The sequence below is a fragment of the Prosthecobacter sp. genome (assembly GCF_044232965.1).
GTDB lineage: Bacteria > Verrucomicrobiota > Verrucomicrobiia > Verrucomicrobiales > Verrucomicrobiaceae > Prosthecobacter.
In genome coordinates, this window is sequence record NZ_JBIIKX010000021.1 from 1 (window position 1) to 88,557 (window position 88,557).

Annotated in this window: 76 protein-coding genes, 2 tRNA genes, 1 pseudogene and 1 CRISPR repeat array; of the genes and pseudogenes, 43 read left to right on the forward strand and 36 right to left on the reverse strand. The window is 60.9% G+C overall.

Translation table 11 applies throughout. The features are described 5' to 3' along the window. Both ACILSI_RS11065 and hemB read left to right on the forward strand, forming a co-directional pair. Window positions 1-197: family 16 glycoside hydrolase (locus ACILSI_RS11065; protein ID WP_395721939.1), on the forward strand; the 197-nt coding region annotated here is incomplete at its 5' end. Window positions 198-308: 111 nt separating this feature from the next. Next, a complete protein-coding gene (gene hemB, locus ACILSI_RS11070) occupies window positions 309-1,283 on the forward strand; it encodes a porphobilinogen synthase (RefSeq protein ID WP_395721940.1) in 975 nt (324 codons plus the stop codon). 5 nt (window positions 1,284-1,288) lie between these two features. Here the strand turns inward: hemB and ACILSI_RS11075 are convergent, their stop codons facing one another. Both ACILSI_RS11075 and ACILSI_RS11080 read right to left on the reverse strand, forming a co-directional pair. Further along, a complete protein-coding gene (locus ACILSI_RS11075; protein ID WP_395721941.1) occupies window positions 1,289-2,005 on the reverse strand; it encodes a L,D-transpeptidase in 717 nt (238 codons plus the stop codon). Between the two features lie 93 nt (window positions 2,006-2,098). After that, a complete protein-coding gene (locus tag ACILSI_RS11080; RefSeq protein WP_395721942.1) occupies window positions 2,099-3,127 on the reverse strand; it encodes a sugar phosphate isomerase/epimerase family protein in 1,029 nt (342 codons plus the stop codon). Between the two features lie 164 nt (window positions 3,128-3,291). Here ACILSI_RS11080 and ACILSI_RS11085 point away from each other — a divergent pair, with 164 nt between their 5' ends. Then, on the forward strand, window positions 3,292-4,344 hold the full coding sequence (locus tag ACILSI_RS11085; protein ID WP_395721943.1) for a hypothetical protein: 1,053 nt from the start codon (window positions 3,292-3,294) through the stop codon (window positions 4,342-4,344). Between the two features lie 48 nt (window positions 4,345-4,392). Here the strand turns inward: ACILSI_RS11085 and ACILSI_RS11090 are convergent, their stop codons facing one another. From ACILSI_RS11090 to ACILSI_RS11100, 3 genes are read right to left on the reverse strand one after another with little or no spacing between them, the layout of a single operon-like run. Continuing rightward, window positions 4,393-5,964, reverse strand: coding sequence for an arylsulfatase (locus tag ACILSI_RS11090; RefSeq protein WP_395721944.1), 1,572 nt, complete (start codon window positions 5,962-5,964; stop codon window positions 4,393-4,395). Window positions 5,965-5,982: 18 nt separating this feature from the next. Then, window positions 5,983-6,219 carry a hypothetical protein gene (locus tag ACILSI_RS11095; RefSeq protein WP_395721945.1) on the reverse strand — a complete coding sequence of 79 codons (237 nt, stop codon included), beginning with the start codon at window positions 6,217-6,219 and terminating at the stop codon, window positions 5,983-5,985. A gap of 3 nt (window positions 6,220-6,222) precedes the next feature. After that, complete coding sequence (locus ACILSI_RS11100) at window positions 6,223-7,155, reverse strand: TlpA family protein disulfide reductase (RefSeq protein ID WP_395721946.1); 933 nt, start codon at window positions 7,153-7,155, stop codon at window positions 6,223-6,225. A gap of 110 nt (window positions 7,156-7,265) precedes the next feature. Here ACILSI_RS11100 and ACILSI_RS11105 point away from each other — a divergent pair, with 110 nt between their 5' ends. Further along, on the forward strand, window positions 7,266-8,702 hold the full coding sequence (locus ACILSI_RS11105; protein ID WP_395721947.1) for a DUF1080 domain-containing protein: 1,437 nt from the start codon (window positions 7,266-7,268) through the stop codon (window positions 8,700-8,702). A 142-nt stretch (window positions 8,703-8,844) separates the two neighbouring features. On the opposite strand, the gene ACILSI_RS11110 is transcribed toward ACILSI_RS11105, so the two are convergent. Next, complete coding sequence (locus ACILSI_RS11110; RefSeq protein ID WP_395721948.1) at window positions 8,845-9,348, reverse strand: hypothetical protein; 504 nt, start codon at window positions 9,346-9,348, stop codon at window positions 8,845-8,847. Window positions 9,349-9,769: 421 nt separating this feature from the next. Between ACILSI_RS11110 and ACILSI_RS11115 the strand changes: the two genes are divergently transcribed. Together ACILSI_RS11115 and ACILSI_RS11120 are read left to right on the forward strand one after the other, a co-directional pair. Continuing rightward, window positions 9,770-10,381, forward strand: a complete 612-nt coding sequence (locus ACILSI_RS11115) for a hypothetical protein (RefSeq protein ID WP_395721949.1) — start codon at window positions 9,770-9,772, stop codon at window positions 10,379-10,381. A gap of 700 nt (window positions 10,382-11,081) precedes the next feature. Next, the gene (locus tag ACILSI_RS11120) at window positions 11,082-11,933 is read left to right on the forward strand and encodes a nitrilase-related carbon-nitrogen hydrolase (RefSeq protein ID WP_395721950.1); all 852 of its coding nucleotides are present in this window, start codon (window positions 11,082-11,084) and stop codon (window positions 11,931-11,933) included. Window positions 11,934-11,946: 13 nt separating this feature from the next. Here the strand turns inward: ACILSI_RS11120 and ACILSI_RS11125 are convergent, their stop codons facing one another. Beyond that, complete coding sequence (locus tag ACILSI_RS11125) at window positions 11,947-12,930, reverse strand: L,D-transpeptidase (RefSeq protein ID WP_395721951.1); 984 nt, start codon at window positions 12,928-12,930, stop codon at window positions 11,947-11,949. A 20-nt stretch (window positions 12,931-12,950) separates the two neighbouring features. Between ACILSI_RS11125 and ACILSI_RS11130 the strand changes: the two genes are divergently transcribed. From ACILSI_RS11130 to ACILSI_RS11145, 4 genes are all read left to right on the forward strand, one after another. Then, window positions 12,951-13,433, forward strand: a complete 483-nt coding sequence (locus ACILSI_RS11130; protein WP_395721952.1) for a GNAT family N-acetyltransferase — start codon at window positions 12,951-12,953, stop codon at window positions 13,431-13,433. A gap of 116 nt (window positions 13,434-13,549) precedes the next feature. Beyond that, window positions 13,550-15,172: a DEAD/DEAH box helicase gene (locus tag ACILSI_RS11135; RefSeq protein ID WP_395721953.1), complete on the forward strand. Its 1,623-nt coding sequence runs from the start codon at window positions 13,550-13,552 to the stop codon at window positions 15,170-15,172. Window positions 15,173-15,380: 208 nt separating this feature from the next. Then, on the forward strand, window positions 15,381-16,412 hold the full coding sequence (gene fbaA, locus ACILSI_RS11140) for a class II fructose-bisphosphate aldolase (RefSeq protein ID WP_395721954.1): 1,032 nt from the start codon (window positions 15,381-15,383) through the stop codon (window positions 16,410-16,412). A 273-nt stretch (window positions 16,413-16,685) separates the two neighbouring features. After that, on the forward strand, window positions 16,686-19,172 hold the full coding sequence (locus tag ACILSI_RS11145; protein ID WP_395721955.1) for a DEAD/DEAH box helicase: 2,487 nt from the start codon (window positions 16,686-16,688) through the stop codon (window positions 19,170-19,172). Window positions 19,173-19,263: 91 nt separating this feature from the next. Here the strand turns inward: ACILSI_RS11145 and ACILSI_RS11150 are convergent, their stop codons facing one another. The 5 genes from ACILSI_RS11150 to ACILSI_RS11170 form a co-directional block, all read right to left on the reverse strand. Next, complete coding sequence (locus ACILSI_RS11150; RefSeq protein ID WP_395721956.1) at window positions 19,264-20,109, reverse strand: ferredoxin family protein; 846 nt, start codon at window positions 20,107-20,109, stop codon at window positions 19,264-19,266. Between the two features lie 41 nt (window positions 20,110-20,150). Beyond that, window positions 20,151-20,486 carry a hypothetical protein gene (locus tag ACILSI_RS11155; RefSeq protein WP_395721957.1) on the reverse strand — a complete coding sequence of 112 codons (336 nt, stop codon included), beginning with the start codon at window positions 20,484-20,486 and terminating at the stop codon, window positions 20,151-20,153. Window positions 20,487-20,633: 147 nt separating this feature from the next. Further along, window positions 20,634-21,989, reverse strand: a complete 1,356-nt coding sequence (locus ACILSI_RS11160) for a sigma-54-dependent transcriptional regulator (protein ID WP_395721958.1) — start codon at window positions 21,987-21,989, stop codon at window positions 20,634-20,636. Between the two features lie 123 nt (window positions 21,990-22,112). Then, window positions 22,113-24,068, reverse strand: a complete 1,956-nt coding sequence (locus ACILSI_RS11165) for an O-antigen ligase family protein (RefSeq protein WP_395721959.1) — start codon at window positions 24,066-24,068, stop codon at window positions 22,113-22,115. Between the two features lie 554 nt (window positions 24,069-24,622). After that, window positions 24,623-26,098, reverse strand: a complete 1,476-nt coding sequence (locus tag ACILSI_RS11170) for an MraY family glycosyltransferase (protein ID WP_395721960.1) — start codon at window positions 26,096-26,098, stop codon at window positions 24,623-24,625. Between the two features lie 142 nt (window positions 26,099-26,240). Here ACILSI_RS11170 and mnmE point away from each other — a divergent pair, with 142 nt between their 5' ends. From mnmE to ACILSI_RS11185, 3 genes are all read left to right on the forward strand, one after another. After that, window positions 26,241-27,614: a tRNA uridine-5-carboxymethylaminomethyl(34) synthesis GTPase MnmE gene (gene mnmE / locus ACILSI_RS11175; RefSeq protein WP_395721961.1), complete on the forward strand. Its 1,374-nt coding sequence runs from the start codon at window positions 26,241-26,243 to the stop codon at window positions 27,612-27,614. A 56-nt stretch (window positions 27,615-27,670) separates the two neighbouring features. Further along, window positions 27,671-28,555 carry a TIM barrel protein gene (locus tag ACILSI_RS11180; protein WP_395721962.1) on the forward strand — a complete coding sequence of 295 codons (885 nt, stop codon included), beginning with the start codon at window positions 27,671-27,673 and terminating at the stop codon, window positions 28,553-28,555. A gap of 194 nt (window positions 28,556-28,749) precedes the next feature. Further along, window positions 28,750-30,105, forward strand: a complete 1,356-nt coding sequence (locus tag ACILSI_RS11185) for a DUF1501 domain-containing protein (RefSeq protein WP_395721963.1) — start codon at window positions 28,750-28,752, stop codon at window positions 30,103-30,105. Between the two features lie 6 nt (window positions 30,106-30,111). Here ACILSI_RS11185 and ACILSI_RS11190 read toward each other — a convergent pair whose 3' ends face one another. The 5 genes from ACILSI_RS11190 to ACILSI_RS11210 all read right to left on the reverse strand — a co-directional run bounded on the left by ACILSI_RS11190 (window position 30,112) and on the right by ACILSI_RS11210 (window position 33,636). Then, complete coding sequence (locus ACILSI_RS11190) at window positions 30,112-31,002, reverse strand: hypothetical protein (RefSeq protein WP_395721964.1); 891 nt, start codon at window positions 31,000-31,002, stop codon at window positions 30,112-30,114. Between the two features lie 48 nt (window positions 31,003-31,050). Then, complete coding sequence (locus ACILSI_RS11195; protein WP_395721965.1) at window positions 31,051-31,572, reverse strand: dihydrofolate reductase; 522 nt, start codon at window positions 31,570-31,572, stop codon at window positions 31,051-31,053. 18 nt (window positions 31,573-31,590) lie between these two features. Then, on the reverse strand, window positions 31,591-32,496 hold the full coding sequence (locus tag ACILSI_RS11200) for an MBL fold metallo-hydrolase (protein ID WP_395721966.1): 906 nt from the start codon (window positions 32,494-32,496) through the stop codon (window positions 31,591-31,593). A 175-nt stretch (window positions 32,497-32,671) separates the two neighbouring features. Further along, window positions 32,672-33,547: a 50S ribosomal protein L11 methyltransferase gene (locus ACILSI_RS11205; protein WP_395721967.1), complete on the reverse strand. Its 876-nt coding sequence runs from the start codon at window positions 33,545-33,547 to the stop codon at window positions 32,672-32,674. 14 nt (window positions 33,548-33,561) lie between these two features. After that, window positions 33,562-33,636, reverse strand: a tRNA-Gly gene (locus tag ACILSI_RS11210). A 95-nt stretch (window positions 33,637-33,731) separates the two neighbouring features. Here ACILSI_RS11210 and ACILSI_RS11215 point away from each other — a divergent pair. Continuing rightward, entirely contained in the window at window positions 33,732-34,580 is an 849-nt protein-coding gene (locus ACILSI_RS11215; RefSeq protein ID WP_395721968.1) for an aminotransferase class IV, read from the forward strand. Here the strand turns inward: ACILSI_RS11215 and ACILSI_RS11220 are convergent. Beyond that, window positions 34,553-35,464 carry a hypothetical protein gene (locus ACILSI_RS11220; RefSeq protein ID WP_395721969.1) on the reverse strand — a complete coding sequence of 304 codons (912 nt, stop codon included), beginning with the start codon at window positions 35,462-35,464 and terminating at the stop codon, window positions 34,553-34,555. The genes ACILSI_RS11215 and ACILSI_RS11220 overlap by 28 nt on opposite strands. Further along, window positions 35,461-37,761, reverse strand: coding sequence for a hypothetical protein (locus ACILSI_RS11225; protein WP_395721970.1), 2,301 nt, complete (start codon window positions 37,759-37,761; stop codon window positions 35,461-35,463). The genes ACILSI_RS11220 and ACILSI_RS11225 overlap by 4 nt, the downstream gene beginning before the upstream one ends. 122 nt (window positions 37,762-37,883) lie before the next feature. Here ACILSI_RS11225 and ACILSI_RS11230 point away from each other — a divergent pair, with 122 nt between their 5' ends. Then, complete coding sequence (locus tag ACILSI_RS11230; protein ID WP_395721971.1) at window positions 37,884-38,309, forward strand: ketosteroid isomerase-related protein; 426 nt, start codon at window positions 37,884-37,886, stop codon at window positions 38,307-38,309. A gap of 12 nt (window positions 38,310-38,321) precedes the next feature. Here the strand turns inward: ACILSI_RS11230 and ACILSI_RS11235 are convergent, their stop codons facing one another. Both ACILSI_RS11235 and ACILSI_RS11240 read right to left on the reverse strand, forming a co-directional pair. Then, a complete protein-coding gene (locus tag ACILSI_RS11235) occupies window positions 38,322-40,490 on the reverse strand; it encodes a hypothetical protein (RefSeq protein ID WP_395721972.1) in 2,169 nt (722 codons plus the stop codon). Window positions 40,491-40,570: 80 nt separating this feature from the next. Continuing rightward, window positions 40,571-41,452, reverse strand: coding sequence for a hypothetical protein (locus ACILSI_RS11240; RefSeq protein ID WP_395721973.1), 882 nt, complete (start codon window positions 41,450-41,452; stop codon window positions 40,571-40,573). Between the two features lie 172 nt (window positions 41,453-41,624). On the opposite strand from ACILSI_RS11240, the gene ACILSI_RS11245 reads away from it, so the two are divergent. Then, complete coding sequence (locus tag ACILSI_RS11245; RefSeq protein ID WP_395721974.1) at window positions 41,625-41,903, forward strand: VF530 family DNA-binding protein; 279 nt, start codon at window positions 41,625-41,627, stop codon at window positions 41,901-41,903. A gap of 23 nt (window positions 41,904-41,926) precedes the next feature. Here ACILSI_RS11245 and ACILSI_RS11250 read toward each other — a convergent pair whose 3' ends face one another. Both ACILSI_RS11250 and ACILSI_RS11255 read right to left on the reverse strand, forming a co-directional pair. Further along, window positions 41,927-42,604 carry a spermine synthase gene (locus ACILSI_RS11250; RefSeq protein WP_395721975.1) on the reverse strand — a complete coding sequence of 226 codons (678 nt, stop codon included), beginning with the start codon at window positions 42,602-42,604 and terminating at the stop codon, window positions 41,927-41,929. Window positions 42,605-43,204: 600 nt separating this feature from the next. Continuing rightward, window positions 43,205-47,878, reverse strand: a complete 4,674-nt coding sequence (locus ACILSI_RS11255; RefSeq protein WP_395721976.1) for a hypothetical protein — start codon at window positions 47,876-47,878, stop codon at window positions 43,205-43,207. Between the two features lie 165 nt (window positions 47,879-48,043). On the opposite strand from ACILSI_RS11255, the gene ACILSI_RS11260 reads away from it, so the two are divergent. Then, on the forward strand, window positions 48,044-50,335 hold the full coding sequence (locus ACILSI_RS11260; RefSeq protein ID WP_395721977.1) for a hypothetical protein: 2,292 nt from the start codon (window positions 48,044-48,046) through the stop codon (window positions 50,333-50,335). Window positions 50,336-50,809: 474 nt separating this feature from the next. Here ACILSI_RS11260 and ACILSI_RS11265 read toward each other — a convergent pair whose 3' ends face one another. Next, a complete protein-coding gene (locus ACILSI_RS11265; protein ID WP_395721978.1) occupies window positions 50,810-52,939 on the reverse strand; it encodes an alpha/beta hydrolase family protein in 2,130 nt (709 codons plus the stop codon). Window positions 52,940-53,084: 145 nt separating this feature from the next. On the opposite strand from ACILSI_RS11265, the gene ACILSI_RS11270 reads away from it, so the two are divergent. The 4 genes from ACILSI_RS11270 to ACILSI_RS11285 all read left to right on the forward strand — a co-directional run bounded on the left by ACILSI_RS11270 (window position 53,085) and on the right by ACILSI_RS11285 (window position 54,531). Next, window positions 53,085-53,169 (forward strand) — tRNA-Leu (locus ACILSI_RS11270). Window positions 53,170-53,326: 157 nt separating this feature from the next. Next, on the forward strand, window positions 53,327-53,758 hold the full coding sequence (rplM, locus tag ACILSI_RS11275) for a 50S ribosomal protein L13 (protein ID WP_395721979.1): 432 nt from the start codon (window positions 53,327-53,329) through the stop codon (window positions 53,756-53,758). A 17-nt stretch (window positions 53,759-53,775) separates the two neighbouring features. Next, entirely contained in the window at window positions 53,776-54,168 is a 393-nt protein-coding gene (gene rpsI / locus ACILSI_RS11280) for a 30S ribosomal protein S9 (RefSeq protein ID WP_395721980.1), read from the forward strand. Window positions 54,169-54,276: 108 nt separating this feature from the next. Further along, a complete protein-coding gene (locus tag ACILSI_RS11285; RefSeq protein ID WP_395721981.1) occupies window positions 54,277-54,531 on the forward strand; it encodes a hypothetical protein in 255 nt (84 codons plus the stop codon). A 39-nt stretch (window positions 54,532-54,570) separates the two neighbouring features. Here ACILSI_RS11285 and ACILSI_RS11290 read toward each other — a convergent pair whose 3' ends face one another. After that, entirely contained in the window at window positions 54,571-54,801 is a 231-nt protein-coding gene (locus tag ACILSI_RS11290; RefSeq protein WP_395721982.1) for an HPr family phosphocarrier protein, read from the reverse strand. A 71-nt stretch (window positions 54,802-54,872) separates the two neighbouring features. Next, complete coding sequence (hprK, locus tag ACILSI_RS11295; protein WP_395721983.1) at window positions 54,873-55,841, reverse strand: HPr(Ser) kinase/phosphatase; 969 nt, start codon at window positions 55,839-55,841, stop codon at window positions 54,873-54,875. A gap of 135 nt (window positions 55,842-55,976) precedes the next feature. Between hprK and ACILSI_RS11300 the strand changes: the two genes are divergently transcribed. The 10 genes from ACILSI_RS11300 (at window position 55,977) to ACILSI_RS11345 (ending at window position 62,912) form a co-directional block, all read left to right on the forward strand. Further along, a complete protein-coding gene (locus ACILSI_RS11300; RefSeq protein ID WP_395721984.1) occupies window positions 55,977-57,191 on the forward strand; it encodes a bifunctional 3,4-dihydroxy-2-butanone-4-phosphate synthase/GTP cyclohydrolase II in 1,215 nt (404 codons plus the stop codon). A gap of 7 nt (window positions 57,192-57,198) precedes the next feature. Continuing rightward, a complete protein-coding gene (ribH, locus tag ACILSI_RS11305; RefSeq protein WP_395721985.1) occupies window positions 57,199-57,702 on the forward strand; it encodes a 6,7-dimethyl-8-ribityllumazine synthase in 504 nt (167 codons plus the stop codon). Window positions 57,703-57,707: 5 nt separating this feature from the next. After that, complete coding sequence (nusB, locus tag ACILSI_RS11310; protein WP_395721986.1) at window positions 57,708-58,154, forward strand: transcription antitermination factor NusB; 447 nt, start codon at window positions 57,708-57,710, stop codon at window positions 58,152-58,154. A 103-nt stretch (window positions 58,155-58,257) separates the two neighbouring features. Then, window positions 58,258-59,103, forward strand: a complete 846-nt coding sequence (gene ftsY / locus ACILSI_RS11315; RefSeq protein ID WP_395721987.1) for a signal recognition particle-docking protein FtsY — start codon at window positions 58,258-58,260, stop codon at window positions 59,101-59,103. A gap of 57 nt (window positions 59,104-59,160) precedes the next feature. Then, window positions 59,161-59,580 carry a hypothetical protein gene (locus tag ACILSI_RS11320; RefSeq protein ID WP_395721988.1) on the forward strand — a complete coding sequence of 140 codons (420 nt, stop codon included), beginning with the start codon at window positions 59,161-59,163 and terminating at the stop codon, window positions 59,578-59,580. 126 nt (window positions 59,581-59,706) lie between these two features. Next, window positions 59,707-61,296 carry an esterase/lipase family protein gene (locus tag ACILSI_RS11325; protein ID WP_395721989.1) on the forward strand — a complete coding sequence of 530 codons (1,590 nt, stop codon included), beginning with the start codon at window positions 59,707-59,709 and terminating at the stop codon, window positions 61,294-61,296. A 260-nt stretch (window positions 61,297-61,556) separates the two neighbouring features. Beyond that, window positions 61,557-61,856 (forward strand): DUF2934 domain-containing protein, encoded by a 300-nt coding sequence (locus ACILSI_RS11330; protein WP_395721990.1) that lies wholly within the window; start codon window positions 61,557-61,559, stop codon window positions 61,854-61,856. Window positions 61,857-61,888: 32 nt separating this feature from the next. Further along, window positions 61,889-62,110: a hypothetical protein gene (locus ACILSI_RS11335; RefSeq protein WP_395721991.1), complete on the forward strand. Its 222-nt coding sequence runs from the start codon at window positions 61,889-61,891 to the stop codon at window positions 62,108-62,110. Between the two features lie 37 nt (window positions 62,111-62,147). Further along, entirely contained in the window at window positions 62,148-62,522 is a 375-nt protein-coding gene (locus tag ACILSI_RS11340) for a hypothetical protein (protein WP_395721992.1), read from the forward strand. Window positions 62,523-62,678: 156 nt separating this feature from the next. Then, on the forward strand, window positions 62,679-62,912 hold the full coding sequence (locus tag ACILSI_RS11345) for a hypothetical protein (RefSeq protein WP_395721993.1): 234 nt from the start codon (window positions 62,679-62,681) through the stop codon (window positions 62,910-62,912). Window positions 62,913-63,130: 218 nt separating this feature from the next. On the opposite strand, the gene ACILSI_RS11350 is transcribed toward ACILSI_RS11345, so the two are convergent. Next, entirely contained in the window at window positions 63,131-63,970 is an 840-nt protein-coding gene (locus ACILSI_RS11350; protein WP_395721994.1) for a lysostaphin resistance A-like protein, read from the reverse strand. A gap of 2 nt (window positions 63,971-63,972) precedes the next feature. Next, on the reverse strand, window positions 63,973-65,001 hold the full coding sequence (sppA, locus tag ACILSI_RS11355; RefSeq protein WP_395721995.1) for a signal peptide peptidase SppA: 1,029 nt from the start codon (window positions 64,999-65,001) through the stop codon (window positions 63,973-63,975). 196 nt (window positions 65,002-65,197) lie between these two features. On the opposite strand from sppA, the pseudogene ACILSI_RS11360 reads away from it, so the two are divergent. The 5 genes and pseudogenes from ACILSI_RS11360 to ACILSI_RS11380 form a co-directional block, all read left to right on the forward strand. Then, window positions 65,198-65,260, forward strand: a pseudogene (locus ACILSI_RS11360) (hypothetical protein); the annotation flags it as partial. 640 nt (window positions 65,261-65,900) lie between these two features. Continuing rightward, window positions 65,901-66,245, forward strand: a complete 345-nt coding sequence (locus tag ACILSI_RS11365) for an ArsR/SmtB family transcription factor (protein WP_395721996.1) — start codon at window positions 65,901-65,903, stop codon at window positions 66,243-66,245. A gap of 62 nt (window positions 66,246-66,307) precedes the next feature. Continuing rightward, complete coding sequence (locus ACILSI_RS11370; RefSeq protein ID WP_395722014.1) at window positions 66,308-67,060, forward strand: hypothetical protein; 753 nt, start codon at window positions 66,308-66,310, stop codon at window positions 67,058-67,060. A 164-nt stretch (window positions 67,061-67,224) separates the two neighbouring features. After that, window positions 67,225-67,494, forward strand: a complete 270-nt coding sequence (locus ACILSI_RS11375) for a type II toxin-antitoxin system ParD family antitoxin (protein WP_395721997.1) — start codon at window positions 67,225-67,227, stop codon at window positions 67,492-67,494. Beyond that, window positions 67,484-67,807: a type II toxin-antitoxin system RelE/ParE family toxin gene (locus ACILSI_RS11380; protein ID WP_395721998.1), complete on the forward strand. Its 324-nt coding sequence runs from the start codon at window positions 67,484-67,486 to the stop codon at window positions 67,805-67,807. The genes ACILSI_RS11375 and ACILSI_RS11380 overlap by 11 nt, the downstream gene beginning before the upstream one ends. 348 nt (window positions 67,808-68,155) lie before the next feature. Here the strand turns inward: ACILSI_RS11380 and ACILSI_RS11385 are convergent, their stop codons facing one another. Together ACILSI_RS11385 and ACILSI_RS11390 are read right to left on the reverse strand one after the other, a co-directional pair. Further along, window positions 68,156-69,937, reverse strand: coding sequence for a glycine--tRNA ligase (locus tag ACILSI_RS11385; RefSeq protein ID WP_395721999.1), 1,782 nt, complete (start codon window positions 69,935-69,937; stop codon window positions 68,156-68,158). Window positions 69,938-70,034: 97 nt separating this feature from the next. Next, window positions 70,035-70,928: a LysR family transcriptional regulator gene (locus ACILSI_RS11390; RefSeq protein ID WP_395722000.1), complete on the reverse strand. Its 894-nt coding sequence runs from the start codon at window positions 70,926-70,928 to the stop codon at window positions 70,035-70,037. 88 nt (window positions 70,929-71,016) lie between these two features. Here ACILSI_RS11390 and ACILSI_RS11395 point away from each other — a divergent pair, with 88 nt between their 5' ends. Together ACILSI_RS11395 and ACILSI_RS11400 are read left to right on the forward strand one after the other, a co-directional pair. Beyond that, window positions 71,017-72,291 carry a cation:proton antiporter gene (locus ACILSI_RS11395; protein WP_395722001.1) on the forward strand — a complete coding sequence of 425 codons (1,275 nt, stop codon included), beginning with the start codon at window positions 71,017-71,019 and terminating at the stop codon, window positions 72,289-72,291. A 123-nt stretch (window positions 72,292-72,414) separates the two neighbouring features. Next, window positions 72,415-73,848 (forward strand): AAA family ATPase, encoded by a 1,434-nt coding sequence (locus ACILSI_RS11400; RefSeq protein ID WP_395722002.1) that lies wholly within the window; start codon window positions 72,415-72,417, stop codon window positions 73,846-73,848. Between the two features lie 15 nt (window positions 73,849-73,863). Here the strand turns inward: ACILSI_RS11400 and ACILSI_RS11405 are convergent, their stop codons facing one another. Next, window positions 73,864-75,105 (reverse strand): TlpA family protein disulfide reductase, encoded by a 1,242-nt coding sequence (locus ACILSI_RS11405; protein WP_395722003.1) that lies wholly within the window; start codon window positions 75,103-75,105, stop codon window positions 73,864-73,866. Window positions 75,106-75,464: 359 nt separating this feature from the next. Here ACILSI_RS11405 and ACILSI_RS11410 point away from each other — a divergent pair, with 359 nt between their 5' ends. After that, window positions 75,465-76,205 (forward strand): dienelactone hydrolase family protein, encoded by a 741-nt coding sequence (locus tag ACILSI_RS11410; protein WP_395722004.1) that lies wholly within the window; start codon window positions 75,465-75,467, stop codon window positions 76,203-76,205. 69 nt (window positions 76,206-76,274) lie between these two features. On the opposite strand, the gene purH is transcribed toward ACILSI_RS11410, so the two are convergent. Together purH and ACILSI_RS11420 are read right to left on the reverse strand one after the other, a co-directional pair. Further along, window positions 76,275-77,813 carry a bifunctional phosphoribosylaminoimidazolecarboxamide formyltransferase/IMP cyclohydrolase gene (purH, locus tag ACILSI_RS11415; protein WP_395722005.1) on the reverse strand — a complete coding sequence of 513 codons (1,539 nt, stop codon included), beginning with the start codon at window positions 77,811-77,813 and terminating at the stop codon, window positions 76,275-76,277. Between the two features lie 86 nt (window positions 77,814-77,899). Further along, complete coding sequence (locus ACILSI_RS11420; protein WP_395722006.1) at window positions 77,900-78,331, reverse strand: hypothetical protein; 432 nt, start codon at window positions 78,329-78,331, stop codon at window positions 77,900-77,902. A 235-nt stretch (window positions 78,332-78,566) separates the two neighbouring features. On the opposite strand from ACILSI_RS11420, the gene ACILSI_RS11425 reads away from it, so the two are divergent. From ACILSI_RS11425 to ACILSI_RS11440, 4 genes are all read left to right on the forward strand, one after another. Further along, entirely contained in the window at window positions 78,567-80,090 is a 1,524-nt protein-coding gene (locus tag ACILSI_RS11425) for an ice-binding family protein (RefSeq protein ID WP_395722007.1), read from the forward strand. 167 nt (window positions 80,091-80,257) lie between these two features. Next, entirely contained in the window at window positions 80,258-83,113 is a 2,856-nt protein-coding gene (locus ACILSI_RS11430) for an autotransporter domain-containing protein (protein WP_395722008.1), read from the forward strand. A gap of 105 nt (window positions 83,114-83,218) precedes the next feature. Beyond that, a complete protein-coding gene (locus ACILSI_RS11435) occupies window positions 83,219-84,295 on the forward strand; it encodes a Gfo/Idh/MocA family protein (protein ID WP_395722009.1) in 1,077 nt (358 codons plus the stop codon). A 27-nt stretch (window positions 84,296-84,322) separates the two neighbouring features. After that, window positions 84,323-84,928, forward strand: a complete 606-nt coding sequence (locus tag ACILSI_RS11440; RefSeq protein WP_395722010.1) for a L,D-transpeptidase family protein — start codon at window positions 84,323-84,325, stop codon at window positions 84,926-84,928. 86 nt (window positions 84,929-85,014) lie between these two features. On the opposite strand, the gene ACILSI_RS11445 is transcribed toward ACILSI_RS11440, so the two are convergent. The 3 genes from ACILSI_RS11445 to ACILSI_RS11455 are packed head-to-tail and all read right to left on the reverse strand — an operon-like array spanning window position 85,015 to window position 87,409. Beyond that, window positions 85,015-85,434, reverse strand: a complete 420-nt coding sequence (locus ACILSI_RS11445) for an ExbD/TolR family protein (protein ID WP_395722011.1) — start codon at window positions 85,432-85,434, stop codon at window positions 85,015-85,017. Between the two features lie 18 nt (window positions 85,435-85,452). Continuing rightward, entirely contained in the window at window positions 85,453-86,178 is a 726-nt protein-coding gene (locus ACILSI_RS11450; RefSeq protein ID WP_395722012.1) for a MotA/TolQ/ExbB proton channel family protein, read from the reverse strand. After that, on the reverse strand, window positions 86,162-87,409 hold the full coding sequence (locus tag ACILSI_RS11455; RefSeq protein WP_395722013.1) for a hypothetical protein: 1,248 nt from the start codon (window positions 87,407-87,409) through the stop codon (window positions 86,162-86,164). Before ACILSI_RS11455 ends, ACILSI_RS11450 begins: the two co-directional genes overlap by 17 nt. A gap of 462 nt (window positions 87,410-87,871) precedes the next feature. Further along, a CRISPR array of direct repeats spans window positions 87,872-88,556; the repeat unit is 25 nt; unit sequence GCTTTGCCTTGATTCCAATCCCGGC. Window position 88,557 lies beyond the last annotated feature (1 nt).

The following is an 88,557-nucleotide window of genomic DNA, read 5'->3' on the forward strand; positions in this document are numbered from 1 at the left end:
AGTACAAGCCGCAGGAATGGAACCAGATGATCGTCGAGGTGAAAGACGGCGTGGCTCATTGCACCTGCAACGGCGAAGTCCTCGAAGCCGCGCTCGTGCTGCCTGCTACCGGCCCCATCGGCCTCGAAGGCGACCGTGGTGTGATGGAATACCGGCACATTCAGATCAAGGAAGTGGAGTCCAAGACGCTGCCGTAAGCGCCTTCGGCGCAAATGACGAATGCCGAAACCCGAATGACGAACGGAAACACCTCGTCATTCGCCCTTCGAGATTCGTCATTCGTTCACTCTGCATTTGTCATTCCCGCCATGAACCTGCCCATCCGCCCACGCCGCAATCGCCAGTCTCCCGCCATGCGCGATCTGGTGCGTGAGACCGATTTGAATCCCGGCCATCTGATCTATCCGCTCTTTCTTCAGGAAGGCGGCGAGAACACGCCGATCTCCTCCATGCCCGGCTGCTCTCGCTGGAGCCTGGATGGACTGGTGAAAGAAGCGGGAGAGGCACACGCGCTGGGCGTTCCGGCTGTGGTGCTGTTTCCGCGCATTCCGGATGAGCTGAAAACGCGTGACGCCGCCGCCTGCTTTGCCGATGACGGCCTCGTGCCGCGTGCCATCCGTGCATTGAAGGCCACGCATCCGACGCTGACGGTCATCACCGATGTGGCGCTCGATCCTTACAACAGCGACGGCCATGACGGCCTCGTGGCCGATGACGGACGCGTCTTGAATGACGAAACCGTGGCGGTGTTGCAGCAGCAGGCGCTCTGCCATGCGCGTGCGGGGGCGGACATGGTCTCGCCGAGCGACATGATGGACGGACGCGTGGCCGCGCTGCGTGAAGCGCTCGATGCGGCGGGCTTCCAGGCTGTTTCGATCATGAGTTACACGGCCAAGTATGCCAGCGCCTACTACGGGCCGTTTCGCGGAGCCTTGGACTCAGCGCCGAAGGCCGGAGACAAGAAGACGTACCAAATGGACCCGGCGAACGCACGTGAGGCGCTGCGTGAGGCAGCGTTGGATGAATCCGAAGGAGCTGACATCCTCATGGTGAAGCCTGCGGGCCCGTATCTCGACATCATCGCGAAAATTCGCGCTGCCACGTTCTTGCCCATCGCTGCGTATCAGGTCAGCGGGGAGTATTTGATGATCAAATCGGCTTCTGCGGCTGGCTGGCTCGATGAAGCGAAGATCGTTCACGAATCGCTCATCGGCATCCGCCGTGCGGGCGCGGACATGATTCTGACCTACTTCGCGAAGCAGTGGTCGGCGGCGTGGCGCTGAGTTTTTCAACGGGGGTCCACAAGCTGCACCAGCCGCGGATCGGCGGCGGGATCGAGCCAAGTGAGAACTTTCCGCAGATCCGGCTCGCTCATCGCCGTGCAGCCGGAGGTGGGGATGGTTTCGCCCTGCCAGAGGTGCATGAAGATGCAGGAGCCGAGGCCAGGGCGATTCTGCGGATTGTGGGCGATGACGGCCCCCAGCTTGTAGCAGCCGCTACTCGGAGTCATCGTTTCCGGGTTGGTCCAGTCGCAGGCGACCTCACGGTCATCGACGATCTGGTTGTAGAAGCGTGAGCGCACATCGTCGATGCCGAAGTGGTGTGAGGTGCAGTGAAGGTAGGGCAGTTTGATCCCGCTGGGGGCAGCTTCTGAGCCGAAGGCCTGGGTGATACGGAAGATGCCGATGGGCGCACAGCCATCGCCCTCTTTTTTGATGCGGACACCGGCAGCGGCGGGCAAAACAGGCTCGCCAGCGCCCCAAGCAAGTCCGTGGCGGCCGATGCGGACGGGAATGGTTTCACCAACGACAGACCAATTGCCTGTGGAGGCGCATTGCAGCATTCTGAGTTGTGCGGAGGTGCTTTGATCGTCGGCTGCGGTGACGTGAAGCACTTGCTTGCAACTCACAGGCAAGATGGAGGTGAAGTTAGGCGGCAAGGCGGCAGGAACGGGCATCCGCGCACAGGAAGCGAGAGCGAGGAGCATGACAAGCAGACGAAGCATGCGGGGAAGGGGAAAAGGCAACGCCGCAGAGTTGTGAAGCTCTGCGGCGTTGCGAATGCGTTTGGCTCATCACGCGGAGCGATGATGGCTAGCTTACCAGCCGTGGGCGTCGCGGACTTTGATCATCGCGGCGAGGATGTTGTTCCAGGTGTCCGGCGTTTCGAGCACGGCGTTGGGGAACATGCAGCCGTCCCAGCAGATGTGCTGGATGCCACGGGCGGCGGCGTCTTTGAGCCAGTAGCCGGAGGCTTTGGTGATGTCGAGCTTGCCATTCGGATCGTCAGCGCGGCAGTGCTTGCCGGTCTTGTCGTGCGAACCGGCGCCGTGGACGGTGCCGTCGTTTTGAGCGACGTGGAAGTCGATGGTCCAGGGGCGCAGCGCGTCGGTCATCTTCTCATAGGCAGCCCAGAACTCAGCCTCGCTGTAGCCTTCCTTGAGGAGGGCATGCTCAGGAGCATTGTAGCCGAGGGTGTAGAGGTAGGTGTGGGCGAGGTCGGCCTGGAAGCCGAGCGCGTTCGGCATGCCGACGCCTTCGAGGACATCAAGCATGTCTTTCCAGGAGTGCATGCCGGCCCAGCAGATTTCGCCTTCGGCGGCGAGGCGCTCGCCGTGGTCGGCGGCGATGGTGGCGGCCTTCTTGAAGGTGTCCACGATACGGGCAGTGTTTGCCTTCGGGTTTTCACGCCATTTGGCCACGCCGAACTCGGCGGAGTCGATGCGGATGACGCCGTATTTGCGGACGCCGTGCGCGTTGAAGATCTTGGCGATGCGGCAGGCCATTTTCACGGCGCTGAGGAATTTTTCCTGCTGTGCGTCGTCGCCCATGGCGGAATCACCGACGGTGCCGGGCCAGACGGGAGCCACGAGGGAACCGACGCTGAAGCCTTTGCTGGCGATGAGATCGGCGATCTTTTTCAATTCGTCGTCGCTGGCCTCAGGATTGGTGTGGGGCAGGAAGAGGAAGTAGTCGATGCCCTCAAACTTCTGGCCGCCGACGTTGGCCGCGGCGGTGAGGTCCAGCATCTTTTCGAGGCTGATCGGTGGTTCTTGGCCTTCGCCATCGCCTTTGCCGACGAGGCCGGGCCACATTGCATTGTGAAGTTTGGGTGCGGAGTTGCTCATGGTAGTTGCTTGGTTTGGGAAACGAGGCGGCGAGGTTAGCGGGAAGGTTAACGAACGCACGAACAAAGTTTGTTGAATTCGCCTGCGTAGGTTGAACAAAGATTGTCAAAGAAACGGAAACGACCGCAGAATCGTGCCTCAGGCCTCTAACCTCGTTGTATCTCATGAGCAATCCCTCCCAACATTCGCCCACAGACCGACTTCGTTTGGTCGTGGGAGTTCATTCAGCAATTTTGGTTCTAGTTCTCATTGGCATGACCCTGGTCTGGCAAAAGCTTCGTGAGTGCAGCCGTTCTCAGGAACGTGGGAACGCTGCCATTGAGCACGAACGGGCGGTTCTCGAATTGTACAAGCAGCGGTTTCAGTTCGACCCTCTGCGCCGTGTTGTAAGGCCTGCGAACATCACCTCGTGGCCCTGGCACAATCTCGATCAAATCCGCGAACCTCTTCGCATCGTGCAACCTCGCATGCTTGACTTAAACAGCTTCAAAAAGCTAACAGATCTGAATGGAATCGAGCTGTTGGTGCATTTGGAGTCGCTTCAGCTCGTCGCGTGCAAAGGTGTCAAAAGCCTCGATGCGCTGAAGAATCTGACGAATCTCCATTCCCTTAACCTTGATGGTTGTACGGGCCTGGTGGGGCGCGATGCATTTATTGGAATCGCCGGATTGGAGGAACTGAGGGAACTTCGTATGAGCGGATGCATCGGGCTTGAGAACACAGCTATGCTCGCGGGACTCAAAAACCTTCGAATGCTCTATCTGCAGAATTGTACAGGCCTTAAGGATGGCGGGCTTCAAGGGCTGGCAGGGCTTGATGGCTTGGAATCGCTGGAACTCGACGGTTGCACGGGACTGCAAGATTTGAACGCACTGGGCGGCATCAAAGGGGTGCGCTGGATGTCTCTGAGCGGCTGCTCTGCACTCAATGTGCAGGAGGCACTTCTCGCCATTTCCGGCCTGAAAGAGTTGCAGGGGCTTAATCTTGATGACTACCCGTCGCTGGATGACACAGCAACACTAGCGAAGTTTGAGAATCTTCGCGAGCTCTCCTTACAAGGATGCAGCGGTTTAAAAGGCAAAGCGTCGCTTCAGGGAATCGTTCAACTCAAAAAGCTGCTCAGACTCAACCTTTCGGCCTGTAGCGGGCTGGAAAAGGGGGATGTCGATGAGCTGAGGCAGATGTTGGGACGCAATTGCACGATTTATGGGCCGTGAGTCGATTCCACGACAAGTCTTGGATCGCGTTTGGAGCTACCCTTTAGGTCATTTCTTCTTCGGCTTAGCAACAGGCGCCGGTTTGCGCAGGACAACCGCGACAGCGTTCTGCTGCGCAGCGCCGGGTGTGCTGCGACCGTTGGCGACGAGTTGTTCGAGCTGCGCGGTCATTTTGGCGACGATCTCGGGCTTCTTGTCCTGCACGTTGGTCTTCTCGGCGATGTCGCTCTCCAAATTGTAGAGCTGCGTGTTCGGCAGACCTTTCTCGCCGGGTGAACCGGGACGTGGATCGCTCCAGCCGCCGGAACCGGCGCAGAGTTCGAGTTTCCAGTCACCTTCACGAATGGCGAAGCTGCCGTTGATGGAGTGATGGATGATGCTCTGGCGTGTGGCTTGGCCAGATTCGCCGAGCAGGGCAGGGAGGAAGCTGAAGCTGTCCTCGGCGGCGTTGTCGGGAAGTTTGACGCCTGTGATTTGAGCGACGGTGGCGGTGAAATCGGTGAGGCAGGTCAATTGGCTCGTGGTCTGGCCGCCTTTGACCTTGGCAGGCCAGCGCACGAGAAAGGGCACGCGGTGTCCGCCATCAAAGATGTCGGCCTTGTGGCCGCGCATGACGCCGCTGGGATTGTGGCCTTTCGCGATGAGCTCGGGGAAGTTCGCCTGTGGGGAGCAGCCGTTGTCACTCGTCACAATGATGAGCGTGTCACTGCCGATGCCGCTTTCTTCTGTGGCGCGCATGATTTGGCCGATGGCATCATCGGTTTCCATGACGAAGTCAGCGTAAAGACTGAGGCCGCTTTTGCCCTGCCATTCCTGGCTCGGGAGAATCGGCGTGTGCGGGGAGTTCAGCGGCATGTAGATGAAGAATGGAGCGCCCTGCTTCGCGGCGGCGGCTTTCTCCTGGATGATCTTTTTGGCGCGGGTGGTGAAGGCTGGCAGCACATCCTCGCCACGGAATCCGGGGGAGCCAGGGCCTTCGCGGGTGAAGCTCATCTTGTCGCCCGAGCCGTTCATGGCGAGCTTCATCGTCTCGGTTGGAGTCGCTGGCACACGGTCGTTTTCGATGAAGCAATACGGTACCATGTCCAGTGAGGCGCTGATTCCGAAGTAGGTGTCGAAGCCGACGCTGGTCGGTCCGTTGGTGATTGGCTGGGTGTAATCGACGTTGTTCACCTGGCCTTCTGATTCGATGCCGAGTTCGGTGACCTCGCCTTTGCGCACCCAGTCCATGCCGAGATGCCATTTGCCAACGCAGTGGGTCGAGTAGCCTTGCTCTTTGAGCATGCTGGCGACGGTCAGGCGGCCTTGCTCGATCAAACGCGGACTCAAACCGCCAAGAACGCTGCTTTGCAGCTTCGAGCGCCAGGCATAGCGGCCGGTGATGACGCCGTAACGTGTCGGCGTGCAGACGCTGGAGCCAGAGTGCGCATCAGTGAAGATCACGCCCTCCTTGGCGAGACGATCCATGTGCGGCGTGGCGATCTTGCCTTCAGGATTGAGGCATTTCACATCGCCGTAACCGAGGTCATCGCAAAGGATGAAGATGATGTTCGGTTTGTCGGCGGCGAAGGCGGCGGAGACGAGGGAGAGACACAGCAGTGCCAGGAGAGGTCGGTTCATGGTCCGACTTCAACGCGCTCAGTCCTCGGAGCTATCGAGATATTCCAGTGCCTTCGAAAAGCTGGCCTGCGTGAGAAAATGATTCAGCCGTGGCGGCAGTTGGGCGCGATGCTTTTGATGCTCGGCGCTGATCTCCTCGGAGACGGTTTTCAAGGCCTCCAAATGCGCCGCAGCATCGCGATCGCGAAACGCATGATCGGCGATGAGATCAATGCGGCGTTGCAGCAGTGTGCGGAGCGGGGCGAGGTCGGTCATCACTCAATTAGCCGGTGCTGCGATGCTTGCGTCGATTTTTTTCAGCGCCGTCCAGAGCGCCGGATCTTCGGGATGGCCGTTGAAGAGCACTTTGCCTTCGGGGGAGAGCAGGATCATGCGCGGGATCGAATCAAGCTCGAACGCTTTGCTGTAAGGCCTATCTGCCGGCTCCACGAGCCAGGGCAGGGTGGCGTTCTGCTCCTTGCGGATGCGTTCGGCGATGGACTCGGCGTTTTCATCGTCCTTGTTCACCGCAGCCACGACGATGCCATGGGCCGAGAGTTTTTCGGCCTTCTTCTTGAGCGCGGGCATCAGGTTCATGCATGGGCCGCACCACGAGGCCCAAAAGTCCAGCAGCAGCGCCTTCTTGCCGCCGAGCTGATCATTGAGCGTGGTGGCCTCGCCCATGGAATTCGTGAGCGGGATTTTCAGATCGACCACGAGGCTCTCCATCTTCGACTCCCGGCGGAATTTCTCGATGCTCTGAAGAAACACCGGCGCCTGCTGCGGATTGAGCCAGATGGCCTCTAGGATATTGCTTTTGAAGCCCGCCTCGTCTTTCGCCTCGCCCGCTTTCAGCGCCTTGATGTAGGCGGTGAAGCCTTTCGCGGCCTCCGCGCTAGGCAGCATGGCGGCGCTGGCGGAATCGAAGCTGGCAGTGAGGATTTCGACCTCGGGCAGGATTTTCACAAGGAAGGCCGTGTTCTGGTGGCGCAAGCCCCAGACGAGCTTGGCCTCAATGATCTGCTGGCGCGGCACGCCGGCCTTGTTTGCCTCTTTGGCGAGCGCTTGCAGCTCTTCCTCACTGGTTTCCTGCGCAAAGAGGCGTTGCAGCAGTGCCTTGGCCCCGGCGGCGGCTTCCTCCGGTGTTTGCGCAAGGAGCGGCGCGCCGACGAGTCCGGCGCAAAGAGTGAAAATGCGGAGCAGGGATTTCATGATGGCGAATCGTCCTGTTTTCATCGCGAGTGTCGAGCGGAAAGTCAGCTTCACAGGGTTGTCTGAAAGATGACGTGCGTGGCGGGCGACTCCTGAGCCCTGATTCAACCATGAAACACACTCTCTTACTCACTTGCATGCTCGCGGCGGCCACGCTGGCCTCGGCGGCCGACAACACCCCGCCGGAAGGCTTCACCGCGTTGTTCAACGGCAACAACCTTTCCGGTTGGTATGGCTGGGGCACGCAGGATCCCGCCGACCTCTGGAAAATGACGCCCGAGGAGCGGGATGCCTACAAGAAGAAGTCCATCGACGGCGGCCTCACTGATGCCAAGGGCAACGACAAAGGCGACCACCTCAATGCCCATTGGAAGGTCGAGAACGGCGAGCTCGTCAATGACGGCAAAGGCTTGTACCTCACCACCGACAAGGACTATGGCGACTTCGAGATGTATGTCGATTACAAGATGCTCCCGCTCGGTGACAGCGGCATCTATCTGCGCGGCATCCCGCAGGTGCAAATCTGGGACTTCACCGAGAAAGATGAAAAAGCTGTCTCCCTCGGCAAGCCCTTCGGCTCCGGCGGACTCTGGAACAACAAGAACCCCGAGGGCAAGAACCCGCTCAAGCTCATGGACAAGCCCCTGGGCGAGTGGAACACCTTCCACATCAAGATGATCGGTGAGCGCGTCACCATCACCTTCAATGGTGAGGTCGTGGTGAAGAACGCCGTGCTGGAAAACTTCTTCGCCAACCGCAAGGCCGGCTACCAGGCCTACGGCAAGGTCGAGGCCAAGGATGGCGACGCGAAAAAGCCCAACGGCTGGATGGTTGATCCCGTCTATGCGAAAGGCCCGATCCAACTCCAAACCCACGGCAGCGAGATCCGCTGGAAGAATGTCTTCATCCGCGAAATCCCCGCCGAAGAGGCGAACAAAGAGCTGGCTGGCAACTGGGCCGAGGAAGGCTTCACCGAGCTGATCAACGGCAAAGACCTCAGCAACTGGCAGGGCGCGGTCGAGAACTACGAGGTCGTGGACGGCGCTGTGGTCTGCAAGCAGGGCAAGGGTGGTGATCTCCTTACTAAGGAAGAATTCGAGAACGGCATCATCCGCGTCGAGTTCAAGCTGCCCAAGGCCGGCAACAACGGCATCGCGCTGCGCACGCCGCTCGGAGGTCACTCCGCCTCGGACGGTCTTGAACTTCAGGTGATCGACAGCGACGGCTACAACGAGAAGCAGGCCGCTGCGGGCAAGCCTGGCCTCAAGCCTGAGCAGTATCACGGCTCGCTCTACCACTGTGTTGGTGCCAAGCATGGTTACCTGCGTCCCGTGGGCGAGTGGAACTTCCAGGAGATCGAAATCCAGGGCCAGAAGATCAAGGTCACGCTCAACGGCACCAAGATCCTCGACGTGGACATCAGCACCTTCGACCGCAGCCAGATCGCCCATCCGCCGAAGGGTCTCGACCACACCAAGGGCTACATCGGCTTCGCTGGTCACAGCGATCCAGTGGCCTTCCGCAGCTTCAAGGTGAAGAAGCAGTGATTCGGCGCTTCAGCATTGAGTGATTCCCATCTGCCAGACCGCAAGGTCTGGCAGATTTTTTATGCAAAGCTCGCGCCGCGCAGCCAAACAAAAGGGGCGTGCCCGCAGATGCGGACACGCCCCGTGAGCGGGAAGGGGAAGATTACTTGGCGTTCTTCACGCTGGAGAAGATTTTGCCGAGGGTTTCCAGGCTCTTCTCGCTGTCTTTCTTCGAAATCCAGTAGGTGATGGTCAGCACCTTGCCGTCGCCCACTTCAGAGAAGAGGAAACCGACGACCGCCGGGCCCCACTCCTTGCTTTCAGCGGACCAGGAGATGCGGCTCCACTTGCGACCGGCGTCTTCAAAGTCTTTTTCCTCTTTGGTGGCGGCATCCACCTTCACTTCGTGATCTTTCACCAGCCACTCGAGGCTGCCTTCGATCGCGGCTTCCATTTCCTTTTCATCCGCCACGATTTCAAGGAACAGCGTTGCCACGTTGTCCGGGGATTCGGCCAGCACGCCGCCTTCATCTTCTTCGGGCTCCCAGTCGTCCGGGATGGTCACCGTGGCCGCTGGCTTGTCGGCTGGGATCTTGATGGTGCCGGCCGGGGCCAGCGAGGTGAACAGGGTAAGAACGAGGGTGGCGAGAGCGAGGGTGTTTTTCATGGGGGGGTGGGATGTGCGAGGGGTGCAGGACCGGTTCATCGGTCCTCTGCACCTTCCTGCAAGGGCAATCATGACGCGTTTGTTGTTTTGAAAATTCGCGCCTTTGTCAAAAAAAAGAAGCGGGGCGGATCACCCGATCCGCCCCGCTTCTTTTGAGTGAGTACCAACAGCCATGCAGGAACCACTATCTGAAATGTTCGATCCGCAGCCTGGTGCCGCTCTCTTGATCTGGTGTGAGATTCGCACAGATCTGAAGCGATGTGTCAGACGGATGTAAAACTTTGGCAAAGAAGATGAAATCCCACAGGCGCGGCCCGCTCCCGCGCTGCTGGGATAAATGCAGGTGGCGAGGAGTTCGTCATTTTCTTCTCGTCGATTTGGCCTACATCCTGCCTGTTCACAGATTGCATTGCCAGCCGCCATGAATTCTTGGATCGCCCTTCTTTCCGCCACCGTTTGCCTTTTCACCCTCACAGGGTGCGATACCCTGAAGCCGCCGGCTCAGCGGGCGCAAAAGAGCAAAGAGGAGCGCGTGCTGCAGGTCAAACGGCCCGCCATGGCTGAACCGGTGATCCTGGACGTGGTGGAACTGCCGGAGGACAAGGAACCCACCATGTGGGACATTGCCCAGACCTTTCCCGCCTACGATTGGTCCATCAATGTCTTCCACCGCGACGGGCTGACCAAGGAAGAGGACGACCGCTTCCTGCTCGAAGGTGACGGCTCCCAAACCAAGGTCGAAATCAAAAAAATCTCCGAAAAGGAGCCTCTCAAGGTCGAAATGGCCATCGGTCCCATCCATGACGGCTTTGGCTTCCGGAAACCGCGACTGCACTACGCTTTCAAGCGCGTCAAAGGCGGCTGGAAGCGCCAGGCCTGGCATGTGACCTACCACGGCCCCTCGACTGGCGACGGCGAGGAAACCCCGCCGCTCAGCGAGGAGGAGAACCGCGAGAAGATCGAAAAAATCACCGGCAAGCCCTATGTGGACGAGGTCGAACTGGCCAGCCAGGTGAGCGAGCCAATGATGTAAGCATAAACGAAGCGCGAGTCAGGCGGAGGATTTTCAAACCTCTCATGAGACGCGGATTTCGGCAGTTCTTCGCCCCAGCAGGCGGAATCATGGTCGTAGGCTAATAGGAGATGTTGGTTGGTCGTTCCTGCGTGCCCACGCTGAGTCAGAGACATCTTGGGACGGTGTCAGTGATCGAAGCCTGTCCTGCTCACGGATCTGCCGCAGAGGCAGAGGTGCGGAGAGGTTGGCCTGCGGAGCACGTTGAAGGACGGAATCGGATTCATAGCAGATCCCAATTCATGCCTTCCGTGTCATCCCGCGTGTGCCGCATGCGATCAAGGGATTAGGTATAGGAGGGCGGAGGTGGGGCTGGTGGTGAGGGCTGCGTGGCAGCGGGGACTGCGGTGCTTCATTTTCCACGCATGTCGAGTGCATCAACGTTACCGGGCGTGGTTTCGGCAATGGCCGCGAAATTAAATCCCAACGGCGTGTGCCAGGCGGCCTCGCAACTGGCACCGCTGATCGGCCGCACTCAGGACTCGACGATGAAGCACCTGCTGGAGATGAAGGCGGCGGGCCTGGTGACGATGGCGCGTGATTCGGTGCATGCTCTACACGCTGAGCCCTGCCGTCGTCGTGCGGCGCACGGAGGCAGGGCTGGAGATGGACTTCGACTGCTGCTTGATGCGTGTGAAGTAAGGCCGACACTCCTGCCGCCATGCTCTCCCTCGACCTCTGCACCTTTGATCCCGGCCTGCGCGTCAAATCCCCCTCGGCCTTTGCCGCCGAGGTGACGGAATGTGTGGAGACGTCGTGGGACGACGGTGCGGACATCGTGCTGCTGCCGGAGTTCACCTGGATGGGCCTGGAGCCGCTGGTGGAGCCGCCAACCCTGCGACGGGTGGCTGAGTGTTTCTGGGGCGAGCTGTTTCCGACGCTGAAGTCGCTGCTCTGCCGCCCGGAAAAGGCGGTGGTGCTGGGTACGGTGCCGTTTTGGGACGCGGAGCGTGAGGTGCTGCACAACCGGGCGCCGATTCTGCTGGGAGATCGTGTGCTGTATCAGGACAAGCTGCATCTGACGCCGTGGGAGAGTGCGTTTGCCCCAGGGAAAGAAGTGCGGCTGTGGGAGTTTGAGGGGCTGCGTTTTGCGGTGGTGATCTGTCTGGACATCGAGATTCCAGAACTGAGCGCTCGCCTGCGTGGCGCGGGTGTCGATGTGATACTGGTTCCCAGTGCCACGGAGACGGTGCTGGGCGTCGAGCGCGTGGACCGTTGTGCTTCGGCGCGTGCGGTGGAACTGGGCTGCGTGGTCGGGGTCAGCCATCTGACCGGGAAAGCGGCGTCAGAATTGATCGACGAGAACGTGGGGCGCACGGCGGTTTATTTTCCCTCCCAGGCGGCGTTTCGTGACTCGCCGCGCTGGGTTGAGGGGGAGATCGTGGCGGCTGGCATTCACAAGCAGCGGGTGCTGATCGAACCGCGTGCACTGGAGAGGATGCGCCGCATGCGGCAGGAGACGAACCCCTCGTTGCTGTCGGTCTCGCCACACTTTGAGATCGTGCAGGAGTGATCCGCAGGATTTCTCAGGCCCGTGACTTCGTTTTGACCGAGGTCTGGCCGACGACTTTGGACTCGGGCTGAGACACCGCCGTGGGAGCCTTGTAAAGGATCGTTGCCGGTCCGAGTTTCGTCTTGGCCTTCGCCTCGTTTTCCTCGGCGCGCTTTTTTTCGCCTTCGCTCGGGACGACTTTCGCGATTTCGATCGGCAGAGCCTGCGAGTCAGGCATTTGAAGGGCTGGGGAACCATCGTCGGCGACAGGCGGTTCCTCGGCACCGCGGGGCAGGTGGCTTTTGGTGATGACTACGTTGGCGCCGATGTTCACGGTGTTGAAAAGATCGACCACATCCTTCATGCCCATACGCACACAGCCGTAGCTGGCCGGACGACCGAGGTTTTTTTCCTCAGGGGTGCCATGGATGTAAATGAAGCGGTTGAAGGTGTTGCGGTTGGTCCTCTCGGTGCCTTTGAGCCAGAGAATGCGTGATACGATAGGGTCGCGCCCTGGAGCGTTCGGCTTCAAAACCTCGCCATTCCAGCGGCGGCTTTTCAAGACCGCTCCTGCAGGCAGTCCATGGCCGATTTTGGCCACAATCTGGCATTTGCCCAAGGGGGTGCGGTTACTGCCCTGCTGGTCTCCCAGACCGAACTTCGAGGTGGAGATGTCGTATTGCTTCGCGAGTTTTCCATCCGTGCTGTAAAGACCGAGCTTCTGATCTTTCACACTGACAACCACGGCACCCTTGGGTGCAGTGGAGGTGCATTGGCTGAGACATCCGACCACCGTCAAACAAACAGCCACCTTGAGCAGGCGTGCTGTTAATTGGAGTGATTCGGGAGTCCGTTCAAAAAACTGCATGTTATAAAAAGAATGATACAAACCAAGATATTCGCAACTCCGAAATACCATGGTTCTAAACGTTGTTCGCAGGCTTTCTTTCGCAAGAGTCGTGCCATTTGGGCGATTCATGCCTTGCCCGACGGGTTGGAAAGCCCTCTGATGGGCCATTAATAACCATTGTGCCCATCATGAACGACGCCCCCCTTGTCATCCGTGCCTACCGTGAAAGCGACCTGCCCGAACTGCGACGCATCACAGTGGAATCCTTCGGCAGCGTGGCCTTGGAGCAGATGTTGGAGCATAAGTTTGGCATCTGGAACGGTCGTGACTGGAAGTCCCGTAAGGCCGACCACATCGACGATGACGTGGTCGCATGCCCGGAGGGTTGTTTCGTCGCCGAACGTGAGGGGGAGATTCTGGGCTACATCACCGTGCGCATCGACCACCGCAATGCCAAGGGACGCATTCCGAATCTGGCGGTGGTCGAGGCCGCCCGAGGATTGGGGCTTGGGCGCCGGTTGATCCAGCACGCGCTCGACTTTATGAAGGATGCGGGCATGAAGCTCGCCCAGATCGAAACCATGGCCTCCAATGCCATCGGCCAGCACCTTTACCCGAGCTGCGGATTTGAGGAAGTCGGCCGTCAGGTTCACTACGCGATGAAGCTGTGATCCCTCTGCGGGTTTGCATTGTCCGGCAAACTGGCCGATAAACCCAGCTTCATCTCTCCAGACACACGCTTGTGACCACCCCCCGCCGCACCGAACACGCCCCCAAGAAACCCTCCATGCTCAGCCGTCTCAAGTCCGGCCTGAAAAAGGTTCTGCGCCTCGGTAAAGGCAAGAAAGCAGAAAACAAGGACCACGCCAAAGAGCCGCCGCATCACGCGCCCACCATTCATGCGCACAAGCGCCCGCATGACGCCCCCGGAGAGCACAAACCACAAGGTGAACGCCCCGCCCGCTTTGAAAAACGCGATGACCGCCCTCGCCGCGCCCCCACGGGCGAACGCGATGACCGCCCTCGCCGTGCCCCCACAGGCGAACGCGTTGAGCGCCCAGAGCGTGGCCCCCGCCCGCCTCGTGGCCGTGAGCGTGGTGAACGCCCCGGTGGTGGTGGACGTGAACGCGGTCCGCGCGAGGAACGCCCTGCCCGCGAAAATCATGCGGCCGTCGCCCCGCCTGCCGCGCCACCCGTGCCGGAAGGCCCGTATCCCGAGGCCTTTGAAGTCCTCGGTCTTTCCCCCGCCGTCCTCGCCGCCGTGCGTGAGACGGGCTACGAAAAGCCCACGGAGATCCAGGCAAAATCCATTCCCATTATCCTGACCGGCAGGGATGTTGTCGGTGCCTCCCAAACCGGCACTGGCAAGACCGCCGCCTTTGCTCTCCCGACGCTGACCCGCCTCGGCGCTCCCGGTAAATTCCGTGTCCTCGTGCTCGAACCCGTGCGCGAACTCGCTGCCCAGGTCGTCGAGCAGTTTGAAAAATACGGCAAGCACACCGGCCTGCGCGTCCTGCTCGTCCACGGCGGCGTCGGTTATGAAAAGCAGCGCAAAGGCCTCCAGGAAGGTGTCGATGTCGTCGTCGCCACTCCAGGCCGCCTACTTGACTTCATGGGCGAGGGCATCGCCGATCTGCGCAACGTCGAAGTCCTCATCCTCGATGAGGTGGACCGCATGCTCGACATGGGCTTCCTCCCCGACGTGCGCCGCATCGTCGAAAAGACACCTGCCACGCGTCAGACGCTGTTCTTCTCGGCCACCATGCCGCCACAGATCAAGAATCTTGCTGATTTCGCCCTCAAAGACCCCGAAAGCGTCGAAGTCGGCATCCGCTTCTCCGCCGCCGAGACCGTCAGCCACTACATGTATCCCGTGGCCAGCGATCAACGTGAGGAATTGCTGCTTGCGATCCTGAAGCAGACCCATTTCGAGAGCGTCATGATCTTTACCCGCACCAAGGCGCAGGCCGATCAGGTCTTCTCCGCCATCGACCGCCTCGGCGAATACAAAGCCGCCGTCATGCACAGCGACATCGGCCAGAAGGACCGTGAACGCGCCCTCCAGGGCTTCCGCAGCGGTGAGTTTGAAATCATCGTCGCCACCGACCTCGCCGCTCGTGGTATTGATGTCAGCGGTGTCACCCATGTGATCAACTACATGGTCCCTGAGCATTCCGAGGATTATGTTCACCGCATCGGTCGTACCGGTCGTGCGCAGAAAGAGGGCGACGCTTTCACCATCTTCTCCGCCGATGAACTCATGAACGTCGCCTCCATCGAACGCCTCATTGGTCAGAAGATCGAGCGTCGGAAACTTGACGGCTTCAGCTACAAATACACCACCGCCCTCGACGACGAGGACCGCGCCCGCGCCATCCTCACCGGCAAGAAAAAGAAACGGCGGCGGTAAACTTGGCCCTCGCGGCCTGGGCGTGTTTTCATCGACCGCTCTAGCTGCCTCCGCTCCAGTTTTCCAATGATCGGGCTGTCTCACGGGCGGGGCTTGCGCAAAGCTCAGGTCGGGATGTGACGGATGATCCGTCAAACGAAGCCCCCCTTGCACCCGGCCCGAATCTTGCTCCCTTCGGGCGCTCAACTCCCAAACATCCACATCTAAGATGCCCGTCGCCACTCCCGCCCAATACCGTGCCATGCTCGATGCCGCCCAGAAAGGCGGATACGCTTATCCTGCGATCAACGTCACCTCCATCACCACGATCAATGGTGCCTTGAAGGCCTTCGCGGAGTCCAAGTCCGACGGTATCATCCAGGTTTCCACCGGCGGTGGTGAGTTCGCTTCTGGCACCGCCCTCAAGGATCAGGCCTTTGGTGCCATCGTCCTCGCTGAGGCCGCGCATCGCCTCGCGGAAAAGTACAACATCCTCGTCGGCCTCCACACCGACCACTGCCAGCCGAAGAAGGTGGACAGCTTCCTTAAGCCCCTCATCGCCGAAACCGCCAAGCGCCGCGCTGCGGGCCTCAACAACCTCTTCCAGAGCCACATGCTCGACGCCTCGGAGCTGCCCCTCGCTGAGAACATGCGCCTTTCCAAGGAACTCCTCGCCGAATGCGTGAAGCACGAGATCATCCTCGAAGTCGAAGCCGGCGTCGTCGGTGGTGAGGAAGACGGGCATGACACCAGCGGTGTCGCCGCCGACAAGCTCTACACCACGCCCGAAGACATGGTCGAAGTGTATGAATCCCTCAGCGGCATCGGCCGCTTCATGTTCGCCGCCACCTTTGGCAACGTCCATGGCTCCTACAAGCCAGGCGCGGTCAAACTCAAGCCCACCATCCTCAAGGACGGCCAGGTCGCCGTCACCGCCAAACACGGTGCGGCAGCCGAGATGGACCTCGTCTTCCACGGCGGTTCCGGCTCCCTGCTCGAAGAGATCCGCGAGACCCTCGGCTACGGCGTCGTGAAGATGAACATCGACACCGACACCCAGTACGCCTTCACCCGCCCGATCGTGGACCACATGATGAAAAACTACGCCGGCGTCCTCAAGATCGACGGCGAAGTCGGCGACAAGAAGACCTACGACCCACGCTCCTACCTCAAGAAAGGCGAGCAAGGCCTCTGCGACCGCATGAAGGAAGCCTGCAACGACCTCCTCAGCACCGGCAAGACCATCTTCGGCACCGTCTGATCACCGTAGAACGAACTTCCAAGTTCGTTCCACCCTCATCACCTCCCACGAGGGCCATGCATCCGCATGGCCCTTTTTTGTGTCTTGGTGGTTGGCAGTCTTCATCAGTTTGGCAAGACCCCGAAAGCGCGGGCGACGATCCAAGTGTTGTGAATCAATGATGCCGAAGTTGTAGCGCCGCTTGAGAGCTTGCGGGAGGAAGGCGTGCGTATCGAGTAACCCTTTTGCGCCGCGCTCGCGCTCCGCGCTTCCTGTGCGATGAATGCCAGCTTCATGTCCGACCACCCGCTGCTGCGCCGACTTCCGAACTCTCATGCTTGCTCGAATGACGAGCTGCTGGCGGCGTTTCTCGATTATGTGGCGGAGAAGAAGCTGGAACTCTATCCAGCGCAGGAGGAGGCCATTTTGGAGTTGTTTGATGATCGCAACGTCATTCTCAACACGCCCACCGGCTCGGGGAAGTCGCTCGTGGCATTGGCGCTGCACTTTCGCTCGCTGGCAAAGGGACGACGCTCCGTGTACACCTGCCCGATCAAGGCGCTGGTGAATGAGAAGTTCCTCTCGCTGTGCCGCGACTTCGGCCCTGAGAACGTCGGCATGGCCACCGGCGATGCGACGGTGAATCGCCAAGCACCGATTCTTTGCTGCACGGCGGAGATTCTCGCCAACTATGCCCTGCGCGATGGCGCGGAGGCTCCGTTTCGTGAGGTCATCATGGACGAGTTTCACTACTACTCGGACAAAGAGCGCGGTGTGGCCTGGCAGGTGCCGCTGCTGACGATGAGCCAATCGCGTTTCCTGCTGATGTCGGCCACGATGGGCGGATCGGCGTTTTTCAAGGAGGGGCTCACTCAATTGACGAAAGCGGAGACGACCATCGTTGCGTCGTATGAGCGTCCGGTGCCGTTGGAGTTCAGTTATGTGCAAACGGGCGTCGATGTGACCTTGCAGGAGCTCGTCGCGGCGAACAAAGCGCCCGTCTATCTCGTGCACTTCACGCAGAACGAGGCCGCCCAGGCCGCGCAGGACCTCATGAGCCTGAATTTCTGCACCGCCGCCGAAAAGGCCTCCATCAAGGAGCTGATGGCCGGGGCGAAGTTCACCAGCCCGTATGGCAAGGAGGTGAAAAAATACCTCAGCCATGGCGTGGGCATTCATCATGCCGGGTTGCTGCCAAAGTATCGCGTGCTCGTCGAGAAACTGGCGCAGCGTGGCTTGCTGAAAGTCATCTGCGGCACCGACACGCTCGGCGTCGGCGTGAACGTGCCGATCCGCACGGTGCTGCTCACGCGACTCAGCAAATACAGTGGCGAAAAAGTCGCCACGCTCACGGCGCGTGACTTTCACCAGATCACCGGTCGTGCGGGCCGTCGCGGCTTTGATGATGTGGGCTACGTCGTGTGCCAGGCACCGGAGCACATCGTCGAAAACGCCAAGATGGAGGCCAAGGCGGCGGGCGATGTGAAGAAGCTGCGCAAGATGGTTAAAAAGAAGCCGCCAGAAGGTTTTGTCGGCTGGAATGAGGACACCTTCAAAAAGCTCCAATCTGCCACGCCGGAGCCGCTGGTGTCGCGTTTTCAAGTTTCGCACGGCATGCTGCTTCAGGTGCTGAGTCGAGCGGGAGACAGTTGCGCGGCCATGCGGCAGCTCATCGTCGATTCGCACGAAACGGCGAATGCGAAGACGCAGCACGAAAAGCGTGCGTGGCAGCTCTTTCGGGCGCTGGTGCAGCGAAAGATCGTGGAGATCATCCCACCCGCGAAACGCGGTGCCGATCAAACCAAGCTCCAGCTCAATGTGGAGCTGCAGGACGACTTTTCGCTCAACCACACGCTCTCGCTCTATCTCATCGACACGCTGGCACTGATCGATCCCGCCTCCGCGACCTACGCCGCCGATGTGTTGACGCTGTGCGAGTCCATCCTCGAAAACCCCGACGTCATCCTGCGTCGCCAGCTCAGCAAAGTGAAAGACGAGGCGATGGCCGCGATGAAGAACGAAGGCGTGCCCTACGAGGAGCGCATCGCGAAGCTGGAGGAGCTCGAATACCCGAAACCCTGCCGCGACTTCATCTACAGCACCTTCAACGCCTTCAGCGATGCACATCCATGGGTCGGCCAGGAAAACATCCGGCCGAAAAGCATCGCGCGGGAGATGTTTGAGAATTTTCGGAGCTTTGCCGACTACATCCACGATTACGACCTTCACCGCGCCGAGGGCGTGCTGCTGCGGCACCTTTCCAGCACCCTCAAAGTGCTGGCGCAGACCGTGCCGGACAGCTTCAAGACCGAGCCGGTTCAGGAAATGGAGGCCTGGCTTGCTGGCGTGCTTCGCGGCACGGATTCGAGCCTGCTCGATGAATGGGAAAAGCTGCGTGATCCCAACTACAAACCCGACGAGGTCGAAGAAAAGCCAGCGGAAGCTCCTGACATCACGCGGAACAAGCGTGAGTTCACCGCGCTCATCCGCACCGAGATCTTCCGCTACATGCAGCAGCTCATCAGCGGCAAAATTGACCTCCCTGAGCTGGACGAATACTTCGCCGACCACGACCGCATCCGCCTCGACAACGAAGCCCGCAACGGCCGCCACACCTACGTCCAGCCCAGCGACGACGGCCAGACCTGGCGCGTCAACCAAGTCCTCATCGACCCCGAAGAACTCAACGACTGGCAGCTCGAATTCCGCGTTGATCTCGCCCAAGCCCGCGAGGATGGAAAACCGACGCTGGTGTTTGTGAGCCTCTCAAAGATCGGGTGAGGTTGTATGGAGTGCCGACGAAGTCGTTGGCATGTTTTTTTGATTGGCGACGAATCGTCGCCACTCCATAGGCCTTGGCGTGGGACTAGCGCTACTGCGCCGCGATGGCCGCTGCGGCTCGTGCCTTCGCGATCTCGGCCTTCTTGAGAATCTCCTCGGTGCTCGGGAGGCTGGCGAGGACGTCGGCGGGGATGAAGCCGTCGCCGACGAGTTTAGTGAGGCATTTTTTGCGCTCGTCGAGGGCCTTGTCGGGGCTGCGCTCTTTGCTGAAGCGGGATTTGGCGGCGGCGCTGCGGTCTTTGAGGGCGGAGTAGATGTCGCCCCCGAGGAGGGAGGAGATGTCCACCTTGATCTTTTCGCGGCCGGCTTCGGACTCGTTGATCTCATCGCCGTTGATCGGTCCCGCCTGATACTTGGGGAACATGATGGCGACCTCGGGGCAGACGCGGGAGCAGGCGGGGCAGTTGGTTTTGCAGTTGTCGTTGTTCTGCACCTGGATCTTGTTGTCCTCGTTGACGCCATAGACATCGAAGAGGCAGAAGCTGAGGCACTGCATGCAGTTGGTGCAGCGGGAGTAGTCGATGACGGGGAACCAGGGCTTCCATTTGCCGGGTTCGTTCATGGGCTTGTCGCCGCGTGATTTGCTGACGAGGGCGACGATGGCGTCGGGGTCGAGGCCGGTGATGTCGCGGGTGTCGATGCTGACGAGGCCGGTGGCGTCTTCGAGAGCGGGGGCTTTGCCTTCAAAGGAACCGAGCACGAGCAGGCTGCGATCATCGTGAGGCATGGCGCTGGCGCCCTGGCCGCTGCGGGTGACGGTGTAGCCTTGGTCGAGCAGGGCCATCATCACTTTGGCACGGGATTCCGCAGGGAGCGCGATGCTGCCGTTGCCTTCGTAGAGGACGACGCGGAGGGGGCGGTGGGTGTGGGTGATCATGGACTTGAGGTCAAAGAAACGGTCAAGAGGTCAAGGAGTGGTCAAGAATCGGTGCGGAGGAGGGACTCGGTGATCTCGGCGGCTGTTTGGGTGCGCATGTTGAGGATCTCGGTGTCGGCGGGGAGGGGGGAACCGGCTTGCTGGAAGAGACCTTTCACGGCGCGAGGGTAGCAGGCGGCGATGCGGAGTTTGCCACAGGAGGCGATGGCTTGAAGCCGCGGATCGCGATGGGCGGCCATCTCGCAGAGGTCGGAGACGGTTTCAAAGCTGGCCTCGGAGGCGCAGAGCTGCTGCAGGACGTCGTTTTTGACGCCGGTGGGCACGACTTGGGCGTAGGCGCAGCGGCAGTAGAGAATGGTGGCTGGGGTAGATGGCAAAGCGCGTGAAGGGAGGTTTTCGGGCTAGTTTGGGCGGGGCAGGATCATACGCAACCGGCGGAGCAAATGACAAAAAACGAGTGAAAAAAATGGCGGTCTGCTCAGGGACAGACCGCCATTGGGAGATCACAGGGACTCAACGAGGGACTATGTTGTCGTTTTGCGCTCGACGTTGAGGCCCATCTTACGGTACAGCGTGGCGATGGAGACGCCGAGCATGCTGGCAGTCTTTTCGCGGGAGCCGCTGTTGTACTTGAGCGTTTCCTGAATGAAGGCGCGCTCCTGGCCTTTGATAAAGTCGTCGAGCGTGGAGCCGATGGGGAGCTTGGTGATGCCTTCGCTGGTGGAAGGGGTGGGAATCTCAATTTGCTGGGTGACCTTGGTGGGCAGATCGGAGGGGCGAACGCGGTCATTTTCGGCAAAGGCGCAGGCGCGTTCGATGGCGTTGCGCAGTTCGGAGACGTTGCCAGGCCAGGTGTATTTTTCGAGGAATTCGATGGCGGCGGGGTCGATGGTCTTGGCCTTGTCGTCAGTGCGCTCGGCAAGTTCTTTGAGGAAATGCTCGACGAGAGGTTTCACATCTTCACGGCGGTTGCGCAGGGGTGGAATCTTCAACGGAACGACGGAGAGCTTGTAGTAAAGGTCTTCGCGGAATTTGCCCGCCTTCACGGCATCTTCGAGGGAGACGGTGCTGGAGACGATGAGGCGGAAATCTGCGCCGCCTGAGCCGTTGCCCCAGCCTTTTTTGGACTGCGTTTCATCAAGGAAGGTGTTCAACTGGGCCTGAATGCGTGAGGGAAGCTGATTGACCTCGGCAAGGTGGATGGTGCCGCCTGCGGCTCGGTTGAAGATGGCGGTTTGGCCGAATAGCTCGGTTTCAAGGGCGTCTTCCGGCATGGCGCTGCATTGCAGTTCTTTGAACGAGGCCGCGCTGCGGCGGCTGGCCTCGTGCAAGGCGCGGGCGACCATGTGCTTGCCGACACCGAACTCGCCTTCAAGGAGCACGGGACTGTCGTTGTTGGCGACTCGGCGCACGATGTCAAAAATGCGCTGAATGGCATCGCTGTGGCCGATAAGCTTGGAAGATGAGGCGGAACGCAGCGTGGTGCTGGGCATGGCCGTCGGAGTCGCGGCTGCGACGCCATTGCGCTGGAGCGCCTGATTCACGGTTTTGATCAGATCGCCGAGATCGAAGGGCTTGGTCAGGTAGTCGAAAGCACCGAGGCGCATGGCCTCCACGGCGGTTTCGACGCTTCCATGACCGGTGACCATGATGACGGCGGTGTTCGGGAACTGATCCCGGCACATGCTGACTAGGTCGAGACCGTTCACATCGCCGATTCGCAGATCCACGATGACGAGGTCGGGCTGGTTGGAACGGATGGCGGCAATGCCGTCGATGCCAGTGGTGCAGCCAAAGACCTGATGCCCAGCGGCTTTGCAGAGCTTGGTCATGAGCTCCAGGATGGCGGCTTCGTCGTCTATGATTACTAGTTTAGCCATATTGATTTCGTTAAATGAGAGGCACGGTTGATTGTTAAACAAGCTAAACGTCTCGCAGGATTGCGTCAATCTTCGATTCTCAAAAAAGAGAATGCAGGGGGCTCCGATGCCATCCGACCTGATTTACTTCTTTTGCATGGCTTCCCGAAACTGCTCCCAAGCCCGGCGAAAATCTTGTTTCTGCATGTACAGCGCCGCGATCTCCTGACGGATGAAGGGAGGGGCGTTGGGAGTGTCTATCAGCTTTTCCAGCGTGCGTATTGCGTCATCGGTTTCCCCCTGTTTTTTTTGTGCTTGGAAGAGGTCGATGCTTCGTCTGGGGTCCGTGGGATTGAAAAGCGCGGCACGTTCGAGTGAGGCGATATCCGTTCCCGTCTCTAACGTTGTTCGGTTCAACGAAGGCAGGTAGATGGCGGCGATCTGGCAGGCGTGTTCAAACTCGGAATTGCGCGCATAGTGCTCTGCAAGGAGCCGCCAGCCGTCATCCCGCCATTTTTTATTCCTTTCAAGCAGCGACATGAGCGCGTTTGGATCCCCAAGGCGGTTCCAGATTTCAAAGAGCGCCTGTCTTTGGGCGGCCTCAAGTCCTTCAAGCTGTGGTTGCAGGGCCAGCATGCTGCGCAGGCATCTGTCGAATTCCTCGCGCGTCCGCACACCGCCCAGGTAATCAAGTTTGAGCTCCACGGTGGAGGCCAGCGCCCAGAGTGGTTCTCGAAGCTCTGGATGGCGTTCCGTGTAATTGAGCATCATGCGATAGTAACCGTAGATGCCTGGGGCGGATGCAGGATATCTCCGCAAGTATTCACGCCAGCCGATCACGGCGTAGGACGGGGCGAAATCCAGCCAGAAAACGCCTTCCTGATAGCAAAACGCGGCATAATGAGGCTCCACGGCTCGCGAGCGTGAAAAATCCTGCAACACGTCGTCGTTCGGCTTGCCGAGATAACGTTTCATGCGGGCGCGTTCAAAGTAGAGGTGGAAGTTCATCGGGTTCAGTCGCACCGCTTCGTTCATTAGGGGCAGGCCGCTGGCCGCCGAGCCAGTGTCGGTCAGCCAGTTGGCACGAGCACGCAAAGCTTCAGCCGCGCTGCTGCCGGGAAACATGGATGTGTGTCCCAGGCTCACTCCGAGCCAAGCTGCCCCGACTAACAGTACGACCACGCCTGCGACGCGGAGAGCCAGCCGGTCAAGCAGTCCGGATGCTTCTTTGAGCCGTCTCGGGCGCACCAGAATGCCGGCTAGCAGTCCCATGAAAATCGCAAAGCCCAGGCCGTGGTTTGGCACGTCAGCCAAGCCATGCACGGCGCCCATGCCGAAGGCGATGGCCGCCGCGTTGCGCAACTTACGGTCCTGTCTGTTTTGCGAGCTTTTGCGTTTTTTTCCAAACCAGGGGCCGGAGGATCGGAAAATCCACAGCAGCAGGAGCAAACCGGGAAGCACGGTCAGCAAGCCGCCTTCGGCCAGCAGCCACAGCAGGTCGTTTTCAGGGTGGAGAAAACGCGTTCTTGGTTCGTGGAACTCGGTAACCAGGGGGAAGACCGTCTCGAAATTTCCCAACCCAACTCCCAGCCACGGAGCCTGGATCACCATTTTGAGTGTTTCAGCCACCAGCATGGTGCGCGCTCCTTCCTTGGTGAAATCACCAGATTGCAGGCGCGTGCCGACACCGCCGCCAGACATGACGAGCAGCGTGGCGATGATCATGATCAATGAAGTCGTCACCGCCATTTTTTGGAAAAACCCCTTTCGCATCGCTGAGGTGCCGAGCCAGGCCGTCAGGCCGATGAACAGCAGGATGACACCGGCTTTGGAGGTGTTGATAAAAATGCAGGCCAGCGGCAAGGCGGCACCTGCCAGGAAAAGCATCCAGAGGCGTGATTTGTTCCGGTGAGAGTCGTAAGCATTGGCAGCGCACAAAACGCAAGTGATGGCGGCGATGGTGCTGGTGTGGTTGCGGTTGGCGAAGAGACCGAAGCCATTCCCCCAAATCAATGGATTGCGCGGCCACCAGGGCATTTTGATCCACTTGAAATGCTCAAGAATGACAAGCCCGCAGAGAATGATGCCGCTGAGCGCCAAGGTTTGAAGCATCGTCCGGCGCTGAGCGCTGGAGAATCCGCGAATTAGACACCACGTCAGCCACGAGAGGCAGGTGCCGTGCAGCAGCCACGCCTCCCAGGTCACCCATGCCTGTGGGGTGATGGTGCTGGAGAGCGGCACCTCCCAGTCATGGAAGAGACGTGATCTCCAGTCCGGCAGGCTCAATTGCCATTCGATGGGCAAAAACACGAGCAAGGGGGCCAGCAGGGCGCCCAGCAGACCGAGCATTGCGATGGTGGGCAGCCTGCGCTGCACAGGGAAAAGAAGCATGATCAGCGCCATCAAGACGGCCGCCATCCCTTTGGACCAGGCTTCGCGTCCCGCACCGCACAGAATCACCAGGATTGGCACCAGGGCAAACAGCAGCCCCTGCCACGCAGGCCCAGGAAGTTCAAGTTCACGCCTGTCCATGTCACCATCGTCGCCATCGTCAAGCGTGGAGGCTTCTGTGGCTAGTTGTGGCCTTTCATCCGCAGCTTCGTCTCCGATCAGAACGGGTTTGGAGGTGTCAGGTGCTGGTTGCATGTCGGGCTTCATGCCGTGGGCTGGCTGCTGGTAGCTGGATTGGGGTCAGTTGGCGCTTGTTCAACACTGGGCGGCAGAGCCCCCCATTTTTCGAGGCAGCGTTCGAGTGCGGGAAGCAGGACATCAAGACGCAGGTGCCACTCGGAGGTTTCAGTGTCGTCTTTCGGATGATGGATGTTGAAGAGCCTGCCATCAGCCAGCCGCAGAGTTTCAGCACAGGTTTCCGCCTGGCTGCTCACTCCCAGACCCATGCGCTTGATACCGTGGCTAAACTGCATGGTGAAGCTTTCCAAGGTGTCACAGCGCTCCACTTCAAAGTCCAGCACACGTCCGTAGGCGCGGAAAAACTCACGCTTGCGACGTCGTTCCATGACTTCGTTGATTTGTTCGCGGAAGTTTGACCAACTGCGCACATAGCCGAGATAACGCGCCGCGCCGAGGGCCAGCAGCAGCAGGAACGCGCCCGCCACCGGCAGCGCCACGCCCTTGGTCAGCAGCACGCTCAGTCCCACGAGGCTGAGCGCCAGACACACCGAGTACAAGGCCACCAGCGCCCGCCCTTTGCTGAAGCCCAGGAGGATCAACCGGTGGTGAATGTGCTCCGCGTCCGCGTTGAAGATCGGCACGCCTCGCATCGCCCGCCGGATGATCGCAAAAAGCGTGTCCAGAATCGGCACGCCCAGCGCCATGATGATCACCAGCAGCGCGCCGATCACAGACCCTTTGTTCGATGTGAAGAGCGACACCGAGGCGATGAAAAAGCCGATCAGGTAAGCGCCGCCGTCACCCAGGAAAATTTTGGCTGGCGGCAGATTGAAGATCAAAAAACCCGCCAGCGCGCCGGCCATCGCCAGCGCCACCACCAGCACGTCCGGCTGTAGGCCGTAATAGCCGATGAAAGCCAGTGTCAGGCACAAAAACAGCCCAAAGCCACCTGCCAGCCCGTCCATGCCGTCTATCAAATTGATGATGTTGGGGATGCTCACCAGCCATAGCAGGGTTAGCGGCAGGCTCCACCAACCCAGGTCGATGCTGCCATCTCCAAACGGATTGCTGAGCGTGTCGATTGAGACGCCCAGCGCGTAAAGAATCAACGCCGTGCCAATCTGGCCGACGAGCTTTACCTTGGCTCCCAAAGGCCGTAAATCATCCACAAAACCCACGCTAAAAATCAAAGCGTTGCAGATGGCCACCGGCAGCCAGCGACTCCAGCCCAGTCCGCCGATGTAACCTGCCACTAGGCATGCCAGACCTACCGCCAGGAAGATGGGGCCGCCTCCCAGTCGTGGGATGGCCTTTTCATGCAGCTTGCGTCGGTTGTCTGGCGCATCCAGGCCGACCTGGCCGCTGTTTTTCAAAATCCACCAGGTGCCGAGGGCGGCCACCACGAGGGCGCCGCAAAAGTAAACACCCATTTCCAGCCACGAGACAGGTCGGGGCACCCACGGCCCAAAGGGTATGTCGTCTGGCGTTGAGTCGGTCATGCGCGGTGGCGGGGCGGGTGGGTAAGCTCCCAGCATAGGCGTTGCGCCATGAACGTTCAAGACTTCAGCTTCAAAGAACTCGTGGGTTGCATCTTTCCAGATCGCTTCTTGAACTTTCACCCTGCTGCTCTCACCATCGCCGATGCTTGCAGACACCATCGCCGCCATCTCCACTGCCCTCGGCGAGGCCGCCATCAGCGTGGTGCGCGTTTCCGGCCCTCAGGCGCTCCCAATCGCCGCTTTGGCCTTCAAACTTCCACAGAACCTCACGCCACGGCAGGCGCATCTCGTTCCAGCCGTTGATGCCACTGGCGCATCGCTCGATCACGGTCTGCTGCTCCACTTCAAATCACCCGCCAGCTACACCGGCGAAGATGTCATCGAATTCCACGGCCACGGCGGCGTTCTCGTCACTCAGCGTGTGTTGGATCGCCTCCTCGCCTGCGGTGCGCGTGCGGCCGAACCCGGCGAATTCACCCAGCGGGCCTTCCTAAATGGCAAAATGGACCTCACGCAGGCCGAGGCCGTCATGGATCTCATCCACGCGCAAAGCACCCTCGCCCTTCGTGCCGCGAACGAACAACTCGGAGGTGCGATTGGTCGTGAAGCCACCGCCATGCAGCAGGAGATCATTCCGGTGCTCGCCCACATCGAGGCATTCATCGACTTTCCGGATGAAGACATCTCGCCCGAAACCGGCGCCGCCTTGAGCCAGCGCATCGACGCCGTGCTCGAACGTGCGCAAAAACTCATCGCCACCTCCGAGCAGGGGCGCATCCTGCGCCACGGTGCCCGCACCGTCATATCCGGTGCTCCGAACGTCGGCAAAAGCAGCCTGCTCAATGCCCTGCTCGGCTTCGAGCGTGCCATCGTCAGCCCTACCGCAGGCACCACTCGCGACACTATCGAGGAAATCATCCAGGTGCATGGTATTCCGCTCCGCCTCGTCGATACCGCCGGCCTGCGCGAATCCAATGACGACATCGAGCGCCACGGCATCCAGCGCACCGAACGCGAACTCGACCGCGCCGACCTCGTCATCGAAGTCGTCGATGCCAGCCAGCCTGCGGCCACCGTTCAGCGTCTCACGTTGCCCGACTCCATCGCCAATCGCCGCATCCTCATCCTCAACAAAGCCGATCTCGGCATCCATGCTGATTGGAGTACTATAGTCCCGCCTTTAGGCGGTACTGGCGGTGTCCAATGCATCCCTATTTCTTGCCTCACCGGTTCCGGTATTGAACAACTGCGTGACGCCATCCGCGACGTCATCGCCACCGCCGGACCGCTCGCCGCAGACCACCCCATCGCCATCAACGCTCGTCACAAAGCCGCCTTCGAACGTGCCGCCGAGCGCCTCCTCGCCGCCAGGATCGCTCTCGAGCGCGGCGAAGCCCCCGAGTTCATCGCCCTCGAAATCCGCGAAGCGCTCCAGGCCGTCGGCGACGTCATCGGCCAGGTCGATGTCGAACGCATCCTCGATGTCATCTTCTCCACCTTCTGCATAGGAAAGTAATCGCGAGCGTCGTTTGATACCCATCTTGACCAACCCTTGACCGTTGACCTCTCACCATGAACCGCCGCCACTTCCTCACCACCGCGTTCGCCGCCACCGCTGCATCACAACTCACCGCTCAAACCATCGCCAAAGCCGCCGCTGATCCCGCTTACGTCATCAAAAACAAAGGCATCAAGCACACCCTCATGGGCTGGTGCTGGAAGCCGATGGACACCCTTGTGCTCGCCAAGCATGCCAAGGACATCGGGCTCGTCGGCATTGAGGGTATCGATTCCAAGCTCTACCCCGACGTGAAAAAGCTCGGCCTCGACATCTCCCTCGTCGGCAGCCACGGCTTCGCCAAAGGACCGTGCAATCCCGAGTTTCACGACGAGGTCGTCACGAAACTGACGGATTCCATCAACCTCGCCGCCGATGTCGGCTGCAAAAAGGTCATCACCTTCACTGGCATGGAGTTCGAGGGCATGGATCGTGACAAAGCCATCCACGACTGCCTTGATGTCTGGAAGCAGGTGCTGCCGCTCGCCGAAAAGAAAGGCGTCACCCTCGTCCTGGAGCATCTGAACTCCCGCGACAGCTCCCACCCGATGAAGGGGCATCCTGGCTACTTTGGCGACGACGTGGATTTCTGCGTCGATCTCATCAAAAACATCGGCAGCCCCAACTTCAAACTGCTCTTCGACATTTACCACGTCAGCATCATGAACGGCGACATCATCCGCCGCCTGCGCCTTCACCAGGACTACATCGGCCACATTCACACCGCCGGGAATCCCGGTCGCTGTGAGCTCGACGAGCACCAGGAGATCAACTACCCCGCTGTTATGCAGGCCCTCCTCGAAATCGGCTACAACGACTTCGTCGCCCACGAATTCATCCCCACCTGGGACGATCCCATCCTCGCCCTCCGCCATGCGGCCATGGTGTGTGATGTGTAAAGTGGTCCAGACACTCCGTGTGCGGCATTTTTTCAGGGATGGCTGATCGAGTGGCGGTGGATGAAGCGAAAGGAGAAAGGATTCAGCCTGTCATTGAACCTTGAAAATGATGGCTGGACGCAGACTGGGAGTGGAGGCCGCCCCATTTCAAGTGACGGGAGCAAGCATGGGACTTTGAGATGCGTATTGGCTGCATGTCTGATCTCTCCGCGCTTTCTCGTCGTGAACTGCTGACCCGCATGGGGGGCGGTTTGGGGGCGCTGGGGCTGGCCTCAACGGTGCAGGCGGGGCCGAGGTCGCACTTCCTGCCGAAGGCGAAGCGGGTGATTCATCTGTTCATGAACGGCGGGCCGTTCGGGCCGGACTTTTTCGATCCGAAGCCGGGACTGACGAAGTATTCAGGACAAAAGCCGATGGGGGCCGATCTGCGCACGGAACGGCCCACAGGCGGGCTGCTGGCGTCTCCCTACGGCTACGCGAAGCATGGTCAAAGCGGGCTGGAGATCAGCGAGCTGCTGCCGAATCTGGCGCGGCATGCGGATGACCTGTGCGTGCTGCGTTCATGCCACACGGACAATCCGAATCATGGTCCGGCGCTGCTGCTGATGAACAACGGCACGATGACGGAGCGCGTGCCGAGCATGGGCTCGTGGCTGAGCTACGGCCTGGGCAACGAGAACGCGAATCTGCCGTCGTTTGTGGTGCTGTGCCCTGGGAAGCCGGTGCGGTTTTCGATTTTGTGGAGTAGCGCGTTTTTGCCGGCGCAGCATCAGGGCGTGTACATCAATCACTCGAACCTGGAGCCGGGGAAGATGATTCCGTGGCTGACGAACGAGCGCTACTCACCGACCGAGCAGCGGAAGCAGTTGGATCTGATGCAGGCGCTGAACGCGGAGCATCTGGTGGCGCGTGGCGGAGCGGATGTGGCGCTGAACGGTCGCATCCAGGCGATGGAGACGGCCTTCCGCATGCAATCGGCGGCGACGGATGCCTTTGATGTGAACCTGGAACCAGCGAAGGTGCGCGAGATGTATGGCACGAGCCATTTCTCCAATGGCTGCCTGATGGCGCGGCGGTTGGTGGAGCGCGGCGTACGGTTTGTGCAGCTCTACTATGGCAACGGGCAGCCGTGGGACTCGCATTCCAATCATGACGCGACGACGCGGAAGCTGGCGGCGGACATCGACCGGCCCATCGCGGCGCTGATCGGCGATCTGAAGCAACGCGGCATGCTGGACGACACGCTCATCGTGTGGGGCGGCGAATTTGGCCGCACGCCGGTGAGCGAGAACGGCAACGGCCGCGATCACAACCCGCATGGCTTCTGCATGTTCTTCGCGGGCGGAGGTGCGCAGGGCGGCATGGCTTACGGCCAGAGCGATGAGTTTGGTTTCAAAGCAGCGGTGGACAAGATGCACATCCACGACATCCACGCGACGATCCTGCATCTGCTGGGCATGGACCACGAAAGGCTGACGTATCGCTATGCCGGACGTGATTACCGGCTCACGGATGTTCACGGGCGTGTGCCGCGTGCGATTGTGGGCTGAAGCAAATCAAGCCCTAGTCTTGTCCGTGCGGAAACGGCTCCAGAAGGATTTCTTCTGCGGCTCGGCTGTGCGGATCTCCACCATCGGCGGTTTTTTGGTCTTCGAGGCGGGGGCCGGAGGAGTTTCCTTGGGTTTGTCCGCTGGTTTGACAGCGGCGGGCGGCGGCGCAGGAGGATTGTTGTCCGCTGGCGGCGCGGCGGGTCCATAAAGCTCACGCGTTTTTTGATGCAGCATCTCGGCTTCGGCGGCGCGTTGCATGGAGTCGCGGATGCTGGAGGGCACGGCGCTTTCGGTCAGCGGCGGGAGGAGCAGGTTGGGGCCTTGAGCCCAGTTGCCCAAAGCAGGAAGCACCGAGGCGATCTCGTTCTGGTTGTTCACCTTGTGCAGGCCGATGACACGCAACGAGGTGCCGAACATGTAGAAAATGGTGCTCTCATCGAGGCCTTCGACCATGCTGCCACCGCGCTGCAAGATGGGGCTGCCGCGCAGGATGATCTCGTCCTCGGTGATGAAGGCTTCCTGGCAGAGTGCCTTGGCAGGCTCGCCGAAATTCATTTCGATGAAGACCTTGCCACGGGCGCGTGCCTTGCGCGGCTTGCCGTCGTCGCTGTACTTGAAGACCTCGATCGAGTCGGCGGCGATCTTGAGGTAGGGGGGGAATTCCAACTGCTGTGTGGAGATGCTCTTGGCCTCCGTGTAGCTCATGCTGAGCAGGAAACTCAGATCCATGGGGCCTTTCACCAAAACGGCGTCCGTTCTGCCAGAAGCAGCCGGGTCGGTCTTGGTCGCAGGCGTGGAGCCGGTGGTGCTGAGGCTACGACAGCCGACGCCGAACAGAATCACTGTCGTCAGCGTTGCGGCGGCTAGGCCGTGAAGGAACCGTGGTTGAGTGGTCATCAGCTTCTCTTAGATACACCAAAGACGAATCTGCTCATCTTGATTTTTTCAGGAATGTGAATCAATCGCCTGATTTTGTGGTGAATAGCGCTCATAGCCGGCAAAAACCATGCCGAATGGGTTTTCAGCGTCGGCGGGGGACTCACGGCGGGAAACCGCCCGCCAAATCCCTGGGTCGAGGGCAGGAAAGGGGACGCCAGCATGTAAATAGGTGCCCACATGCGTGAGAATCAGCCGATCCGCCCGTGGCATGGCCGCCGCGTAAGCAGCGCCCCCGCCGCAGACAAACAGCTCCCGAGCCCCTCCTTGGGCGGCGGCTTCCAAGGCCGAGTCAAGATCAGCCACGGCCTGGCCGACGGGCGGGGTGAAGTCTGAGTCTCTCGTCAGAACGAGCGGGTGATGCCCGGCCTGGAACCAGCCCAGCATCTCCTGGTAAGTGCGCCTGCCGATCAGCAGCCACTGGCCGCGTGTGACGCTGCGGAAGTGCTCCCGGTCTTTCGGCAGAGCCCAGGGCACGCCTTGGCCGGTGGAAATGAAGCCGTCCGCCGAGACAGCGGCAATGAGGGTCAAAACAGGCCGCAAATTCACTTAGAAAAGCGCCGATTCGCCGTCGCGCAGCAGGCGCACGCGATGCCCGATCCGGCGCTCCAGGGCGGCTTTGATGAGGCGTTCGGCGGGTTCATGGATCGGTTCGCCGCCGAGGGGAAAAGTTTCGTGATGCATCGGCACCATGGATTGCGCCCCGAGCATCTCGAAAGCGTCCAGCGCCTCCTCGGGATTCATGTGGACCGGACGTCCGCTCGGCGCGTCATAGGCACCAATTGGCATGAGGGCGAGGTCGATATTGGAGCGCTTGCCGATCTCCTGGAAGCCGTCAAACATCGCGCTGTCGCCGCAGTGGAAGAGGCACCGGTCGGGGGACTTGATCAAAAAACCGCCGAAACCGCGATGCGTGTCATGGATCATGCGCGCACCCCAGTGGCGGGCAGGAGTCAGGGTGATGCGCAGATCTCGGAAAGTGGCGCTCTGCCAAGTTTTCAGCTCCACGATGCGCCCGAAGCCGCAGTTCTTCACGAGGCTGCCGACGCCCTCGGGAACGATGATCGGCTGGGCGGCGGCCAGCTTGCGCAGACTCGGCAGATGCAGGTGGTCGTAATGCGCGTGCGTCACGAGGACGAGGTCGATGGGGGGAAGATCATGCGCCCAGACACTTGGGTGTTGCACGCGTTTCACCGGGCCGTGCCACAGCGCCCAGTTCGGGTCGATGGCGATGTTGATGCCGCCCACCTGGGCAAAGAAGCCTGCGTGACCGAGCCAAGTCACCGCAATTTCGTCCTGTGTGGCAATCGGCAGCAGGCCGAAGTCCTGGCCCGGCTTGCGTGGGGCGAGGAGCGAGGGGATGAGCACCTCGTTGAGGAACTGCATGTTGCGTTTGCGCCAGCCTTCCGTCGGTAGCAGGCCGATGCGGTTGCCCTCGGTCTGGGTTCGCTTCAAGAAGCGACGCTTTTTCAGCGGGCTGGGGGTTCCAGCCGCGCCAGAAGTTGAAGCGGGATCGAAGAGCATGACCGGGAATCCTAAGTCTTATGGATGTTAGAGATCAACTGCCTCAAACTCAAGGCTTAACTTCGAGGGGGGCGCAGAAGGCTGTTCCGGCACAAAACCGGCCCGTTCAGGCTTTCACCGTGCCCAGCGCGGTGACCCATTTTCCCTTGGTAATCGTCTTTTGGACCACAAATCCGGCGCGATTACCTGCGGCCAGGCAATCCTTGGCCTGGGTGCGCAGGATGCCGGAAAGCATCAAAACACCTCCAGGGGCCACGGACTGGATCAGTTGCGGGAATGCCGCCTCCAGCACGTCATGGAAAATGTTGGCAGCCACGATGTCCCAGGTCTGCTTCGGCTGCCATTTGAGCACGTCGATCCGGGTGAAGCTCACCTTGGGGGTGTCATTGCGCTCGGCGTTCTCCTTCGAGATGCGCACCGCCGCCGGGTCGTAATCACAGCCCCAGACACGGCGGGCACCGAGTTTCGATGCCGCGATGGCCAGGATGCCGCTGCCGCAGCCAAGATCGGCCATGCTCCAGGGCTTGCCAGACTTGTTCAGCGCTTCTGCCAGATCCACGAGCAGGCGCAAAACAGTGGCCGTGGTGGCATGGTGGCCCGTTCCAAAGGCCATGTCTGCCGGTACGGCGATGATCTCACGATTGGGGAACTCTTTGCGGGCCTTGGTTAGCTCCGCGTTGGTCCGGGCCGTGCAGACGACAAACTTTTCACGCACCTTCACTGGCGGTGGCGCTTGAGAAGCATTCGCAGCCCAGTTCTGCTGCTTGAGCAGCCGCACGGTGCCGCCCCATTCTTTCTGAATGACCTTGGCCCGTTTCTCCGTGGCGCAATAGACCTCCACACGGATGGTTTGCCTGCCGGGAAAGCTGCTGATGACGAGCGTGGCGTCGTTACTCCCGGCGAATCGTTCTTCCCACGCATCAGACCACTTGGCGGCGGAGAGTTTGGACCAGACAAACATGAAGGTTTGGGAGAAGGCCATCTCTCTGAGAGAGATGGAGCGGGTGACGCGATTCGAACGCGCGACATCTTCCTTGGCAAGGAAGTGCTCTACCACTGAGCTACACCCGCAAAACTTGCGGCCCGGATACTGGCGCAAGCTGGTTACCGTGCAAGCGCAAAGTTGAGTCTGTTGAGAATGATTTTATTCGCGGCATGATCTCCGCGTGAACCTGCCTGCACATATCTGGATCAATGGCCGAATCGTTAACACCGTCGAGGCGCGCATCTCCCCCTTTGACCATGGCTTTCTCGTCGGGGATGGCGTGTTTGAGACGCTTGTCGCCCGCAATAACAAGCCCTTCACTCCAACACGGCACTGGAAGCGTCTCGTCGCCTCCTGCGAGTCCATGGGCATCACGCCACCTGCTTTTGAGGTCTATTTACAGGCCATCCTAGAGGTCATGCAGGCCAATGGTCTGCCAGATGCCCGCGTCCGCGTCACGCTGACCAGCGGTGACGGCCCCCTCGGCTCCGACCGTGGTGAATCGCCCTCCACGATGACCGCCGCTGCCACCCCGCTCAAACCCTGGCCACCCACCGAGACCGTGCTCATCGTGCCCTGGACGCGCAACGAGCGCGGTGCCCTCGCAGGCATCAAATCGACCTCGTATGCCGACAACGTGCGCGCTTTGGCCTTGGCCCATGCTCAAGGGGCAGGGGAGGCCTTGTTTGCCAACACGCGTGACGAACTCTGCGAAGGCACCGGCACCAATATCTTCATCGTTGCGGGTGGCCGTGTGCAAACGCCGCCGCTCAGCTCCGGTTGTCTTGCGGGTGTGACGCGTGCGCTCACCATCGAGGCTTGTCAGGCTGCGGGCATCACCGTCGAAGAGGTCGCGTTACCCATCAGCGTCCTGCAAAATTGCGACGAAGCCTTTCTGACCTCCAGCACGCGCGATGTGCATCCGCTGGCGCGAATTGATCAGCGCGAGATGCCTGGCGTGTCGGGTGCTGTTACCCAGCAGGTGGCGCAGGCGTTTCGGGACTACGTCGCGGGGCGGGACGATCCGTAAACCTCGCTCAACTGCCGCAGCAGCTTTTCCAGCTTCGCGTAGTACTCATCATCGCCCAGCGTGACACGCTGCCCCTTGAGTTTTTTCAACTCGACTTCGAGCGCGTCGCGTTTCTTACGTTGCTCGTCGGTGAGCTTCTTTTCCTCGTCGCTGAGCACGAGCACGAGTTGCGAAGCGCGTTCGCCATCGAGCTTGGCCTCGGCAGGCGGTGCTTCGAGCACTTCACGGCGCGTGGCGACGCCGTCGCCGTTGTCTTCGATCAACGCGTGTTCCGTGGCCAGCCGGCCTTCATTCTCATAAAACATCGCCGCCGCCTTGCTGGCATGGCGGAAGGCTTCGAGAATGGAAACCTGCCTGTCCTGATCGATGTCGGCATCACCCAACCCGCCGATGGCTTCGGCGAAATACTCGCCAAACCGCGCATAGAACACCTCATCCGGGCCTTTGGTCGCTGTGATGATAATCCGGCCTTTGCCTGCCAGTGGACGCACAAATCCGCCGCTCGATGAGGCGTTGTGGATGAGCACAATTTCCTGTTTCAGAGGTGCCAGCCACCCGGCGAGCTGTTTGGCCTCAAAGTCCGGCCCCTCGGCGTTAAACTTCGCCTCACGGCCATCAAACGTGCCATGGCCAATCAGCACGAGCCACAATGAGCGATCCGGTTTTGCTGCTGCGAGACGCTTTTCGAGCTTCGCAGCGGTCTCTGCGCCGCTGATGATTTCGACCGGCACTTCGCCCTTCGCGCAGGCCGCTTTCCAGGCTTCGACCTGCGTCGAGAACTTCTTCCCATACTCCTCCGCGCCATCCGCGCCGCGTACGATGACGACGTCGAGGATTCGTGCGTGAAGGGAGCAGGTGAACAAAATGAAAAGCCAAAGTCTCATGCCATGCCTCCTTTCCTTCGTAGCATCCACTCACCGAGCAGCAGCAGCAGGATCGCGATGAAAATCCAAGGTGTGTGCCACAGCGGCGTCGCCAGTGTAACCTCGACGGGCACGCGGATGTTTTTCAGCATCTCGGGCAGCTCTGTGATGTTCTTCAGAGCGAGCATCTTCCCGCCGGTCTCATCAGCGATGCGCTGCATCAACTCGCGATTCGGCTCCAGCTTGGCGAATTCCATCGCCAGCGGGTCATGCGTCCAGCCGACGGCCTTCGTGCCGAGCGCTGTGCGTTTTCCGGCATCCTCGACGGTCGTGGTGGCGCGGTAGTAGCCGGGTTTGCTTGTAAAGAACTCCGTTTCGAAAAGTCCGGCCTCTTTCAGGCTCGGCTCGGCAAAGAGCTGTGACTTGCTGCCATCTGGCTGTGTGACCTCGATCTTAACGATGGCATCGCTGTTCGCCTTAAAGGCTCGATCCTTCACTCTGACGGCCAGTTTCACACGCTCCTGGTCGGCGGCGTCGATCTCAGCGGCAAAGGTGATCGCATCCGCCACATCCACGACCAGCCAGCGCATGAGCTGACGCCACATGCGGTCCATGTCCTTGTGCGCGTCGGTGTCATACAACCCCCAGCGCCACAGATCGGCGATCATGAGGCTTCCAACGCGGCCTTCACCAAAACGCTGCACCGCAACGGCGGGATAGGAGTTCTGCGCGTCTGAAACCGTCGCCAAAATGCTCGCGCCCGGCTTGATGGAGAAGGCGGGATTGATGGATTGAAACGCGGGCATCGCGGACAGGCGCTTCTCATCCTCCTCGCGGTCCGTGCGCAGCCGCATCCATGATTCCAACCAGCCTTCACGCGTGAGATTGAACCGCGCGTCCGCCACCGCCGGGCCGCTTGCTGCTTGATCGAGATACACCGGCAGCATGCGGCCGATGGGCGTGTTGTCATAGCCGCCGGTGCGATAACACTCCTGGCCGCCGAGCATGAACAACGCGCCGCCGCGCTCGCTGACGAAGCGCTCGATGAGGTTCATCTGCTCCTGTGTGAAAAACGCCGCCTCGATGTCGTCGAGAATGATGGCGCGAAACTCCGCAAACAAGTCCTCCGCTGCTTTCGGGAAGCCGTCGGTGAGTTCCTTGGCATCCTTCGTGCCCATCCGAATGATCACCGGTTGGTCGTAGCGCTGCGCCTCCTCGCCTTCCTTGGCTCCAAAGCCGCGAAACAGCGGGTTCACGCTTTCACCGGCCTTGCCACGCCATTCGAATTTCGGTTCCCGTTTCGCGATGCGCACCAGTGCAGGCATCTGGATGTCATCATCACCCGCGATGGCGCGGCGCAGGAATTTGTATTCCCAATTTGGCCGACCCGAGACGTAGAGCACGCGATACGGCCCTGCGCCGCGATCTGCGACAAGGAGGCGTGTGTTGTTCGCCAGCGTGGCTTCTTTGCCGCCTTCACTTTGGTGTGCGAGTTGATAAAAGCTCACCCCCGACTTCGCCACCGGCACACGCAAGCGCACCGTTTGAGCCGAATTGCCGCTGAGCGTCACCTTTTCGGACGCCACGGGCTTTTTGTCCTCGCCGAGCACTTGCAGCGTCGCTTTGCCATTGCCAGTCACGCGAGCGGTGATGGTGATCGGCGCGTCTTCAAACGGACTCGTCGCCACACTGGCCTCGACGATGCTGAAATCATCCGGCGGAGCCTTGTCGCCGGCCAGCACGGTGAAAACGGGCGTGCTCTTCGTCTCCGCTTTCCACGCGGCGAAGTCGGTGGCATTGCCATCGCTCACCACGACCACGGCGGCGAGGTTCGTGCCGCCGGAGCGCAGCGTCATGAGCGTGCGGCAGAAGTCCGAGCGCGTGCCGTCGAACCTCAAGCCACGAAAATGCGGCACGCTCTTCGTTTGCGAGCCTCCGGTCATCAAACGCAGGCGGAAGTCTTCCCCCAAGGCCTTGATCCATGCAGCATCGTCATCACTGGATGCCAAAGCCGCCTGCACGAGTGCCGCGCGGGTTTTTCCACCCACGGATTCCGCCAGATCAAGCGAGGCGCTGGCATCCACCAGCACGACGACTTCGTTTTCACCCTTCTTCGGCTGCGTGCGCGTCCATAGCGGATCGAGCAGGCACAGCGCCAGCAGGGCCAGCGCGGCGGTCTTGCACAGCATGGCCGCCAGCCGCTTCCAGCCGCGAAGGGGCGATCTCACATAGCCTGCGATGAGCAATCCCAGCACCAGCACGACCACCCCGGCGGCCAGCCAGGTGAGGTTCATGTTTTGCCAGACAATGCGGGGCATGCGTGCGCAGATAACGCCGTGGAAAAGAGAATGCTACAGGCGATGCGAAATTACGCGGATTCGAGTGCCCAAAAAACAAAGTTCGGGATGCAGGACGGTTTATTCCGCGTTTCTTCCCGCGCATGGCCTCCACGATCCAACCGCAATCCGCCGCGCTCATCCAAACCTATTACGACACCTTCAACACCGGCGACCGTGAGGCATTCCTTGCGCTGCTGACCGACGATGTGGCCCATGACATCAACCAAGGCGGCACGGAGACAGGGAAAGACGTGTTTCGCGCCTTCCTCCAGCGCATGGACCGTTGCTATCGCGAGCAGGTGCGTGATCTCGTGGTCTTCGCCAACGAAGATGGCAGCCGAGGCGCGGCGGAGTTTTTCATTGAAGGCGAATACCTGTCCACCGACGAAGGCCTGCCACCCGCCGCCGGTCAGCGCTACCGCCTCCGCGTCGGCGCGTTCTTTGACCTGCGTGAAGGCCGTGTCAGCCGTGTGACGAACTACTACAACCTCGAAGAGTGGCTGAGGCAGGTCGGGGCGGGGAAGTGAGGTTCGCTCACCTTACTTGTCGAAGAACGAGTCTTCCTCACGGTCAGCGACCTTCAGGTAGCGGTAATAAACCTCCAACTGCAGCGTGCAGAGGGTCTGGCGGTAGATGTCATCAGCAGCGTCACCAGCAGGCCAGTTCGGGCGTCCGCGCTTGAAGGAGCCGTCGGGCTGCTGGGCGCTGAGGATCTGCGGCAGGAACTGCTGGTTGTAGAACTTCCAGTCGTCGCCGCCCTGCTGGAAGAAGGCCTGGGTGTAGTAATACCAGCAGTAGAGATTGCAGTTTTTGTTCCAGTCCAGCGGCTCAGCGGTGAGGAATTCGGTGAGGAACTTGAGGCCTTTCTTGATGGCGCTGGTCTTGCCCTTGGCCATGGTCTGCAAGCCGAGGACGCCGACACCGGAGAGACTCCACTGGTTGTAGTGCGCGTCACGGTTGGCCACGCCGAAGCCGCCGTCCTTGGTCTGCTTGTCCTCAAGGTACTTGGTCATCTTGGTGATGGCGGAGTGCAGACCTTCGATCTTCAGGCTGGTATTCTTGGCGGCCTTGAGCGCCTGGAATTGCCAGCCGGCGACGGAAAGATCCTCGCGGCTTTTTTTGCCGGCATAGAAACCGGTCTCGCCGTCATACACCCAGCTTCCGCTGTCCTGCTGATTATCGATGATGATTTTCACGCCCTGCTCGAAGGCCTCGCGCATGCCGGGTAGGGGTTTTGCTCCGAGGCGGGCCAGGGTGTACATTTCGCCGAGGGCGTAGGTGGCGATACCGTGCTCATACACCGGCGCGTTGCCTGACGTGGCCTGGCTGAAGAGCTTGTGCTTGTTCGCCTTCTGCGTTTCGATCAGGAACATGATGCCCTTCATCACATTGTCGCCGTAGAACGGTGACTCCGGCGTCTCGCAGCGGCCCAGGTAGCACAGCAGCGCCAGACCAGTCATCGCGCACTTGTTGTTGCGGCCCCAGGAGCCGTCGGCGTTCTGCTTGCCTTTCAGCCACTCCAGCGACGCGCTCACCGCCGCCTCGCACTCCGGCGTCCCGCCGTTCTGCCGTAGTTTCTCCAACCGCTCCTGCGTCGAGCAGCGGCTTCTCATCGACGGCGGCAGCGTCACAAAACCTGCTGCTCCTCCCATCCCCATCCCTTTGCCAAAGCCACCGCCTGCTCCTCCCGCTCCAAAGCCGCCGCTCGCTCCCAATGAACCGCCGCCGAGCATCGCGCTCACATCTGGCATGTCCAGCGCGTCCGGCGGCGCCTCCGGCAGCGTGATCGACGAGTTCATGCTCGTGCTCACCAGCTTCTTCATCGGCATCGTCTTGTTGATCGAGCTGCGCTTCTTCTGCTGCACCTTGTGCTGCAAGTCCTGGCTGGCCTGCGCCCCCTGCGCCGTGCCGCCACCGGGCAGGAAATCGACCTGCTTGTCCATCACCCCGGTGCTGAACACGATGAACAACGCCAGCACTCCGAGCCCCGCGTGAATGAGAATGCTCATGAGCAGGGCGCTCGCACCCATCTTGCGCCACACCTGCACGAACTTGTTGGGCGGAGGCCCGATCTCGATGTGCGTGAGCGCGGGCGGATGAAACACCTCGCCTTCGTGATGCTCGGCCACCGCGACGGCGGCATCCCCCGCGTCATCGGTAGGCGCGGCAGGTGCCATCGCCATCGGTGTGCTCGGCGCGGGCACCGCCGGGGCCAAGGCCGCAGGGATGGGTGCCGATGAAGGAGCCACCGCCGTCGGAGCGGGCATGGCAGGCATCGGTGCGCTGCCGGGCTGCGGAGTGGCGGGAGTCACCGTGCCAGTGGTCGGCGCGGGCGGCGGCATGACCGCAGGCATCGGCATGGTCGGCATCATGCCTGGAGGCATGGGATAGCCTTGCGGGTAACCTTGGGGAGGATACCCCGGCGGCATCTGCGGCGGATAGCCCTGCGGCATCGGATAACCCTGCGGATAGCCCGGCATCTGCGGCGGGTAGCCTTGCGGCATCGGATAACCCTGTGGGTAACCCGGCATCTGCGGCGGGTAGCCTTGCGGCATCGGATACCCCTGCGGATAGCCCGGCATCTGCGGCGGATAGCCGGGAGGCGGCGCGTAACCCGGAGGCAGCGGCTGCGTGGCTCCGGGCTGGCCTTGCGGCGGCGGTGGCTGCTGCGATGGATTGGCGGGATTGCCGGGCTGCGACGGATTCATGGCGGGAGAGGGTTGTTCCTCAGCAGATTACACGGCAGCCGCCTAGACCGACAAGATGAATCTGATCGCGACCTCGATTCCTATGTGTCGAGCGCGGGATCGTTGAGGTCGAGGCCAAGTTTCTTCAACTCCCACTCCTGCGATTCCCAGGGGATCGTGACCGGTGTGCCCACGGCCTTTTCGTTCGTGTAAATGCCGGCGGAGAGCGGACGGATGCGGCGGTGCGTGGCGTGCTTGTCCACCAGCGGCATGCCCTGTGCCTTTGGTTCGGGATTCTGCGTGGCCTGCTCCTCCTTTTGCCACTGTTTCGCCATCTGATGCAGCGCGACGACGCGATACCAGTGCCAGGGCTGCTCGCAGCGCACGTTGTCACGGCACCAGCGCCAGTTGGCGAACTGCTCCAGCTCACCGGGGCGGATGAGGAAGCAGCGCACGCACTTGCGGCGCACCACTTTGCGATCCTCGCAGGTCATGGCAAACAGCCAGGCTTCGCGCGAAAACGGCGTCGTGGCCAGATGACCGGCGATGTGGTTGAAGGCGTCGTTCAGCACCTCAAAGCCGAGCTGTGCCTCGGTGCGCAGCACAGGGTCTTTCAAACTGGTCATGTCCGCCAGCTCACGCACAATTTTTCGCGCAGCCGGGTTGTCATAGAGGTCGTTCACCGTCGTGCTGGGCATCAGGTTGCGGAAAATGAGCACGCACTCGCCCGTGCCCGGCACCGGAACCAGGAAGTGCGCCTGAAACAGCACATCGTCCGAATCACCGCGCCGCAGCCGGTCCAGCGCCTTCAGATGCCTCCGAAACAGCAGCAGCCAGCTCGCGAAGAAGCCCAGCAGGAAGCCGATGAACTTCCCCGTGATTTCCGGCACCACGCGCTGCCATTCGAGGTGGCGCAGCCAGTCCGCCGCCTGCTGCGCGTTCAGGTTGCCGGCCCATTGGAGGAATTCGTTGTAAAGGCTCATGAGGAGTGAGGGAGTCGCGGACGCGGAGGCTAGAGACGTCGGGCGCTTTATCAAGAAACGAGTCGCCGCACAAAGTCCGCCAAGATTTCAAGCGAAGGCATGGACGCGCTGGCGGACGGTGCTTAGATGGGCATGCGGCACCGCTGAACGCCGCCAAATTTTTTTTCTCTCCATGCACGCCGCCGGCCCCAAAAATCCTCTCCATGGCATCACCTTGCAGATGATCGTCACCCAGCTCGTCGAGCACTACGGCTGGGAGATGCTCGGACGCATGATCCCGATCAACTGCTTCAACTGGCAGCCCAGCATCAAGTCCAGCCTCGTCTTCCTCCGCCGCACGCCCTGGGCGCGGGACAAGGTGGAGGCGTTGTATCTGGATTCGCTGCCGGACATGAAGGCGGGAACGCAGGAGCAGGATTCTTGTGAGAGCACGAAACTTGACCCAGCTTGAGCACTTCTTGACGGCTCCTTCTCTTACCCCATCCGATCCGCCACAAAGATCGTGTGCGTGCAGCGTTTCGCCTGCGGATATGCCTTCGCGGCCACCGTTTCGACCTTGAAGCCCGCTTTGGCGAGACGTTTGGCAAACGCATGATCCGTGCTCGCCGACCAGAACGTCACACGCCCGCCCGGTTTGAGTGCCTGCGTGATCGCCTGGAAGCCCTGCGCCTGATACAACCGCGCGTTGCCATCCTGCACCATGGCGATGGGGCCGTTGTCCACATCCAGCAGGATCGCGTCGTAATGAGCCGCCGGAGCGCGGGCGATCACCTGAAACACATCCTCCACGCTGACCTCAACGCGTGAATCCTCCAGTAGCAGACCGTTCACCGTGCTCAAAAACTCACGGTTCCACGCCACCACCTCCGGCAGCAGCTCCGCCACCTGCACGCGGGCATCCGCGCCCACCAGTTCCAGCACCCGCCGCAAGGTGAAACCAAAGCCCAGCCCGCCAATGAGCACGCGCATGCCCGCTTGGCCGCTCAAACGGGCACACGCCAGTTGCGCCAGCACCTTCTCCGACTCCGACGCGTTCGTTCCCATCAACGGCTGCCGGTTCACCCGCAGATAAAAGTGCGTGTCATGTGCATGTAGAGTCAGTTCAGCACCCTCGGGCGTACGGGCTTGAGCGAGTTGGAGGAAGGGTTTCATTGGGGTAGCGACAGCGGGAGCCAGTCGCTTCCACGATGATGACAGGAGCGCGGAGGCCCTGCTCTGCAAGCTGGTGTTATTTACTTGGGTAAACGCGGGGGATATGGATCCATCAAGAAGCTAACCAACTGTCTGTAACTCAATCCGTTCCTTCCTTTTGTAATCGCTTCCCAGCCTTTGAGATGGCCGAAATGAGATTCGAGTGCAAGGAAAGCTGTGGCGTCCCTTCGAACGGTGGAATGCTCCCATGCGTTAGACTTCGCCTGTAAAGCCATGAAGGCTAAAAAATGAACGAATTGGGCGAGTCCATCACGATCTGCATTCGTGATAGCATCGGACGTTTCGTAAAACTCCAGATCGCAGAGGTATTTGCCAGGATCAAAAGAGGAAAGGTCCGAATGAGGCGAACTAAGGGTGCGTATCTTGACAGATTTCATTTTGTGATCTGGTGGCACCTTAGATTCGGATTTCCCGCAACTAACGAGGACAATCGACAAGGCGAATGAGAGTATTGTGACTCTGAGGATCATACTTTTCTCAGTATCGAAAATCATTCCCAAATCATTTTGGCTTCGGCGGTTTTCATACGCCCAGAATTTTTCACCGCTTCGCCTTCGTCGCGATCGCCTTGTAGTAACTCTCGATGGCGGCGCGGTATTCGGGGGCGGCTTCGCTTCGGGTGGCTTCGGTGAGGTCATCGGCCATTTTTTGCGGGAGGTGGCCCCAGTCGCCGTTTACGAGGACGGTGATCTGGCCGAGCACGCCGTCTTTGAGTTCGGTGGACTGGTTGCCGCCTTCGGCTGACTGGGCCTGAGTGTTCTGGCCCTGCTGTTTCTGATTCTGCGCCATCTGCTGCTGGGAGGGCTTTGATCCTGGCGTCTGGCCTTGGTTGCGGGAATCGGCCATGCTTTGCTGCTGGGCCTGCTGGGCGTTGTTCAGGCTCTGCTGCGCCTGCTGGCCTTGTTGCTGTCCGGCTTGCTGCTGTTGCTGACCCTGCTGCTGGCCGCTCTGCATCGGATGAAGCTGCGCATCGAGTTGATCGAGCGCCTGGGCGAGCATCTGGCCTTGCAGTTGTTCCAGCGGAGATGCGAGCATGGGCGGCGCGGTCTGGCTGGCCGTGGCCTCGGCGGCTTTCGCTGCCTGGGCGGCGTTGGCCTGGCTCTGCTGCGCGGCCTGTGGATTCGGCACGGGATTGGCCTGCGTGGCCTCGGCTTTTTGACCGGCCTGCTGCAATTGATCGCTGGCCTGCGCGACCTGCTGCGCGGCTTCTTTGTCACCAAGACGTTGCTGATGGCGTGAGACGCGGGCGAGATCATTCGCGGCCTGTTTCTGCGCCATGCCGTTCTGCACGGCCTGCTGCGTTTCTTTGGCAACGGCCTGCTCGGCCTGTTGTGCGGTGGTCTTGGCGGTTTCGGCGAGCGCCTTCTGCATGGACGGATTTTTTGGCAGTTCTTTCTCCAAAGCCTCAAGCACGGCTTGAGGATTCTGTTTCGCGTCCTTCGCCATCTCGGCGAGTTCCTGGGCGCGTTGGTAGGCCTCGTCCAGCGGCTCCTGCACGCCGAGTTCCTGCTCCATCTGCTGCATCGCGGCCTGCTCGGCCTCACTGAGTTGCTGGCCCTGCTCCATCTTCTGCATGTTCTGCGCGATCTGATCGAGCGCCTGCGCCGTCTGTTGCTGCGCATCGGCGGCGGCCTGCAAATTCTGTGCCTGCGGCTGGCTCTGTGTCGCTTGCGCGGCCTGTTTCAAATTCTGTGCGATCTGCGGGGTCTTCTGCTGCATCTGCGCAAGCGCGACATCGGCGGTGCGGGCGAGCTGGGCCTCGGGTTTCTCCGTGAGTTTGGCGGCGTTGGCCTCCTGACGCAGTGCGGCTTGCAGCGCGGCCATTTTTTCAGCGTTCTCAGCGGCTTCGGGACGGAGTTCCTGGGCTTTCTCGGCGACTTGTTCCACCGGCTTCTCGGCCTTGGCGTCATTGGCGGCGGTTTGCGTTTCCTGCTGCGTCTTTTTGAGATCTGCGGCGACGCGTTTCATCATCTCGCTGACTTCCGGCGTCATGGCTGCAAGTTGCGCACGAGCGGCGTCAATCTGCGGCTGCAATTGCGCGGCGAGCTCGTTCGCCTTCATTTGAGCGTCGGCGGTGGCCTGCTGCGCGGGCTGGGTGTTCAATTCCTGCCCGGCCTGTTGCTGCGCCGCTTGATTGGCGAGCTGCTTGTTCTGCTCGGCGGCATTGCGCGAGGCATCGCTGGCCTGCTGCGCGGCCTGGCGCAGGTTGTTCGCGGCCTGCGGGTCGGTTTTCTGCATCGCCTCGGCAAGACGGGCACGATTGATCTTGTCCGGGATCTGCTGGAGCGCCTCGGCGGCGGCCTTGGCCTGCGCGGCGGTCTGCGCGAGGTCTTGCTGATTCTGCGGCTGCATCGCTTCCGTCTGCGCGGCTTCGAGAGCTTGAGCCGCGTCTTGCGCCAGTGCATCGGCTTCGAGCGCACGCGTGGCCTGGGCGAGCTGTGTGGCCTGCTCCTTCAAAGTGGCGAGCGCCTTCTGCGCTTCGGAGGGTGGTGCGTTGCTCTTGCGGGCCTTTTCCGCTTCTTCCTGCGAGGGCAGGGGAATCTTCTTCGCCTCGGCGGTCTGGCGGGCGAGTTCATCGGCAGCGCGGCTGGCGCGGTTCATGTCGAGCGCGGCCTGCGTGTTGGTGGCTTGGTTCTGCTCGCGCAATTCGGCCTGGTCCTGAAGTTGTTTGGCGGCTTCGGCGAGCTGCTTCTCGGCTTTTTCGGCGGGCGTGAGGCCGTCGCGATCGTTGCGCTTGTTTTGACGAGGATCACGCGCGGCGCTCTCGGCCATGGCGAGGTTGTTCTTGGCTTCTTCGAGCTTGGCGAGCGCAGGATTGTCCTGCCGGCCGAGATTTTCGCGGCGTTGATTGGCCTCGTTGCTTGTTTGTTCGGCAATGTTGCGGCTGACGTCGGCGGCCTGCTGCAAACGATTGCGCAGGTTGTCAGAGGCTCCGTAAAGATGCTCGGGACTCTTGGTTTGATCCGGCTTGTCGAGGCTGGCGGCGAGATCGGCTGAGGTTTCGGTGATTTTTTTGTCGATGTCCTGCAACTGTCCGCGGCTGCGACCCTTTTGCGCTTCGTCGAGCTGCTGGAGGTCTTTTTGCAGCGTCTTGGCCTGCGCCATGAGCGCGCGCTGCTGCTCCTGCCACTTCGGACGCTGCTCAGCATCACGATTCGCAGGCAGCGCGGTTTCGGTAAGCATCTTGGACTGGCGCTGAAGCTGCTGGGATTCTTTGGCGGCAATCTTCGCCGTGTCCTCGGCGGCAAAGGCACGCAGGGCGTCGGCGATGATGTTGGCATTGGACGAAGCCTCGCTGGCAGCGCGTTTGAGCTGTTCAGGATTTTCAATCGTGGCGCTGTTGAGCTTTTCCAAGTCTGGCAACTGCTCACGGCGCATCTGCGCGAGGCGTTCGCCGAGAAGCTGCGCTTCGGAGGCGTCGAGCTGGTTCGGCGCGTCGCGTGAGGCTTCCTTCAAGGCGTTCCAAAGCTCCTCGGACTGCGTTTTCACCTGCTCCAATTTCTCCTGAGCGCTGGCGAGGGCGTTTTCGGCTTCGTTCTTGGCCTTGTCGGGATCTTTTTTGGCATCGCGCTCGGTCTTGCGTACCTTGTCGAGATCTTTGCGGAGTTCCTGGGTTTGCTCGTTGAGACGCTCGGCCCGTTGCGCGAGGCGGCGCTGCGATTCGGCCCACTCGCGCTGACGCGGGTCGATGGTTTGTTCGAGAATGATGACGCGAACGGGCGGTGACTCGGCCTTCTGGCCTTTGAGATCGATGGCGATGAGCTTGATGAGCAGCACGTCGCCGGTTTTCACGCCGAGCGGGGCGAGCGGCAGCAAAGTCTGCACCGGCGCTTCCTTGGCGGACTTGGTGAAAGGCAGGTCACGCTCGGTCCAGTTCGCGCCGTTGATGGCGTGGGCGAGTTTGACGCCGCTGAGGCCGACATCGTCAGTGGTCAGACCTGCGAGACGCACGGCTTCATCAGCGAGGAGTTCGATCTGTTCGGCGGGTTCGTTGATCTGTGCGGTGGGCGGCAGATCGGGAATGGCGGTGATGCGCCAGGGCGTGCTTTCCTCGTTGGTGAAGCCGGTTTCCTGGGACTTCAACGCGATCTGCCAGGTGCCGTGCGCGGCCTTGACGGGGATTTCGGTGCTGAGCAAGCCGTTATCGTCGGTTTTGGCCACAACGCTGATTTTTTCACTGAGGTCTGGATTGATGACGATGTCGCTCTGCGACACGGGCTGGTTTGTTTTGAGCGTGAGTTTGATCGTGGAACCATCGAGAGCTTCGAGATCGCCATGATCCTCGGCGAGCTGCGTTTCTTTGGCCCCTGTGTAGGCGGGTGGGACGATGGTCTTGCTGAATTCAACGATGCGAGGCCGTGCGCGAGCGCTGAGCGTGCGCCACGGCGTGATGGCATCGGCGGCATGGATGCGGTAGCGCACGTCGCTTTGCCCCACAGGCACCACGCCTTCGAAACGTGTGGTGCCGACGCTGGAAAGTTCGGTGCGGCGCGGCTTGGAGCCTTCGGTTTGAAATTCGAGCGTGGCTTCCGTGGGCTTGGCGCCTTCGGTCTCGATGATCAGCGGCACTTCCGAGCCGATGGGGGCGAGCGCATCGGCTTTCACCGGCTCTAGGATGCGAATCTTGAGCGATGCAGGACGTTCGAGATTGGCAAAAGGCAGCGCCGCACGGGCGAGGAAGCCGCTGAGATGCAGGCCTGGCACGAAGCTGAGAATGAGAATGACGGCGAGGGCTCCACCTGCGGCGATGAACCACGGCTTGAGTGCCCGCGTGGGCAGCTTTGCCTTCCAGTCGATGCCTTCGACAGACGCGGCGACGTCATCTTGCAATTTTTCTCGGAACTCGACGGAGTCCTTCACGTTCACGCCATCGCGCGGGTCGGCGAGTTCGACGGCGGCAAGGATGCGCTCACGCAGCGCCGGTTCGGCAGCCTCGATCAACTTCGCAGTGCCTTCTTTGCCACCCGCCTGCGCGATGAAGCGCCACGCGACCTTCCACGCGGCGAAAATGGCTCCTGCATAGACGAGCAGCGAGATCCACGGACGAATCACATCCGGCATGAACCACACACGATCTAGCAAGGCGATGAGCGTGAAGGCCGCGAGCGCAATCGCGATGCCGCAGAGAATCGCGCGGGTTTGAAGGAGTTGCTGGCGGCGCAGACGAAAACGTTCGAGGGCTTCGTGCGTGGCAGGGCGGAGGGCGAGATTCATGTGGGTGCAGGCTTAACGCTTTCAATGAGAGCAAGATTTCCATATCGAGAAAGATGCCATCCATGCAAAAAACTTACTTTGTGGAAGGCAGGGTTTGGCATAAATATCAGCTTAACTGTTCTGATTCAGAACGCTGAAAGCTTATTCATTGTGGAAAACTCAGAAATGACCCCCCCGGCATCTTTTCTGCCAGCTCCCGCGCTCACCGCGCCGGAGCGGTTGAACCCCTTCGCTGACGATGTCTGTGCCGGGCCGTTCGGCGTGGAGGAGAATCGCTCCGTGCCGGGTTTGAATTCGGACATTTTGGGGCAGTTGACGACTACGATTGATGAGAGGCAGGCCAGCGTGGGCCGTGCGGGCGGTCAACCTCTGCTGCTGCTGACGGCTCCGCGTGCGGGATATGGCAAGACGCATCTGCTCGGCCGCCTTGCCGCTGCCGCCGGTGGTCAGGTGGTGCTGGTGCCGCTGGCGTTTCGGTTGGAGGATGAAATTGGCATCTCGGCCGTGGCGGTGCGCGGACTGGAGTCCATGGCACGGGCGGAAACGTCGCGCGAGGGCTGGACGAAGCTGCGCGAGGCCTGCGCCGGCGTGTGTGCATCCTTGGTGCGGCGTTTGATCGAAAGCGGTGCTCTGCCCTGCGCGAACGCGGACCAGGCGCTACGCGTGTTGAATGGAGACCCCATGGATGTTTTTGATGAGAGCGGCGGCGCGCGCCTCATTGGCGAATGGGTGCGGCGGCATGAGGCGCAACTGCGCAAGCCGATGACTGAGCAGGCGATGAAGCGCGTGCCCGCGATCCCGGCCGCGCTGGAATCCTGGGTGCATGCGATGCTGAACCACGCGCTCGACGGCGGCATGTCCAAGATGGCCGTGCTGCGCATGCTGGCCGCAGACACGACCAACGAAGGGCCGGTGACATGGCTGCGCCTCCTGGGCCTGTGGCGGCCGGTGGTGCTGTTGGTGGACCATTTGGACGCGTATTACCGCAACCCCGAGGCGGGACTGCGTATTGCTTCGCTGCTGCTGGACATGTCGGAGATGGATGGCGTGCATGTGGTGCTCAGTCTGAACCAGGATGTGTGGCAGGCGACGTTTGGTCATCATCTGCCGAGCGCGATGGAGGACCGCCTCACGGCCTCGCAGATGCTGCTGCGCGGCATTGGAGAAAACGAGGCCGCGACGATGCTGCGCATGCGTTTGGATCACGCTGGCGTGAAGGGGGATGAGCTGTGCGATTTCGAGTCCTTCGTGGATGTGAAACGTTACTTCCTTGGCCGACCACTGGGTTCGGTGTCGGCCCGCACCTTCCTGCGCCATGCCGCGAAGCAGTGGGATTTCTTCCAGCAGACGCTGGCCTCGCCCCCGGTCATGCCACCGCCAGCAGCAGCGGCTGCCCAGGTGGAGGATGAGCCTTTCGAGCTGCCGCTGCTGACGGAAACGCTCACGGAACAGGACTCATCGAAGGAGTTGTCGATTTTTGACGCAGAGACGACTTCCGAGATGAAGCGCATGGCGGAAGGTTTGGCCGAGCCGGAGCCTGCGCTGCCCCAGCAGCTCGAAAAGCCGCTGCCTGGCACCAACGGAACGAATGGCGCGCATCTGCCGCCGCCAAGTCCGCCTGCCGAGGAAATGAAGCCACGGGTGGCCGATCCTGAAGTTGCAGCCGCGCCCCCGACACAGTTTTCGCCGAGTTCGGCGGGCGCGTTTGAAAATCTGCGCGAGATGCTAGGCAAGCTTCGCCAGTCAGCACCACCCGCGCCGGAGCCTGCGACGCATGCCGTGGCCTCACGTCTGGCCACTGTCATCAGCACCACCGCACCGGCGGCCACGGCGGTGCCCGCCCCTGTGTTTGTGTCTCCGCAGCCCCCGCAGGACGCCGAGCGTGATGCGCTGCTGGGGCGCTACGAGGCGCTGCGGCTGCAAATGTCCGCCGAGGCGACGACTCTGCCGCTGGATTACTCCCGGCTGGCGGATTTGATCCGTCTCGCGGGCCGTCGTTTCCCGCTGGTGCGCTTCAACGAGCATGAACTGCCCGGCATGACCGGCCGCTTCGCCATGTGCTGGTCGCTGCAGGGCATGGAGATCATCTTCGGCCTCGCGAATTTCGCCGACGGACCCTACTGGCGCACACTGGCCGGTTTCGCGGCCGGACGCATGGTGGAGCTGCATGCGAACGCGGTCGATGGCGCGCCGAAACTCAAAATCGCCACGTTCAAAACCGACCGCGAGCAGCAGGCCTGGGCCATTCTGCAAAACGGCACCGTCTTTCCGGAGGTGCTGCGCCCGAATGTCGAGGCCATTCACCTCGACAGCTCGGGAGTGACCTCGCTCTACGCCATGCAGCGCATCATCAAGGAATCCGAGACCGGCGTGCTCCAGGCCACGCCCGCGCAGGTGATGGGCGTGCTGGCGCGTGAGCTGGACTTCTTCTGGAAGCGTGTGACGCGGGTGGTGTGAATATCCTCGGTTAACCTTTTTAGCCCTCCGAACCGCGAACTGAGGATTTCGGATTCAAATTTGGCGGCAGCAAGCGGTTCAGAACGGTGGCTTGTTCGCGTATTATGTTTGGAGCGAGGTTGGCCAACCTTCATCGAACCGTTCGGTCACTTCTCCCTCGGCGAAGAAACCCCCATCCCAAAGTTCGAATCTCACGCCTGTTTTGACCACGGGAAAAAATGGTTCAGGGCAGATTACGACGCAATCAACCATCGTTTCGGCACCTTCGTGGAACTGTCCTTCGCCATCGTGCCACATGCCAACAGTGTACATTGATTCTACACCGTCCATCTGCATGGGCACCCTTCGATGTCCGTCCTGCCCAAATAAAAAACACCTTCTTCGGGTTTTATCGTGCTCTCGGAACGTGAAGTGAAGTCGCGCTCGAAATTGTGGTGGTGGGCGGTTCATTACTCTAGCGAGCACTTAGATGAGTTATTTTGTCTCCACCTTCACCGGCTCCCGTAGCTGAAACTGCTTCTCCTTGCCGAGGTTCTTCGTGATCGTGGCGGGATAGTCCCAGGCTTCTTTCTTGTCCGAGTAGATCACGACGCGGGTGCGAATGGCGGCCATGGCGGCGGCCTGGGGGAGGTCGAGGTGCTTTAGGACGTTCAGCATCGCGGGGGCGACGGCTTGGGGATCACCGGCGACGGTGCCGTTGTGGGTGAGGGGCAGGTCGTGGAGATCGAGGCGTTTGATGTTGTCCTCAAACAGCGAGGCGTAGAGCGAGTCCACCGCCATGTCGCGGTGCGCCTGAATCCACAGCGGGGTTTCCTCGCAGCCGGGGATGGCGCGGATCGTTTGCAGGGCGCGGCGGATGTCCCACACGCGCATGCCGTCGAGCGTCTGGCCCAGCAGGTAGAAGCGGCGCAGGCGCTGCGTTTGCGCCTTCGGACTGCCGCTCCAGGCCGTGGGGCCGACTCCGCGCGGGCAGACGTAGGCCATGCCCCATTTGAAGGTCTCAAACATCTTCTTTTCCTGGGCGAAGGCCGCCTCGTCATCCTGCAGGCCGGGGAAAACCTCGATGAGCTTGCCAAAGCGCGAGTGGTAAGCGGCGCAGAACTCATCCCAGCCTGCCTCATCCAGCACGTTGAGGGCGATCAGCTCCAAATCCTGCAAACGCAGGCCTTCGCGATGCGCGATGTAGATGCGCAGGCGATAGGGCGACTGGCTCTCGAAGTCGTAGGCGGTCATGTGGATGCCGTCGCGGTCCGCCTGGCTTTCCTTATTCGGATTCGCGGCTTTCGCGTCCTGCGGCCAGCCAGCGAAGACTTTTTCCTTCAGCGCCTTCATCCACGCATCGCTCTGCTTCTTCCAATCAGTCTCGTTGGTCGCTGGCGCGGGTATTTGGGCCAGCGGCACAAAGGTTTCGTCGATCTTCGTGTTCAGCTCGTCCTTCGGCAGTTCGGTGAAGACCCGCAGTGAAGTCTGCTCGATGCTTTTCTTCGCGCCTTCGTCGATCACGGCCATGGGGTCGGCGTTTTTGAGGAAACGCTCGAACCAATGAAACGCGCCCATGTTCAGCGGTTGCAGGTCCTTGTGCGGCCCTTCGGCCACTTGCAGACCGATGTGCGCCTCCTTGCCGAGCAGCTCGTAAAGTTTGCGCACGTTCTGGTAGATGCGGAACACGCCGTCGATGGGAAAGATGCTGTCCTTGTCCGTGTTCACGATCAGCAGCGGACGCGGCGCGGCCAGCGCGACCATGCGTTCAAAATCCCAGCGGTGCGTGTTCACGAAGAACATGCAGTCACAGTGGCCCTCCACACAGCCGTTGATGACCTGGTTCTGCATGTCGGTCACACCCGCCGTCGGCGCGCTGGCCTTGATGCGCTCATCAATCGCCGTGATCCACCACGAGTAAGCTCCGCCGCCGCTGCGACCGGTCACGCCAAAGCGTGTCTTATCCACTTCGGGCCGTGTTTCGAGATAATCCAAGGCGCGGATGCAGCTCCACGCCTCCAGGCCTGCGGGCGTGTAACCGCGAGAGAACCACCACCAGCGGTTCTTGCTGTAGGTGCCGTGATGCTCGCCACGGATCTCGCCGAGCTGCACGGTGTCGATGATCAGGCAGACGTAGCCGTGTTTCGCAAACCACACGCCATGATGCTCATAGCCCGCCTTGTTGCCCAGGCTCACGCCGTCCTTCACCACGTTGGCATGACCGCACACATACAGGATCGTCGGCAGCGGCTTCTCCACTTTCTCCGGTCGGTACAAATTCGCCGTCACATACAGTCCGGGCATCGACTGAAAATGCAGCTTCTCCACGATGACGCCCTCGTGCTTCAACTCGCCCGTCTTCGTGGCCTTGAGATCGGTTTTCTCCGGCATCGGGTCCAGCCCCAGCATCTCCAGCAACTGCCGTCGATACTCCGGCGCCTTGCTGGTCCAATCCTCCGCTTTCTCAATGTGGCCCACCCCGTTGCTCATCGCGATCTCCCGCGTCTGCTCCGCAAAGTAGCGGTCTAGCAGCCGGTTGCCCACGGTGTCGGGTGTCTTTTCAGGATAAGGCGAGGCTGCGGAGGCGAATGAAGCGAGCAGACAGAAGAGCAGGGGAGTGCGCATGAGAGAAGAACACCCAAACGATCAGCGAGGGCAGGATTGATCGTTTGGCGTGCTGATGCGGCAGGAACTTTGCAAAAAGTTAAATCAGCGGTTGCATAAAAATCGAGGCGTCTATATTCGCGGCCCCTGTTTCCACAGACCCCTCGCTCGGGTGGCGGAATTGGTATACGCGCAAGACTAAGGATCTTGTGCCGAAAGGCTTAAGGGTTCGAGTCCCTTCCCGAGCACCATGTGGCACCCGTTAAACGGTGCCGCCCACGCGATCCAAACCGCGTGGCGGTCCGGTTGTGAATAACTTGGTTTTTCCATCTTGACACTCCGGCCAGTCCCCCTACTATCGCGGCCCCTTTCCTCCCGCAGAAGAAAGACCCGCACACGAAGCATTCCATGAAGACGTTTTCAGCCAAAGCCCAGGAACAAAATCCCACATGGTGGGTCATCGACGCCAAGAATCAGATTCTGGGCGATGTCGCAGTCGCAGCCGCCAATCTCCTCCGTGGCAAGACCAAGCCCACGTTCACCCCGCATGTCGATACAGGTGACTTTGTGGTCGTGCTGAACGCCGCAGACGTCCGTCTCAGCGGCAAGAAAGAGCAGCAGAAGATTTACACCTCGAAAGCCGGCTACGTCGGCAATCAGAAGGTCGAAAACGTCGAGAGCGTCCGCGCCCGCCGTCCAGAGCTCCTCGTCGAACGCGCCGTGAAGGGCATGGTCCCGCACAACAGCCTGGGCCGCTCCATCCTCGGCAAGCTCAAGATCTACAGCGGTGCTGAGCATCCGCATGAGGCGCAGAACCCGAAGCCTTTCGCCGTCGCCTAATTTTTTCAACCATCCGCATGAGCAAGCCCCTCAACAACGCCACCGGCCGCCGCAAGACCGCCATCGCCCGCGTCTTCATCTCCGAAGGTGCCGGCAGCATCACCGTCAATGGACGCGACTTCGAGGAATACTTCCCGACCGTCGCTTTGCAGAATCAGATTCTGTTCCCGCTCGCCCTCACCAACTCCCGCCAGACCTATGACTTCAAGGTCAACGCCTCCGGCGGCGGCAGCACCGGCCAGGTCGGTGCTGTGCGTCTCGGCATCGCCCGTGCGCTCATCAGCGTGAATCCTGAGCTTCGCCCGCTGCTCAAGCAGAACGGCCTGCTCACCCGCGACTCCCGCAAGAAGGAACGTAAGAAGCCCGGCCGTCCAGGTGCCCGCAAGCGCTTCCAGTTCTCCAAGCGTTAATCCAGCGCCTGCTGTTTTCAGCTCAGTGTGTGTTTGCAAAGCCCCGCCGTGTGCGGGGCTTTGCTTTTTCTTGTCGCCTGCGGCACAAAGCTATTCCACACTCGGACAATGAGCACTGGTCATCTTCTCGTTCTCGGCGGCAGCATTTTGTGGATGCTGCTGTGCATGCGTTTCTGGTGGGCCATTGATTCGGAGAATGTCTGGCAGCGCCGCTTCATTGCCATCGGGGCCGGGGTTGGCGGCGGGCTGATTTATCTCATCGGCTCGATGATGCTGGAGATGCTCAAGGAGAAGCCGCCTGAGCCACAACGCGGCGAGGAGATTCGCGTGATGTCACGTCCGGCAGATCCGGCGAAGAAGTGATCCAGTATCCAGGCCAAGATCCGGCATCCAGTCACAAGCTCACTCAACGTCGCCAAAACCGGAGGAAACCAGTTCCTCCAGATCAGCCACGGCCTGTTCGGCATCGTTGCCATCGGCGATGATCTTGATCTTCTCACCGCGGCCGGCGGCTAGCATCATGAGGCCCATGATGCTCTTGCCATTGACCGGTTCGTCGTCTTTTTCCACCCACACGTCGCATTGGTACTTGCTGGCACGTTTGACGAACTGTGCCGCCGGGCGTGCATGCATGCCCATTTTGTTGCGGATTGTCAGTTCTTTCTCAATGCTCATGATGGTGGAGGGTAGGGGGCGCTGGCAGGTTAACCTAATTGGTCATCCGTCATCTTTTTCAACAACCTTTGATCAAACTCCACAGCGCTGTTGTAGCCGAAGGTGCGGAGCTTGAAGTTGATGGCGGCCAGTTCGATGAGGCCGGCGACGTCGCGTCCGGGCTCCACGGGCAGGGCCACGCGTTCAACTTTCATGCCCATGACGTCGCGCGTGTCTGTGCTGACACCCACGCGCTCCAGATCCTGGGTCTTCGCGCCGCGCACCAACTCCACGATGAAATCCAGCCGCTTGCTCAGGCGCACCGCGCCCACGCCGAAGAGTGCGGCCACATTCAGGATGCCCAGGCCACGGATTTCGATCATGCCGCGCGTCAGATCCGGTGCAGAGCCGACGATCTCACGGTCTTCGATGAGCCGCAGCCGCACGGCGTCATCCGCCACGAGGCTGCCGCCGCGTTGCAGCAGACCGATCACACTCTCACTCTTTCCGCAGCCGCTGTCTCCCTGGATCAGCACGCCGATGCCCTGTACATCCACCATGCAGCCGTGGACGAGCAGGCTCGGCGCAAAGGTCCACTCCAGCTTGATGGTGGCCGCGTTGAGGAAACGCATGGTCATCATGCTCGTTTGGAACACTGAGATGCCGGCTGAGTTGGCGATTTCGATCAAATCATCACCGAGGCGATGCCCGCGGGCGACCACGATGCACGGAATGTCCCAGGAACAAAGCTGGCTGAAGCGTGCGGCGCGCAGTTTCGGCTCCAGGCCTTCAAGAAAGGAGTGCTCCGAATTGCCGATGACCTGAATGCGCTTGTAGGCGAAGTAGGTGAAGAAGCCGGACAGTGCCAGGCCGGGACGGTTCACAGAGGGCTCATTGATCTTGCGCTCAAAGCCCGCCTCCGTGCCGATCAGCTTCAATTGGAGCGCTTTCTCGTTCTGCTTGAAAAACTCCCCCACCGAGATGGCTGACGGGCGTTTGACTTTGGTGGGCGGCGGCATTGGACGACATTACGCGAAGCCGCTCCAATGCGGCAACGAAAAACCAAGCTCGTGCTGGAAAACCTGCCCCAACCGGCTAAATCATCTTCCCCCGAACGCCGCAGCCAGCGGCATTGGCTCTTTTCCACCCCTCCCATGCCCCGCCAGAAGCCCGCTCTCTTTGATTCCGTGGAGTCCGTCCTCGCCGACATTCGCGCCGGGCGCATGGTGATCGTGACCGACGACGAGGACCGGGAAAACGAGGGTGATCTCATCTGCGCCGCTGAAAAGATCACCGCTGAGATGGTGAATTTCATGGTGCGCCAAGGCGGCGGCATGCTCTGCGTGCCGGTTTCGCTCGAAATCGCCCAGCGACTCAATCTGGCCAGCATGGTGCCAGAGAATCGCGAGGCCTTCCGCACGGATTTCACCGTCACCGTCGATGCTGCTAAGGGCATTTCCACCGGCATCAGCGCCGCTGACCGCACCCGCACGATCCGTCTCCTGGCTGATCCCAAAAGCAAGCCTTCTGACCTCGTGCAGCCCGGTCACATCAATCCTCTCGTCGCCAAGCCCGGCGGAGTGCTGCGTCGCGCCGGTCACACCGAGGCGGCGGTCGATCTGGCCCGCATGGCCGGCTTGCGCGAGGCAGGTGTCTTGATCGAGATCATGAATCCCGACGGCACCATGGCCCGGCTGCCACATTTGAAGAAGTTTGCCAAGAAGCACGGCCTCAAGATGTGCAGCATCGCCGATCTCATCGCGCATCGCCGCCTGAGCGAGAAGCTGGTCGAAAAAATCGAGGTCGTGGACATGCCCACTGACTTCGGCACCTTCAAGCTGCACCTCTACAAAGGCAGCCTCGACGGCGTGCATCACATCGCCCTCGTTATGGGGGACATCACGCCGGATGAGTCCATCCTCGTCCGCGTCCACAGCGAGTGCCTCACCGGCGACATCTTTGCCTCCCGCCGCTGCGATTGCGGTAGCCAGCTCCATGCCGCGATGAAACACATCGCCGACGTGGGGAAGGGGATCATCATCTACATGCGCGGGCATGAGGGCCGCGGCATCGGCCTGCACGGCAAGATCATGGCCTACAAGCTCCAGGAGCAGGGCCTCGACACGGTCGAGGCGAATCTCAAACTCGGCTTTCCCATGGACCTGCGGGACTACGGCATCGGTGCACAGATCATCTCCGACCTTGGCGTGCGAAAGATCAAGCTCATGACCAACAACCCGCGCAAGGTCGTCGGTCTCGAAGGCCACAAGCTCGAAATCACCGAGCAGGTGCCCGTCAAATCCCAGCCCAAGCCCGAAAACGCCCGTTATCTCGAAACCAAGAAGAAAAAAATGGGCCACAAGCTCTAGTCTCAAAATGTCCAATTACGCCTCCAGCCGTCCCCGTCCCACCCAGGAGCCGATCAGCATCGCGGTCGTCGCCTCGTTGTACAACAACCAGTTCGTCCAGGGCCTGCTCAATGCCGCCAAGGAAGAGATTGAGGTCATCGCCCCGAACGCTTCCGTCGATGTCTATCGCGTCCCTGGCGCGTTTGAGATTCCCGTTTGCACCGAACTGGTGCTGCGTGGCAGTGCGCCGGATGCCGTGATTGCCCTCGGTGTCATTATCCGCGGCTCAACCGAGCATGCTGATCTCGTCGGTGCCTCCGTCACGGATGCCTTGCAGCAGATGGCGGTGAAACATTGCATTCCCGTCATTCATGAAGTGCTGCTCGTCAGCAGCGAGGAGCAGGCCGAGGAGCGCTGCCTCGGGGCCACCATCAATCGCGGCACGGAAGCCGCCCAGACTTGTGTCAAAATGATCAATCTGTTCGGCAAAATGAAGGCCAGCTTTGCCGGCGAACCCATCGACCACGCCTAACTATCATGGGAAAACGCCGCGACGGCCGCGAAGCCGCCATTCAATTCCTTTTCTCCAGAGACCTGCAAGGTGAGCACAAGCCCGAGGACGCCGAGGTCTTCTGGACCCTGCACAGTGCGAAGGCCTCCACTCGTGCTTATGCCGAAAGCCTGATCAAGGGCGTCATCGACCATCAGGACGAGATCGACGGCCACATCACGGGCCTCGTCGAAAACTTCCGCCTGGAGCGTCTCGCCGCCGTGGACCGCAATGTGCTGCGTGTCGCTTCCTACGAGTTGCTCTACTGCCTGGACGTGCCCGCCCCCGTCATCCTCAACGAGGCCATCGACATCGCCAAAGCCCTCAGTGCCGGTGAATCCGGCTCCTTCGTCAACGGCGTGCTCGACAAGCTGGCCAAAGCCCTGCGTAAGCCGGAACCGAGGCGTCCTGTGGAAGCAGCCAGCGAGGATTAACGGGCATTCGTCATTGATTTCGCTTCGCTCAACCCTTTGGGCTTCTTTCAGTCGTCTATCTCACTTCATTCGGTTCTGATTTCGACATTCGTCATTCCTTCCCATGGCCGGTTTCTTCAAATCTCTCTTCCAGCGTTTCACCAAGCCCAACATCGACTGGGATGACCTGGAGGCCGCGCTCATTGGTGGTGATCTTGGCCCGCGTCTCGCGCTGCAAATCGTTGCCGACCTCAAATCCCGCCAGCGCACGCTGCACGGCGCGGACATCGTGGAGGTGGCGCGTGAGCATGTGCGCAAAATTTTGCCTGAGACCATACCAGCGCTCGATCCGCTGCCAGGAAAGCCCAAGGTGCTCCTCATGGTCGGTGTTAACGGCACGGGCAAGACCACGAGCACGGCCAAGCTTGCTCATGTGCTGCATCAGCGCGGGCACAAGGTTGTTCTGGCCGCCGCCGACACCTTCCGCGCCGCCGCCGTCGAACAACTCACTGTCTGGGCCGATCGTTTGAAGATTCCGCTCGTCAAAGGCCCGCATAACTGCGATCCCGCCGCCGTCTGCTTCGACGGTTACGAGACCGCGCTCAAAACGCAGGCCGACTTCCTCATCTGCGACACCGCCGGCCGTCTCCACACCAAGCACAACCTCATGGAGGAGCTGAAAAAGATTCACCGCATCCTCGGCCGCAAGGACGAAACCTCCCCGCACGAGGTCTGGCTCGTCGTCGATGCCACCACCGGCTCCAACGCCCTCCAGCAGGCGCGTGAGTTTCAAAAAGCCATTCCGCTCACCGGCCTCATCGTCACCAAGCTCGACGGTAGCGGCAAAGGCGGCGTGCTCGTCAACATCCAGCAGGAACTCGGCGTCCCCACTCGCTTCATCGGCCTCGGCGAGCGTGTGGAGGACTTCCAGCCCTTCGACGCGAAACGTTTTGTTGAGGAACTGCTCTAGCGCAGGTTTGTGCTTGTGCGTGACCGCGCGTCCGGTCATAAACAGCCTTCTCCAACCATGAAAAGATTCTTCTCCCTCCTGCTCGCCACCTCGCTCGTTTCCTGTGCCACCAAAGATCTGGAGCGCTGCCCGCCGGGCACGCCCGGCATCATCCTGAGCGAGGCGGTCGAATGCCAGCACAAGGATGGCAAGTTCACTCTGCCTGCCGGGCATTACCAGCCCGAGGCCCAGTCGCCGAAGGGCATTTATTATGTGGCACCTGAGCGTCTCAAAACGGATGGCATCATCCGTGAGGGCCATGAGCGCGGCGGCCTCTTCATTGCCCGCGAGGGCTGGCAGTGGGCGTGGACCGGCCACCCTGGCTGGGAGGTGGACCAAAGCGCCACCACCATCACCGGCAAGCGCGGCATCATCATGCCCACCCACTACAAGTTCGAGCCCTTCGTGAAGTATCAGGTCGCAAACAAGCGCCGCTAAGTGTGCCGTCACCGCCACATCCGTGCGCTGAGAGGCAGTAGTGCGCCGATGCAGTGAGGTCGGAAGAGCCGACCGCGTTTGCAGGTCTCATCTCACACTGCCATCCCACTCTTGAATCAGCCTCCCATGCAACGAACTCTGCTCATTCTCTCCGTCCTGGTCTTCGTCCTGGGATTTTCGGCATGCTCTCACACGCCGCGGAGCGGCTCAAGCACGACGCAGCTTGAGAAAAACCGCCTGGCACTGGGACAGGCACTGATGCAGGCGGATCGTGCCAGCGCTGCCGGACTCAAGACAGCGGCGGACCATGCGGCCTACTCCGCAGCCACGGAAAAGGCGGTCGCGCTCTGGCTGGCGCTGAGTGATGAGAAAAGCCGCTCCCAGAGCATCGCGGCAGGCGGCATTTACAGCCTACAGGCCTCCTGGCCGCAGAAGCTGCTGTTCGATGAATTGATTCCCGCTAGCAGCATCAAGGGGCGGGAACTTCGCCACCACATCACCCGCGAGGGCGTGGGCGTGCCGTTCGTGGCCCATTGGCTGCTCACCCCGGAGCGCAAGGCCGCCGAGCCGTTCATGAAAGAGGCCGGCTACATGGTGCCCGTCACCGCCACCCTGGAATTTCGCCGTACGGGGCAGGGCACCCGCGCCGCCGCGCTCGTGCTTCACGATCCGCGCGTGAATGAAACCGTGCGTCTCGCCGGCCAGTCCCGTCCGCTGGCCGCCGACCTCTCCGCCATTGGCGAGTACATCATGGCCCGGAAGAAGATGCAGATGTCCGGACTCGGTGCCTTGCTCAATGTCCACAAGAGCATGGACAAGCTCGGGCTCATCTCCCTGGAGCGCCCCGCGCCGGACCGCATCCCCGTTATCATGGTGCATGGCCTCATGTCCCGTCCCGCTACCTGGCAGAACCTCCTCAACGACCTCGGGGCCGAGCCCGAGCTGCAAAAGAAGTACCAGGTCTATTTCTTCCGCTATCCCTCCGGCGTGCCGGTCGTGTTCAGCGCGGCCAAGCTCCGTGCGCAGCTCGCTGTCTTGCACGGTGAACTGAAAAAGCGCGGCAACCACATCTACGGCCATCAGATGGTCCTCGTCGGTCACAGCATGGGCGGCCTAGTCAGCAAATCCCAGGTGCAGGGCAGTGGCGACCGTCTGTATGTGAACGTCTTCGGCTCCTCGCCCGACAAACTGGGTTTCTCCAAGGAGGAACGCGATTCCCTGGACCGCCTGCTCAACTTCGAGCCCAACCCCTACGTCAACCGCGTCATCTTCATCGCCACCCCGCACCGTGGCAGCGAGATCGCCTCCGGCACGCTCGGCAAGATCGGGCGCAGGCTCGTCAACCTGCCGAAGAGCGCCATGACCGGCGCCTTCACCGCCCTGCAAAGCCAGGCGCAGAACCCTGGCATCCGCAAACTGCTCGCCCATGGCATCCCCACCAGCGTGGACAACCTGTCCCCCGAGTCCCCCTATGTGAAGACCGCCATGAGCCTGCCCCTGCGGCCCGGCCTGCACATTCACTCCATCATCGGTAACAAGGACGGCCTCCCCCTCACCGACCCCCGCTGCACCGACGGCTTCGTGCCCTACCACAGCTCCCACCTCGACGGCGTGGAGTCCGAGCTGATCATCCGCTCCGGCCACAGCGCCCATGATACCCCGGAAGCCGTCGCCGAGATCAAGCGCATCCTCCGCCTGCATCCCAAAAGCTTCTGAGCGGCCTCTCACACGAACTGAGCCAGATGCCCCTGGCAAAGCCGGGAGTGTCTGACTCTCTGGTAATGTCTTCTACCCTGCGTGATCGCTCGTCCGCCTTCAGCACTCGTGCCCGGCGTGAAGAGCACCTTGTCGCAGCGACGAATCCTCACCTAACTTGCTCCCTTGTGATGCGGGTTACACCCCATGGCCCGCACCGGGTTTCGGCGTCATGTTCCTGAGTGCCGCCCATCCCGGCGTCCTCACTCCCTCCCCACCCCATGACCAAGAAAAAGCCGTCCTTTCCCGTGCCCCCGCCGCCCTTTGAACCCATCCACGCTCGCGCCTACGACCTGTGGCAGAAAGCCAACCGTCCCACCGGACAGGACATGGACTTTTGGCTCCAGGCCGAGCGACAGTCCGTGGCAACGCCTCAAACCGCCAGCGCCCCGTCTGTCTCCGCCCCCCGCAGTGCCAAGACATCCCCCACGGCGGCGAAATCCAATCCGCAAGCCTCCCTCTCCTTCAAGCCGGTTCCCAAGACCACTCTCAAACGCTCGACCAAGCGCCCCGCCCGCTGAACCCTCAGCCGCTTGTCGGCTGCCGCCTCCCCATGAATCCCGCCCACCTTCAGCAGCTCCGCGCCCGGCTCGAAACCGATGTCGATCTCCCGCCTGCGGCCCGCGCACGCCTGCTCGCTCTCGTCATTCAGACAGAGCCGGAAGACGTCACCGTCACCTGGCCCGTCGCCCTGGCGGAACTCGAAGCCGCGCATCCTGAACTCACCGCCTTCCTCAACCGCACCGCCGCCGCACTCGGCAACATGGGCCTTTGAGTTTGCTATCCACACCATCCCCCTGTCAGTGAACATTATGTCAGAAAAAATCAAAAAACGGTTCGGCGTCTGGATGGATACCCACCACGCCATCATCGTCGGCTACACCCCCGCCGCCGCCACCTTCTCCGTACTCGGTCATGCCAAGAATCCAGGTCCAGGGTCCAATTCGAGCGAGAATGCTGCGAACCACCTCGAAATCACCTTGGTTCAAAAGTACTTCAAGGAGATCAGCCACCATCTGCTGAACGCCGACGAGGTTCACCTGACCGGCAGCGGCACCATCCAGGAGCAGTTCATGCGCTACCTGGGTGAAACCCCGCAGTTCAAAAAAACCGTCGTTACCGAGAGCACCTCCACCCCCATGAGCGATGACAAGCTCGTGGAGTTCGTCACCCGTCATTTCCACTAGGGAAGCACGGAGGGAGCACCGCCGAGTCGGAGAGATGGAAAAGGAGCGCACACGCCCTCCGTTCCGTTGCTTCGTAGCAAAACTGCGAAGGATGAAAGCGAGACTGCAAAGGATGAATCGTTCGCATTCGTCTAACTTTTATCTTCCAACTCCCCCATGAGCCGCTACGCCAGCAATCAGGAAGTCGTCCGCTTCTTTGCCTCGCACGACATTGAGGTCACCCATGTGCGCCGGGAGGGAGAACTGCGCCATCTCCGCGTCCACGGCCAGCCCCTCACCCTGCCCATGCCCGCCAGTGCGGACGAATGCCTGCGCTTGGTCCGCGAGTGCCTCGCCGCTCAAGAGACTGCCGTGCAGACCGAGCCGCCTCCTGGTTCGCCCGGCGCTTGATCCCGGCTCAGATCCGCGCCGGGAGTTGCCTCCGGAGCATTCAGGATTTCGCGGCACCACGACGCCTGGCTGCGATCATTTCCTGGCTACACCTCTGGCCGGGGTTCAGGCAATGCCAAGATGAGCGCACGATGGAAAGGGTCTCGCGTTCTTCGCTGCTCCAGGTTCCACAGGCGTCATTCCGAATGCATCTTCGAACTCTTCACTCCGCCGCGCCATCACCCTCCGGAAGGCACATCCGAGAAAAGCATCATCACAATGCTCGTCGCATTGAAGATCATGTGCAGCAGCATCGGCACCAGCAGGCAGCCGGTGATCTCATAGGCGATGCAAAACAGCAGCGCCAGCACGCACAGCGGCACCAGGCTGCCCACATGCAGGTGAATGATGGCAAACATGAGCGATGAGGCCAGCGCCGCGAAGGGGGCGTCTGTGTAGCGCTTCAACACCCCGTAAACAAAACCTCGAAACAGCGTCTCCTCCGCCAGCGGGGCGATCACCACGGCGGCGATGAACACCAGCACCTTGATCCCCAGGCTGCCCGATGTTTGAAACGTCTCCACCATCTGCTGCGGCTGCAAGTCCGGCCAGACGTCCTCCAGCCACCGAGTCACTCCGATGGCGACGAGGCTCACCGAGATCAGGCAAAGCACCGCAAACACCAAAACCACCCGCGCAATCGAGCGCCAGTGCAGGTGCTGCAGGCCGAACAGCTCCGCCGGGTTCAGGCCGCGCAAACGATGCAGGTACAGCAGCAGCGCGGCGCAGACCATGAGATTGAACACCATGCTGAGGATGATCCCGGCGCTGCTGATGGCCGCGTCCGCCTGCTCCCCGGACGGTGCCTGCATCGTGCTGATGAAAAACACGCCCAGCAGCGCGAGCAGGATCAGATCCGGCGCGGCATAAGGGCGGGACAGCACCTGCCCCTCCTGATTCCACGACACCTCGGGCCGCCTCAGCCTCAGGGTTCGATAGCCAAACAACGCCAGTGCTGTGGCGATGGTGACAAGGATGGCAAGGTCACGCAGAACCCCGATGGTGGCGGCGTCTGCCATGATCAGTGGGCGTAATGCGCTGGCAGGTAGTAGGGCACGCCCGGTTGCAGTTTCGGCAGCAGGCCGCTGCTCACATCGAGCCGCACCTCGGCAGGCTGCGCGGCCTTGGCCGAGGCCATGCCAAAGGCGTCAAACAGGCTGACCTCGTGCCTGTATTTCACCACCGCCGCATCCGCCGCCTTTCCCAGCTCACGCGCCAGCGCGTAGGCGTCCTCCACATAGCCTATCTGGTCCACCAGCTTCGCTGCCAGCGCCTCGCGCCCAGTCACCACACGCCCGTCGGCCACGGTGCTTTTCAGCGTCTCTTTCGGCACACCACGCGCCTCGGACACGATGCCGAGGAAGCGGTCGTACATCTGCGTCACGAGATTCTGCACATACACCTTCTCATCCTCACGCATCGGCCTCGCGCCGCTCAGCGAGTCCTTGAACGCGCCGCTGGTGAAGGTCACCATGCTCAGGCCCACTTTGCCAAACAGCTCGCTGTAGTTCATCGTCTCGATGATCACCCCGATGCTCGCCGTCAGCGTCGTCTCGCTCGCCACGATCTTCGTGGCTCCGCAGGCCACGTAATAGCCGCCCGAGGCCGCCATCGCGTCCATGTAAACCACCACCGGCTTCACCTTCGCCGCTGCTTTGACCGCGTTGTAGATGATGTCCGAGGCCGTCACCTCGCCGCCGGGAGAATTGATGCGCAGCACGATGGCCTTCACGTTTTTGTCCGCCACGGCCTGCTCCAGCGCGTGCTTGATGCTCTCCACACTCGGCATCGCCCCACCAAACAAGCCGCCCATCTCCATGGAGGAAATCACGCCCTCCAGATTGAGATGCACGATCTTGTCCGCCGTCGGCTTTTTCGCGGACTCCACCGTCACCTCGCTGAAGCGCTTCTTCGGCTGTGCGGTGGAATACAGCGCCGCGCCGTCCAGCCCCAGGTCAAGCTTACCCATGAACTGGCCCAGATTCAGTCCTAGGCTCACCAACAGCACGAAGATCAGCAGTGCGATCAGACATCCGGATTTTTTAGTCATAATGCAGGCACGCTAAGCGCCGCCTGTGAGCTTGCCAAGCCTTCAACACCAAATTAAGCACCTCCAAGCCCGCACCTGCGAACCATGAAGCCGCTTCCTGACACCGAGCACGCCCTGGTGCTCCGCACCGCTCCTTCGGTGTTGGTCATCGACCGCTTGGCGCTCTCCGACCCGCAGCATCCGATTCTCGTCGTGGGTGGACCTGCTGCTTGATCCTGGCCGCGCCTTCCGGGCGATCCCGCCCGAGGTCGGGGCCATCGCCGACAACCTGGAACTCGCCAACATGGACTTCTGCGACTTCGCCGATGCGTCGATGAGGACGGAAACTTCCGTGGCTTTCCCGAATTGCCCCAGCTTCCGCCCGTGCCGAAGCCCTCGTTCTGGAAGCGCCTGTTCCAATGACCCCGCCCACGCCTGCTTAGGAGCTGCCGCAAACAGTTCCCCTTTGCCGGGCATCTCCTGGCGGCCCATTGCTGAGCCGTCCTGCTTGTTGGGAGCCTCGGGCACGTCGATTGCGGAGTCGTCCTGCTTGTTGGGAGCCTTCGGCACCTCGATTGCGGAGTCGTCCTGCTTGTTGGGAGCCTCGGTCACGTCGATTGCGGAGCTGTCCTGCTTGTTGGGAGGCTCCGACACATCGATTGCGGAGTCGTCCTGCTTGTCGGGAGCCTCCCACACCTCGATTGCGGAGCCGTCCTGCTTGTTGGAAGCCTCGGGGACGCCGATTGCGGAGCCGCCCCGCTTGTCGGGAGCCTCGGACACGTCGATTACGGAGCCGTCCTGCTTGTCGGGAGGCTCGGCCATGTCGATTGCGGAGTCGTGCTGCTTGTCGGGAGGCTCCTGCACCCCGATCACGGAGCCGTGGGGCTTGTCAAAAGGCTCGGAGCGGGCAAAATCTCTCCATGAGCACTCCAGCAGCGCCTCCCACACTTCCCGCGCCGCCACCTCAGGTGATCCCGGCGGATACCGTCTATGCCGCGCTGGGCGATCCCACCCGCCGTCGCCTTCTTCAGATCCTCGCGGATGGGCAGGGGCGCACCGCGACGGTGCTGGCCGGGAACGTCGGCAAGCGGCTCGACGCCACGCTGAAGCACCTCGTCGCCCTGCGCGGCGCGGGCCTCGTCGTCACCGCCGAGAACCCGCAGGACGGCCGCCGCCTCCTCTACCACCTCGCCCCCGCCATCCCCGCGACGAAGACGGAACGCGGCTGGGAGATGGACTTCGGGTATTGTTTGGTGCGGTGTTGAGGGTTCACGCAAAAGCTGTTGCCATCTCGCAAGCTGCTAAACCTGCCATACTATTAGATTTCATGGAGAACGCACCGCAACGTTATGTGGCTCACTTGGACATTTTGGGAATGCGTGCGCTTACGGCCCAAGATCATCACGAGGCATGGCAGATGCTCTCTGCGCTTGAAATCGCACTCACGACATCAACCAGGGTAACCATTGTTTCTGAGAACTTTGATGATCCCATACACATTCCCGAAATGATAAAGTCAGTTATCTTTTCTGACACAATCATTCTCTATTCCAACGCTGACTCGCCAAGGGACTGCCTCGCAATCTTTACGGCTGTGGTCAACCTCTTCAGCAAGGCCTTACATCTTCGTGTGCCAATCAGGATCGGTATAAGCAAGGGCATTTTTTACGCCGATGAGCAACGTTCGATGTATGCAGGTCCTGCTCTAATCGATGCCTATGACATTGGGGAGAAATCTCAGTGGTTGGGCATTGTGCTCGCGGCTTCGGTAGCGAAGGACGCAACCTCACAGAATCTGCGAAAAGGAACCAGCCGCATAGTGGTTGATTGGGATGTCCCCACAAAAACTGGCACAGAAAAAGCCTCCGTCGCCAACTGGCCTGTTGCGCTTGAGAGTAGTTTCATAATGAAGCCGCCGATAACTCCTGAGCAGCTATACGAAGTCTTTGAGCAGTATTTTGGCCCTTTTGCGAAGCTGCGTGAATCCGATGCCAACAAGTACATCAACACGGTGAAGTTCATCAATGAGCAATACGCCTTGCACAAGCAAGCCTCACAGTCGCCTGGTCCGAAGCGTTAGTCTGATAGATCAACTCACCAGCGGCAACAGCTTGCCAAGCAACTCGCTGATCTTCACGCGCTCCTGCTCGCCACTGTCTCGGTGGGGGAGGGTGACGGTGTCACGGAGTTGGGGGTCTTTCGAGAGATTGACAGTTTGAAGACGGCCTGCACAGTAGTCAGAACATGAGCGCAGCGATCACCATTCAGTTTCCGGGAGAGCTTGAGAGCTTCGTCCAGCAGCGCGTGGGCAGTTCCGGCCTCTACGACTCGGCGAGCGAATACATCCGCGACTTGGTACGCCGCGACTACGAACAAGAAGAACAGCGCCGGTGGAACTGGATGGAGGAGGAGCTGGCTCCGGGGATGAAGGCTGCCGAAGCCGATTTTGTGCCGCTGGATGCTGCGTCCGTGATCGCAGAGGCCAAAGCCCGCAAACAAGCGCATGGCCGCTAAAATCTATCCGGCGGCCCGTGAGCGGCTGCTGCAAATCTGGGAGTACACGGATCGCCAATGGGGTGAGGATCAGGCGGATCACTATGTGAACAGCCTCGTGGCCGCCGCGCACGACCTCAGCCGTCAGCGGCTTCACTGGAGGCCGATGAGAGGAAAGCGTTTTGCCGGAATCTGGTTCGTCCACCATGAGCACCATTATCTGTTCTTCCGCGAGCTTTCTGACGGCCATGTCGGCATCATCAGCATCCTGCACGAAAACATGGACCTACCAGCACGTCTGAGAGAAGACGCTGATAGAGAATGGCCAGCCTGAAACTCGTGGCGGCGACTGTCCCGAGCCGGAGGCTCGAAAGAGATTAGCCCGGGGTGAAGCGAAGCGGAAACCCAGGAATGATGGATGGCGCTCACACGATGCGTGGCGACCCGGAGGGTCGCGAGAAGCGGGCGATGGGGTTTGGGGGGACGAATGGCTAATCGTTCGCTTCTCGCGCCCCTTCAGGGCGCGATGCGGGAAAGCGGTGGAATGCGCGGGAGATCCGGTGGTTGCACCACCGGCTAATGTCTTTCGAGCCTCCGGCTCAGCGGCAGCGCGAGAGCGTAGAGGAAGAGGTGAGTCTTCCCCTGTGGAACGCTGACGCGTTCTGCTACGACGCAGCCACAATCATGACACCAACGGCAGCAACTTCCCGAGCAACTCGCTGATTTTCACGCGTTCCTGCTCGCCGCTGTCGCGGTGGCGGAGGGTGACGGTGTCTTGGAGTTCGGGGCCTTTTTCGCCGCAGGTTTCGAAGTCGATGGTGACGCCGAAGGGGGTGCCGACTTCGTCCTGGCGGGCGTAGCGGCGACCGATGCTGGCGGTTTCGTCGTAGAAGCAATTCAGGTGCTTCTTGAGCAGGGCATAGACCTCGCGGGCCTTGGCGACGAGCTCGGGCTTGTTCTTCAGCAGCGGGAAGACGCCGACTTTGATCGGGGCGACACGCGGATGCAGGCGCAGGACGGTGATGACTTCCTTCTTGCCCTTTTCATCGACTTTTTCGGTCTCGCTGAAGGCCTTGGCGATGACGGCGAGCGCCATGCGGTCGAGTCCGGCGGAGGGCTCGATGACGTGCGGCACGTAGCTGCCTTTGAAGAGACGCTCGAACCACGCACGCACGGCGGCTTCGGGCATCGGCTCGCCCTTGGTCTTCGCGGCTTCGGCGGCGAGGCGTTTCTGGATGAGGGCTTCCTTTTGCTCGTCGGTGAGCTTGGCGGCGGCGGTTTTGAGTTCTTCGTCGAAGATCTCCTGGGACTTGGTGCTGGCAGTTTGATGCGCGGACAAATCGAAGTCGCCACGCGCGGCGATGCCTTCCAACTCCTCGGTGCCGAAGGGGAACTCGCACAGGATGTCCACGCAGGCGCGGGCGTAGTGGGCGAGGTCGGCGGGCGTCTGCCAGTAGTATTCGAGCACGTCGCCGAGGCCGATGCCTTGGTAGAACTTCGTGCGCTGATCGACCCAGTAGCGGTGCCACATCTCCCAGCCCCAATTTGGCTGCGGTTCGCTCAAATCAGCACCTTCATGCCACTTCGCGACTTCGCCGCTGATGATCTCGACGGCTTCGTCGGGCTTGATGAAGAACTCGAGCTCCATCTGCTCGAACTCGCGGCTGCGGAAGGTGAAATTCTTCGGCGTGACCTCGTTGCGGAAGGCCTTGCCGATCTGGCCGATGCCAAAGGGCACCTTCACGCGGCTGGAGTCGAAGACGTTCTTGAACTGGGCAAAGATGGCCTGCGCGGTTTCCGGGCGCAGGTAGGTCACGTCGTCCTCGGTCGCGGTGGGGCCGAGGTAGGTCTTGAGCATGAGATTGAAGGGGCGGGCCTCACCGAGCATGCCGCCGGTTTCGGGATGGAAATCGACGCTGCCATTCACGGCATCGATTTTCTCCTCGCCGAGCAATTCGATCTCCTCGGGCTTGCCAGCGGATTCACCGGCGTTTTGTGCGATGAGGGCACGAATGCGTTTGCGGAAGCTCTCGATATGATCGCCATTTTTCAGCAAGGCGGAGATGGCGCGGTCCCAGCGCCAGCCGTTCGGGGCCTTGGCACCGCTGTATTTCATGACGACGCCGTCCTGCGGCTCGACGTGGTCGGCGCGAACGCGTTTGTTCGTCAGCGAGCACTCACGCATGAGGTCGGCGAAGGTATCGACGTGGCCGCTGGCCTTCCAGATGGCGGGATTCATGAGGATGCTGGCATCGAGGCCGAGCACGTCCTCGCGTTCGCGGGTCATGGTGTTCCACCAGGCGGTGCGCAGGTTGCGCTTCAGCTCCGCACCGAGCGGGCCGTAGTCCCACACGCCGCCGCAGCCGCCGTAGATTTCGCTGCTTTGATAGATGAAGCCGCGGCGCTTGCAGAGGGAGACGATCTTCTCCATTTGCGCTTGGGATGCTTTGGGGTCGGAGGACATGGCGGGTGTGTAGTATGGGGTTGGCCGAATGACTGGAGTGCCACCGGCGATAAGGGGGCGCGAAAGGAGCACCAGCACGCCTGAGGTGCAACGCATTTCAAGCCCACAGCTTCCCGTCGCGCAGCCATTCCTTCACCAGTTCCCGAAACGCCGCCACCGCCGGGTCATCGCCCTCGCTCGCCCAAACCATCACCAGCGGGATCGTCTGCTGCGGCTTCAGCGGGATGAGCGCGATGTTCTTGCTCATCGTGCTCTCCGGCACCACGCCGATGCCCGCGTCTGCCTCGACGTACTGCAAAATCGTGCCGATCAAACTCGGCGCATGGGTCACTCGTGGCGCAAAGCCTGCTTCCGAGCACGCCGCCTGGATCGCGTCATGAGAGCCCGCACCTTCACGTCGCGCCAGAACGATCAGCGGCTCGCCATCGAGCTTCTTCCAGGGCAGTGAGGTCAGTTTGGCCCACGGATGATCCTTCGGGACTGCCGCGCAGAATTTCTCCTCCCGCAGCAGCAGTGTCTGCAAGCCCAGCGCCTCATGCGCCAGCACCGGACGTGTCAAACCCACCGACAAACGGCCTTTAGAAACCATTTCCCACACACGCTCCGGCGTGCGCTCTTCCAGGATCACGGTCACGCGTGGAAAACGTTTCCCGTATTCCTTCAGCAGCCGCGCCAGGAACATCCGCGTCGGCGGCCCGATGTAACCGAGCCGCAACTCGCCCTCCTCCCCCTTCGCCGTGCGGCGCACACGGCGCATGGACTCTTCGAGTCGTTCCAGAATCAACGCTGTCTCATACAGCAGCACCGCGCCCGCGGGTGTGAGCCGAGGCGAACGCCGCTCACGCTCGATCAGTTGCGTGCCGAGTTCCCGCTCCATCTCCTGCACCGCCCGGCTCAGCGCCGGTTGCGCGATGCGCAGACGACGTGCGGCCCGCGAGAAGCTCAACTCCTCCGCCACGGCTTGAAAGTAACGCAGATGTCGCAGTTCCATGATCGGCTCGTCCTATACCGCATCGGCATCAAAGCGATAGCGAAAGTCTATTTTCGTTACCGATGATTTATCACATTGTAAGGTTCATATGAATCCCGCCAAGATTGAGGACACACTCAAACTCGTTCTCGTCAGTTGGATCGTCATCATCGCCGCCGCGTGGCTGATGGGACGCCTCTGCCGCAAGATCGGGCAGCCCCCTGCCGTGGGAGAAATCGCCGCCGGTTTGCTACTGGGGCCGTCGTTCATCGGCTTGTTCGCGCCGGAGTTTGTCAGCTTCATTTTCCCGGATGAGGTCAAGGGCCCACTCGCGCTTCTGGCCAAGATCGGCCTGCTGCTGATGCTCTTTCAGGTTGGCATGGAGTTCGATTTCTCGCATCTACGGGCCAAGTCCAAGGTGGTCATCACCTCCTCGCTCATGGGCATTCTCGCGCCGCTGGCAGGAGGTCTGGCGATCGCCCCGTGGCTGCATCGTACTTTTGCCCCGGACCTGCCGATGTTTGGCTTCCAGCTTTTCGTCTGCATCGCGCTGGCCATCTCCGCGCTGCCGATCATGGGTCGCATCCTTCTTGAAATGAAGCTGGAGCGCACCGCGCTGGGAGCCACGGCCATCAGCGCCGCCGCCATCGACGACGCGGTCGGCTGGGTCTTCCTCGGCGTCGCCACCGCCATCATCAAACAGGGCGAAAATTTCACCTGGTTGCCCTTCCTGGGCCAGACGGCGCTGATCATTCTCTACTTCTTTGTTTTGATGAAGTTCGTCGGCCCGCTGCTTATCAAGGCCTGGCGCAAGCAGTGCGCAGACCATCAAACCGAGACCTTCACTCCCGGATTCCTCGCGTTGTTGCTCTGCACGCTGTTTGTCTCCGCGCTCATCACCAACAAGCTTGGCATCTTCGCCATCTTCGGGGCCTTCGCGCTCGGTGTGGCGCTGCATTCAGAACCCTCGCTCGTCAAAGCCTGGCGCGAGCGCTTCGCCGACTTCGTCATCGTGGCCTTGGTGCCCATTTTCTTCACCAATACCGGCCTCAACACCAAGATCGGCTCCTTCGACAACGCCACTGCGTGGATCGGCTGCGCGCTTGTCTCCCTCGTGGCGATCATCGGCAAACTCGGCGGCTGCACACTTGGCGCACGCTGGGCCGGGTCAAGCTGGCGTGAGGGACTTTCCATCGGCGCATTGATGAACACCCGCGCCCTCATGGGCCTCATCGCTATCAGCGTGGGCAAAGATCTCGGCCTGCTGAATGACAAGCTCTTCACCATGTTCATCATCATGTGCCTGCTCACCACTGCCACCACCGGCCCGATGCTCCGTGCCTGGCTGCCTGATGACTTGAAGAAACTGGTGCCAAAGCATTAAATCTCAGGCATTCGGCCAACCTGAAGAAGGGGCTGTGCGCCAAGAAATCATTGGCGGCATGGGCCGTGCGGTCTTAAATCTCATCAGAACAGTGCTTGTGGCTGTCTGAGCTTTAAATCACCCATGCCAAACTCCTCCGCCCTTCGCGACGCCCTCAACCAGTCGCCGAATAACCTGTCGCTGCTGCTACTTTACGGCCGTGCCTGCCTGGAGGAGCTGCATTTGGACGAGGCGCGGGAGATCTTCACCCGTGCTCTGGAGCAAGACCCGGAGCAGACTGACGCGCAACTCGGCATCGCCAAAGTTTCGTTTATGGAAGGCAACACCTCCGGTGCCGCCGTTCGCGCTGAGCGTGTGCTGTTCCTGGAGCCGGACAATGTGCAGGCTCATCTGCTCCTGAGTCGTGTTTTCCTCAGCGAGGGCGACCGCACCAAAGCCATCGAGCATTTTGACCGTGCCGCGCAGATCGACGGCACCATGAGCGATCCCGCGCTGGAGCGCGAGCTTGGCCGCACCGCGCGTGATGCGCGCAAGACAGCGCCTGCTCCCGCGCCTGAGCCGGTGAATCAAGAAGCGCCACCCTCCGGCAACGATCAAGATGAGTTTTTTGACGATCCCTTCGATGAACCGCCCTACGATTGGCGGCCGGAGACCTTCTACGCCCCCGGCGATCCTGAGCGTGGACGCGTCACCTTCGCCGATGTCGGCGGCATGGAGGAGTTGAAGGAGGAGATCCGCCTCAAGATCACCTACCCGCTGCAGTTTCCTGATTTGTACAAGGCCTACGGTCGCAAAACCGGCGGCGGCATCCTCATCTACGGCCCCCCCGGCTGCGGCAAGACGCTCATGCTGCGCGCGGTCGCGGGCGAAGTGCCGTGCAACTACCTCGCCGTGGGCCTGCATGAGATTTTCGATCCTTACTTCGGCAGCACGGAGCGCAATCTGCATCAGATCTTCGAAACCGCCCGTGCCAACGCGCCCTGCGTGCTGGTGTTCGACGATCTCGACTCCCTGGCCCAGGACCGCCGCCAGATCCGCGAAAGCCAGATGCGCAATCTCGTGAATCAGTTCCTCCACGAGATGGATGGCATCCGCAGTGAGAATCAGCGCATCCTCGTCATCGGAGCCACGAACCAACCGTGGGCACTCGATCCTGCCTTTCGTCGCCCTGGCCGCTTCGACCAGGCCATCTTTGTGCCGCCGCCGGACGCGCCAGCGCGTGCTCAGATCATTGAGCTATTCGCCAAGGACAAACCCATCGCCGATTTCGACAACGCCGAGCTCATTGAGGCCACCAACGGCTTCTCTGGAGCCGATTTGAAGTGGGTCTTTGACCGCGCCGCCGAGCTCGCCCTTTCCGCAGCCATTCACACCGGCCAGCCAGTTCCGATCACGCTGGAACTCCTGCTCGCCGTGGCCAAGGCGCACTCACCGAGCACTCAGACTTGGTTTGAAGGCATGCACACGCACGCCCAGCAGCACGAAGGCCCGGACAGCATCTTCAACGACATGCGCAAGTTCCTCAACGCGCCGTCGAACACGAAGAAGGAGCGCTAAGCAAGGCACCCGCGTTCAGCGCGCCTTTTCCGTCAGCGCCTTGGCGATGGCGGGCTCCAGCGCTGCTCCTCGGATGCCCACGGCGATCACCTTGCCGGAGTCACCATCAATCAGAAACGTGGCCGGGATGGAATGCACGTTGTAAAGCTGGCCGATGGCGGCCTTCCAGCCCAGCCCGTCACAAACCTGCGGCCACTGGATATGCTTCTCCTGGATGAACGCGGGCAGTTTCTCCTTGGAGCTTTCGCTGTCGAGACTGATGCCAAGGATCTCCAGACCGGAGGCATGGTGCTTTTCATAAGCGGCGATCACGTTCGGCAGCTCGCCGATGCAAGGCCCGCACCAGGTGGCCCAGAAGTCGAGGAGAACCACCTTGCCTTTGTAGCTGCCAGGCAGGCTGATCTTCTCACCCGCAAGCGTCGTGGCCTCGAAGGGCGGTGCCTGCTGACCCGCCGTTAGGACCACCTGCGGTTTGGATTCGGCGACCGTGCGGCTTGATTTGACGACTTGAAACGAAGAGCCGCTGGGTGCCAGGCCGCTGATCTCATAAGTCGTGCCGCCGATGTTGAAGGCGTTCTTGACGAAGAACCGCTCGCCCTGGAAGGAAAATTTGCCATCCCCATTGATGTCGAGGCGGAAACTGCTGGTGGGGGCGCTGAAGTCCCCTTTGCAATCATCGTCCGCGAGCAGCGCTGGAATGGTCTTGTCGCCCAGGGTCACACTGCCGACACGCGCATAATTCGTGTAGTAGAGCAGGACGTTGTGCGGACGCTTGGGGTCCTTGCTGTCGAAACGGTAGGCGCTGATCTGGGCCTTGGCCGTTTCCTCACCCCACTTGAGATCCAGCATGAAACTGCCGCTGGTTTGGACGGACACACTGCCATCCTGCTGGGTGTAGCGCCGAATGGCCCATGTCGCAGGCGGATCATCGGTGAGATCGCCATTGGCATTGCTGTCCACAAACAGGCGCGGCTTGTCGCTCTCCGGCCGGTCGATGACAAAGGCAAAGGTCCGCTGGCTGTCCGCTGGGCCCAGCTTGATCTCACCAAACTCGGCATCCGCGATGTTCGGCGGCGTTTGGCTGATGGAAGCCGGTTGCAGCGCGAAGGTGGGCGCTTTTTGAGGGCGATAGCCGCCCATTTTGGGCATGGCATCCTGCGGCAGGAACTCCAGCTTCACCTCCACGGCCTCGCTGGTGGTTGATAGAAGCAACAGGAGCGCCGGGATCAGGCCTTTGACGGAGTGCGTTGTGTTCATGCCAGGATGCTTGGGTGAGTTTGTTCCTACACACGGCAAGATTTACCCGATTCCCGCAGGGCGGGTCAAATGTTTCCTCTAACCAGGCTGCCCGTGGCGGCGGACGTGAGTACGCCTCCGGCTCGGTCAGGGAGGTTTCTGATGGTTGTCCGTTCATCCTTCGCAGCAGCCTGCCACGGAGAATGGATTGTTTGCGATGTTAGTGCAGGAGGCCGGGGCTCTGTTTTCTTCGTTGTCTTCTGTGAAGATTTCCGGATTGGAACAGGAGACAAGGAAGATAACGAAGCAGTGATGACGGATGGCCGAAAGATGGAGGCGTGCTAGCATGGAGCACATCCCTTGCCGAACTCTTCCTGCCCATGACTCTCCGCGAACCTGAAATCGTCGAACTTTCCACGCCGTCCGGCCCGATGCGCACGCTGGTGCTAAGGCCTGCGGCGGAGGGTCGTTTTCCCGGCCTGCTGTTTCATTCGGAAATTTTTCAACTCACGGCACCGATCTGTCGCACCGCAGCCGCGCTGGCAGGACATGGTTTCATCGTGGCGCTGCCGGAGATCTACCACGAGTATCTGCCAGCAGGAACAGTGCTGGGTTACGACCAAGCAGGCTCGGATGTGGGCAATCGCTTGAAGACGGAAAAGCCGGTGGCGGGCTATGATGCGGACAATCGCGCGGTGCTGGACTATTTGAAGAACCACGCGGCCTGCACGGGCCGGTTCGGTTCCTTTGGTCCCTGCATCGGCGGGCATCTGACCTATCGCGCCGCACTGCAACCGGACGTGGTGGCAGCAGCGTGCTTTTATCCCACTGATCTGCACAAGCGCAGCCTCGGCGCGGGCATGAACGATGATTCGCTGGCGCGTGCGGCGGAGATCACCGGTGAGCTGATGCTCGTCTTCGGCCGTCAGGATCCGCATGTGCCCGCCGAGGGACGCGCGTTGATTTATCAAACGCTCACCGCCGCCGGAGTAAAGTTCACCTGGCATGAGTTCAACGCCGCGCACGCCTTTCTTCGTGATGAAGGCCTGCGCTATGACGCTGAACTGGCGCGGCAGGCGCTGGGCCTGACAGTGGACTTTTTCCGGCGGTGTCTGAGTTGAGACTGATGACTGGGAGATGATCTCTTAGCCTCCATGTCTCCGGAGCGAAGCGACTCTCCGAGTCTGGCTTTAATGCAGGAAATGCCGTACGCCGGTGAAGACCATGGCCATCTTGTGCTCATTGGCGGCGGCGATGACTTCTTCGTCCTTCACGGAGCCGCCGGGCTGGATGGCGGCGGTGGCACCGGCTTCGGCGGCGGCGATGAGGCCGTCGGGGAAGGGGAACATGGCGTCGGAGGCGACGATGCTGCCTTTAAGGCTGAGTCCGGCTTCCTTGGCCTTCCAAATGGCGATCCGGCAGGAATCGACGCGGCTCATCTGACCAGCGCCGATGGCGAGGGTGCGATCATGCGTGGCAAAGACGATGGCGTTGGATTTGACGTGCTTCACGACACGCCAGCCGAAGCGCATGGCTTCGAGTTCGTCGCGGGTCGGCGGGCGGACGGTCTTCACTTTCGTTTCGAGGTCGTCGAGGCCGAGGGCGCGGAAATCGCTGTCCATGACCATGACGCCTCCAGGGGCGGAACGGATGATTGGCTCGGCGAGGGCTTCGGCGACGCTCGGGAGCATCTGGATGAGGCGCAGGTTCTTTTTCTTCTGCAACAGCGCACGCGCATCCGCATCGAAGTCTGGGGCGATGATCACATCGGTGAAGATCTCGGAGATGATGCGGGCGAGGCCGAGCGTCATGCTGCGGTTCACGACGATGACGCCGCCAAAGGGGGCCTGCTTGTCGGTCTCGAAGGCTTTCTGCCAGGCTTCGCGCAGGTCCTCATCCGCGCAGCCGACGCCACAGGGATTGGTGTGCTTCAAGATGGCGACAGTTGGGCGACGGAACTCCAGTGCGATCTCGGCGGCGGCGTGGATGTCGAGGACATTGGTGTAGCTGAGCTCTTTGCCATGCAGTTTGACGAAGTAGTCGCCAAAGTTGCCGTAGAGCGAGGTCTTCTGGTGCGGGTTGTCGCCGTAACGCAGCTCGGAGTAGAGGGGAAGGGAGAGATTGAAGGTCTTCTGCGTGGTCTGCTCCTTGTTCAGGTAGGCGGCGATGGCGGAGTCGTAGCTGCCGGTGCGCTGGAAGACTTTGCAGGCGAGGCGTTCGCGGGTGCCTAGAGTGGTGTCACCGGCGTTTTCCTTCATCTCGGCCAGAACCACCGGATAATCCGCCGGATCGGTGATGACGGTGACCCAGCGGTGGTTTTTGGCTGCCGAGCGGAGCATGGACGGGCCACCGATGTCGATGTTTTCGATGGCTTCTTCGAGCGTGACGTCCTTTTTGGCAACGGTCTGCTCAAAGGGGTAGAGATTGACCACGACGAGGTCGATGACGGGGATGTCGTGCTTCTTGGCGTTGCGCTTGTCCTCCTCGTTGTCGCGGCGCTGAAGCAGGCCGCCGTGAACCTTCGGATGCAGGGTTTTGACGCGACCGTCGAACATCTCCGGGAAGCCGGTGTGCTCGGAGACGTCGGTGACCTTCAGGCCGCCGTCCTTGAGATGCTTCGACGTGCCACCGGTGGAAAGCAGCTCCACCCCGAGCGCCGCCAGGCCTTTGGCGAAGTCAAGAAGGCCGGATTTGTCGGAAACAGAGAGCAGGGCACGGGCGATGGGCATGAGGGAGAGGGAGGTTCGGGGGCGCGAGTAAAGGGAGATTTGCGGGGGTGCCAAGAGCATTCTGTGAGCCGTTTTTTTGCTCTCAATCACTGACTGACGGGAACGTATGGCGGGTAGAATTTCCGCGCCCCGAACTCGATGTAGCGATTCTCGCCGCTTTTGAGGTAAACGGGCGCTTTCGCGTCTCCCCAGTCCTGCGCCCGTTGGTAAACGAGGTGCCTGCCGGTGGCGTCGAGTGAAAGCTTGAGCATGGTGGAGTCGTCGAACACGACGGGATCGACCATGCGGCGGTACAAGCCTTTCTCCTGGCCAGGGAAGCGCAGGCTCGGCTCGTAGCGGTCTTCTTTACCGAGCGCATTGTAGTATTTCATGTCGCCGAGTGCGGTAGGGTATTCGGTCCACTCGTAGTCCGCCGGGTGGAGGTGGATGCGCCAGGCCAGAAGGACGAGGCAGCTCAGCAGCAGCGCCCAGCCGAGCAACAAGCGTCCGGGCGTGTCGCGGAGTTCGTTGGCGGCCATGCGTGGATGAAAGACGCGGGCAGGAGCGTGGCAAGGGGGATTTGGGGTTCGTTAGGGAAGTTCGTACTGGCGGGCTGATACCAATGCGAAGGCAATCGAGCCAGAAGGTGTGGCAGCACCACGCATACCCTCGTGCGGCGCGGGGAGTGCATTCGGGGTATTGACCCCATGGAAAGTAAAACCTCGGCACGGGTAAGGGTCACGGATAGCAAGCCAGAACTCCCATGTCTGACCTATGAATATCCTCATCGCCCTCAAGTCTTTGCTGAAAATCATAACGCGAAGCCCCCGGTTATTCATCCTCATTGCCGCAGCACTCACCGAGTCCCAGCTCTCGGGCGCTGAAACACCTGTTATACTTGGGCAGGCCTCTAACTTCGGTGTACTTGCGGGCTCTGGGATTACCAACACGGGGCCAACCACCATCATTGGAGATGTGGGATCTTTGCCGACCGCCACCATCACGGGCTTTGGCACGGTTACATTGACCGGGACCAATCATGCAGGAGATGCCATTACTCTGGCTGCGAAAGACGATTTGCTCTCGGCTTTCAATGATGCCGCAGGCCGGCTCCCAATGATCATCTATGCGCCGATTTTTGATCTCGGCGGACTTACCCTGGCACCCGGCGTACACACAGACACCAGTTCCTTTGGGATCACGGGCACCCTGACACTTGATGCCATGGGTGATCCGAATGCCGTCTGGATTTTTCAGACAGGCTCCACACTCATTACCGGGTCTAGCAGCATGGTATCCCTGATCGGCGGCGCTCAAGCGAGCAATGTCTTTTGGCAGGTCGGCAGTTCGGCGACGCTTGGCACGAACACGAACTTCGTGGGGAGCATCATGGCTTCCCAGTCCATCACGCTGAATACGGGCGCAACGGTGGATGGCCGGGTGCTTGCAGTGAATGCGGCAGTTGCCCTGGACAACAATACGATTGGCCTGAACAACAACCTTATTGTCCCGGTGCCCAATGCTGCGGAGAACTTGACCCTCACCGGTCCCGTCTCAGGTACTGGCAAGAGCCTGACCAAGACAGGCGCAGGCACGCTGATTTTCAGCGTCGCCAACACTTACACCGGAGCGACCCTCGTCACAGGGGGCTCGCTCATCGTCAACGGCACCGCAGGCACCGGCTCCGTTTCCACAAGCGCGGGAACGACGTTGGGCGGCACGGGCTCGATCTCGCCGACGGGAGCCAACAGCGTCATCCTTGGCGGTTTGTTGGCTCCTGGAACGCCAGGCGCCAACAACGGTATGGGCACGCTGACCTTCACGCCCGTCAACGGCGATGTGACCTTCGCCAGCACGAGCACCGCCGCCTTTCAGCTCGGCACCAATGGCACGCATGGCTACACTGTCACTTATGACGCCGTCGGATTCATCCTCACCGCCACCGGTGCCTACACTGATGGCGGCAATGACCGTCTCCTCTTTAACAGCAGTGGCGCAGGCACACTCGACTTCAGTGCAGTGGCTGCAGGCGGCCTGGGTGTGAGCTTTGCCAACGGTTACACACCTGCCTTCCATGACGTGTTCGACCTTCTGGACTGGAGCAGCATCACTGGTTTGAGCGCCGCACAACTGAGCCTGCCTGATCTTGCCTCCTTCAACCTCCTCTGGTCTTGGGATACGAGCCTGTTCGCCAGCCACGGCGTGATTGGCATCGTCGTCGTTCCTGAGCCTTCGCGTGTCATCCTGCTGATGCTCGGCCTCATGAGCCTGACTTTTCGTCGTCGTCGGCATCGCTAACTGACAGGAATGGGTCGGCAGGAAAGGGGCAGGGATCACTTCCACGTCAATCTCTCTCGGTGATTCCTCTGCCGAGCAAAGCATTTGGGGTATTGACCCCATGGACAGTAAAACCTCGGCACGAGTAGGGGTCATGGATAGCAAGCCACAACTCCCATGTCTGACCTATGAATATCCTCAGCGCCCTCAAGTCTTTGCTGAAAATCATAACGCGAAGCCCCCGGTTATTCATCCTCATTGCCGCAGCACTCACCGAGTCCCAACTCTCGGGCGCTGAAGCGCCGGTCTTACTGGGACAGGCCTCTAACTTCGGTGTTCTAGCAGGCTCGGGGATTACCAACACGGGGCCCACCACCATCATTGGAGATGTGGGATATTTGCCAACCTCCACCATCACGGGCTTTGGCACAGTAACGCTGACTGGGACCAATCATGGGGGGGATGCCGTCACCTTGGTTGGGAAAGGCGATCTGCTCACGGCTTACAATGACGCCGCAGGTCGGCTGCCGACGATCACCTATGCGCCGATTTTTGATCTCGGCGGACTTACCTTGGCACCCGGCGTACACACGGACACCAGTTCCTTTGGGATCACGGGCATCCTGACGCTCGATGCGCTGGGCAATCCGAATGCGGTCTGGATTTTTCAAGCAGGCTCCACGCTCATCACCTCGGTCGGTAGTTCGGTGAATTTGATCAATGGTGCCCAGGCGGGGAACATTTTCTGGCAGGTCGGCAGTTCTGCCACTCTCGGGGTGAACTCAGCTCTCTCAGGGACGATCATGGCGAACACATCCATCACCCTGAACACCGGCGCCAGCTTGAACGGGCGTGCGCTGGCTATCAATGGTGCGGTGACGCTGGACAGCAACACCATCACGATCGTGCCGCTTCTGGTGGGTGGGCCGACGCATTGGCTGGGCGCAACAAGCGGGCTTTGGACCACGGTTGGAAACTGGGCCAGCGACTTGGCAGGCACTGCGTCAGGGCTCATCCCCACTGTGGCGGATAACATCACCTTTTCCGCCACAGGCGCGGTAAACCAGAGCACCACACTCGGGGCCGATTTCACGATCAACACTCTCAGGATCAATGACACGGCACCCGTTACCATCGCTGGAGCCAACACACTGACCATTGCCGGCGACCCCTCCATCACCGTCAGCAGCGGTGCAGGGCTGCTCACGATCTCCAGCGGTCTGTCACTCACAGGCGCGGCACCTCGGGTGACGGTGAGCAACACTGCCGGGGCACTTTTCACTGGCGCGGTCAGCAGCGCCGGCAGTCTGACCAAGGCTGGCACAGGCACCCTGGGCGTCACCGGCGCGGTCAATGTCACCGGTCCTGCTAACATCAATGCTGGCACGCTCAATATCGGCACCGGCAGCGTCTTCACCGCCACCGGCACCACCACGACCGCCTCAGGCAGCACGCTCTTTGTGTCCGGCTCCCTCGTTTCACCAACGGTAAATGTCCTGCTCGGGAGCAATCTCGGCGGCAGTGGCAGCATCACGGGCGCTGTGACTAACTTTGGCACCGTCAATCCTGGTGCTGCCGTGGGAGCGCTCACCATCACCGGCACTTACACCCAGGGCGGCAGTGGCCTGCTCGTTACCCAGCTTGTGACCCCGACCAACCATGATCAGTTGCTCATCACTGGAGCGGCCAGCCTCGGCGGCACCTTGCAAATCGCCATGCCCGGCGGAGCACGCCCGATCTTGGGAGACAGCTTTGACATCATCAACGCAGGCAGCGTCACAGGTCAGTTCGGCACGGTGGTCAATCCCTTCGCCGGTCCAGGCACATTGGTGAAGCTCGTCGTCGTGTACACCCCGACCGCTGTGTTCGTGAATGCCGTGCAGAATAGTTTGGAAAACGCCCTGAGCCTCATGCAGCTCACGCCGAATCAAACCGCCACGGCTGGCGCGCTGGACAGCGCTTTGACCGATGTGCGTCAGTCTGCGGTGCTCGCCTATCTCAACAATCTCAACATCAACGCCGTCCCGCAGGAGCTCGAAAGAATCGCCCCGGAAGAGCTGACCGCGATCTACAGCATCGCCTTTGCCCAGCTCGACACCGAAATACTCAGCGTGCAGCAGCGCCTTGCCTCCATCCGCAACTCGGGCTGGAGCCATTCCCAGTACTCCGGCAGCGGCAAAGAAGTCATCCTTGGCAGTAGGCTCTCCCATTCCATTTCGACCGATGATATCCAATACAGGTTCTTTGCCAACGCGACCGGCCAATACGCCAGCCTCGGAGATACCTCCAACGCCAATGGCTTCGACGTGCAATCTGTCGGCACCACCATCGGTGGCGATGTGCGCTTGGACGAGCATTGGGTCCTTGGAGCTACCCTTGGCTACGCACGATCCAGCAGCGATCTCACGGAAGGCGGTTCACTCACTGCCGACGGCATGCGCGCAGCCGTGTACGCCATGTATCTAAGCGGTGCCTTTTACACCGAGTTTTTGGTCGGCGGCAGCTACAACAGCTATGACACCCGGCGCAGTGCGCTCGGCGGCACGGCCCAGGGCAGCCCCAACAGCACCAGTTTCGACATGTATCTCGGCACTGGTTACGACCTCTATGTGAATCAATGGACCTTCACCCCCATGGCCTCCCTGCGCTACACGGCTGTGAACATCGACAGCTTCGAAGAAACCGGCTCCTTGCAGCCCCTGCGCTTTCCCTCACAGCATCAGGACTCCCTGCGTTCACGTATCGGCCTGCGTGCCGCCTACACCACCCTTTGCGGTGATGCCAGAGTCACCCCATCTCTCAGCCTGCACTGGCAGCATGAGTTTCAAGACACCCGGCTCCCCATGACATCTCAGTTCGCCAACGGTGCGGGCAACCCTTTTACCGTGCATGGTCCCGAAACCGGACGTGACAGCGCCCTCGTCACTGCGGGCCTCAATGTCGCCTGGAGCCGCTATGCCATCTACTTCGCCTACCAGGCGGAGCTGTTCCGCCGCAACTACCAAAGCCATACCCTGATCGCAGGCTTCCGTGTGGCCTGGTAAACTTCGCAGCCCCGCTCCCTCGCCATGTGCTTGGAGAGACCACTTCCCGGGTGAATGGGATTTGGATTGTCATCCGCCTTCGCTTCGGCTTCGATGCGCTTCCTTATGAGCAAAAAATGGCGCGTGGCGGGCATCAACTTCGATCACTTTCACATGGGCGACCTGCTGCGGCAGACCTCGCAGCATGCCAACGCTGAGATCGTGGGCATCAGCGATGAGCAGCCGGAGCGTCTGGTGGATGCGGCACGGAACTTTGGTCTCACGCAGGAGCAGGTGTTCACCGACTACCGGGCCTGCATGGAGCAGACCAAGCCGGACATCGTGATTCTTTGCCCGGCGGCATCGAAGCATGGCGAGTGGGTGGAAAAAATCGCCCCTTACGGCACGCACATCATCATGGAGAAGCCGTTTGCGGGGTCGCTGGCCGAGGCGGATGCGATGATCGCGGCGATGCAGCCAAATGGAAAGCTGCTGACCGTGAACTGGCCGCTCGTCTGGGACGCCGGGCAGCAGACGGCGCATCGTTTGATCCAGGAAGGCATGATCGGCGAGGTGCGCGAGTTTCATCACCACGGCGGCAATCGCGGGCCGCTGTACCACGGCGCGGACAAGATCGAGAAAGAACCCAGCGCCGCCGACAAGGCCGCGAGCTGGTTTTACAGCGCCAAGCAGGGCGGGGGATCGCTGCTGGATTACATGGGCTACGGCACCACGCTGGGCACCTGGCATCTCGGCGGCAAGAGCCCCCTCGAAGTCACCGGCGTCTGGGACGAGCCCGCCGGGCTGGAGGTGGATGAGCATGCGGTGGCCGTGATCCGTTACAGCTTCGGTTTGAGCAAAAGCGAGACGCGCTGGGGCACCTTCACCGATCCCTGGACCTTTCAGCCACAGCCGAAATGCGGGTTCGTTCTCAAGGGCACCGACGGCACCATCTCCTGCTACGACTACGAGAAAACCATCCGCGTGCAGACCCGTGCCCGGCCCGAGGGCTTCGAGGTGCCGGTGGACGAGGTGAAAGCGCCGAACCGCAACCCGGTCGAGCACGTCATTCACCACCTCGAAACCGGCGCGCCTTTGATCGGCCCGCTGCGTCTCGATATTTCACGCGTGGGCCAGCAGATCGTCGATACCGCTTTCCAAAGCGCGAAGGAAAAGCGGACCCTGAGGCTGGTGGGGGCGTAATCATGGTTAATTTCGCAGTCATCCACCATGAGATCTTGGATTCAAAGCCTGTGCATGCCGCTGCTGGCGCTCTCGCTGGCCGCCTGCGGGCATCGCATGTCTCAGGAAGTGGCTAGCGTGGCGGTCCTCAAGTCTGAGCAGGATGCGCCGCAACGGCTCGTGATTGGCGTGGCGCAGCAGAAGATGGTCACCTTTGACTGGCAGAAGCCGAGGAAAATGTACCCCGTGAGCACATCGAAGTTCGGTCTGGGCGACAAGCCGGGCTCTGGCCGGACGCCACTGGGGCAGTTGGAGGTCGTGAAAATCGTGGGGGAGGGGCTGCCGACCGGTTCACGGCTGAAAGCCCGCCAGCCGACCGGGGAGATCGTGCCGGTGAACGCGCCGGGGCGCGATCCCATCGTGACACGGGTGCTCATTTTAAAAGGCCGGGAGAAAGGCAACTCCCAAACCCTGCAACGCTCGATTTACATCCACGGCACGCCTGCCGAGGGAAAGCTGGAGACGCCCGCCTCCTGGGGCTGCATCCGCATGGCCTCCGCAGACATCATCGATTTGTGTCGGTGGATCAAACCCGGTGCCAGGGTGGACATCGTGACCGGCAAGGTGCCCGCGCCGAATCAATTGCCGAGGTGAGAGCTAGTTGCCTATCGAGGCTGATGTTGATGACCATCGGTAATCAGCACCTCCCTCCAAGCGGGGCTGCGGAAACGCCAGGTGGCTCAATTCGCCCTCTGAATCCGGGCGGGGACGTCGTTGATGCTGAAGCCTGCCTCGCGGAGGGCGTCCCAGACTTTGACGAGGATGCCGAGAGCGGCGGTGGTGTCGGCCTCCAGTTCGAGCTTCATGCCGGGCTTGGCTTCCTTGAGGGAGGTGATGGCGATGGCGAGTTTGTCGAGTTCAACGGGCTGGCCGTCGAGAAAGATTTTCTGCTCCTTGGTGATGCTGATCGCGACACGGGCCTCAGGGGATTCGGAGCTGCCACCGAGGGACTTGGACTCGGGCAGGGTGATTTTGACCTGCGTCTTGTCTTTTTTGAAGGTGGTGGTGGCGACGAAAAAGATGAGCAGGATGACCATGATGTCGATGAGCGACACGATGGGAATGGTGGGCACCGGGCGGCGGCGGGGACGCAGATTCATGAGAAGGCGGGCGGTGAATCAGGCGGCGGGACGCTGCACCTCGAAGTGCTGGTAGAAGTGCTGGATGGTCTCCTGCATGACGGACTCGATGCGCACGGCGAGGGCATCGAGCCGGCGCACGAAGTAGGTGTGCATGAGCACGGAGGGCACGGCGACGAAGAGTCCGGCGATGGTGCAGCGCAGCGCGACGCCGATCTCGTGGGCGATGGCGGCGGTGTCGGGCCCGCCATCACCGCCAGTGCCGAAGGCGGAGAACATGCCGACGAGGCCCGCAGTGGTGCCGAGCAGGCCGAGCAGAGGAGCGACGGTGACCATGACCTCCAGCAGCGGGATGCCGCGCTCCAGGTTGTGAATTTCCTCGCGGGCCTTGATGTCGCAGGCGGCGTGGCATTCCTGCTTGCTGGTGAATGCACCGCTGATGGCCATGGAGCCGAGGCGGGAGAGCATGGAGCCATCGCGCTCCAGAAAGTCCTGCAAGGGGCGGATGTCGCCCTTCAACGCGTAGTTGGGAATGGAGCGGAGCTGGCTGACGACGGCGTTGGGCATGATGACGTGCGCGCGCAATTGCAGCCAGGCGAGGATGGAGGCGGTGATGGCGGCCATGGAGCAAAGGACGAGCAGAGCCATGACGAAGCCGCCGGTGGCGAGGAAGTCCCACACGAGCTGGATGCCAGAAGGATTGGCGGGTCCAGTGATGGCGAGCAGAGGCGAAGCAGGCAGGAGGAGGTCAGTAAATGAGGACATTGTATTCAACTTTGAGGCGCTCCTGGTCGTTCATCGGGAGCGAGGGCAGGACATCTTTGGGGATTGGCGGGATTTGAGCGTCACGAATGGCCTGGATGGTGAAACCGGTGAGCACGGGGTTGGACTCCTTGTCATTGACCACCCGCAGATCCTCGACCTTGCCCTTTTTGTTGACGTAAAAGACGACCTCCAGGCTGCCGTAGGTCACGCCATCGCGGCGGAGCAGGCGGTAGATGTGCCATTTCTTTTCCACCTGGCCGGTGACCTGGCGGATGTAGCGGCCCTTGGGGGATTCCTCGGCGTCCACGGACACTTGGCTGCCACGGTTGGAGATCGTGCCCTTCGTCTGCTGCATGCGTGTGAAGGGCACGAAGGAGTCCGGAGCCTGATTCGGCGTGGTGCGGGTGACGGGTTCCGCCTCCATCACGGGGATGGCCTTGGGAATGGGTTGTTCAGGGGTTTCCGGGGGCGTCTGGGCGATCTCACGCGACGGAGGCGTCTGCGGCACCTTCATCTGCGGCATCGGTGGCGCTTCTTCGGCTCGCTCCGCCTTTTTCATCTCAATGGTGAGGCGGTTTTTGTCCACGCTGGCGAGCGCCTTGTCCGCCTCCTCCATCATCTTGGTCAGCGGGGTGGATTCCGGCACGACCTTGGCGACGTTTTGCGGCGGAGGCTCGACCGGCGCTGGTGGCGGAGCGGCGTCCTTCGGCTTCAAGATCGTAGGCGGGGAAGGGGGCGTCGGCGGCTGAGGTTGCAGCATCGCCACCTGGCCCGCCGGTGTCTTGGCACGGGCATCGTCCTTGAGTTCGCCATCCTTGTGATCACGGTCGGCCATGTCCTTGGTGGGCAGCTTCAGGCCGTCCATGCTGGGCATGGGCGCGGTGGCGTCTGGCGCGGGTGCCTTGACCGTAGAGGCCGTGGTGTTGCGGTCGGAGATGAAGGGGGCATTCTTGGGCGCTGTGGCCGCGGTCTCGTTCTGGGAAGTGCGGATGTACACTTCCTTCTTCGGCGGCGGTGGCGGGGCAGGGGGCAGCATCACCGGCTCCGGAATGAGCTGCTCGGGAAACAGCAGCATCACCTCCTTCTCCTTCGGCGGCGTGACGGCCTGCTGCCACAGCTTGCGGGCGGCATCACCGGCAAACATCCACGCCAGCAGCAAAAACAGCAGCGCATGCACCACCAACGATCCGGTGATGGCGATGCGCAGGTTTTTGTCAGGAGAAGCGGTCACTTGGGGAGCTGCATAGTGCTTTCCCGCCGCCTGGAATCAATCGCTGATTCAGGTCACTTCACGGCGACGGCGGGCCACTGCCGACCGGCTGCCAGAGACATCCCGCCTAGGCGCTTGCAAAGCGCCTCTCCTTGAGGACGCACCGCGAGAGTTCAAGAAGACGCAAGAGGATTGGGATCAGATCTCTCGCGCCTTCCTCAGCTCTGGCGGTGCTGCTCCGGGACCCAAGGAAGGGCGGTTTGGAACCGCCCAGGCGCTTGCAAAGAGCCTCTCCTTGAGGTGTGCATCATGCCTGGCATCTTTTCCCGACCAGAAGATCGGGCAGGATGTGGATTGGTAAGGAAGCCCACGCTGGATGCGCCGGGGACGGTCCTCCGACCGGGCTTTTTCCTTCCGCCAACTCCCGCCCACCCACCCCTTCGGGGCAAACTGCGCGACGCTTGAACCTCTTTCATTGTTTAGATATCGCCTTGATTCCAATCCCGGCGGCGGCAACGTCTATGACATCCTCAGCAGACCAGCCCAACAGCTTTGCCTTGATTCCAATCCCGGCGGCGGCAACGTACGACTGTGCTCGCGACGTTCGAGACTCCAGCTTTGCCTTGATTCCAATCCCGGCGGCGGCAACGTCATATTGTTTTCAGTTGTTGTTTGGTCTCTGCTTTGCCTTGATTCCAATCCCGGCGGCGGCAACGTTCAAACCCACACACTCAACACCCTTTTAGAGCTTTGCCTTGATTCCAATCCCGGCGGCGGCAACGTCTGCCATTGCAGCGGTGTCATGCCGGTGATGCTTTGCCTTGATTCCAATCCCGGCGGCGGCAACGTAGCGTTTCGGCAGCGCCGCCGATTGCGCCAGCTTTGCCTTGATTCCAATCCCGGCGGCGGCAACGTGACTTCAACAGAGTCCCGTCGGTATTTTCTGCTTTGCCTTGATTCCAATCCCGGCGGCGGCAACGTTTGCCGCGTCCAGCCTCACACCATGCCACGGCTTTGCCTTGATTCCAATCCCGGCGGCGGCAACGTTGGACCACTTCTCTCGTTACCACTTCTCTTGCTTTGCCTTGATTCCAATCCCGGCGGCGGCAACGTGGAGTTGTCGCCGTCGCCTTCGTCTATCCAGCTTTGCCTTGATTCCAATCCCGGCG

Bases quoted from the DNA above. Each gene is read 5' to 3' on its own strand.
- hemB (WP_395721940.1), top strand. From the start codon at position 309: ATGAACCTGCCCATCCGCCCACGCCGCAATCGCCAGTCTCCCGCCATG.
- ACILSI_RS11075 (WP_395721941.1), bottom strand. From the start codon at position 2,005: ATGCTTCGTCTGCTTGTCATGCTCCTCGCTCTCGCTTCCTGTGCGCGG.
- ACILSI_RS11080 (WP_395721942.1), bottom strand. From the start codon at position 3,127: ATGAGCAACTCCGCACCCAAACTTCACAATGCAATGTGGCCCGGCCTC.
- ACILSI_RS11085 (WP_395721943.1), top strand. From the start codon at position 3,292: ATGAGCAATCCCTCCCAACATTCGCCCACAGACCGACTTCGTTTGGTC.
- ACILSI_RS11090 (WP_395721944.1), bottom strand. From the start codon at position 5,964: ATGAACCGACCTCTCCTGGCACTGCTGTGTCTCTCCCTCGTCTCCGCC.
- ACILSI_RS11095 (WP_395721945.1), bottom strand. From the start codon at position 6,219: ATGACCGACCTCGCCCCGCTCCGCACACTGCTGCAACGCCGCATTGAT.
- ACILSI_RS11100 (WP_395721946.1), bottom strand. From the start codon at position 7,155: ATGAAATCCCTGCTCCGCATTTTCACTCTTTGCGCCGGACTCGTCGGC.
- ACILSI_RS11105 (WP_395721947.1), top strand. From the start codon at position 7,266: ATGAAACACACTCTCTTACTCACTTGCATGCTCGCGGCGGCCACGCTG.
- ACILSI_RS11110 (WP_395721948.1), bottom strand. From the start codon at position 9,348: ATGAAAAACACCCTCGCTCTCGCCACCCTCGTTCTTACCCTGTTCACC.
- ACILSI_RS11115 (WP_395721949.1), top strand. From the start codon at position 9,770: ATGAATTCTTGGATCGCCCTTCTTTCCGCCACCGTTTGCCTTTTCACC.
- ACILSI_RS11120 (WP_395721950.1), top strand. From the start codon at position 11,082: ATGCTCTCCCTCGACCTCTGCACCTTTGATCCCGGCCTGCGCGTCAAA.
- ACILSI_RS11125 (WP_395721951.1), bottom strand. From the start codon at position 12,930: ATGGCCCATCAGAGGGCTTTCCAACCCGTCGGGCAAGGCATGAATCGC.
- ACILSI_RS11130 (WP_395721952.1), top strand. From the start codon at position 12,951: ATGAACGACGCCCCCCTTGTCATCCGTGCCTACCGTGAAAGCGACCTG.
- ACILSI_RS11135 (WP_395721953.1), top strand. From the start codon at position 13,550: ATGCTCAGCCGTCTCAAGTCCGGCCTGAAAAAGGTTCTGCGCCTCGGT.
- fbaA (WP_395721954.1), top strand. From the start codon at position 15,381: ATGCCCGTCGCCACTCCCGCCCAATACCGTGCCATGCTCGATGCCGCC.
- ACILSI_RS11145 (WP_395721955.1), top strand. From the start codon at position 16,686: ATGTCCGACCACCCGCTGCTGCGCCGACTTCCGAACTCTCATGCTTGC.
- ACILSI_RS11150 (WP_395721956.1), bottom strand. From the start codon at position 20,109: ATGATCACCCACACCCACCGCCCCCTCCGCGTCGTCCTCTACGAAGGC.
- ACILSI_RS11160 (WP_395721958.1), bottom strand. From the start codon at position 21,989: ATGGCTAAACTAGTAATCATAGACGACGAAGCCGCCATCCTGGAGCTC.
- ACILSI_RS11170 (WP_395721960.1), bottom strand. From the start codon at position 26,098: ATGACCGACTCAACGCCAGACGACATACCCTTTGGGCCGTGGGTGCCC.
- mnmE (WP_395721961.1), top strand. From the start codon at position 26,241: ATGCTTGCAGACACCATCGCCGCCATCTCCACTGCCCTCGGCGAGGCC.
- ACILSI_RS11180 (WP_395721962.1), top strand. From the start codon at position 27,671: ATGAACCGCCGCCACTTCCTCACCACCGCGTTCGCCGCCACCGCTGCA.
- ACILSI_RS11185 (WP_395721963.1), top strand. From the start codon at position 28,750: ATGTCTGATCTCTCCGCGCTTTCTCGTCGTGAACTGCTGACCCGCATG.
- ACILSI_RS11190 (WP_395721964.1), bottom strand. From the start codon at position 31,002: ATGACCACTCAACCACGGTTCCTTCACGGCCTAGCCGCCGCAACGCTG.
- ACILSI_RS11205 (WP_395721967.1), bottom strand. From the start codon at position 33,547: ATGGCCTTCTCCCAAACCTTCATGTTTGTCTGGTCCAAACTCTCCGCC.
- ACILSI_RS11220 (WP_395721969.1), bottom strand. From the start codon at position 35,464: ATGAGACTTTGGCTTTTCATTTTGTTCACCTGCTCCCTTCACGCACGA.
- ACILSI_RS11225 (WP_395721970.1), bottom strand. From the start codon at position 37,761: ATGCCCCGCATTGTCTGGCAAAACATGAACCTCACCTGGCTGGCCGCC.
- ACILSI_RS11230 (WP_395721971.1), top strand. From the start codon at position 37,884: ATGGCCTCCACGATCCAACCGCAATCCGCCGCGCTCATCCAAACCTAT.
- ACILSI_RS11235 (WP_395721972.1), bottom strand. From the start codon at position 40,490: ATGAATCCGTCGCAGCCCGGCAATCCCGCCAATCCATCGCAGCAGCCA.
- ACILSI_RS11240 (WP_395721973.1), bottom strand. From the start codon at position 41,452: ATGAGCCTTTACAACGAATTCCTCCAATGGGCCGGCAACCTGAACGCG.
- ACILSI_RS11245 (WP_395721974.1), top strand. From the start codon at position 41,625: ATGCACGCCGCCGGCCCCAAAAATCCTCTCCATGGCATCACCTTGCAG.
- ACILSI_RS11250 (WP_395721975.1), bottom strand. From the start codon at position 42,604: ATGAAACCCTTCCTCCAACTCGCTCAAGCCCGTACGCCCGAGGGTGCT.
- ACILSI_RS11255 (WP_395721976.1), bottom strand. From the start codon at position 47,878: ATGAATCTCGCCCTCCGCCCTGCCACGCACGAAGCCCTCGAACGTTTT.
- ACILSI_RS11260 (WP_395721977.1), top strand. From the start codon at position 48,044: ATGACCCCCCCGGCATCTTTTCTGCCAGCTCCCGCGCTCACCGCGCCG.
- ACILSI_RS11265 (WP_395721978.1), bottom strand. From the start codon at position 52,939: ATGCGCACTCCCCTGCTCTTCTGTCTGCTCGCTTCATTCGCCTCCGCA.
- rplM (WP_395721979.1), top strand. From the start codon at position 53,327: ATGAAGACGTTTTCAGCCAAAGCCCAGGAACAAAATCCCACATGGTGG.
- rpsI (WP_395721980.1), top strand. From the start codon at position 53,776: ATGAGCAAGCCCCTCAACAACGCCACCGGCCGCCGCAAGACCGCCATC.
- ACILSI_RS11285 (WP_395721981.1), top strand. From the start codon at position 54,277: ATGAGCACTGGTCATCTTCTCGTTCTCGGCGGCAGCATTTTGTGGATG.
- ACILSI_RS11290 (WP_395721982.1), bottom strand. From the start codon at position 54,801: ATGCATGCACGCCCGGCGGCACAGTTCGTCAAACGTGCCAGCAAGTAC.
- hprK (WP_395721983.1), bottom strand. From the start codon at position 55,841: ATGCCGCCGCCCACCAAAGTCAAACGCCCGTCAGCCATCTCGGTGGGG.
- ACILSI_RS11300 (WP_395721984.1), top strand. From the start codon at position 55,977: ATGCCCCGCCAGAAGCCCGCTCTCTTTGATTCCGTGGAGTCCGTCCTC.
- ribH (WP_395721985.1), top strand. From the start codon at position 57,199: ATGTCCAATTACGCCTCCAGCCGTCCCCGTCCCACCCAGGAGCCGATC.
- nusB (WP_395721986.1), top strand. From the start codon at position 57,708: ATGGGAAAACGCCGCGACGGCCGCGAAGCCGCCATTCAATTCCTTTTC.
- ftsY (WP_395721987.1), top strand. From the start codon at position 58,258: ATGGCCGGTTTCTTCAAATCTCTCTTCCAGCGTTTCACCAAGCCCAAC.
- ACILSI_RS11320 (WP_395721988.1), top strand. From the start codon at position 59,161: ATGAAAAGATTCTTCTCCCTCCTGCTCGCCACCTCGCTCGTTTCCTGT.
- ACILSI_RS11325 (WP_395721989.1), top strand. From the start codon at position 59,707: ATGCAACGAACTCTGCTCATTCTCTCCGTCCTGGTCTTCGTCCTGGGA.
- ACILSI_RS11330 (WP_395721990.1), top strand. From the start codon at position 61,557: ATGACCAAGAAAAAGCCGTCCTTTCCCGTGCCCCCGCCGCCCTTTGAA.
- ACILSI_RS11335 (WP_395721991.1), top strand. From the start codon at position 61,889: ATGAATCCCGCCCACCTTCAGCAGCTCCGCGCCCGGCTCGAAACCGAT.
- ACILSI_RS11340 (WP_395721992.1), top strand. From the start codon at position 62,148: ATGTCAGAAAAAATCAAAAAACGGTTCGGCGTCTGGATGGATACCCAC.
- ACILSI_RS11345 (WP_395721993.1), top strand. From the start codon at position 62,679: ATGAGCCGCTACGCCAGCAATCAGGAAGTCGTCCGCTTCTTTGCCTCG.
- ACILSI_RS11350 (WP_395721994.1), bottom strand. From the start codon at position 63,970: ATGGCAGACGCCGCCACCATCGGGGTTCTGCGTGACCTTGCCATCCTT.
- sppA (WP_395721995.1), bottom strand. From the start codon at position 65,001: ATGACTAAAAAATCCGGATGTCTGATCGCACTGCTGATCTTCGTGCTG.
- ACILSI_RS11365 (WP_395721996.1), top strand. From the start codon at position 65,901: ATGAGCACTCCAGCAGCGCCTCCCACACTTCCCGCGCCGCCACCTCAG.
- ACILSI_RS11370 (WP_395722014.1), top strand. From the start codon at position 66,308: ATGGAGAACGCACCGCAACGTTATGTGGCTCACTTGGACATTTTGGGA.
- ACILSI_RS11375 (WP_395721997.1), top strand. From the start codon at position 67,225: ATGAGCGCAGCGATCACCATTCAGTTTCCGGGAGAGCTTGAGAGCTTC.
- ACILSI_RS11380 (WP_395721998.1), top strand. From the start codon at position 67,484: ATGGCCGCTAAAATCTATCCGGCGGCCCGTGAGCGGCTGCTGCAAATC.
- ACILSI_RS11385 (WP_395721999.1), bottom strand. From the start codon at position 69,937: ATGTCCTCCGACCCCAAAGCATCCCAAGCGCAAATGGAGAAGATCGTC.
- ACILSI_RS11390 (WP_395722000.1), bottom strand. From the start codon at position 70,928: ATGGAACTGCGACATCTGCGTTACTTTCAAGCCGTGGCGGAGGAGTTG.
- ACILSI_RS11395 (WP_395722001.1), top strand. From the start codon at position 71,017: ATGAATCCCGCCAAGATTGAGGACACACTCAAACTCGTTCTCGTCAGT.
- ACILSI_RS11400 (WP_395722002.1), top strand. From the start codon at position 72,415: ATGCCAAACTCCTCCGCCCTTCGCGACGCCCTCAACCAGTCGCCGAAT.
- ACILSI_RS11405 (WP_395722003.1), bottom strand. From the start codon at position 75,105: ATGAACACAACGCACTCCGTCAAAGGCCTGATCCCGGCGCTCCTGTTG.
- ACILSI_RS11410 (WP_395722004.1), top strand. From the start codon at position 75,465: ATGACTCTCCGCGAACCTGAAATCGTCGAACTTTCCACGCCGTCCGGC.
- purH (WP_395722005.1), bottom strand. From the start codon at position 77,813: ATGCCCATCGCCCGTGCCCTGCTCTCTGTTTCCGACAAATCCGGCCTT.
- ACILSI_RS11420 (WP_395722006.1), bottom strand. From the start codon at position 78,331: ATGGCCGCCAACGAACTCCGCGACACGCCCGGACGCTTGTTGCTCGGC.
- ACILSI_RS11425 (WP_395722007.1), top strand. From the start codon at position 78,567: ATGAATATCCTCATCGCCCTCAAGTCTTTGCTGAAAATCATAACGCGA.
- ACILSI_RS11430 (WP_395722008.1), top strand. From the start codon at position 80,258: ATGAATATCCTCAGCGCCCTCAAGTCTTTGCTGAAAATCATAACGCGA.
- ACILSI_RS11435 (WP_395722009.1), top strand. From the start codon at position 83,219: ATGAGCAAAAAATGGCGCGTGGCGGGCATCAACTTCGATCACTTTCAC.
- ACILSI_RS11440 (WP_395722010.1), top strand. From the start codon at position 84,323: ATGAGATCTTGGATTCAAAGCCTGTGCATGCCGCTGCTGGCGCTCTCG.
- ACILSI_RS11445 (WP_395722011.1), bottom strand. From the start codon at position 85,434: ATGAATCTGCGTCCCCGCCGCCGCCCGGTGCCCACCATTCCCATCGTG.
- ACILSI_RS11450 (WP_395722012.1), bottom strand. From the start codon at position 86,178: ATGTCCTCATTTACTGACCTCCTCCTGCCTGCTTCGCCTCTGCTCGCC.